At 41.9% G+C, this 98965-nt stretch carries 85 protein-coding genes, 1 tRNA gene and 1 pseudogene; 46 read left to right on the top strand and 41 right to left on the bottom strand.

Features of this window, described 5'->3' with window-relative positions:
• Positions 1–281 precede the first annotated feature (281 nt).
• Entirely contained in the window at positions 282–1298 is a 1017-nt protein-coding gene (locus V7L01_RS18560; RefSeq protein WP_335037152.1) for a tRNA-dihydrouridine synthase family protein, read from the bottom strand.
• A gap of 323 nt (positions 1299–1621) precedes the next feature.
• On the bottom strand, positions 1622–2809 hold the full coding sequence (locus V7L01_RS18555; RefSeq protein ID WP_335037164.1) for a glycosyltransferase: 1188 nt from the start codon (positions 2807–2809) through the stop codon (positions 1622–1624).
• Positions 2810–3456: 647 nt separating this feature from the next.
• Here V7L01_RS18555 and V7L01_RS18550 point away from each other — a divergent pair.
• The 9 genes from V7L01_RS18550 (at position 3457) to V7L01_RS18510 (ending at position 13236) form a co-directional block, all read left to right on the top strand.
• Positions 3457–4737, top strand: a complete 1281-nt coding sequence (locus V7L01_RS18550) for a proton extrusion protein PcxA (protein WP_335037150.1) — start codon at positions 3457–3459, stop codon at positions 4735–4737.
• Between the two features lie 137 nt (positions 4738–4874).
• A complete protein-coding gene (locus V7L01_RS18545) occupies positions 4875–5351 on the top strand; it encodes a hypothetical protein (RefSeq protein WP_335037149.1) in 477 nt (158 codons plus the stop codon).
• A gap of 417 nt (positions 5352–5768) precedes the next feature.
• Positions 5769–6638 (top strand): polyphosphate kinase 2 family protein, encoded by an 870-nt coding sequence (locus tag V7L01_RS18540; protein ID WP_335037147.1) that lies wholly within the window; start codon positions 5769–5771, stop codon positions 6636–6638.
• A gap of 145 nt (positions 6639–6783) precedes the next feature.
• Positions 6784–7401, top strand: a complete 618-nt coding sequence (locus tag V7L01_RS18535) for a chemotaxis protein CheB (protein ID WP_442936993.1) — start codon at positions 6784–6786, stop codon at positions 7399–7401.
• Between the two features lie 154 nt (positions 7402–7555).
• Entirely contained in the window at positions 7556–7912 is a 357-nt protein-coding gene (locus tag V7L01_RS18530) for a hypothetical protein (protein ID WP_335037145.1), read from the top strand.
• Positions 7887–9782, top strand: coding sequence for a CheR family methyltransferase (locus V7L01_RS18525; protein WP_335037143.1), 1896 nt, complete (start codon positions 7887–7889; stop codon positions 9780–9782). Before V7L01_RS18530 ends, V7L01_RS18525 begins: the two co-directional genes overlap by 26 nt.
• A 301-nt stretch (positions 9783–10083) precedes the next feature.
• Positions 10084–12162: a PAS domain-containing hybrid sensor histidine kinase/response regulator gene (locus tag V7L01_RS18520; RefSeq protein WP_335037141.1), complete on the top strand. Its 2079-nt coding sequence runs from the start codon at positions 10084–10086 to the stop codon at positions 12160–12162.
• Between the two features lie 54 nt (positions 12163–12216).
• The gene (locus V7L01_RS18515; protein ID WP_335037139.1) at positions 12217–12813 is read left to right on the top strand and encodes a tRNA-(ms[2]io[6]A)-hydroxylase; all 597 of its coding nucleotides are present in this window, start codon (positions 12217–12219) and stop codon (positions 12811–12813) included.
• 18 nt (positions 12814–12831) lie between these two features.
• Positions 12832–13236 (top strand): VOC family protein, encoded by a 405-nt coding sequence (locus V7L01_RS18510; protein ID WP_335037138.1) that lies wholly within the window; start codon positions 12832–12834, stop codon positions 13234–13236.
• Between the two features lie 208 nt (positions 13237–13444).
• Here V7L01_RS18510 and V7L01_RS18505 read toward each other — a convergent pair whose 3' ends face one another.
• Positions 13445–13621, bottom strand: coding sequence for a hypothetical protein (locus V7L01_RS18505; protein WP_335037136.1), 177 nt, complete (start codon positions 13619–13621; stop codon positions 13445–13447).
• A 290-nt stretch (positions 13622–13911) separates the two neighbouring features.
• Between V7L01_RS18505 and V7L01_RS18500 the strand changes: the two genes are divergently transcribed.
• The 4 genes from V7L01_RS18500 (at position 13912) to V7L01_RS18485 (ending at position 17305) form a co-directional block, all read left to right on the top strand.
• Entirely contained in the window at positions 13912–15213 is a 1302-nt protein-coding gene (locus tag V7L01_RS18500) for an alkaline phosphatase PhoX (RefSeq protein ID WP_335037134.1), read from the top strand.
• 247 nt (positions 15214–15460) lie between these two features.
• Positions 15461–15952 carry a GNAT family N-acetyltransferase gene (locus V7L01_RS18495; RefSeq protein ID WP_335037133.1) on the top strand — a complete coding sequence of 164 codons (492 nt, stop codon included), beginning with the start codon at positions 15461–15463 and terminating at the stop codon, positions 15950–15952.
• A gap of 132 nt (positions 15953–16084) precedes the next feature.
• Positions 16085–16762, top strand: coding sequence for a ComF family protein (locus tag V7L01_RS18490; RefSeq protein WP_335037131.1), 678 nt, complete (start codon positions 16085–16087; stop codon positions 16760–16762).
• An 87-nt stretch (positions 16763–16849) separates the two neighbouring features.
• Positions 16850–17305, top strand: a complete 456-nt coding sequence (locus V7L01_RS18485) for a PPC domain-containing protein (RefSeq protein ID WP_335037129.1) — start codon at positions 16850–16852, stop codon at positions 17303–17305.
• A 210-nt stretch (positions 17306–17515) separates the two neighbouring features.
• On the opposite strand, the gene cobS is transcribed toward V7L01_RS18485, so the two are convergent.
• Positions 17516–18289: an adenosylcobinamide-GDP ribazoletransferase gene (cobS, locus tag V7L01_RS18480; RefSeq protein ID WP_335037128.1), complete on the bottom strand. Its 774-nt coding sequence runs from the start codon at positions 18287–18289 to the stop codon at positions 17516–17518.
• A 379-nt stretch (positions 18290–18668) separates the two neighbouring features.
• On the opposite strand from cobS, the gene V7L01_RS18475 reads away from it, so the two are divergent.
• The 5 genes from V7L01_RS18475 to psbM all read left to right on the top strand — a co-directional run bounded on the left by V7L01_RS18475 (position 18669) and on the right by psbM (position 21372).
• Complete coding sequence (locus V7L01_RS18475; RefSeq protein WP_251958203.1) at positions 18669–19121, top strand: hypothetical protein; 453 nt, start codon at positions 18669–18671, stop codon at positions 19119–19121.
• A 127-nt stretch (positions 19122–19248) separates the two neighbouring features.
• Complete coding sequence (gene tgt / locus V7L01_RS18470) at positions 19249–20397, top strand: tRNA guanosine(34) transglycosylase Tgt (RefSeq protein ID WP_335037126.1); 1149 nt, start codon at positions 19249–19251, stop codon at positions 20395–20397.
• Between the two features lie 78 nt (positions 20398–20475).
• Positions 20476–20613 (top strand): photosystem II reaction center protein K, encoded by a 138-nt coding sequence (locus tag V7L01_RS18465; protein WP_006195022.1) that lies wholly within the window; start codon positions 20476–20478, stop codon positions 20611–20613.
• A 185-nt stretch (positions 20614–20798) separates the two neighbouring features.
• Positions 20799–21095, top strand: coding sequence for a 2Fe-2S iron-sulfur cluster-binding protein (locus V7L01_RS18460; protein WP_335037124.1), 297 nt, complete (start codon positions 20799–20801; stop codon positions 21093–21095).
• Between the two features lie 160 nt (positions 21096–21255).
• The gene (psbM, locus tag V7L01_RS18455) at positions 21256–21372 is read left to right on the top strand and encodes a photosystem II reaction center protein PsbM (protein ID WP_084227279.1); all 117 of its coding nucleotides are present in this window, start codon (positions 21256–21258) and stop codon (positions 21370–21372) included.
• An 81-nt stretch (positions 21373–21453) separates the two neighbouring features.
• Here psbM and V7L01_RS18450 read toward each other — a convergent pair whose 3' ends face one another.
• Positions 21454–22305 (bottom strand): universal stress protein, encoded by an 852-nt coding sequence (locus V7L01_RS18450; RefSeq protein ID WP_335037122.1) that lies wholly within the window; start codon positions 22303–22305, stop codon positions 21454–21456.
• Between the two features lie 445 nt (positions 22306–22750).
• Positions 22751–22930: pseudogene (locus V7L01_RS18445) on the bottom strand (alkaline phosphatase); the annotation flags it as partial.
• Between the two features lie 245 nt (positions 22931–23175).
• Between V7L01_RS18445 and V7L01_RS18440 the strand changes: the two are divergent.
• The gene (locus tag V7L01_RS18440) at positions 23176–24192 is read left to right on the top strand and encodes a WD40 repeat domain-containing protein (protein WP_335037120.1); all 1017 of its coding nucleotides are present in this window, start codon (positions 23176–23178) and stop codon (positions 24190–24192) included.
• Between the two features lie 61 nt (positions 24193–24253).
• Here V7L01_RS18440 and V7L01_RS18435 read toward each other — a convergent pair whose 3' ends face one another.
• The 5 genes from V7L01_RS18435 to psbZ form a co-directional block, all read right to left on the bottom strand.
• Positions 24254–25519: a glutamate-5-semialdehyde dehydrogenase gene (locus V7L01_RS18435; protein ID WP_335037118.1), complete on the bottom strand. Its 1266-nt coding sequence runs from the start codon at positions 25517–25519 to the stop codon at positions 24254–24256.
• Positions 25520–25523: 4 nt separating this feature from the next.
• Complete coding sequence (locus V7L01_RS18430) at positions 25524–25931, bottom strand: hypothetical protein (protein WP_335037117.1); 408 nt, start codon at positions 25929–25931, stop codon at positions 25524–25526.
• Positions 25932–26902: 971 nt separating this feature from the next.
• Positions 26903–26974: transfer RNA gene (locus tag V7L01_RS18425), tRNA-Gly, on the bottom strand.
• 129 nt (positions 26975–27103) lie between these two features.
• Complete coding sequence (gene ribH, locus V7L01_RS18420) at positions 27104–27682, bottom strand: 6,7-dimethyl-8-ribityllumazine synthase (protein WP_094346524.1); 579 nt, start codon at positions 27680–27682, stop codon at positions 27104–27106.
• A gap of 189 nt (positions 27683–27871) precedes the next feature.
• Positions 27872–28060, bottom strand: a complete 189-nt coding sequence (psbZ, locus tag V7L01_RS18415) for a photosystem II reaction center protein PsbZ (protein ID WP_229500909.1) — start codon at positions 28058–28060, stop codon at positions 27872–27874.
• 221 nt (positions 28061–28281) lie between these two features.
• Between psbZ and V7L01_RS18410 the strand changes: the two genes are divergently transcribed.
• Complete coding sequence (locus V7L01_RS18410; protein ID WP_335037115.1) at positions 28282–28506, top strand: hypothetical protein; 225 nt, start codon at positions 28282–28284, stop codon at positions 28504–28506.
• A 127-nt stretch (positions 28507–28633) separates the two neighbouring features.
• A complete protein-coding gene (locus tag V7L01_RS18405) occupies positions 28634–31342 on the top strand; it encodes a CBS domain-containing protein (protein WP_335037160.1) in 2709 nt (902 codons plus the stop codon).
• A 70-nt stretch (positions 31343–31412) separates the two neighbouring features.
• Here V7L01_RS18405 and V7L01_RS18400 read toward each other — a convergent pair whose 3' ends face one another.
• From V7L01_RS18400 to V7L01_RS18385, 4 genes are all read right to left on the bottom strand, one after another.
• A complete protein-coding gene (locus V7L01_RS18400) occupies positions 31413–32618 on the bottom strand; it encodes a glutathione S-transferase family protein (protein ID WP_335037114.1) in 1206 nt (401 codons plus the stop codon).
• 101 nt (positions 32619–32719) lie between these two features.
• A complete protein-coding gene (locus V7L01_RS18395) occupies positions 32720–32878 on the bottom strand; it encodes a hypothetical protein (RefSeq protein ID WP_335037112.1) in 159 nt (52 codons plus the stop codon).
• 378 nt (positions 32879–33256) lie between these two features.
• Positions 33257–34993 (bottom strand): ABC transporter ATP-binding protein, encoded by a 1737-nt coding sequence (locus V7L01_RS18390; RefSeq protein WP_335037111.1) that lies wholly within the window; start codon positions 34991–34993, stop codon positions 33257–33259.
• A gap of 337 nt (positions 34994–35330) precedes the next feature.
• A complete protein-coding gene (locus V7L01_RS18385; RefSeq protein WP_335037109.1) occupies positions 35331–36548 on the bottom strand; it encodes a lipid-A-disaccharide synthase-related protein in 1218 nt (405 codons plus the stop codon).
• A 215-nt stretch (positions 36549–36763) separates the two neighbouring features.
• On the opposite strand from V7L01_RS18385, the gene V7L01_RS18380 reads away from it, so the two are divergent.
• The 3 genes from V7L01_RS18380 (at position 36764) to V7L01_RS18370 (ending at position 40288) form a co-directional block, all read left to right on the top strand.
• Positions 36764–37054: a hypothetical protein gene (locus tag V7L01_RS18380; RefSeq protein WP_335037107.1), complete on the top strand. Its 291-nt coding sequence runs from the start codon at positions 36764–36766 to the stop codon at positions 37052–37054.
• A 106-nt stretch (positions 37055–37160) separates the two neighbouring features.
• Positions 37161–37733 (top strand): prolyl hydroxylase family protein, encoded by a 573-nt coding sequence (locus V7L01_RS18375; RefSeq protein ID WP_335037105.1) that lies wholly within the window; start codon positions 37161–37163, stop codon positions 37731–37733.
• An 848-nt stretch (positions 37734–38581) separates the two neighbouring features.
• Positions 38582–40288, top strand: a complete 1707-nt coding sequence (locus tag V7L01_RS18370; RefSeq protein WP_335037104.1) for a fasciclin domain-containing protein — start codon at positions 38582–38584, stop codon at positions 40286–40288.
• Positions 40289–40583: 295 nt separating this feature from the next.
• Here V7L01_RS18370 and V7L01_RS18365 read toward each other — a convergent pair whose 3' ends face one another.
• The 4 genes from V7L01_RS18365 to V7L01_RS18350 form a co-directional block, all read right to left on the bottom strand.
• Positions 40584–41249, bottom strand: coding sequence for a class I SAM-dependent methyltransferase (locus V7L01_RS18365; protein ID WP_335037102.1), 666 nt, complete (start codon positions 41247–41249; stop codon positions 40584–40586).
• Between the two features lie 1048 nt (positions 41250–42297).
• Positions 42298–43230: an alpha/beta fold hydrolase gene (locus tag V7L01_RS18360; RefSeq protein WP_335037100.1), complete on the bottom strand. Its 933-nt coding sequence runs from the start codon at positions 43228–43230 to the stop codon at positions 42298–42300.
• 19 nt (positions 43231–43249) lie between these two features.
• Positions 43250–43756, bottom strand: coding sequence for a DUF4112 domain-containing protein (locus V7L01_RS18355; RefSeq protein WP_335037098.1), 507 nt, complete (start codon positions 43754–43756; stop codon positions 43250–43252).
• A gap of 100 nt (positions 43757–43856) precedes the next feature.
• The gene (locus V7L01_RS18350; RefSeq protein ID WP_335037096.1) at positions 43857–44756 is read right to left on the bottom strand and encodes a YihY/virulence factor BrkB family protein; all 900 of its coding nucleotides are present in this window, start codon (positions 44754–44756) and stop codon (positions 43857–43859) included.
• 182 nt (positions 44757–44938) lie between these two features.
• On the opposite strand from V7L01_RS18350, the gene V7L01_RS18345 reads away from it, so the two are divergent.
• Complete coding sequence (locus tag V7L01_RS18345; protein ID WP_335037094.1) at positions 44939–45403, top strand: hypothetical protein; 465 nt, start codon at positions 44939–44941, stop codon at positions 45401–45403.
• A gap of 371 nt (positions 45404–45774) precedes the next feature.
• Positions 45775–48279 (top strand): GNAT family N-acetyltransferase, encoded by a 2505-nt coding sequence (locus tag V7L01_RS18340; RefSeq protein ID WP_335037093.1) that lies wholly within the window; start codon positions 45775–45777, stop codon positions 48277–48279.
• A gap of 162 nt (positions 48280–48441) precedes the next feature.
• Here V7L01_RS18340 and V7L01_RS18335 read toward each other — a convergent pair whose 3' ends face one another.
• Genes V7L01_RS18335 through V7L01_RS18320 form a run of 4 tightly spaced genes read right to left on the bottom strand, consistent with a single transcriptional unit; the run spans position 48442 to position 53931 of the window.
• The gene (locus V7L01_RS18335) at positions 48442–50916 is read right to left on the bottom strand and encodes an EAL domain-containing protein (RefSeq protein ID WP_335037091.1); all 2475 of its coding nucleotides are present in this window, start codon (positions 50914–50916) and stop codon (positions 48442–48444) included.
• Positions 50917–50937: 21 nt separating this feature from the next.
• Entirely contained in the window at positions 50938–51975 is a 1038-nt protein-coding gene (locus V7L01_RS18330; RefSeq protein ID WP_335037089.1) for a sensor histidine kinase, read from the bottom strand.
• Positions 51976–51986: 11 nt separating this feature from the next.
• A complete protein-coding gene (locus V7L01_RS18325; RefSeq protein WP_335037087.1) occupies positions 51987–52415 on the bottom strand; it encodes a response regulator in 429 nt (142 codons plus the stop codon).
• 22 nt (positions 52416–52437) lie between these two features.
• On the bottom strand, positions 52438–53931 hold the full coding sequence (locus V7L01_RS18320; RefSeq protein ID WP_335037085.1) for a sensor histidine kinase: 1494 nt from the start codon (positions 53929–53931) through the stop codon (positions 52438–52440).
• Positions 53932–54846: 915 nt separating this feature from the next.
• Between V7L01_RS18320 and V7L01_RS18315 the strand changes: the two genes are divergently transcribed.
• The gene (locus V7L01_RS18315; protein WP_335037083.1) at positions 54847–56076 is read left to right on the top strand and encodes a tetratricopeptide repeat protein; all 1230 of its coding nucleotides are present in this window, start codon (positions 54847–54849) and stop codon (positions 56074–56076) included.
• Between the two features lie 106 nt (positions 56077–56182).
• Here V7L01_RS18315 and V7L01_RS18310 read toward each other — a convergent pair whose 3' ends face one another.
• Positions 56183–57547: a sensor histidine kinase gene (locus V7L01_RS18310; protein WP_335037081.1), complete on the bottom strand. Its 1365-nt coding sequence runs from the start codon at positions 57545–57547 to the stop codon at positions 56183–56185.
• Between the two features lie 535 nt (positions 57548–58082).
• Here V7L01_RS18310 and V7L01_RS18305 point away from each other — a divergent pair.
• From V7L01_RS18305 to V7L01_RS18295, 3 genes are all read left to right on the top strand, one after another.
• Entirely contained in the window at positions 58083–58784 is a 702-nt protein-coding gene (locus V7L01_RS18305) for a response regulator transcription factor (protein WP_335037079.1), read from the top strand.
• Between the two features lie 209 nt (positions 58785–58993).
• Entirely contained in the window at positions 58994–59221 is a 228-nt protein-coding gene (locus tag V7L01_RS18300) for a hypothetical protein (RefSeq protein ID WP_335037077.1), read from the top strand.
• An 81-nt stretch (positions 59222–59302) separates the two neighbouring features.
• Positions 59303–61915 (top strand): chloride channel protein, encoded by a 2613-nt coding sequence (locus V7L01_RS18295; protein WP_335037158.1) that lies wholly within the window; start codon positions 59303–59305, stop codon positions 61913–61915.
• On the opposite strand, the gene V7L01_RS18290 is transcribed toward V7L01_RS18295, so the two are convergent.
• The 5 genes from V7L01_RS18290 to V7L01_RS18270 all read right to left on the bottom strand — a co-directional run bounded on the left by V7L01_RS18290 (position 61912) and on the right by V7L01_RS18270 (position 67833).
• Positions 61912–62481 carry a Uma2 family endonuclease gene (locus V7L01_RS18290; RefSeq protein WP_335037075.1) on the bottom strand — a complete coding sequence of 190 codons (570 nt, stop codon included), beginning with the start codon at positions 62479–62481 and terminating at the stop codon, positions 61912–61914. The two genes, V7L01_RS18295 and V7L01_RS18290, sit on opposite strands and share 4 nt — an antisense overlap.
• Before the next feature lie 47 nt (positions 62482–62528).
• Complete coding sequence (locus V7L01_RS18285; RefSeq protein WP_335037073.1) at positions 62529–64109, bottom strand: DHA2 family efflux MFS transporter permease subunit; 1581 nt, start codon at positions 64107–64109, stop codon at positions 62529–62531.
• Between the two features lie 74 nt (positions 64110–64183).
• The gene (locus V7L01_RS18280; protein ID WP_335037071.1) at positions 64184–65443 is read right to left on the bottom strand and encodes an MFS transporter; all 1260 of its coding nucleotides are present in this window, start codon (positions 65441–65443) and stop codon (positions 64184–64186) included.
• A gap of 287 nt (positions 65444–65730) precedes the next feature.
• Entirely contained in the window at positions 65731–67203 is a 1473-nt protein-coding gene (locus V7L01_RS18275; protein WP_335037069.1) for an HlyD family secretion protein, read from the bottom strand.
• Positions 67204–67365: 162 nt separating this feature from the next.
• A complete protein-coding gene (locus tag V7L01_RS18270) occupies positions 67366–67833 on the bottom strand; it encodes a MarR family winged helix-turn-helix transcriptional regulator (protein ID WP_335037068.1) in 468 nt (155 codons plus the stop codon).
• A gap of 765 nt (positions 67834–68598) precedes the next feature.
• On the opposite strand from V7L01_RS18270, the gene V7L01_RS18265 reads away from it, so the two are divergent.
• Positions 68599–70257: a hypothetical protein gene (locus tag V7L01_RS18265; protein ID WP_335037066.1), complete on the top strand. Its 1659-nt coding sequence runs from the start codon at positions 68599–68601 to the stop codon at positions 70255–70257.
• A gap of 10 nt (positions 70258–70267) precedes the next feature.
• Here V7L01_RS18265 and V7L01_RS18260 read toward each other — a convergent pair whose 3' ends face one another.
• Positions 70268–71926: an ArnT family glycosyltransferase gene (locus V7L01_RS18260; RefSeq protein ID WP_335037064.1), complete on the bottom strand. Its 1659-nt coding sequence runs from the start codon at positions 71924–71926 to the stop codon at positions 70268–70270.
• Positions 71927–72063: 137 nt separating this feature from the next.
• Here V7L01_RS18260 and V7L01_RS18255 point away from each other — a divergent pair, with 137 nt between their 5' ends.
• The 3 genes from V7L01_RS18255 (at position 72064) to V7L01_RS18245 (ending at position 74616) form a co-directional block, all read left to right on the top strand.
• Positions 72064–72708: a methyltransferase domain-containing protein gene (locus V7L01_RS18255; RefSeq protein ID WP_335037062.1), complete on the top strand. Its 645-nt coding sequence runs from the start codon at positions 72064–72066 to the stop codon at positions 72706–72708.
• Between the two features lie 312 nt (positions 72709–73020).
• Positions 73021–74010, top strand: a complete 990-nt coding sequence (locus V7L01_RS18250; protein WP_335037060.1) for an aldo/keto reductase — start codon at positions 73021–73023, stop codon at positions 74008–74010.
• A 12-nt stretch (positions 74011–74022) separates the two neighbouring features.
• Entirely contained in the window at positions 74023–74616 is a 594-nt protein-coding gene (locus V7L01_RS18245; protein ID WP_335037058.1) for a TetR family transcriptional regulator, read from the top strand.
• A 593-nt stretch (positions 74617–75209) separates the two neighbouring features.
• Here the strand turns inward: V7L01_RS18245 and V7L01_RS18240 are convergent.
• Positions 75210–76649 carry an MlaD family protein gene (locus V7L01_RS18240; protein WP_335037056.1) on the bottom strand — a complete coding sequence of 480 codons (1440 nt, stop codon included), beginning with the start codon at positions 76647–76649 and terminating at the stop codon, positions 75210–75212.
• Between the two features lie 133 nt (positions 76650–76782).
• On the bottom strand, positions 76783–77565 hold the full coding sequence (locus tag V7L01_RS18235; RefSeq protein ID WP_335037054.1) for an ABC transporter ATP-binding protein: 783 nt from the start codon (positions 77563–77565) through the stop codon (positions 76783–76785).
• Between the two features lie 657 nt (positions 77566–78222).
• Here V7L01_RS18235 and V7L01_RS18230 point away from each other — a divergent pair.
• Positions 78223–79269 (top strand): threonine aldolase family protein, encoded by a 1047-nt coding sequence (locus V7L01_RS18230; RefSeq protein ID WP_335037052.1) that lies wholly within the window; start codon positions 78223–78225, stop codon positions 79267–79269.
• An 83-nt stretch (positions 79270–79352) separates the two neighbouring features.
• Here the strand turns inward: V7L01_RS18230 and V7L01_RS18225 are convergent, their stop codons facing one another.
• A complete protein-coding gene (locus V7L01_RS18225; RefSeq protein ID WP_335037050.1) occupies positions 79353–79790 on the bottom strand; it encodes a thermonuclease family protein in 438 nt (145 codons plus the stop codon).
• A gap of 521 nt (positions 79791–80311) precedes the next feature.
• Here V7L01_RS18225 and V7L01_RS18220 point away from each other — a divergent pair.
• Positions 80312–80524 carry a ribbon-helix-helix protein, CopG family gene (locus V7L01_RS18220; RefSeq protein ID WP_335037048.1) on the top strand — a complete coding sequence of 71 codons (213 nt, stop codon included), beginning with the start codon at positions 80312–80314 and terminating at the stop codon, positions 80522–80524.
• A gap of 420 nt (positions 80525–80944) precedes the next feature.
• On the opposite strand, the gene V7L01_RS18215 is transcribed toward V7L01_RS18220, so the two are convergent.
• The 7 genes from V7L01_RS18215 to V7L01_RS18185 form a co-directional block, all read right to left on the bottom strand.
• Positions 80945–81649: an SAM-dependent methyltransferase gene (locus V7L01_RS18215; protein ID WP_335037047.1), complete on the bottom strand. Its 705-nt coding sequence runs from the start codon at positions 81647–81649 to the stop codon at positions 80945–80947.
• 45 nt (positions 81650–81694) lie between these two features.
• Positions 81695–82282: a protein-tyrosine phosphatase family protein gene (locus V7L01_RS18210; protein ID WP_335037156.1), complete on the bottom strand. Its 588-nt coding sequence runs from the start codon at positions 82280–82282 to the stop codon at positions 81695–81697.
• 4 nt (positions 82283–82286) lie between these two features.
• Complete coding sequence (locus V7L01_RS18205; protein ID WP_335037045.1) at positions 82287–82496, bottom strand: hypothetical protein; 210 nt, start codon at positions 82494–82496, stop codon at positions 82287–82289.
• A 55-nt stretch (positions 82497–82551) separates the two neighbouring features.
• Entirely contained in the window at positions 82552–84597 is a 2046-nt protein-coding gene (locus V7L01_RS18200; RefSeq protein WP_335037043.1) for a 5'-nucleotidase C-terminal domain-containing protein, read from the bottom strand.
• A 214-nt stretch (positions 84598–84811) separates the two neighbouring features.
• Complete coding sequence (locus tag V7L01_RS18195; protein WP_335037041.1) at positions 84812–85510, bottom strand: HAD family hydrolase; 699 nt, start codon at positions 85508–85510, stop codon at positions 84812–84814.
• A gap of 9 nt (positions 85511–85519) precedes the next feature.
• The gene (maiA, locus tag V7L01_RS18190) at positions 85520–86191 is read right to left on the bottom strand and encodes a maleylacetoacetate isomerase (protein WP_335037039.1); all 672 of its coding nucleotides are present in this window, start codon (positions 86189–86191) and stop codon (positions 85520–85522) included.
• Positions 86192–86475: 284 nt separating this feature from the next.
• On the bottom strand, positions 86476–87555 hold the full coding sequence (locus tag V7L01_RS18185; protein ID WP_335037154.1) for a sulfonate ABC transporter substrate-binding protein: 1080 nt from the start codon (positions 87553–87555) through the stop codon (positions 86476–86478).
• Between the two features lie 208 nt (positions 87556–87763).
• Here V7L01_RS18185 and V7L01_RS18180 point away from each other — a divergent pair, with 208 nt between their 5' ends.
• From V7L01_RS18180 to V7L01_RS18165, 4 genes are all read left to right on the top strand, one after another.
• The gene (locus tag V7L01_RS18180; protein ID WP_335037037.1) at positions 87764–88453 is read left to right on the top strand and encodes a class I SAM-dependent methyltransferase; all 690 of its coding nucleotides are present in this window, start codon (positions 87764–87766) and stop codon (positions 88451–88453) included.
• A gap of 639 nt (positions 88454–89092) precedes the next feature.
• The gene (locus V7L01_RS18175; protein ID WP_335037035.1) at positions 89093–89452 is read left to right on the top strand and encodes a VOC family protein; all 360 of its coding nucleotides are present in this window, start codon (positions 89093–89095) and stop codon (positions 89450–89452) included.
• A 28-nt stretch (positions 89453–89480) separates the two neighbouring features.
• Positions 89481–90080, top strand: a complete 600-nt coding sequence (locus V7L01_RS18170; RefSeq protein WP_335037033.1) for an arsinothricin resistance N-acetyltransferase ArsN1 family B — start codon at positions 89481–89483, stop codon at positions 90078–90080.
• 369 nt (positions 90081–90449) lie between these two features.
• Positions 90450–91499, top strand: a complete 1050-nt coding sequence (locus V7L01_RS18165; protein ID WP_335037031.1) for an aliphatic sulfonate ABC transporter substrate-binding protein — start codon at positions 90450–90452, stop codon at positions 91497–91499.
• Between the two features lie 182 nt (positions 91500–91681).
• On the opposite strand, the gene V7L01_RS18160 is transcribed toward V7L01_RS18165, so the two are convergent.
• A complete protein-coding gene (locus V7L01_RS18160; protein ID WP_335037029.1) occupies positions 91682–92635 on the bottom strand; it encodes an NAD-dependent epimerase/dehydratase family protein in 954 nt (317 codons plus the stop codon).
• 430 nt (positions 92636–93065) lie between these two features.
• On the opposite strand from V7L01_RS18160, the gene purD reads away from it, so the two are divergent.
• From purD to V7L01_RS18130, 6 genes are all read left to right on the top strand, one after another.
• Entirely contained in the window at positions 93066–94367 is a 1302-nt protein-coding gene (gene purD, locus V7L01_RS18155; protein WP_335037027.1) for a phosphoribosylamine--glycine ligase, read from the top strand.
• Between the two features lie 271 nt (positions 94368–94638).
• Positions 94639–94881 (top strand): hypothetical protein, encoded by a 243-nt coding sequence (locus V7L01_RS18150; protein ID WP_335037025.1) that lies wholly within the window; start codon positions 94639–94641, stop codon positions 94879–94881.
• 235 nt (positions 94882–95116) lie between these two features.
• Entirely contained in the window at positions 95117–95533 is a 417-nt protein-coding gene (locus V7L01_RS18145; RefSeq protein ID WP_335037023.1) for a XisH family protein, read from the top strand.
• Complete coding sequence (locus tag V7L01_RS18140; RefSeq protein WP_335037021.1) at positions 95521–95865, top strand: XisI protein; 345 nt, start codon at positions 95521–95523, stop codon at positions 95863–95865. Before V7L01_RS18145 ends, V7L01_RS18140 begins: the two co-directional genes overlap by 13 nt.
• Before the next feature lie 332 nt (positions 95866–96197).
• Positions 96198–98144 (top strand): two-component system sensor histidine kinase NblS, encoded by a 1947-nt coding sequence (gene nblS, locus V7L01_RS18135; protein WP_335037019.1) that lies wholly within the window; start codon positions 96198–96200, stop codon positions 98142–98144.
• Positions 98145–98626: 482 nt separating this feature from the next.
• Positions 98627–98965 (top strand): FG-GAP repeat domain-containing protein (locus V7L01_RS18130; protein WP_335037017.1); only part of this gene is annotated, 339 nt, incomplete at its 3' end.

Here is a 98965-nt window from a genome sequence, read left to right as displayed (position 1 = left end):
TTGTTCGACGAGATTCATACTTGTTAGTTATCCATTTTTCTTCACCCTCTACAAACCATTATTATTTTTCTCTCGTTGTATGAAACCACCCTGCCCTTTTTAAGGGGGGCTAGGGGGGATCAGTTAGTGCCTAAAATCACAGCCAACCACTTTTCAAACAACCTCTAATAAGTAATCAAGCGGACATGATATAACCACACGCGTCGCCAAGTCATTGCAACTATCGTCAATGAGCCAGACTACTCCAAAAAAGTGTTTGAAGGTATTCAGAGGCAAAAAAATCAAAATTGGGGTGAAAGGGCTAAAGTTTTTGTCAGATCGCCAAGGAGAACGCGATCGCACAGGGTAAAAAGTTCTACCTCCGTAGATGTTTGTCGCATCAGCCGTAGGAAATGACCTTCAGCGTCAACACTCAGCGCAATGTAGTTGAGGAACATTTTGAGGTAGCCTACGCGCGATCGCTCTGGCATAGTTGCTGCTGTAGGGGTTTGCCATAAACGATCGATATAGTTGCGTACCTCTACTAAAGGAACGGGCGTAATCGGTTCTCCTCGCAAAGCCTGCCGAATTTGATTAAAAAGCCAAGGATTCCCGATCGCCCAGCGTCCCACCATCACACCCGCCGCGCCCGTTTGAGAAAGCACTTGAATAGCAGTTGTTGCAGAATCGATATTGCCATTGGCAAGCACTGGACAATCAACCCGTCTGACCGCTTCAGCAATCAAATCATATTTTACTGCCCCGTGGTACATATCTTTCACCGTGCGACCATGCAAACTCAGCAAATCAACGCTGTGGCGAGCGATCGTATCTAGAATTTTGTAAAAGTTATCTGTATTCTCAAACCCTACGCGCATCTTGACGGTAAAAGGTCGATCGTTGACAGCCTGTCGCAGTTCTCCCAAAATCCGATCCACTTTTTCTGGTAAGAGCAGCAATCCACCCCCAACATTTTTGCGATAGATTCTAGGTGCTGGACAGCCCATGTTCAAGTCAACTCCAGCGATATTATACTTGCAGAGTTCCTTTGCTGTTCTTACTAAGTCTGGAATGCTTTCGCCAATCATTTGAGCAAAAACGGGGCGACCCGTGTCGTTTTCGGTGATTGCTGCCAGAATGCTACGATTGAGCCGTGAGGTATCATTCACGCGGAAATACTCGGTGAAGAAGTAGTCAGGGCTACCGTAATGGGCAATGACCTTCATAAACCAGAGGTTTGTCACATCCTGCATAGGCGCAAGAGCGGTGAGGGGTAAGTATGGATGGAGGGATTGGGGGAGCGATACCTGGGACGACATAGAGATGAAGAGCGTTCGACAAAGGATCAATCTATCAAATTTAGAAAAATACTGCGTTACATTCTGTAACCAATACGCTTGGGTTTAGGCTAAAACTTTTTGTCAAAGTTATTTTTTAACGTAGACGCATTAGCGAAGCGGTAGCGACGTTCGCGTAGCGTCTCGCAGAGAAGGAGCGTCAGCGGCTTGCCGCAGGCTACCGCGTACTCCTACGGAGAAGCAAGCTACGCAAAGCGTCTTGCAGAAAAAGACGCGTTCGCGTAGCGTCTCGTTCGCGCTAGCGTCTTTGAAGGAGAAGAGAAGGAATTGAGTGCCCCTGACATCTACATCAACTCCATCTCCCGCAAACCCTGGCGTAGTCTCTTGGCCTCTTCGGGATTATACCTTTCATGAAGGGCGATCGCTTTTCTAAAAGCTGTTAAACTATCTTGATGATTGCCAACTTTGAGCAACACTACCCCTAAATTTTGATACGCTTCGGCATAGTTGGGATTTAAGCTGATTGCATTTTGATAACATGCGATCGCATCTGTAAATAAACCCAAAGCCTTATATGTCATCGCCAAATTATAATGTCCAAAAACAAAAGTAGGGTCAATTTTCAAAGTTGTGGTATGAGCAGTTTTCGCACCGTTGAAATCTCCTGCTGCTTTGAGTAAGTTACCCAAGTTATTGTATGCTCCTAACTTGAGTATGGGGTAAATAGGTAATTTGATGGCAGTTTTATAGTGAGAAATAGCCTGTGGGGATTTTTGCAACCGACTGTAGGCAATGCCTAAATGATAGTGAAGTTCATATAAAATATCGTAATTTTCTTCAGCCGCAGCGATTCCTCGTCTCAGCAACTCCATACCTTGGGAAATTTTCCCAGTTTCCACATACAATGCCCCCAATTTACTGCAAACATAGGGGTCATCAGGATGAGTTGCAAGAAACCCTTCCATCGCCGTAGCTGCTTTGGCATGTTTGTTATTTTGAGCGATCGCGCTTTTTTGATATCCTGTGTGTAAAACTGCCACTCCTGGTAAATAACCCACTTGCCAATGGGGTTCTTTGGTTAAAATTGCTGACACACTATCATCGACTAAGGCATGGTAAGGACGGTCAAAACGAATATCTGGATGATTGCGGAACAGCCTGGAAACCAGAGAATAGGGAGATTGTTCTGCACCAACTTCATGGCGGACGAGGTTGATGAGTAGATATTCTTCTCTAGCGATCGCCTCTCGCAACTGCGGTACAATTGCTGGTGTCAGAGTTTCATCAGCATCTAATACCAGAATCCAATCACCAGTGACATATTTTAGAGCAGCATTACGGGCAGCACTAAAGTCATTACACCATTTAAAATGATGGACTTTTGCACCGAGTTGTTGGGCAATATTGGGAGTGCGATCGATTGAGCCTGTATCCAAGACTACTATTTCATCCACCACTTTTCTTACACTGTTCAGGCATTTAGGCAGTGTTGCTGCTTCGTTTTTCACAATCATGCACAGACTGAGTTTCATATTGCCAATAAATTCTGGGTTCAGATTTTTTGCTTGCTGTAGTGACCAACTTTTATTTTGTGCCGACATAGCATCAGCTCATCATATGGCGAGTTTTTCCCAAAGGACAGGGTGAGAAAGCTTCCGTTGTTAGAACTGGACTCGAAACCACGCCAGGTGCTTCAAGACAGTTGCTTCTTTGCAGGAGTAGAAGTCGGGAAACCCCCTGCACCTGTCTCCCCAACCGACTGGGACGCTGACTCTAAGAGGCTGCCCTATGCGCTAAAGCGCCTCACGCCCCTTACTAGAACCTTGCTGGCTCCCCAATGTACTGCCTCCCCTACATCAAGCTGTAAAGTGTAATCTCGATCTGTGTCACGCTATTGACACATAATTTACACACCTTATTCATGATATTGAAATAAATTAATTTCTCATAGTTAATTTTTTGTTACAAAAGCCAGAGCCACGATTTACTCTAATATTTTTTATCTTTACTCTTCATAGAAGTAATTTGGCATAATAAAACTAAACTATGTGAATAATTCACAACGATAGATTTATCTAATCAGCATTGGGTAATAGGTAATAATATTTTTAACTAATTGTTACCCATTTTTCCTGTTTATATAAATATAATATACATTGTATAAAACGTCATATAGGTAATGAAAAATTCGTTTGCAAAAACACCAGCATTACTTCGCCAAAGGTTAAAACAATACTTGCGATCGCTTAACCATTGGTTTTTCAATACACCTGAAAGGGCACTGTTAGAAGCTCAACAAGCAGCTCAAAGAATTAAAAATATTGAGATAGAACATTTTGACAACAAAAAAATCTCACCAGAGTCAGTAAATTATACTGAAACCGTGATGTCTTACTGGCAAGCTTACCTTGATAAAAATTTAACTATTATCAAGATTAGGCTTGCAGAGTTCAGGCTAAGTCGGGGAATTGTCAATATCTCTAATTCTGTTTTATTAGAAAAATTAAAGGTTATTGATGAAGTTGTAGAAAAATACGCTATCAAAGATGAAATAATTAGCAACAGCGCATTAGGAACAAATTATCAACCCCTAAAAATTAACCGCGACGAAATTAAAAATCACTCAGATTTATCTAATATTAATGATATAGCAACACCTTCATTTCAAAGTACTGGAGCTTCTCCAAGGTCTATAGGGAAAAGAGTTAATAGAATAAAAGCAAATTTAACCCCACAGACAGAAGAAGAATTTATGAGAAATTATCGAATTTCTCGAAACAGGACGAAAATTGGTCTGAGATTTCTAATAACTCTAATTATTGTACCTATTTTAACTTATAATCTATCTAAAATATTTTTAGTAACTCCCATATTAGAAAGAGTTAGAGGAGATAATAAAATTCAAGTTTTTATTAATTCTGATATGGAAAAAGAAGCTTTCCATGAATTAAATACTTTTGAGAAAGGATTGAGGTTTGAATATTTACTCAATCAAGCGCCCCCACTTTCTTCAGAGGTAATCCAAGAAAAAATTAAAGACAAAGCGATGGAAATGGCTGAAGAATTTTATCTTAAAAGTAATAGCGCGATTAGCAATATTTTTGCAGATATAATCACACTAATTTCTTTTAGTATAATCATTGTTATGAGCAAAAGAGAAATTCTGATTCTCAAGTCTTTTATGGATACCATTGTCTATGGTCTTAGCGATAGTGCTAAGGCTTTTTTAATTATTCTCTTTACAGATATATTTGTAGGATTTCACTCACCAGATGGGTGGGAGGTCATTCTTGAAGGATTCGCTGAACATTTAGGTTTGCCAGCCACTAGAAATGCAATCTTTTTATTTATTGCGACATTTCCTGTGATTTTAAACACTATCTTTAAATACTGGATATTCCGTTATCTAAGCCGCTTATCTCCGTCAGCATTAGCTACATTAAAAGAGATGGACGAGTAATTGATGGTTCATAATACCCTACGGGAAGCCTTTTTTGCGGAACGCTACGCGAACCCATAGGGTATTACGAATTATTTTCACGTATTTGTCTCTTGATTCGCTAATCTATGTATATCCTGGTTCTTCTGAGGCGTGCTATGGATTTTGAAAGCAAAGCCAGTGCCCCAACTGCTACAGACAATATAGAGTTTGCTCAACCAACTACTACCCGTAAGCCACTGGAATTATTGCGAGATACTGAGGCTTTGCTACGTCGCCCAACGGTAGCAACACTGTTGCCAATTTTGCCACCAAACCTGAGCAATAGATTCCAAGTAACCTCATCTCTAGCAGATGATTCCTTAAAGGAACTAGCAGAAATTGACCTAGACAGTATTAGTGATTTTGAACTGCGACCTGTACGAATTTGTGTTGGTTTCAGCTTTGTTGGTTTTGGGGCGCTGATGATATTAGTGCTGCTGCTGTACTTAAATACGTTGCATCCAGAACTCAATAGGGTTGAACAGATTCGGCAATACTGGTATCAATATGTTTGGTTTGTCAGTTTAGGGATCGCGGGGATGTTTATCTTGGGCCGTGAAGCGATGCGTCCTATGCCAAGGCGACGGAAATAATTTGTGCTAATGACGCACTTACGGACGCTTACATACTCCTACGGTGAAGCAGGCTACGCGCTGCGTCTCGTAGAGAAGACAGTAATTCGTAATTAAGTTTTATAACGGGGATTTAGAAAGAGTCACAAAACTTGCCGATGATTAAGAGGGGACTTAAACCGCCAGAATTGGTTAAAAGTTAGAAATTTTGAATCAAAATTCTGCTTCTACTGCTCCGTTTATGCTGTGGCATTAAAACTCAGGTTTTATAGGGAAGCTTCAAAACCTGAAACACAGCTTATAAAAACAATTTTATTTATTTGAGTCCATAATAAAAGGAGCGATAAAGCCAAAATTATTTAATTAATAAATGATAATTTTGAGTAATTAGCACTTCAAAATATGCTTCAGATAAGCAGTCATTAGGAAAATTTATATATGAATCACGATGCTTTCATTGTTCCACCAGGTTCAAAGATTTCTCTGAAAAAAAACTATGACCCAGCCTATAAAAGTGATTTCGATCAAAAAGCTGATGCTGCAACCAGGTTAAAGACAGATATTGAACGATTAGCAAATTACCAAAATATTCTCTACGCTCAAAACACTTATGCATTGCTGATTATTTTTCAGGCAATGGATGCTGCTGGCAAAGATAGCACAATTAAACACGTGACCTCTGGTGTCAATCCGCAAGGATTTCAGGTGTTTAGTTTCAAAAGTCCCAGTTCGGAAGAATTAGACCATGACTACCTGTGGCGGGCAACGAAGGCTTTGCCCGAACGAGGTCGAATTGGAATATTCAACCGTTCATACTATGAAGAAGTGTTAGTGGCTCGCGTCCATCCAGAAATACTTAAAAAACAACAACTTCCCCACATTCCTGAAGGAAATAAGATATGGAAGCAGCGCTTTGAAGAAATCAATAACTTTGAAAAATATTTGGTTGACAATGGTGTAATCATTCTGAAGTTTTTTTTGAATGTCTCTAAAACAGAGCAGAAAAAACGCTTTTTAGAACGGATTGAATATCCTGAAAAAAATTGGAAGTTTTCAGATAGCGATGTCCGGGAGCGAGCTTTTTGGGATGATTATATGAATGCTTATGAAGAAGTTTTTAACTATACCAGTACTAAATGGGCACCGTGGTATATTATTCCTGCCGATCGCAAATGGTTTACACGCCTGACTGTTGCCAACATCATCTGCACAAAATTACAAGAACTAAATCTGCAATATCCAACAGTTAGCGAGGAACATAAACAGCAACTTTTACAGGCGAAACGCATTCTAGAGCAGGAAGATTAGATATTAATTTAACAAAAAAAGAAATAAAAAATATGCTGAAGTACGTCAAATACACTCTATAATTTACTTAAACAAAGATTAAAAAGAGTGTTCTTTTTAACCTAAAAAGGTTAGCAAATAGTCATAGTGCAAAATTATAATTAAGATGGCAGAAAATGCCAGTAATTATCCATCTAATTTTAGTAATGCTGCCTTTGATATTGTGGCGATCGCAGCCTCAGCAGGCGGACTGACTGCCATAGTTAAAGTGCTATCGACTCTACCTGCCGAATTTCCAGCCGCGATCGCTATTGTGCAACACCTAGCTCCGGGACATCCGTCGTTCATGGCAGAAATTCTCAGTCGGCGCACAAATATTACTGTCAAACAGGCAGAGGAGGGAGATTCCCTGACTCCAGGGACGGCTTACGTTGCTCCACCCGATCGTCACTTATTGGTTAACGGTGACGGTACACTTTCCTTATCACAGTCAGAATTAGTACATTTTTTACGTCCTTCGGCTGACTTATTATTTGAATCGGTTGCAGCCACTTACAAAGACAGAGCGATCGCCCTTGTGTTAACTGGAACGGGTAGCGACGGCGCGATGGGAGTAGAAGCAATCAAAAAAATGGGCGGTACTGTGATTGTCCAAGACGTAAAAACCGCCGAATTTTCCGGGATGCCCTCCGCGGCAATTAACACTGGCAATGTAGATTTTATTCTCCCCCTTGATGAAATTTCCACCGCCCTAGTGACTTTGGTCATGGGAGAATCTAACTAGGCAGGAGGCAGGAGGCAGGAGGCAGGGGGCAGGAGGCAGGAGGCAGGAGGCAGGAGGCAGGGGGCAGGGGGCAGGAGGCAGGAGGCAGGGGGCAGGAGGCAGGGGGCAGGGGGAAAAGTTCCAAGCTACGTCTGCAAGTATCAAAGCCTCATTAATGAGTATCAAAGACTCATTAAAGGAGTTCAAAGCTTCATTAATGAGTATCAAAGACTCATTAAAGGAGTTCAAAGCCTCATTAATGAGTATCAAAGACTCATTAAAGGAGTTCAAAGACTCATTAATGAGTATCAAAGACTCATTAATGAGTATCAAAGACTCATTAAAGGAGTTCAAAGCCTCATTAATGAGTATCAAAGACTCATTAAAGTATAGTGACACTAACTTGCATTCTAAAACATATCTCCTCTGCTCCCCTGCCCCCTGCTCCCCTGCCCCCTGCCCCCTGCTCCCCTGCCCCCTGCCCCCTGCTCCCCTGCCCCTAACCTATGACTTCCGCAGAAAAAGATCCTAAATTTGAAAATCTACTGGTTTATCTCAGACAGAGCCGGGGATTTGATTTTACAGGCTATAAGCGCTCGACTTTGATACGTCGGGTACTCAAGCGGATGCAGTCATTAACCATAGAAAATTTTGAAGAATATCAAGACTATCTAGAAGTTTATCCAGAAGAATTCAATTATCTTTTCAACACTATCCTAATTAACGTCACCGCTTTTTTTCGAGATTCATCAGCTTGGGAATATATAGCAGAGCAAATATTGCCTAATCTGATTAAGAATAAAAAAACTTCCGATCCAATCCGCATCTGGAGCGCTGGCTGTGCTTCTGGGGAAGAAGCTTATACCTTGGCAATGTTGATGGCTCAAATATTGGGAGCAGAGGAATTTCGCCAACGAGTGAAAATCTACGCCACAGATGTAGATGAAGATGCTCTCAACCAGGCTAGGCAAGCTGTGTATTCAGCAAAAGATGTCCAAGCTGTGCCAGATGAACTACGGCAGAAATACTTTGAGATTATCGGAAACCGCTATGTCTTCCGTCAAGACTTGCGCCGCTCAGTGATTTTTGGTCGCCACGATTTGCTTCAGGATGCGCCCATTTCGCGCTTAGATTTATTAGTCAGCCGCAATACATTAATGTATTTCAATTCTGAAACTCAAGGGCGAATTCTGGCGCGGTTTCATTTTGCACTAAATGATCATGGCTATCTGTTTTTGGGAAAAGCAGAGATGCTATTGATGCATTCTAATCTGTTTACGCCATTGGACTTGAAAAACCGAATATTCACTAAAGTATCGACGGTGAATTTACGCGATCGCCTCCTAGTTATGGCAAATTTAGTAGATGATGAATCTAGCAGCCGTTTGGCTCGAAACCTCCGGCTGCGAGAGATGGGTTTTGACACAGCCCCAATCGCCCAAATAATCATTGATATCAATGGCACTCTGGTAATGGTGAACGAGCAGGCGCGGACTTTGTTCGCCCTTTCCCCCAAAGATTTAGCTCGTCCCTTCCAAGATCTAGAACTTTCCTATCGGCCAGTTGAATTGCGATCGCTAATTGAACGGGCTTATACTGAACGCCGTCCTGTAAGCCTAACCAATGTAGAGCGCTATTTATCTAACAGAGAAACCCAATATCTGGATGTGCAAATTACGCCTTTACAAGAAACAGACACCACCTTTTTAGGGGTCAGTATCTCCTTTCATAATGTCACCCGTTATATTAAACTCCAAGATGCCCTGCAACGATCGCAACAGGAATTAGAAACTACCAATGAAGAATTACAATCTACCAATGAAGAATTAGAAACTACTAATGAAGAACTACAATCTACCAATGAAGAATTAGAAACTACTAACGAAGAACTCCAATCTACTAATGAAGAATTGGAGACGATGAATGAAGAACTCCAATCTACTAATGAAGAATTACAGACAATTAATTACGAACTGAGCGATCGCACCACAGAACTGAATTGCACAAATATTTTCCTCGCCTCTATTCTCAAGAGTTTCCAAACAGGAATAGTGGTAATTGACAGTAGCTTTAATATCTCTATTTGGAATTATATGGTCGAAGATTTATGGGGCTTGCGGACTGATGAAGTTGTAGGAAAGTCTCTCTTTAGCCTAGATATTGGGCTACCTGTCGAGCAGTTGCGATCGCCTATCCGTGACTCTCTATCCGGGAAAAAACAGTTTCAAGAAATGATCCTTGATGCTACCAATCGTCGGGGTAGACAAATAAAATGTTACCTGGCAATTACTCCGTTGCTTGGCATTGAAATGCAAGGAGCAGTTTTGATGATGGTAGATATAGAGAGAGTCAATAGTATGATTTCTACTCAAGAAATGGAGGAACGGCAGCAGCAAGAATAACAATTAAAAATTAAAAATTAAAGACAGCGATTTAAACCAGACCGTAGCAAGATTCATCACCAGAGTAACTGTGGTATACGTAGATGTATAAGTCTTAGAGGAGGTTTGAAAAGTTCTTAGTGATGTATCAAATCCTTCAACTACTTTTCAAACATCCTTTTAAACCCTTTAATTTCCGATAAAAATGCTTAACTGAAGAGTATTGTATTAAATCCTTATTCTCTTTGGTCGCTTTACTGAAGCAGAGGTCAGTTTTCCTTCTGCATTTCTTGATCAAAGCAATCATAGGAAAAAACTACAAATGACTAAGGAAAATTTTCAACAAGCGATTGTCGAGGCGCATCAGCGATTGGAAAACCTTTCGCAGCTTGCAAGTCTCGCAGCAGAGAAATCTATAGGGCAGGATTCCCCTAGAGAACTTTTACAACAAGCAATGACCGAAATCTCTATTTCTCTGGAAGAGTTACAGCAACAAAATGAGGAATTGATCGCTACACGCCATTTGGTAGAAGAAGAACGCCAACGTTATTACGATTTATTTAACTTTGCCCCAGATGGTTACTTGCTTACAGATGCTACTGGAATTATTCAGGAAGCTAACTATGCTGCGGCTAAGTTATTGAATGTGCGTCAGTCTTACCTAATTGGTAAACCAATGGCTGTGTTTGTGCATCAGACAGAACGGCAGAAATTTCGTCAAATCATGCTGCAATTGCAACAGCAGGGGCAAATCAAAAGAGAAGAGTTACAGATTTTTCATGAAGAAGGAATTATAGACTTTCCGGCAGAAATAACTGCGATCGCTGTGGAAGATAGTCAGGGTAAAACCGAAAGCTTACGTTGGTTATTCAGAGACATTAGCGAACGCCACCAGCAAGAACAGAAAATTCGCGAACAAGCTGCCCTACTAGACATCACAACAGACGCAATTATCGTAGAGGATTTACACAACCAAATCTTATTCTGGAACCACGGTGCAGAGAAGATGTACGGCTGGCAAGTTCAAGAAGCTCAAGGAAAGAACATCTGTGAACTTTTATCTAAAAAAACCTCACCTCTACTATCAGCGGCTCAGAAAACTGTGATTGAGTATGGAACATGGCAGGGAGAGTTACATAAATTTACCAAAAATGGTAAAGAAATAATCATTGCTAGCCGCTGGACGTTGATGCTTGATGCCGTAGGCTTGCCGAAATCAATCCTGAGCGTTGACACCGATATCACCGAGAAAAAACAACTCGAAACTCACCTATTGCATAGTCAACGTTTAGAAAGCTTAGGCACTCTTGCCAGCGGTATTGCTCACGATCTCAACAATATTCTGACTCCAATCATGGGAATTGCTCATCTGCTGCCCCTAAAATATCCCCATCTTGATGACAGTTCGCTGCAAATGCTGAAGATACTAGAAAGCAATGCCAAACGGGGCGGTGATTTGGTGGGGCAAATTTTGTTATTTACTCGTGGTTCTGAAAAAAAATTCACAATCGTACTAGTATCGCAACTCCTTGAAGACATTAAACAGATAGTCCAACAGACATTCCCCAAATTCATCGACATCAACACAGACATAGCGCCAGAGATCGGGATGGTTTTCGGAGACAACACTGAACTGCATCAGGTGTTAATGAACCTAGTAGTCAATGCTCGTGATGCCATGCCCAATGGTGGTAAACTCTCTATTTCTGCCACCAAGCTATTCATCGATGAAAAGCATGCCAGGATGCACATAGGGGCAACAGTTAATTCCTACGTGAGGATTACGGTTGCTGATACTGGAGTTGGCATTCACTCAGAAATTATCGATCGGATTTTTGATCCCTTTTTCACCACCAAAGAAGTGGGTAAGGGTACGGGACTGGGTTTATCTATCTTGATGGGCATCATCAAAACCCACGACGGTTTTGTGGAAGTGGCCAGTCAGGTAGGAATTGGGACTAAATTCCAAGTATACCTGCCAAGCAAGGAGGGCAGTATTTCTCAAAAAATAGAGGAGATAGAACTGCCAAGAGGTCAGGGAGAATTGATTTTAGTTGTTGATGATGAAGTAGCCATAACTCAGATCGCCAAAACCACACTGGAAATCCATAACTACAAGGTATTGACTGCCCAAAATGGGATTGAGGCCATTGCCCTGTACACCGAGCATAAAGATGAAATTAGGCTAGTGCTGATAGATATAATGATGCCGTTAATGGGTGGAGAAACAGTCATCAGCACCTTGCAAACCATCAACCCACAAGTGCAAATTATTGCGATGAGTGGATTAGCTAGCTCTGAGGCATTAGTCCAAACTACGGGTGTTGAGATCCAAGGCTTTTTAGCGAAACCCTTCACCCCCAAACAATTATTGAACTTTGCCCAAAGAATATTCCGCTAAAATCAATTTGCTGGGCTACTCAGCTAAATTAAAATTCTGGAGTTTTGTGACTCTGTGCTTACTCAATTACCGACTATCAATGCCTTGAAACAACCCACTAGCTCTGCTTGGGTTGAACAAGCGATCGCTAATTTAGATATCATCTTACTCGACCACTCCCACTGCGAACGCAAAGCAGCAGGCGTAGCCTTGAACATGATGTTTCGCTACCCTTCCAATACTAAGATGGTACGGGAGTTAACTGCGATCGCCCGCGAAGAACTAGAACACTTTGAGCTAGTTAACCAATGGTTAGAACGGCGGAATATTCCCCTAGCTCCCTTACCACCGCCTCCCTACGGCGCGGGTTTAAAAGCTGTTGTACGTCCTAAAGAACCTGAGCGATTTCTAGATTCCTTACTAGTCACTGGTTTAATTGAAGCTCGCTCTCACGAACGCCTGGGGCTATTAGCTGCTCACTGCCCAGAGCCAGAGTTAGCAAAATTTTATCATGGGTTAATGGCATCCGAAGCGCGTCACTACGGTATATATTGGGTATTAGCTGCTACTTACTTCGACAGAGAAATAGTCATGCAAAGGCTTGATGAATTGGCAATTGTCGAAAGTGAGTTGCTAGCGACTTTGCATTCAGAACCTAGAATTCACAGTTAGTAGACTAACCCAATAGATATGAAGCTTCAGCTAACACACCTGAGACTGCTTGTCTCCAACTACAAAGATTCTTTTCTGTTCTACCGGGATCTGCTGAAATTTGATGTCGATTGGGGCGATGAAGATAGCGGATATGCTGAGTTTAATACCGGATATATCAAGCTCGGTTTGTTCAAAAAAGAATTAATGGCTGAAGTAGTTCCAAGAATCGAACAGCCTTCATATGTTGTCAATCGAGATAAAATTGTCTTGATTTTCGCAGTCGATAACGTGGATGAGGTCTATGAGCAAGTAAAAGATCGGAGTGCGATCGTTGTGACTCAACCACAAGATCGGCCAGACTGGGGAATTCGCACAGCTCATTTTCGCGATCCTGATGGCAATCTTATCGAAATATACAACAATCTAGGAATTGTTAGTTAACAGTTGCCGCCAACAACTATCCAATATCTGAATTACAAACTTGGCTTTAACACCAAGCGTATTTCACTAGAAATAAGGGAGATATTTGCAATCCGTCACTTACCAAATTTAGGCATTTCTAGCCTTCCAAATTTCTTGGTGATTAAAGCTAGAATAATGTTTAATTACAGTTCTAATCAGGCTAGCTTCGACTATTCAGGTTCACTGTCTATGTAGATGCTGGCTTTTTCTTCAGGACTTTATTTATAAAACCAACGACCAACAGACCGAAAACTGCGCCAGGTTTAAGAATAGCTACAGTAGCCTTGACTTGATTACAAATGCTTTTCATTTTCTCGATCGCAGCAATAGATTCTGATGTTGTATTCGTCTGCAAACTTCTCATCAGTATTGCAATTAATTCTTAAAAATATGAACTATATAAAGTGAATTCATCTACCTAAATAGTTAGATGAAAATTCATTGTTCTCTTTTGTTTGATTGTTTATATAGCCCCAGGCTTTAGACAGTGGGCTTAATTTAAACCACATAAGCATAAATTTTCCAAGACAAGGCAAATTTTATATAAATTTACCTTTTATTGACTCACCCTAAGTTAAATAAAACATTACCCAAAGTTAATCAAGATCAAATATTTTTTCTTTCAGCATTATCTTATGTAACCAAACCATCCTCATGACATTTTCAAGACGTAAATTCTTTGCAATAGCAGGTACAACTGCTGTCGGCACCTTGATGGTGTCTCCTATGGAAGGTCTTCTTGCTAGACAAACCTTTGGTTCAAGACTTGCTAGAGGATATGGGTCACTTGTAACAGATCCTAATGGCTTGTTAGATTTACCGCCTGGATTTCAGTATCAAGTTATATCTCGCACAGGCACTCTGATGAGCGATGGTACTCCAGAGCCTAGTAATCATGATGGTATGGCAGCCTTCCTCGGCACCAAAAACACAACAATTCTGGTTCGCAATCACGAACTGAGCATCGATTCTAGTACACGAGCACAAGTGCCAAATCCCTACGATCCCATTTGCAGAGGTGGCACTACGACGCTGGTTATTGGACGCGATCGCCAACTGATTAAACAGTTCGCTTCTCTGGGTGGAACCATTCGTAACTGCGCGGGTGGTCTAACTCCTTGGGGTTCATGGATTAGCTGTGAAGAAGATGTAACCATACCAACTGCAACTAATGGAGTCACTAAGCCACACGGTTATAACTTTGAGGTTCCAGCAAATGCCACATCTCCTGTTCAGCCAGTACCTCTAGTTGAAATGGGACGGTTTAATCATGAGGCTGTAGCTGTAGATCCCAAAACTGGGATTGTTTATCAGACTGAAGATAATGGCAGTAGCCTCTTCTATCGTTTTATCCCGAAACAGTACGGCAATTTAAAAGCAGGAGGCACTCTCCAAGCTTTGAGGATTAAAGATAGACCTGGGGTTGATACCACTATTGGTTTCGTAGTCGGGCAGAAATGGAATGTAGATTGGGTGACTATTCCTGAACCAAATCCGACGACTGTAGATAATGTCAGAGTGCAAGGTCTCAATTTAGGTGCAGCCCGATTTAAGCGTGGGGAAGGCATTTGGTACGATGACAAAAAGAGCAAAGGTGAATTTTACTTCACTGCTACAACTGGTGGCCCTGTAGCGGGTGGTCAAGTCTGGCGCTACATTCCGCGTGAAGAGACAATTGAATTGTTTGTTGAGTCTCAATCTAAAGATGAACTCGACATGCCTGATAATCTCGTGGTAGCACCTTTTGGCGATCTTATCCTCTGTGAAGACGGAGAAGGTGACAATTTCTTGATCGGTATTACTCCCAACGGTGAAATCTACAAATTTGCACGTAATGCCCTCCAAACCGGTGAGTTTGCTGGAGCCTGTTTCTCACCTGATGGTGATACTTTGTTCGTCAACATCCAAACTCCTGGTATTACTTTAGCTATTTGGGGCCCTTGGAAAAAGTCATAAAGACTGATATCAAGTCGTAAAATCAATGTCAGCGTAGGCGTAGCCCGCCGCAGGCATCGCTACTATATCGCTGAATTATCCTTGGTAAGGAGACTTGGGGAGGGGAAGATAATTTCCCTCCCCAAGTCTCTTGTTGACACCTTGAGAGTATTGCCTGAAACGGACTCTGCCATAAAAGCTATTTGCTGGGTAAATTGGGATATAGATGCGGAAAATTTTTCTGTGTAAACTTGACCAGCAAATGGTAATGAAAAACTATTATCAAGATTTTTTAATTCGTGATTGGGTGAAAAGCGATCGCACAAGAGCCGCCGAAGTCATCAGTTATGTATTATCAGAATACGGTCTGGGTTGGGAACCAAAGGGTGCTGACCGAGATGTGCTGCGAGTAGAGGAATGTTATTTAGCTACTGGGGGAGAGTTTTGGGTAATTGAACACCAAAGTCAGTTAGTAGGTACTGGGGCATACTACCCCATACACCGAGGCAAAAAAGCCGTAGAAATCCGCAAAATGTATCTTTTGCCCAGTATCAGGGGTTTAGGATTAGGGAAATATTTGTTACAACAGCTAGAAGCAGCGATCGCAGAGCGTGGTTTTGGGCAAATTTGGATTGAAACCGCCAGCGTTTTGGTGGAAGCAGTCAAGCTGTATGAAAGCAACGGCTACACTCCAGCAACCGGAGTAGAAACAACAAGATGCGATCGCGTGTATTTTAAATCACTGGTCAATGGTCATTAGTCATTAGTCAATGGTCATTATTCATTAGCTAAGAACAAATGACAAAAGACATAGATGCCCGGAGGGCGGCTTCCCGTTCGCGTAGCGTCTCCGAAGGAGAAGGGTAGGACAAATGACAAAGGACAATTCTAAATGCACACTTGGATTAAAAATCTCACAGGCTTACTCAATCTTTTTCTGCAATCCCATTGTCCCCTATGTCAACGCGCAACTTCCGAAGAATTCTGTCACAACTGCACTAGACAATTGCAAAAATGTCAACGTAAAGACCCTAGTTCTCTTTGGCAAGAACCAATACCAGTGTTTGGCTGGGGAGAGTATGGCGGCCCGGTAAAACGGGCGATCGCGGCGATGAAATACGAAAATCAACCCCAAATAGCTCGTCCTTTGGGTCAATGGTTAGGAGAAGCATGGTTGTTAAATTCGCCGAGGCGAGATAGCCAGCCTGTGGTAGTTCCCATCCCACTCCACGCTAGCAAGCAAAAGCAACGTAAATACAATCAAGCTGCACTAATAGCACAAAGCTTCTGCGAAATTACTGGATTAAAATTGAAATTAAACGGTTTAGCAAGAGTGCGAGAAACGGAAGCGCAATTTGGTTTATCGGCATCCAAACGAGAAAAGAACTTGGTTAAAGCTTTTGCTGTTGGCCAAGAATTTCGCCATCGTCCTCCAAATGTCCCAGTGCTGTTAGTGGACGACATTTATACTACTGGTGCTACTGCCAGGTCTGCTGTGCAAACACTTCGTCAGTATGGAATTGTGGTCTTAGGATTAGTAGCTGTAGCCACTGCCGTCAAAGATGGATAAATCCAGAATTAATCGCCAAGCTTTGGCTTAAAAGTGGATGAATTGACCAATTTACCCTATTTCTGTAGAAAAATTCCTAGAAGTGTTATGAATAAAGTTTTTGCGGCGGGTTTAAAACAGCTCATCATCATTCCTGCCACATTGCTGGCAATAGGCATAAGTACAAGTGCAGCTTTTGCTCAAAATAAATTGTATAGTCCAATTCCTTTATCTAACAGTACTGAAATTAACGATCGCCTTTCAGACAAAGACATTCCTACAGGTCAAGGTGGGTTTGCCCGTGATTACACAGTGAAGTTAGAAAAGGGCGATAATTTAGCTGTTGACCTCTCATCTGAAAACTTTGACAGCATCATCACCTTGCTATCACCTGATGGTTCGACTCTGGCAGAAAATGATGATGGCCCTGATGGTAGTAGCAATTCCCTACTATTTACTCGCATCGTAGAGACAGGGAGTTATGTGATTCGCGTCCGGTCTTTTGGCGAAACTGGGGTTGGGGCTTTTAAACTCAAGGTGACAAAGCTGCAACCGATTAAATGAATTGGTCATTGGTCATTGGTCATTAGTCATTGGTCATTGGTCATTAGTCATTGGTCATTAGTCATTAGTCATTGGTCATTAGTCATTAGTCATTAGTCATTTCTTCCCTGCTTCCCCTGCTTCCCCTGCTCCCCCTGCTCCCCCTGCTCCCTCTGCTCCCCCTGCTCCCTCTGCTCCCTCTGCTCCCCCTGCTCCCCCTGCCCCTATTTCTTAAAAAACGGTTAGCACACAGAGAAATAAGGCTTCAGTCCACTCAACGACTGCGCCGTAGGTATCTCCGGTGTGTCCGCCTAATTTGTGGTTGAACCACGCACCAGTTAAACTGGCGATCGCACTTCCAGCAATTATCATTGCCAGTGCGAGAAATAGCTGCTGTTTATCTATCCACCAAAGTAAACCACTTAAGCCAAACAACAATAACAGTCCCGGTAACAAATCTTTGTAAGAACGAATGGCTTGTTTGTGAAATGCACCTTTGCCAGTTGGTTTCAGATAAGGGTATCGCGCGATCGCTAGCTGTTGTCCCCAACGCCCCCAGCCACAAGCAGCCATCAGCAACAACCAACGATTTTCTGGCAGATCGCTCAAGGCGGTTATTTTCAGTATCACTAAGGCGATCGCGGCCATTGCCCCAAATGCACCTGTAGCACTATCTGTCATCACTTCCAGCCGCCGATCTGGGTCGCCCACTGCCAAACCATCGGCAGTATCCATTGCTCCATCTAAATGCAGTCCTCCAGTTATGGCAATCCAAACACTTACTACCAAAGCACTACGAGTTAGTACGGGCATACCAATATAATTCATCCCCGTATCCAGAAACCCTAAAATTGCCCCAATTATCAACCCTACAAGCGAAACGAGACGTGCCACTCCCCGAAAGTCCAATCCGTGCAAATACGGTAGTGGAATAATTGTGTAAAATATAATACTAGCTGCCAGCTTTAACAGCAGCTTTTTCCACCACTGTTGCTGTTTCGTCATCAGAATTACATTAATATTTGGTTAATTGCTGGATAATAGCCATAATTTCAGTAAAGTTGAACATTACGGAAATTTAAAGCTTTAGATAAGATTTACTTCCTATTAGAGATTCTCCCTAAAAATTTTGTTATGCTGGTCTAAGTAGTAAATAAATAATTTTGAGTGTTATTTTATACAAAAAACATCAAGATTCCGGAAATTAAAATTCCATCAGGGATCAAAATTTGTCTTTTGTATTCATTAACTGAAAACTTACTCCAAATTATTAGACGATTGCCCCACAAAATTGATATTTTTTTAAATGTAGGGAGTCAACAGCTATTCAATTATGACAGTTTAGCTATGTTGTCGCTCTCCTTAGCTCAATCGCTATTTTCCTATGAGTCACCATCTACCCGACACCAGGATACCAGCTCCGTGCATTATTAACACGGGCATCATCGTGAATAAGCTCGACATCCGGCGATTGCTGACAGATTTAGGTCGAGTCCACTACATCTACACCCAAGAAGATAAGGTACTGAGCGAGGGTGAAGGGGATGTGATGGAAGTTTTTGCCAATCCGCAAAGGTCTACCTTAGTGGCTAACCACGCGCTATATCTGAATGTTTGTAGTTTTGATTACTTGGAACTAAAACAGTCGTCGCAACAAGAAACCTACTTCGATTTGATGCAAGAAGGAGTGTGCCTGCGGTTGATTCCCCGTTCAACCCCCTTACAGGAGCGACGAGAGCGAAACTTCAATGTCAGCGCCATAGAAGCGATGATGGAGCAAGTACTCTCAGCCAGGTGGGATGCAGAAATCGACGATGACTGTTCTGATTCTTTCTAAAATAGCGACTATTATACCAAATTTATGTGAGGCTGCGCTTTATTGATGTATGGGAATTCTGAATTGCCCCTGCATCGTATAGTTTTGTGTAAGTCTGATAAGCGCATCTTCAACAATTCAAAATGGCATGAGTGCGAATTTTTCTTTTCAATGTCTTGCTTGCTGTAGCGAAACCAAAGCTAGAGCAGGAGTGTTTTTCACCCCTCACGGTCTTGTAGAAACCCCTCGATTTATGCCAGTGGGAACGCTGGCAAATGTCAAAACTATTACCCCATCTCAACTACGAGATACTGGGGCGCAAATGATCTTATCTAATACTTATCATCTTCACCTACAACCAGGAGAAGCGATCGTGGCTGGGGGTGGTGGGTTGCACAAGTTTATGGGGTGGAACGGGCCAATGCTCACAGATTCGGGTGGGTTTCAGGTGTTCAGCTTAAGCGAGATGCGAAAAATTACTGAAGAAGGCGTAACGTTTCGCTCGCCCCATGATGGACAAATTATTAAATTAACACCAGAACGCTCTATTGAGATTCAAAATACTTTGGGGGCTGATGTAATCATGGCCTTTGATGAGTGTCCGCCCTACCCAGCGACTCGTCAAGAGGTAGAAACTGCAACTGAGCGCACTTACCGCTGGCTAGAACGCTGTATAACAGCTCATCAACACAGCGAACAGGCTTTGTTTGGGATTGTGCAAGGGGGCGTGTATTTGGATTTGCGTTGCCGTGCGGCTGAAGCTTTGGCTAAGTTAGATTTACCCGGATATGCCATTGGTGGCGTGAGTGTGGGAGAACCACCAGAATTGATGGCTGAGATTGTCAAAGTCACAGCACCGCTTTTACCCCCCGAAAAGCCACGTTACTTAATGGGTGTGGGTACTTATCGGGAAATGGCGATCGCGATCGCATCTGGTGTCGATTTATTTGATTGCGTAATTCCCACTCGCTGGGCGAGACATGGAACAGCAATAGTCCAGGGCGGACGCTGGAATTTAAAAAATGCTAAGTTTCGTGAAGATTTTACGCCATTAGATGAAACTTGTCCCTGCTACAGTTGTCAAAATTTTAGCCGGGCTTACATATCTCATTTAGTGCGATCGCAGGAAATTTTAGCTTATACCTTGTTGAGCATTCACAACATTACCGAACTAATTCGGTTTACGCAAAAAATTAGAGAAGCAATATTGAGCGATCGCTTTGTTGCAGAATTTGGTCACTGGCTCAACTCATCTGAATCACCATCAGATGAGGGGGAAATTACAAATGACTATTGACCAATGATTGAGACTCAAATCATGTTAAGATATCTCTCAATTATGAAAGCTGTGTTGGATAGGTGGATTTAAACAAACATGGAAGCAGCACTTTTATTAGCAAAACTGCCAGAAGCTTACCAAATCTTCGATCCTTTGGTAGACGTTCTCCCAGTCATCCCCGTATTCTTCTTGTTGCTTGCTTTCGTTTGGCAAGCAGCTGTGGGATTTAGATAAGTTAATCTATTTTTCAATTTATAGGACAGGTATTTTACCTGTTCTATTTTTTTGCAGCCCCATGTTCTATAAAGTTAATATTTATTAATATTTTGTAATGAATTAATATAATAAATAAGATGTGAATCAAGCCATGTCAATATGAAGCCTTGAAAGCCAAACTTAGAGTCAAGGAGGAATTAGTTATGGGTAATATCAAATTCATTAAAGAAAATAAAGAAGTAGTTGCGGCCGATGGTGCAAATCTCCGGCTCAAGGCGATACAAAATGGCATTGATATATATACATTGATTGGCAAGATGACCAATTGCGGTGGCAATGGCCAGTGTGGTACTTGCGTTGTCCAGATAGTCGAAGGATTAGAAAATCTTTCCCCCCGCACAGACGTAGAAAACCGGAAATTCAAGAAAAAGCCGGAAAATTACCGCCTTGCCTGTCAAACTTTAGTGAATGGCTCAGTCAGTGTAGCCACCAAGCCTTAAGTTCTCAAATCTGCCATTGCTTCAATTTGCATCCAGTCAGTAGTCAAAATACTTACCCAAATTGAGTTACCTGATTTTGAATTTTGAATTGGTATAACTCTGTCATCAATGATGCTATCCTAATGTTGTTGACTGGAAATTTAAGAGAGGCTTTCTTGCCATGCAAGTTAATGACCTGGGGTTCATAGCGAGCATTTTGTTCGTACTCGTTCCCGCTGTGTTTTTACTAATTCTGTACATCCAAACTGCTAGCCGCGAAGGTGGAAAAGATAGTTAAGAGTTTTGTGTATAAAATAAATAACCCCTGCACCAATAGTGTAGGGGTTTTTATTTATCAACCGCTAACTCTACTTTGACTTTAAGCGATTGTCCGCGCCAACAATACTGGACAAGTGGCATTGACTCGAACATAGTCAGACAAGGAAGAGCCGATGAGTCGGTCTATATCAACAAAACTCTTAGCGATGGATGGACGACGATCTGGAGAACCGAGCAATAATAAGTCTACATTCAACTCCTCTGCCAACCGACAAATTTCTTCACCAGGTTTGCCACTGCTGATATAAGAACGAGATTGGATGCCTTGTTTTTCAGCTTCTGCAACTGCGGCTGCCAAAACTGGATTTTTGTTTGAACTAACTTCAGTTATTTCCGATTTTTTTCCGCCTAAATCTGTGGCAACATTTGCCAAAATTAACTCGCCGCCCTGAATATCTCGCAGTAAAAAAAGTGCCAACTTCAAGCAGTTTTTTGCTGAATCAGAGTTGTCTATTGCCACCATAACGCGCTTAATTTTTTTGACATAAATGTCATCTTTGACCAGCAACATGGGGCGAGAAGATAGTTGAAAAACATACTGACTGACTGAATTCGATAAAATCGATTGCAGCCGCTTCAGTCCGCGTGAACCCATAATAATCAAGTCAGCGTCAATTTCATCAGCTACTTGGCAAACTACATCTTTAGGGTCGCCTTCACGCAAAATTGAAGACACTTGGCTAGGATCTAAGTCCAATGTTTGAATGGCATTCGCCAGAATTTTACCGCCATTTTCCCATTTAGCTGTCATGGTAGCAGCAGTATTTTGTGCTTGAACAACATGCAAAATTGTCACTTTTGCAGATTGAATTGAAGGGATTTCTTTCAGGGTTTTGAGCATTTCTTCTGCGTGTCCCAATCCCGATACAGCTAGCAAAATTCTTCTTATCATCTTAGGTAATTTGTGTGAAGTTTACTTTTGTTTTCGCTGTTACACCTGGCTCAGGTCGGATTTTCACCGCCTTGCTCGACAACCTAGTTAGTAAGTTGGCACAAACAAATTTTATTTTTAGTATTTAACACTCAAACAAATGACAAACTACAAAAAAGTCAACAAATGTTTAAGTTTATTTGCACCTAGTTACTTAAATTCTCAACTAGACTTCAATTATTAAGCATACTCTCAACTTAGCTTGAGTAACTTAATAAATTATGATGTTAGTTATCATTTTTAATCTATGTTCACTTTTTTTAATTAGAACTTAGTTAAGTATTGCAAAGAAATGCCAAAATAACTCTTCAGGAAGATTGATTCAGTGTAGCTTTTAGCAGGCGATCGCTTCCGCCTTGAATAGTCTCCACTTCTCCTGAATTTTCCCTACACTCCGCTTTTTTTACGGCAAACGATCGCCAGAGGCAACACCAAGACTGAACGGATAGCCAGAAAACCTTGAGTTAGCCAATACCGGATGCCATTGGCTAGCGATTGTTAATCCTGTTAAGAATCCTGCACCCAACAAGAAATTCCGCCGTCTGCACCGATTTGCTAGCAGGCGCGTACCATCCATAAGTTCCATATTCAACCCTTCCCAGATGTAAATACAGTTGGCATTTAGGAAGCTCAGTTGTGAAAAGCACAAATAATGGCTTGATTTGACTTGTTTCCTAATTGCTGCTCAACCAAACACAAGGAACCTACCAAACCAGGATCGAGTAGAAATTAAGATTTTGTTAAGTTTAAATTTGAATTAGGGAATTGGGTATTGAAACTAGGAGAAATTTGTGGTGCATTTAGGCCCACCGCCAAAATAGTAAAGAATTTATGACAATTAACGATGCACTTTTGGGAGGGATTGAAAGAGTTAAGCAATTGCTGGCGTATGGAAGGGTTGAACAAAAAATTGATGCCCTTCTAGATGCTTTTGAGTATGGGGAAGCTGGCTTAGAATTGATTATTGAAGCTTTACAGAACTCAGAGGTTGATGTTCAAGAAGCAGCTTATTGGCTACTTCAGGAAAGTACAGAGCCAAGAGCTAAACTGGCATTACAAGAATATAACCCCTATTTATTTTTTGAGTATCTTTTTACTATTGAAAGGTATACAGATGAGGTTCGCAAAATACTTTGTGTAGATATTAGCCAAGAGAGGCAAACCTTAGTTACTTGTAATTATAACGACACAATTCAAGTGTGGAATATGCAAACACAACAAGTAATATGCACATTCCAGCCAGAAGCAACTAAGGAATTCGATCAAATCGCGATCGCACCCAACAATCGCGTTTTAGCACTTTGGAATTGTAATGATTATGCCGAACTGTGGGATGTAACAATAGGACAGAAAGTTTTCACTACAGGTCGCAGTTCTGAATGCTTTTGGTATGTTTGTTTTAGCTCAGATGGTCAAACAATTGTAAGCACTGGTGATGACTACATTTTAACATTCTGGGATGTTAATGAAGAAAAGTTCATACCTTCTATTCACATGGCTGAGAATATTCCTCGCCGTATTCCCATCTACTCAAATTCGCAAATCTTAGTGACTGAAGAATGGTATGACTACAACTATGAGATATGGGATTGGCAAACACAACAAGTAATTTGCACCTTAAGTCTTTCAGGGTATATGCCTGTAATTACTGTCAGTTGCGATCGACGCTTTTTACTTAGTGGTAGTCGAGAAAATGGAACCATTAAAGTGTGGAACATTCGGACAGGACATGAACTTTGTAGCCTCACAAGTCATTCATCGTCAATTACTCGTCTTGCAATTAACTCAGATGGACAGAGACTATTTATTTGGAGTGGAGACAGAACCGTTGAGGTGTGGGGAATTTAATTATTCACGGTGATTTGAGATAATTTAAGTTCACAATTCTATTGTATAAATTACAAATTATTTAAAACCTACCATTGCCCTGAACAATGTGCTTAACGGTGGTCAAAGTTTCCAGGCTGATAAATCCCCGGCGATGACCTTTTTGATTAGACATACCGAGAAATACTGAATCTCCCCGCGAGGGGTTGCGGGAAAAACGCGGGGAAGTGTTGATGTAGGTAGAGGCACTGTTAACTCCTAAAGCAAACTGCCGACTTTCTTGGTAAGATTCAGTCACGATGGAGTCGGCATGACCACTGCTGTGTTCATTAATCCAGGCGATCGCAGCTTCTAAGCTATCCACCAACTTAAAAGCTACTGTCCTAGTTAAATAAGGGTTTCCCCATTCGCCTTCCTTCACCAGCTGCAACTGAGGAAAGGCTTCTACTAGTTCTGCATCGCCTTTAATTTCAAAGCCTTTTTCTATCAAGCTATTCCATAGAACTGCTAAAGATGATGGCAAGGCTTGGCGATGAATGAGTACTTTTTCAATGGCGTTGACTTGATCGGGTTCGCTCTGATGGCTATTAAGAATCATCCAGCGCACCATTTCCAAGCTGCTATTGGGCGACCAGTAGAGGTAACAGTTACCCATCGCTGACTTTAATACTGGGCAAGTTGCCTGTCGTACTACTTGCTGTACCAAGCTAGAACGTCCGTAGGGAATCACTAGATTCACGTACTGGTCTTGGGTGACTAAATCCCGAATCGAAGCACCATGTTCTGCTGTTATCAGTTCTAGACAGCCTGGTGGTAGACCAACTTGGGCGATCGCACTTTGCAGGATCTCAGCGATGACCGCGTTGGAATGGCTAGCTTCAGTACTGCCTTTGAGAATTATACTATTGCCAGTTTTGATACAAAAACCCGCTGCGATCGCTCCTAAATCCGGGAACGCCTCATAAATAAATCCAATCACTCCCAAGGGCATTAACTGGGTGTAACTTTGGGAATCTTCCAGTTGATAATCAGCGGTTCTGACGCGCCGCAGCGGATCTGATAATTCCCCCAACCGTTGTAAAATGTCCACTGTCATCTCTAGCCTTGTGGGAGTCAGCTTCAGCCAGTCCAATATCAACTCTGGCACTGCCATTTCCCGACTGGCTTCTAAATCCAAGGTGTTGGCTTCTAGAATGTCGTCAAATGAGCGCTCAAGCGCCTGTGCCATCGCCAGTACTGCACGACTCCGGTCTGCTCCCTTTGTGATCCCCAACTTTAGGGAAGCGTGATAGGCTCGTTGGGCACTAGTAATCGGTTCGGGGCGATCGTCCAAAACTTCAACAGTCATTGAGTTAACGTCTGTAGGTAAGCCAGACCATTAGCGCTGGCAGAATAGCCAATAGCACCGCCACCATTGCCCAAGCAATAATGCTGGAACCATGTGCCAATCGCAGCGCTAATGGCAGCCATATAATCACTAGCACGAAAATAATGCCCAGCGCTATAGGCAGATAGCTTTCTCCCAAGCGAGGATGGACAACATGCCAACTATTTCCCATCCAACGCCAAGCCCGCTTGTAGGGATAGGTGGTAGAAAGCTGTTCTAGGACATGACCATTATCTTCTACTACAAAGATTTGCTGACAGCGATCGCAACCAAATGCATCTGTCAGCGTAATCGGAATTAACTGACCCCGGCGACGACAAGGACAGGGGTATTCGGTATTGAAGTCGATTTTTTCGGGTTTTTGAGATTGCACAAGCGTTCTAATAACTTGAGCGTGTTTTACACGAACTATGAGAATACGATCCCTTAATAAATGCCTTAGAGGCTTCTCCCTTTATCAAGATAAACAGGCGATGCAAACATCGCCATGATTGCAAACAGTAGATGGAGCCACCTTTAAGTATCGTAATTGCCATATTAGTATGGAGTTCTCTGTTTGTAGTCTTTCCCGGATCTGGCAATCTTATTTAAAAATTTCCTTCTCTTCATCTGTCGCTTTCAAGGTAATGTGGTTGCGTTTTTGGGAATTTATTATGCTGACACACCTGGTACAATTTTAAGCATACGTGGCAACCACTCCTAAAACAAATCGTTTGGGAAGGCTACGCTGATAAACAACAGACACAAATAAACCGTAGATTTTCCTTTGGTTTACTATATACTACTATCTACTTATCAAGGTGAGATCGGGATTACATCCTATCTTTATTCCTTGCAGTTCACAAGCGTTTCAAGAGCGGGAATTGCTAAAACATCCAGAGCGTGTGTGTGACTCTTTGCCCAAATAGAAGGATTGAACATTTTAGATTGTTCAACTGTGCAAAGGGGCATCTCGTGCAGTCTAAACAGAGCTTTTGTTAATGTCCGACGGGATACCGGGAGTCACGCTCGTTGCCTACACGCTCATTGCTTGCAATCAGTGTAGAAGTATGTCACTCCAGTGTAATACATCCTACATAAAACCAATTGATTACACCTGTAAAGATTGTAGCCAAGCTAATGTATATCTACACCAGTCTAAAGCTGGGTTTTATATTTCTTAGCAAGTGGGTAATGCAATTTGAGTGGGCGATATTCAAATTGAGATAGTAGACGATTGGTTTACTCAATCTGTCCTCATTGGGAGCGATTCACAAGAATGTAGTGCGAATCGCCGAAGACTTCAATGCACCCTAAAAACACTAAACCTCTTGGAGTTAAAAACTGCAAGAGGTTTTAGTTGGAAGCGGGTAACGCGATTCGAACGCGCGACATTCACCTTGGCAAGGTGACGCTCTACCACTGAGCTATACCCGCAATCGGTAACCATATATTAATATCTCAGATTTATTCTTAATTGTCAACCCCTTAATTTAGTTATTTGGTCATTGGTCATTAGTCATTTGTCATTAGTGAATAACAAAGGACAAATGACTAATGACTCATTTAGCCCAGTTCTTCTGACTCCGCAGTTAAATTGCCGATGCTGGCACTTTGAAAAGAGGCTGGTAAAGACTGGCTATTACGAGAATATGGCTCTGCCAGGTTAGAACGCAGTTGCCGCATCAGGCTTGCCATTTCTAGGGCATTCAGGGCATAATCCCAGCCATGATTACCTTTTATGCCTGCCCGTTCTAAGGCTTGCTGCATAGTGTCTACTGTTAAAATGCCAAAAATTACTGGCACTCCAGTTTGAAAGCTAGCGGCGGCAATGCCTTTAGAAACTTCGGCGGATACATAATCAAAATGGGGTGTTTGCCCTCTAATGACTGCACCTAAACAAATTACAGCATCATAACGATGGGAAAGTGCTAGTTGGCGAGCTACTAAAGGTACCTCAAAACTTCCCGGAACCCAAACATAGTCCACCTGATTACCTTGGGGGTTAGGATCTACACCGTGGCGTTTCAAGCAATCTTGACATCCCTCTAGCAGCTTTCCGGTAACTAGGTCATTGAATCGACCAATCACCACTGCAAACCGCAAAGGCTCCGTTTGGGTAAAAGTTCCCTCGAAAACTGCCATGACTGCCTCTTAATCAACTATAGTTCTGGCCAATATACATTTCTTATTTAAATGTAGAGGAGCAGGAAAGCACGGTCAGAAAAAAGAAAATCGGAAAAAATCTTTCCTTTTTTCCTTTGGTTTTTGACCTTGGCTTTTCTGCCCCTCTAGTTCTTATATTATGTGCCTGCGCCAGACCGAAGCCGTCGCCTACACGACAAAAAAGTTTAACAAACCAACTAAAAATACCAAACCAATCCAGACGGCGGAACCAACCCAGAGTAACCTTTTAGATTCAACCCAATTTTGGGGAGTGGCGTAAGCTACGGGGACGCCAACAACTAGGACAAAGGACAATAGAACTAGGCTTATCAAAGCGAATTGGAATATTATGGTCATTTTTGCTTCTCCCAATACAGCGAAATAGTGATATGTCTTACACTAACAGTAAGGTGTACAGTGTAGGCAACGAGCGTGACTCCAGCTATTGCATAGGACATTTCCAGGAGCTTCTGGCCAGAAGCTCTGATTTTATGTCCTCGCGATCCCCCACGGTCAACAATTTGATTTTTTCTTCCTTTCGTACCCCACAAATTTTACGACACAGTGATGAATTGCTTATGACTTTTGCACTGATGTGTCAACCAATGGTAAATTTGCATTCTTTGAAAGGATGCCTACTCGTTTCCCGTTGTCCAACGTTTCACGTAGGTTTCCCAGAGGGCAGTAAGCTAGGTGTATCAACGACCGTGGTGGCGAGTAACCACTTAAATCATACAACGCCGCGATCGCCTATTTCAGAATATTTGACAATTAGGGCGCTGACTCTGAGGGTTAAAGGGTGAGGCTTCTGCCCATTTTATCTCAAGGGCAACACTGACACTTTCTTCTTGTTTTTAAGTTACCAAAAATTGCAATATTTTAGTCGTTTGTCCTTTGTCTAAGCACCAATGACCAATGACTCTTAATACTATGGATTTAATTCTTTGCCACACAACAGCAGATTTTGACGCATTAGGAGCAGCAGTAGGGTTAACGCGCCTACTATCGGGAAGCAAGATTGTGCTCCCTGGCGGCTCTCATCCTACTGTACGGGATTTTTTAGCATTGCATCGGGATGAATATCCCTTGATTGAACGCCGTTCGGTGAATTCAGAAAAAATTCGTTCTCTGACTGTGGTGGATACGCAACACCGCGATCGCTTGGGTAAAGCTGCTGAGTGGTTAGATTTACCCCATATTAGAGAGATTATAATTTATGACCATCACTTAGGACAAGAATCAGATATTCCGGCTACGGAATCATATATTTCCTCAGTAGGAGCTACTACAACTTTAATCGTTGAGCAATTGCAACAACAGGAAATTTCCCTAACTCCTGCCGAAGCAACTGTGATGGCTTTGGGTATCCATGTTGACACTGGCTCATTGACTTATGACCAGTCCACACCACGGGATGCCCTAGCTTTGGCTTGGTTGATGGAACAAGGTGCTAGTTTATCAGTAATTTCCACTTACCGCGATCCTGGTTTGTCTGTGCAATTGCAGCAGTTATTAACTGAATCGCTGGAAAATTTAGAATATCTTTGTCTACATGGATATACGGTTGCTTGGGTAACTCTGAAAACAGATGGTTTTGTGCCGGGGTTATCGAGTTTGGCATCGGAACTCGTGGAATTAACCGAAATTGATGCCCTACTGTTGGCTAATGAATATGCTTTAGGTGAAGAGGATTCACGCTTAACTGTAATTGGGCGATCGCAAATTCCCAAAACGAATCTTAACCAATTATTCCAACTTCTAGGTGGCGGCGGCCATTCACAAGCCGCATCGCTAAACCTAAGGGGAGTTGATTCACAGGCAATATTAAAACAACTCCTTGATGGGGTAAAAGCGCAAATTCCCCATCCCCCCACGGCTAGGGACTTGATGTCATCTCCTGTTCGCACAATTCTGCCTGAAACCACAATTGCTGAAGCCCAGCGCATTTTGTTGCGCTATAGACACTCTGGTTTATCTGTAGTCGATGCCCAAGGGCAACTAGTAGGTATTATTTCGCGGCGAGATATTGATATCGCCTTGCACCACGGATTTAGTCATGCGCCAGTCAAAGGCTACATGACCACAAATCTTAAAACGATCGCACCAGATACGACACTGCCACAAATTGAAGCGCTGATGGTGACTTATGATATTGGACGCTTACCAGTATTGGAGAATGAGCAGTTAGTTGGTCTGGTCACTCGTACTGATGTGTTGCGGGAATTACATCAAGAAAGGGATGAAGACGAAGAGGGACAAAAATTCCAAATTCCAAATTCCAAATTCCAAATTCCTCTCAGCACTGAGTTGCAAAATCGCCTTGCTCCGCAACTGTGGCAATTACTCACCACAGCATCGCAAGAAGCAGAAAAACGGGGTTGGCATCTTTATCTTGTCGGGGGTGCGGTGCGGGATTTACTGTTAGCTGAAGCAGCATCAGGCACTTTGATGATTAAAGATATCGATCTTGTGGTTGATGGCTTTCACAAATCAGCAGATGTTGGTGCTGGTGTAGAACTAGCAAAGGCACTCCAACAACTTTATCCTGCGGCTCGTTTAGAAATCCACGGGGCTTTTCAAACTGCGGCTTTGCTGTGGCACAAAGACCCAGAATTAGATTCTTTATGGGTAGATATTGCCACCGCTAGAACCGAATTTTATCCTTATCCAGCAGCAAATCCAGAAGTTGAGGCGAGTTCAATTCGTCAAGACTTGTATCGTCGAGATTTTACCATTAATGCGATCGCCTTGCGACTCACTACTCCCCGTGCTGGTGAATTACTCGATTTCTTTGGCGGATTACTAGATTTACAAGCCAAGCAAATTCGGGTTTTACACCCCAACAGCTTTATCGAAGATCCCACCCGGATTTATCGCGGCGTGCGCTTTGCCGTGCGCTTCGGATTTCAAATTGAACCGCAAACTGAAGAGTTTATCCGCTATGCCATCAACAGTGGTGTTTACGATCGCACTGCTCAAGAGAATAGCAAAACTCCAGCCCTGCAAACTCGACTGAAAACAGAATTAAAACACATCCTAGAAGCCCCCTATTGGAAATCGGCTTTACAGTTACTCGATAACTTAGGAGCATTGCAATGTATCCATCCTACCCTGAAGCTAGACGCAGAACTGCTGCGACAATTACGTTTGCTAGAACGCTGCTTGCGGCGATTTGATGCCGAACAAACTCTCATCCATTGGGAAATGCGCTTAGAAACGTTAATCGCCCATCTAGCACCACAATATCGGGCAAAAGTAGCAAAAAATCTGCAATTGCAAGAGGATAGCATTGCTAGGCTGAAGAACTTAGCTCAAGTACAAACTGAGGTGATGAGATTATTATCCACTTTGCAACGCCCCAGTCAAGTTGTGCAGTTGCTGGGACACTATAATTTACCAATGCTGATTTTAATCGCCGTGCAAAGTCCGCGATCGCTTAGACATCAAATTTGGAAATATTTAACTGTTTGGGCTAATGTGCAGCCACTATTGAATGGCAATGATTTAAAGAAACTTGGTTACAAACCAGGGCCCCAATATCGACAAATATTAGATGATGTAGTTGCTGCTACCTTGGATGGAGTGATTAAAGATAAGACTGAAGCTGAGGAGTTTTTAGCACAACACTATCCTAAATGAATTAGTGAAGCGATCGCTCATATTTTGTACAACTTATTTTTACATGATGCCTTAGAGGAGCGCCTGAATCCTACTTGATGACAAAGTTAGACGGGTCTTGATCTCGTCGATGCTTAGTGGGAATGGGGGCTGGCTGCCCATCACCCGCAAGGGCTGCGGTTTTCTCCAGGGATTCTCTCAATCGCTTGGCTGCGTAGATGGACATGTCTCGCGGTACATTAATGCGATCGCGCAAATATCGGAGAGCGACATCAGATCCCGATGGAGGTACACAGTCTTCACCTGTCATCATGTGTGTTAAAGCACAACGTAACGCTCGATCGAACAATTCATCATCTAAGGGGTTGACTCGGATAATATTGCTGCGGTGTTTGATAGTTCGTTGAAGAGCTTCCATGCGGGAGTTTTCCGGTTCTGGATAAGCAACATCTGGTAGCCCAAACCAGGGACCGTTATCCACCCGCGCTTTATTCAGAAGCATCTGGGTTTCGCCGTTTTCCCAACAGCCCCCCATCTGCGGCGGCAAATCATGTGCGTGGGTGTGAAAGTCGCTCTGGGTACCGCAGTAGGTCGGTCGGCTTTCCATTGCTGTAAACCATGCGCTCAAGTGAGGGTTTTCCGAACGCAGGGAGTAGCCCTTGTAGTAGTAAAGGCTCGCATTCATCCGTTCGACATAGGGGGTAAAAATGACATCGACGATGCCGAAGTTATCTAGAAAGTAAGGGCTTGGGGTGCGACCCAGAGCCTCCTCGACCTTAGCCACCACTCCGATAAATTCTTCTCGGTTGCGTTGTTCTTGTTGAGAGGAACCGGCTCTAGAGCACAGCCAAGCGCACCAGGCTCTAAATAAAAGTCGTTCTAATTGACGTAGAGGAAGCACCGTGCGGTCTTCCATCCCTTGGCTCAATGAACCAAAAACCTTTTCTAAAGCGATCAAAATGTCATCGCTTTCCTTAATAATCCGTCCATCTAGCTCGATCGCGGGGAGCATTCCTGATGGTACCTTACGTTTGTACCAACTTTCTTTCTCCCCATAGCAGAACATTGTCACTTTTTCGATCCGATAGGGGATCTGTTTTTCCTCTAGCCATAACCAAACTTTTTGACAGTAAGGACACCAGGCGTGGTTATCGCGGTACAGCGTTACCCGCACATCAGATTCCGGCTGACCAAACAAGCGCAACCTGGCTCTAGCATTGGTGAGACCATTAACGGTATCTATTTGATAGTCCGTGAGGCTTTCTAGTTCTTGCCAGCTTAAGGGTGCGGTAGTCATAGGGGGAGTTGCGTAGGGCAATACTTAGGACAATTCTATACTTTACAATATTTTCAATTACACCAAGGCTTAATTTAACCAATAGGTTAAAAATATGCAGCCTAAATTTCAACTATAGAAGCGATGGCGAGTTTATCCAGTAGAGAAGCGATCGCTGTTCCGTATGAGCGATCGCTATAATTAATCCCTAACCACAGGGATTGATTATGACTATTATATTTGTCGCAATACTTTAACGATTGCAGTGTTAGCCCCCTCATTTCAACACTCTTAATACATAAAAAGTAGGTAATTACTCTACTTAGCCACAAGAGAACAATCGCCTCAGTAAATGAGTGTTTTTACGTTTTCACTCGTAAATGCAAACTACAACGAAGAAGTATTGTCGTTTGAATCCATATCGTGAGCTAAAAGTTTATTTTATGATTCAAATCACATTAAGCTTTTTAGCAATTTTTGCGTAAATCCTGATTTTATGAAATTCGAGTAGATGTCAAAAAATTAGCGAACGGACAGTAAGGGACTTCCAAAAAAAATATCCAATCGCTTTTAGGGCAGGGCGCAGGGGGCAAGGAAAGTCGTTTTGATTCCAAAAATTGGATAGTTTATTTTTTGGAGTTCCCTAACTTGACAATGCACTAACTATCTGCTGAGTATAATTGTTGGGCGTAAAAACGGGCATATCGTCCTTCCTTAGACAGTAGGGAGGTGTGGGTACCAGCTTCAACCACCTGTCCTTGTTCTACTACGAGAATGCAGTCAGCCCGACGAACGCTGCTCAAGCGATGGGCGATAATAAACACGGTACGGTTTTGCATGACTCGTTCGAGCGCTTCTTGTACTAGTGCTTCTGATTCCGAATCCAGAGCAGAGGTAGCCTCATCCAAGATGAGAATTCGAGGATCGTTGGCGACTGCTCTGGCGATCGCTAATCTTTGGCGTTGTCCTCCGGATAGGTTAACTCCACGTTCGCCTAGCCAAGTATGATAACCCTGAGAAAACTGGGTGATAAAGGAGTGAGCGTTGGCAATCTTTGCTGCTGACTGAATCGCTTCTAAATCTAATTTTTCCTGACCGTAACCGATATTTTCAGCGATCGTTCCCGAAAAAAGGGTAACATCTTGGGGAACAATCCCAATTTGACGGCGCAGGCTGGTGAGTGTAACGTCGCGGATATCAATATTATCAATCAGAATTTGACCCGCCTGAGGGTCATAAAAGCGAAGTAAAAGGCTAATTAACGTCGATTTGCCGGCTCCAGAAGAACCAACTAAAGCAATGACATCACCAGGAGAAGCGTGCAGGGAGAGATCCTTGAGGACTGGCTGGTCGGGATTGTAGGCGAAATCGACATGACGATACTCTACCTTGCCAATAACTCGTGGCATTTCCTTTGCATTCGATTTTTCGCTAAGGCTAGGCTGCTTCGCCATCAGTTCAAAGATGCGTTCGACGGAAGCTTCGGTCTGTTTGTACTCGTTGTAATTGCTAATCATCATGTCGATTGGCTGAATCAGTAAAGCCACAGCAGCTAAGAAACTGATAAACCCTTGAGATGTCAGCTGATTCTGAGAAATCTGCCATCCTCCCAATAAAAATAGCAGCATAATACTAACTGCTTCCAAAAAACCGACAACAGGAAACTGAATGGATTTGAGTTGTTGAGTGCGATACTGAGCCTGACGATTGCGTTCTGCTTCCTGATTGAATCGCTTCACTTCATACTCTTGTGCCGCAAAAGCCTGAACCACACGAATCCCGCCAAATACTTCAGTTAGCAGCGCTGACAAATTGGAAACCTGATTTTGACTCTGGCGAGATAGCACGAGTAATCGCTGACCAAATCCTCCGATCAACCAAGCCATCAAGGGAGCCAAAATCAAACCTGTAAGTGTCAGCGGCCAATTCAGGTAGAGCATGTAAAGCGGAATCACAATTAACTGCAACAGATTGGAAAGAAATTGATGGGATAACTTATCAACAATCTCGCCTACTCGGTCGATATCTTCAGTTAGGCGATAAGTCAGGTCTCCCGTCTGTGTGGTTTCAAAGTAATCCAATCCGAGTTTGTGCAGGTGAGCGTAAACTCGCTTACGCAAGTTTAAAACCATTTCCAGAGCAGCAGCTATCATAAAGACATTCTGCCCGTATTGACAAAACCCTCGAACCAAAAATACTAAAGTGGCTAGTCCGAGCCAGTAGGCAATCTGGTTAACATTTCCCTGACCAAGAAAAAAAGCGACCTTACCTGCTAAATAGGGTATTGCTAGGGTAAACAACACAAATCCTAAGATACAAGCAAATCCCCGAATTAACAGCGGCCATTGGGGCCAGAGATAAGGCAACAGTTGCCAGTAGCTAGAGCGGACTTTCATAGTTCAATTCTGTATGCTTATATTGTGCTAGCGCTGCAAAGTATCCCTTCCATGATTTATCCAACAATCTCAAAACTTGTTGTGCAACCTTGGTAGATAAACTTTTGTACTTTTGAATTGGCTGGATTAACTTGTCCATCTGATTGGAAGATGGCACACTATGACCATAGATAAATGATTGTCGAATGCAATAATTAGCAGCTTTGCACAAGTTTTAGCAGCATAAGACATAATAGCTTTTTGCTCCCATACCAGATGGTTTTTTTATAACTCGCTGTAATAACTGCATGTCTTTATCCTTACCTTCATTATTGAAATTTGGCAGTAGCAGTAATTTCTACCCAGTTTCTCCTAGAGAAGTTAGCAGAAGGCGGGCAATTCTCTCAGATGCACCAGGCGGGCCAAACCGCTCAGTACCATTTTTTTTGCACTTAGCGAGGTAGTCTGAATCTTCTAAAGTCTCGACTACTCGTCGAGCTGCTTGCTTGAGAATCTCAGGGGTTGCTGGCTTGGTGCCGATGGTTTGGGCATTTGCGCCCAACAGCCGTGTTTGCGCCTCTGCAAATTGATAGGTAAATTGAGGGCCCTCTCCGGGAATCTGAACGATCGGTTTGCCGATCGCTACGGCTTGCTCGACTGCCAACCCTGCCATCCCAATAACGAGAGTAGAGTAACATAGGATGTCGCTGAAGGCATCTGAATAACATCTCACTTCCACAATCGGTGATTCGTCAGGAGAATTTTCTGGAGGAGAATAAGTGAGTATACCTTGATTCATCTGCCAACCTTGACTTTTGGCAATGTCGTCTAGTTGCTCCATCAAACTTGGTATCAAGGCTGCACGAAACTGTAATCCTGACTCAGGCATCACCTTGGCGATTTCTACCACTAGTTGCAACTGCAAACAAAAATTTCGCGCGGCTTCAGGCATCCGCGATCCTGGTAGGAGGGCGATCGCTCTTTCGTCCGGTTTCAGGTGCAAGTCTTTGCCAGTAGGGACGAGCCTATCTAAAGCCGGAATGCCAGCAACCTGAGCTTTAGTTAAACCTTGCCGTTGGAGGTCATAAGCCGTATAGGAATCTTTGGTGAAAACTGCCAGACATCTGGAAGAATTAAGCTCGTGCCACAGAATCGGATTGAGTCGTAACCGCCCTTCGTAGAGGGCTGAAAGACAAGAGATAAAGGAGACGAAGGGGCGCTTTGTTAAGTAAGCAAATGTCTGAGAGACAAAATCCCCAGTAGCCATAATCAAATCGCAATTGGGAGCATACTGCAACACCGCTTGTAATTGTCCCCACGTTAACCCAATCAATCCCGATTGAAAATCTTTGAGCAAATAGAGGCGCTTCATGTAAAAGAATCCCCCAGAGGGCATCTTTTGCGTCGGGCCAATAATGGGAATGTTCAAGTTGCGGTAAGCTTTCCCTTCCCCCACAATCGGCATTGCTGCCATGTCAAGAGAAGGACACAATTGGCGCAGGGTTTGAATAACATGAGAAGTGTGGTTGTCCTCTCCGTGACCGTTACTGATAAATAAGATTCGCTTAGAAGGCATCTTGGTATTTGGGTAGCAAAAGGAAAAAAACAGCGAATTTTATCTTATTTTATGGCTCCCGTAGCATTATTGATTGGCGTACCTTGGGCTGATTGTTAGCAAGTTGCTAATTATTAGCGATTGCTCCCATCGTTTGGCATGGCTGCTGCAACACCCCATCCCACCGGGTCTAGTAGTTCGCTTTCCCCAAAATTGCTGGGTGGAGGTCGGCGCTTGTGCAAGGGAGCAGGGGAGCAGAGGAGAGATTTGTACAAGTTCTTTCCCCCTTGCCCCTCCGCACCTCTGCCCAAGAGCTTGCCACCACGCAAAGTTACCTTGGCAGACTACTAGCCAGTCTGCGTCTCACAGGCGATCGCACTCGTGGCTTTGGGGGACTGCAAAAAATAAATTATCCAATTTTGGAATCAAAACGACTTTTCCTCTCCCAGCTAAGTGCAAGAACTGCCTTATCCCAAGATAATTATTTACACCGACCTACTTACCTTTATGATTTGCATGACCGCTAGGCATAGCTATTTTCTGCACAGTAGAAAGGTGAATCTCCTTTCAGCCTAAACTTGTTGGTTATCAGGAATACACTATCAAAAGGCTTCAATCTCAATCGGCTTAACCATGACTAAGAAAGATTTGCTTCGCAACCAAATTTTCACGTTGGAAAATATTCTTTCGCCAGCAGAATGTGCTGAGTATATTACTTTAACAGAAAATATTGGCTATGCGGATGCTCCTATTAGTACCATCCGAGGTTTTAAAATGCGTCCTGATATCCGGAATAATCAGCGCGTTATTCTGGATGACCCGGAGCGTGCTTTTGATTTATGGCAGCGTGTGTCAAATTATATTCCTAGCACCATTGGTAGATGGCGTGCGGTTGGGCTGAATGAGCGTTTTCGTTTCTATCGCTACGATCCAGGTCAGCGGTTTGCACCTCACCATGATGGTGCTTATCGGCGACCTAATGGTGAGGAAAGTCTATTGACTTTTATGATTTATCTGAATGAAGGCTTTGAAGGTGGTGAAACCCGCTTTTTTCTTCCCGAATACTACGAAGATTTATCTAATCTAGCTGTGCTTCCAGTAACAGGTATGGCTTTGTGTTTTGTCCACGAACTAGTACATGAAGGCGCTTTTCTTATCCAGGGACGAAAGTACGTCTTGCGATCGGATGTCATGTACAGTCAATAGTCTAGAAAGTCATTAACCAGCAAAATAAACTATACCCTTGCTAATTTTGTTCTGCGAGGGGATTTTATTGGTTAAGTGACCATCTAGGTTAGTCGAGCTTATTGTGGGTATTGCGTGCAAGAGTAACTAGTAACCCAGTTGCTAGTTTATCTGTGGGTTCATTTTTATAAAACAGTCTTTTGCAAAAAAATAATTCCTAGACAAAAATATTGGCGCAATCATGCCCGAAAATTTCGATTGCGATCGCTAATTTCCAGTTTATATTTGAGAATTTACCATCACAGACAACTATCTAAAGAGTGAAAGTTTTTTTCTGAAACCCCAGCCATTAGTTAGTTGTAGAATTTCGATTAAAGATTAATAATACAGCATACCACCAAGAGACATTTTATTTCTTAAATCTTGCTAAAGATCGTGATACATTGAGCTTGACGGCACTAACCCTCCTCTGCAATTATAAAGAGACGGCTATTAAAAGCCAATTAACCTACTGGTTGACTACGATTTTAGAAGTCATAAAATCGCTTAAATGCAATAATTATCTTTATTGTTGCAACATACCATATTACCACAGTATCGCTGCTTATCCTTATTAGTGTTATCTGCGGTTCTCTAAAAATCAAATAGGAATCCTCTACTATGTGTGGTGCACATTTTGATAAATGTTATGAGATGTCAGAGCAACTACTCATAATGTCCAACATTTTAATTTTCCAGAGTTAACGGGTTGTATTTGTGGTTTCCAGATCGAGGCAAACCAAACAATCATCTGGATATTTGTATTTACTTAACCTTGCATCCAGTATTTTTCAATAGTCAATCCAAGAATTTGAAAAGAGGATATTTCCATGTCTAGCTTGTTTCGTTGGTCATCAGCAAGGATTGCTTTACTAGTTCTGGGAATGACCGCTGCTACAATAACTCCCATCGTAATTTCTGCCCCAGCTTCATCTCAAAATACTGTTCCATCTGCGACACCATCGCCTGGAACAGAATCGCCTGCAACACAATCGCCTACTTCAACAGTTAACTTGTCTGATGTTTCTTCAGATTATTGGGCGCGTCCCTTCATTCAAGCCCTAGCTGAAAGTAACGTGATTGCTGGCTTTCCTGATGGCAGCTTTAGACCGAATCAAGCAGTGACTCGTGCTGAATTTGCCGCCCTAATTCAAAAAGCTTTCGGTAACCAAAACCGAGTTCGGCAATTAAGCGCAGGTGGATTTAGTGATGTTCCTGCTAATTACTGGGCGGCTGCTGCAATTCAGCAAGCCTATGAAACTGGATTTCTGGCAGGCTATCCTGGGAACGTGTTTAGACCAAATCAACAAATACCCAGAGTACAGGCGCTCGTTGCTTTAACAAGTGGTTTGGGTTTGACTGCTAGTACTACTGGAGCAAGTACTGACCTTAGCACCTACTACAATGACGCCTCAAGTATCCCGGACTATGCTATTGCAGGTGTGACAACAGCAACACAATCTAATATTGTTGTTAATTATCCAGATGTAAAACAACTCAATCCGCAACAGCCCCTGACTCGTGCAGAAGCTGCGGCATTCTTATATCAAGCTTTGGCTAAACAGGGAAGGGCACAACCCATTGCTAGCAATCTTCCAGCTAGTCAGTATATTGTCGGTGGAACTCAAACTGGTACCGATATTGTTTCTCTTGCTGCATCCAGTAATTCTTTTACAACTCTGACTTCTTTATTAAAGACAGCCGGTCTAACAGATATTCTTCAACAGCCTGGGCCTTATACAGTATTTGCTCCCACCAATGAAGCATTTGCTGCTTTGCCTGCTTCTACCCTACAGCAGTTACAGCAACCAGAGAACAGAGAAGCATTGATTAAGATTTTGAGATATCATGTGGTTCCTGGTGCACTAACTGCTAGTCAACTCTCGGCTGGGGAACTGAGAACCTATGAAGAAAGACCTGTAAATATTAAAATCGATTCCGCTAACAATCAAGTCGAGGTGAATAATGCCAGAGTTATCCAGGCGGATGTAAAAGCTAGCAATGGTGTTATCCATGCAATTAACCAAGTCCTTGTCCCGCCTGATATTAACATCAGTCAGTTAAATCAGCCACCAACAGGAACCACAAATGGTGGAACGCCTGATGTGACGCCAGGTAGAACTACTCTTGGTGGCCCTAGCTATATCGGTGTTGCTGGTAACATTGGTTTGAGCGGCGACGATACAGCTCTGGGTGATAGTAACTTTGCAGCAATCAGCAAAATTGGTCTGACACGCAATATATCAGTGCGACCAGCGGTAATCTTTGGGGATGATACACTGTTTCTGGTTCCCTTAACTTTGGATTTTTCTCCTCGTAGAGCAGGTTCGGTGGGCGCAAGAACCTTCGCGATATCTCCTTATATAGGTGCTGGTGTCGCTATTGAAGCTAATCTCGATACTGATTTTGGATTACTGCTAACTGGTGGTGTAGACCTTCCTGTTGGTTCTCGCTTTACGGTGACAGGTGCTGTAAATGCTGCTTTTATGGATGAAACTGATGTAGGGCTACTATTTGGACTTGGCTACAACTTCTAAGTAAATAGAAGTAGAACACGCGGTAGGGGCGCACATTTATTTGTGCGCCCCTATTATATTTCCCCAAATTGAAAACAGCTATAACGGTAAGTTGGCATCAAACTGGATTAGTGGTCTGTCAGGCGAAGTTTGAAGGATAAAGGAACGAACCGCAAAGGACGCAAAGGACGCAAAGAGGAGGACACTCCTGTGGGCGGGTTTCCCGACTTGAGGAAAGTGTCCGTCGCAAAGGAAGAAGGAAAAAAGAGAAATAAAAGTTGGTTCACCAAGCAAAGTTGGCTTGACAGACTATTAATTAAGGTTGCTTGATGGCTAAAGTAAGCCCATCGGCGATGGGGACAAGGGAGAGGGTAACCCGTTCGTCATGATGTAACTTCTCGTTGAGCGCCCGGATAGCTTGGGTGCTTTCATCTTGACTTTGCGGGTCAGCAACTTGTCCAGACCATAAAACATTATCAATAGCAATCAATCCACCTGGACGGACTAATTGTAGCGATCGCTCATAATATCCGTCATAATTTTCTTTATCAGCATCAATAAAGGCAAAATCAAATGTCTCGGCTTGGCCAGTTGCCAACAGCGCATCTAAAGTTTCCAAAGCTGGTGCCAATCGCAGATCGATTTTATCAGCAACTCCGGCTTCTTGCCAATATCGCCGAGCGATCGCAGTAAATTCTTCACTCACATCAGCAGCGATAATCTTCCCATCAGCCGGTAGTGCCAAAGCTACAGAAAGTGAACTATAACCTGTAAATACTCCAACTTCCAGGGTTTTCTTGGCCCCAATCAGCTGCACCAAAAGTCTCATAAACTGCCCTTGTTCTGGTGAAATCTGCATTCCACTTCGGGGATGGCTGGCCGTTTCTTGGCGCAACTTCAAAAGAATCTCCGGTTCTCGCAGCGAAACGGATAAAAGGTAATTATAGAGTTGGTTATCAAGACCTATAGACTGTTTTGGCATGGTAGATTAGAGAATTGAAAGAATCTACAGTTATACTATCGCCTAAGAGTGGTTTCTCAGTAATCCCCAGCGAGCAAACGATTTACTGCTATTTAGGGACTTCCAGTTAAAAAAATATCCCGTCATAGGGGCGCAAGTCCTTGCGCCCCTACAAATCTATAAATAATTTTGGATAATTTATTTTTTGCAAGCTGTTGCTCCTACTCATGCCCGCAAGTAGGGGTTTATACAATTAGCCGTAGAATTAATTGCACTATATCGATGGATAAATTTAGATACACCAATTCTTTATGGAGCGGTAACTACTGGTGAAGATTGGCAATTTGCTACTTATAAACGTCAAGAAAAACAGATAACTGAAGACTTCAAATTATATCGAGTCCCAGAAGAATTAACTGAATTAATTAATATTTTGGTTGGCATACGAAGCAATTAAAGCTGGGTATAAAAATGCCAAAGCTACTAAATTTTATAAAACCCAGATTGGATAGTGCGGTTCTGTTCCATAATTTGAGTGCGAATGCGGTAAACCTCATATCGTAAATTTTTACTGAAAAATGCAAGTGATATTAAATACAGTATGATGCTGCAACAGGCGAGAATTCGGAAATTTAAAAACCTGCCAAAATGGCAACCAGATTCTGATTAACCAAGTTAAATTGTACAAAGATAAACGACTTCAAGGGTTTTGTTATCAGGGACTACCACATAAGCAAATTCCTTTTGTAAAACACTATTTACTAAGTGATTTATAAGAAAAAACTATCTCTACCAATTATTTCCAGAGAATTTTCTGGGCAGATAAATATCAATAATCAGGTTTGGCATTTGCTGCAACAGGAATATTAAATGCGTATGGGCGTTGTTGTTGAAGTACGCATTAGCCCCCAAATAACGGGCAACGTCTGTATACATTCCTGTTCGCTTCAGCGGCAAATGGCAGAGTGGGAGTTTGAAAGCTGACTGATATGCTTCCTCCCACTCTCTTTTTATTTAGGCTAGGCGTAGCCGGTCGTAGGCATCAACTCAATTAGAATATAAATTCTTTTTAGAAGTCAGTATCCTGTAAAAACTCAAGAATCGCTGCATTCAACACTTCAGAAGCACCAGTTGAGGCATCATGGTAACAGTTAGACAAAATCTGTAATTTAGAATTGGGGATATGCTGATGCAATTTTTCACCATGACTAGCAGGAAACCAACTATCTTGCTCACCCCACAAAACTAATGTAGGACACTTAATCGCACTCAGCTTATTTTGAATCTTGGTGAGCATATTAGGCTTATTTTCTTGCCAATTCTCAATTTCTCGCGCTGCTATTTGTAACTCTTCGGCAACTTTTGCAACCGTACCAGGTAGCTCAATAAATGGGTAAGTTATCCAATAGACATCTTCCTGTGTCAAAATTGATGGATCGAATAATACTCTACGTCTTTCTATGGCCATGATTTCTCTAAATAGAGGTGCAAACAAATATGCCAGACGTAAGGAGTCAATTGATTGCATTATTTCCAGAGGCGTTTGGGCAAGTAACCACATAGCCCAATGGGGTAGACTTTCAGCAAAAACAGGTACGTTTACGACTACAAGCCGCCCGACTAACTGCGGATTTTCTTGAGCAAGGGCAAGGGCAACCAATGCCCCCAGAGATTCTGCCACAATTACTGCGGGTTCATCACATAATGCCTGAATAATTCTTTGAAACTCAATAACTTGATGACCGTTGTCTTCTCTACGAGACAATGGTTTTTCGGAAAAACCAAAACCTTTGGCATCAAAACAAATTACCCGAAAATATTTAGATAATGGTGCTATACTGTGACGCCAATTATAGCTCCAACTACCCATGCCATGTAATAAAATTAACGGTTTTCCTTTACCTTTTTCGCCATAAGCAATTTGTACAGGATACCCTTTAGCATCAGTAATAACTAGACTTTGCCGCCCTTTAGGAAAAGTAGCTTCCCACCAATCTTTCATTCCATTATTAATAAATAGTTTAACCGCCAGTGAAGGCGTTCCACAGCATTCTAACTAGTATTACTGGTAATGCTACTAAAACAATGGAGATCAGCAACAATCCAACCAAAACGGCTAAGATAAACCACCGATCTGCACTCTTTTGCTCGCTGGGAAACTTTAAGTAATCTTCCAATAGCTTGATATTATTAGTGTTAGCTCTCCAGGCAAAATCAAAAAAGTCTCCCAAAACTGGGACAGCGCCTACCAAGCCATCAATCACCACATTCAAAACCATTTTGCCTAAAGTGGCTCTAGATACACCCAGCCGCGCTGCTTCTAAGATGATGTAGCAAGAAAACATCACTCCCAAAAAATCGCCACCAATCGGTATGAGTCCTAAAATTGGATCTAGACCAAAACCAATCTGCGTACCAGGAATGGTAATAACATTATCCAGCAGCCTACTTAACTGACGCAGCCGCTTCAATGTGGGTGCTTTGGCATCAGGTTCAATCATCGGAAATCGAGGTGGAGAATCTGGCATGAAGGCGATCGCTAACTTTGTATTGAATCGTTAGATATTTTACTCCCCTACTGAACTTTTGCAATCATTATTCTCAGGGATTTCTAGCGATATTTACAAATTAATATTTTTCGAGAGATTTTGACTGTGCCTTTGAGCGCATATCTTCGCCGACAGTCACGTTCAACTGGTCACCAATTAACAGAACAGCAGCGCTCATCGATAGCCAGAGCATTAAAACTATCACAGCCCCTACAGCACCATAGACTTTATTATAATTGCCAAAATTCGCTACATAAAGCCGAAATAGGGCAGACAATATTGCCCAGAAAACAGCTGCTAAAATTGCTCCAGGCATCATTGGCGTGCCTGAGTTCCACTCGCTTGGGCCATAGCGATAGATAAAGCTAAAGGCGACAGCAACAATACTTAAAGCTAAAGGCCAGCGTAACAGTTGCCAAAGATGCAACAAGAAAATCAAAGAACCATTGCCGCTAACTACCATTCCCAGCAGTAAGTCGCTGGTAAACACTAAGAAAGAAGCCGACACTAAAAGCAACATAGTACCGACTGTTAATCCCAGAGAAATGAGTTTGGCTTTCCAAAAAGGGCGGATCTTTTCTGAAGGAATTTGATGGATTTGGTCGAAGGCGGTCATCGCGGTACTCACCGCTCCAGAAGCTGTCCAAATTGCTAATACAAAGCTTAGAGAAAACAAACCGGTATTTTTGGAGTTGGTAATTTCTGTGGTGGCAAAATTACGAATCAGATCGAGGGCTTCTTCAGGTAGAACTTGACTGAGTTGTGCCGCCAGTTGTCTAAAGGTGGCTTGCAAAGATTCTGCCAATAAACCAATAGCTGTGACGATCGCAAGAATTGCGGGAAACAGCGATAACATGGCGTTGAAGGCGATTTCTGAGGCGAGTCCCATCAGTCGCCTTTCGATTGTCCTGGCAAAAGTTTTTTTGAGCGTGTGCCAATTCAGGTGGCGAAAGAAGCGATAAAAACGAGGCTTTGGCATGATTTCGAGTTAAAACTGGTTGGCTTTATTAATTACTGTCCCAAATTTGGCGTAGCGATCGCATCTATCTTTTTACCGCAAGAATACCGAGTGGGGAGCAGGGGGAGAGTTCCTAACTAATGACTCTTGACTAATGACCATTGACTAATGACCATTGACTAGTGACTAATGACTATTAATTTATGAATCAAGATTTAACACAACAGTGGTTGACAGAAATTCAGGTGCTCAAAGAGCAGATGGCGGGACTTCAACACGATCGCGATACAGCTTGGGAAAGTGCCCAAAAATGGCGTCAGCTCTATAACACAGAAGCAGAACAACGCCGCACAGATGTCCAACTCTCCCAACAGGCGATCGCATCCCTCAAGGCAGACTTGCATAAACTCCAGGGTATTGAGGTGGAGACACTGGCTGCTGGAACACCAGTAACAGCGATCCAACAAGAAATAGAACAACTACAATCTGTGGAGGAATTGCAAGCTAAACTCATCGCCGTAATCAAAGAACGCGATCGCCTCATGCAAGCTTTGAAAACTGAGCAGGATAACCACGCCCAAACCCGCAATAGCCTGACTACTGCCTTGGGTGATGCTATTGATAGCTTGACACGGGAACGAGCCAAAGGAGAAAAAGAAAGTCAATGACCCACCTAAACCCCGATTTCTCACCACATCTCTCAAAACCTTGTGCAGGGGAGCAGGGGTGCAGGGGAGCAGGGGAGCAGGGGAGAGATTTGTACAAGTTCTTTCCCCTCTGCCCCTCTGCGCCTCTGCCCCTCTGCATTTCAAGCTTGTGAGAAATGCGGGCTAAACCCCGGTTTCTTTAAGGAACCAGGGTTCTTGTTATTCGCGAATGATTTAGGACTGCTATATAAGGTTGAGCTACTTATCGCCCAACGACTAAAGCTTTGTTTTCAGTGTAATTGCGGTTCTCGATAATTTAAGCAGCGTGAAAAGCTAGGAACATTAACAAAGTAGTGTTTATGCTTTCACTTTACTCAAAGCATCATTAATCAATGTCCTCATCTGGAGAACCACCTGTTGAATCCTACCATCCACCGTCGGGTTACTCGTTACGGCGTGGCACTTTACAAGATATCCAATCGTACAACTTCGATCCTTCATTTTGGATTGTTGCTATAGCTTTCTTGTGGCTAGTTATTAGTATCCGTTCACTTCTGGAAGCGTGGCTAAATAAATTATCTATCATTCATAAAGCCTATTTGGTTGAATATGGAAAATTACCAGAGAATATCTTTTTTCAAGATTTACAATATATTCTCCCATCATTAAACGAAGTTAATTGGTCGTTTATCTTGGTAATGGGATCTGGAATTATTACCGCATTTTTAATTTTAGTTACACTTAAGCATATAATCCCCAGGTTGTTAGCATCAGAATCTCCCAATCGCACCGTGTGGGTAGCTGAATATCAACAGCAAATTGTTGGATGGGCAATACTTTTACAACGCTCGAACTATACTATACTTTCTACACTTTATATTACTTCCCAACACCGATCGCGGGGCGTTGGTTCATATCTACTCTGGAATGGTTTAAAGAATATTGGGCAACCAGTCTATCTGATCTGTCTTCCTCAACTGCAATCTTTTTACGCTCGATTTGGCTTTGTTGCGCTTCTCAAAGAGCAATTGCCTAAAGAACTGCGGTTGTCTAAAATACCCTGTATGGGTTTATTGGGTAAACCAATACCTCTCACAAACCAGCCATCAACTAATGTATCTTTACCATCTGGGATTTTAATTCGCCCATTCCAAAACTTTGAAGAACAATTTCATTTTTACACAATTTTTTGGCACAGAAAGCAATTTAGAAACTCTCGGCTTTATGTTTTTAGCTTAATCGCCTTCGTATCAAGCAGTGCTTTCGTTTTAGTCAGCGTAATTTTTGGCAGTCTTAGAGCAATATTTGGCTTAACATGGTTAGCTAACTTTGATTTTTATTTTTTGGGGATTCAATTTTTAGGAATTACCATAGCTACCTGGTTGTATTTAGAACTGATGATTTTGATGTGGTTTTCTGTCAGATGGCAAGAATGGATTATTGAACGGGATGGGCGTGCGATCGGCTACATTCACTTTTCTCAACAAGCAGAGTGTTCCATACTATACAATTTGTATGTTGAACCACAGGATCAGCTAGACAATTTTAGTAAGTTGTTGTTAGCTCGTCTCAGTCGCCAAATAGCACTACCTTTATACTTCAATTGCCCACGGCAAAATAGGCAGTTTTATAGTGGATTGGGTTTTACACCAGTTAATCGCAATAGACTACCGTTTGAATTAAAAATTCTCCAACTGACTAATCAAATACCTCTTAAACTTACACAGCAGGCAGCTATAAACTTAATTACACAACTGCCTCAAATCATAGACTTAATTAATTCTAATTACAGGATTTCGTCAACTATTCATCAAAACATACAAGTTAAAACACTATATAATATCAAGAAAATTTTAATTCAAGTTGTAGCCGATCTACTTATAGCATTCATGATTGCGCCAGTCTTCCAACTACCTCAAATGTATGCTGAACTCAAGCAACAAACTCAAATAGAAAATCCTAGAAATAAACAGGTTGGGAAAATTTTAGTATGGCAAGAATATATACGAGTATTAGCGATCGCATACGATAATCAAACCATAATTAGTGGTAATGAAAACGAAACTATCACAATTTGGAATTTGAGCAATCAAAGCCTAGAAAAAACTATCACCCTGCCTTCTGGCTCTGGTAAAATTCAATCTTTGGCAGTGAGTCCAGACAAAGAAACTTTAGTTATTGGAACATCAAAAGGCATAATTCAAGTATGGAATTATAAAAATGGCACAATTAAAAAAATACTTTCTCCTGGTCACTTGGGAGATATCATAGCATTAAAAATTAGTTCTGATGGTCAAAAGTTAGTTAGTGGGAGTTGGAATGATGCAGTGGTAAAAGTTTGGGATTTACGCCTGGGTCAACTTCAACACACTCTTAATACTGGTGCTAATAGTGTTCTATCTTTAGAAATCAGTCAAGATAGTCAAACTATCTATATTGGCTTATTTGGCACACTCCAGATTTGGCATTTAGAGCGTCAATTGTTTGTAGAGAAATTAGCTGCTAATTCTGCTGAAATTGAGGCGATCGCTGTTAGTACAGATGGCAAATTATTAGTAACTGGTGGAACAGATCGCCTAATAAGTCGAGGTGGAATTCCGAGCAATATTTGGATGGTAAAAGTTTGGGATGCTCAGACATTAAAACTATTAAAAAAATTACAGGGAGGTTCTAGTTCAATCTACAAATTAATTCTCACCCCCGATGCTAAAACAATTATTTTTGATAGTTGTTGTGAAGCCCATTTTTGGGACTGGATAAATAATAAAGACATTACAGATATTCATGGATTAGTTCGTAATACTGTACTCAGCCCCAACAACAAAATTATTGTCAGTGTTGCGTCTGATGGCAAAACAATGACAATCACAGATTTAGAAACTTTGAGGATGTTGTGATAGTCGCGAGCATACTAAAAACCTCTCTCCTTTAACGCTACGGTGTAAACTCCAAAAAATAAATTATCCAATTTTTGGAATCAAAACGACTTTTCCTCCCCCAGCTAAGTGCCCCCTGCCCTAAAAGCGATGGGATATTTTTTTACTTGGAACTCCCTAACGCTATTCTTGTCTTGGCTGAATGCCAGATGCAATTAATGTCTCTACCGATTTGCTATCCAGAGCTTGGGAGAAAAAATATCCCTGTGCATATTTGCATTTCATAGTTCTAAGTTGTGCTAGTTGTTCTAACGTTTCTAGTCCCTCTGCTATTACATCTATATTTAGACTCTGGGCTAGGGTGACGATCGCCTGAACAATCTCCAAGTTTTCTCCATTAGCACCAATCTTAGCAATAAAGGAGCGATCGATCTTCAAGGCATTACTTGGAAAGCGGTGCAGGTAACTCAAGGATGAATAGCCTATGCCAAAATCATCTAAGTGTAATTGGATATTCATCTGTTGCAGTTGCAAGAGCATAAAAGCTGCTAATTGAATATTTTCCATAAGTACGCTTTCGGTAATCTCCAGCTTTAAACTGCCAGGTTCCAAACCAGTCTCTTGCATAATTTGGTTAATTTTGTCAATCAGTCCGGGTTGTGAAAACTGTTTAGTAGAAAGATTTACACTGATTGTCAAGGGTGGATCGGTAGGAAATTGTACTTGCCAAGCCCGCATCTGCCGACAAGCCTCACCTAGTACCCAATAACCAATAGGGATAATCAACCCAGTTTCTTCCGCCAGTGGAATAAAGCTGTCTGGAGGAATTAATCCGTGTTGCGGGTGCTGCCAGCGAACGAGAGCCTCGAAGCCAATAATTTTGTAAGTTTCTAACAAAACAATTGGCTGGTAGTAAACCTGAAACTCCTGGCGTTCAACTGCCCGTCGTAAATCCATCTCTAACTCTAATAGCTTTGTAACTTGGGTGTACATGGTTGAGTCAAATATCTCATGGCGTGCCTTACCCAATGCTTTAGCGCGATACATGGCAATGTCAGCATCGCGCAGGAGTTCTTCTGGTAGGTTGTAACTACCATTGCTCAGGGCGATGCCAATGCTGACGGTGGTAAATACCTCGTACCCGCTGAGTTGGAACGCAGATGTCAGAGCTTCTTGTATCCGCTCCACTACGCTTGTTACATCATTGATGTTGTTGAGATCGTCAAGCAAAATTGTAAACTCATCTCCCCCAAGACGGGCAACTGTGTCTCCAGAGCGCAGGCAATTTTCCAATCTGCGAGCAAGGGCAGTTAGTAATTGATCGCCAATCATGTGTCCGAGACTGTCGTTGACCACTTTGAAGCGATCTAAGTCTAGAAAGAGAACAGCGAATTTATAGTTCGCCCGTCGTTTTGCCTGCATGAGCGATCGCTCTAGCCGTTCCATAAATAAGGCGCGGTTTGGCAGACCGGTTAATATATCGTGAAAGGCATCATGAATTAATTGCGCCTCTGCAAGTTTTAGAGCAGTAATGTTGCGAGCGATACTTAAAACAAAAAATACTGAACCATCGCTAGCCAATTCAGGTACAAGACGGGTATGGTAATGTTTTATTTGGAAAGCGATCGCTAAACTGCATTCAAACTCTGTTTCTTGCTTAGTTTTAAAAACTTGCTGGAGCTTGCGATTGCATATCCGGCAAAATTCTTCTGGCAGATTTAACTCTGTGTTTGTTTTGCCGATAAATGTTTCGGGTGATATTCCTGTAATGTTTTCAATCGCTGGATTAACGTAAACGTAGCGCAATTGAGTGTTAAATCTGGAAATAATATCAGGTGCATTTTCAACTAGTGCTTTGAATTCTTGCTGGCGACGCGCTAGTGCCTCTAATATCTGCTTACGCTCGGTGATATCCTGAAAAACAAAAACTGCACCCGTGATGTTACCATTGTCATCTTTAATAGGTGCAACGCTATCATCAATTGGTATTTCTGCACCGTTTCTAGCAATTAGTATTGTCTGTTCTGGTAGATTGATAGCAACGCCAAAGTCAAGGACTTCTGCTACAGGACTTTCAATTATTGTACGAGTTTTTTCATGAGCAATATTGAATACTTCTGTTGTTTCTTTCCCATATGCATCTGAATATTTCCAACCCGTCAGTACCTCTGCAATAGGATTCATAAAAGTTACAGTTCCAGATGCATCGCTTGTAATTACAGCATCTCCAATACTTTTAAGTACAGTAGTCAGCCATTGTTCATTCTGTTTTAATTTTTTTTCCGTCCGATGTTTGGAAAGGGTAATTTCAATAGTGAACTTTAATTCCTTTTCTTTGAAAGGCTTGAGAATATAGCCAAACGGCTCTGTTCCCTTTGCTCGCTCCAATGTTGATTCATCTGCATTAGCAGTAAGATATATGACTGGAACATTAAAAATATTATGAATTATCTGAGCGGCTTCTATACCATCCATTTTTCCTTTGAGGTGAATATCCATTAAAACTAAATCTAGAGAATTATCTGCTGCTTTCTTAATTGCTTCTTCTCCAGAATCGGCAAGCCCCAGAACAGTGTATCCAAATTTCCTGAGGCGATTTTGTATATCCATTGCCACGATCATTTCATCTTCGACAACTAATATATTTACTGGTTTCATGATTTTGCTTAACTTATCAAGTTATAAAGCTTTCTCCGGGAATATAATTTTATACCCTACTCCATTATCGTTGATAAAATCGATATTGCCTTGTAGCTGATGTGTTAAACCTTTTACTAATCGCAAACCTAATGTTTCTGTAGTTTGAAAGTCGAAGTTTTGGTTAAAACCGACACCATTATCACTGATAGTAAGTGTAAATAAATTAGATTCTAGAGAGCAAAAGTCAATACAAATTTCTCCCGGTTCACTTTCAGGAAAGGCATATTTTAGGGAATTTGAAATAAGTTCATTGATAATCAAGCCGCAAGGAATAGCTGCATCAATGACTAGAAAAACCTCCTCAACGTTCATTTTCAAGGTAATAGCACTGGAATTGACGTTATATGAATAAAATAAATTAGTTACTAAATCTTGGATATAGTCAGCAAAATTAATCCTTGCCAAGTCTTGAGATTGATACAATTTCTCGTGGATCAGAGCCATTGAGTCAATCCGGTTCTGGCTATCTTTGAATATCTCAAGGGCTTGATTGTCCTTGAGATATTCTGCTTGCAGATTGAGCAGACTAGAAATAATCTGCAAATTATTTTTTACCCGGTGATGAATTTCTTTCAATAGCACCTCTTTTTCTTGAAGCGATGCTTTAATTTGCTCCTCTGCTTGTTTACGCTCCCGTCTTACTTGTGCTTCACGCAACTCCCGTGCAACAGCAGGGATAAGTCGCGCTAAATTGCCTTTGATGATGTAGTCATGGGCACCAGCTTTCATCGCGGCTACTGCGGTATCTTCACCAATAGTGCCTGAGACAATAATGAATGGCAAGTCAAGTCCACTTTCCTTGACCTGCTTTAATGCAGCAGGAGCGCTAAAGGTAGGCATGGAATAATCGCAGATGACAATATCCCATGTTTCCCCTGCGATCGCAGTTTTCATGGCTGTGGGTGTATCAATTCGTTCAAAAGTTACTTCGTAGCCACCACGTTGCAATTCACGCAGCACCAAGAAAGCGTCATCTTCTGAATCCTCAACAAGTAATACGCGCAGAGGTGTACCCATAACCATCTAAACTAGATTCTCGGCGGTGATTCGTTTAAGACAAACCAGTACAACCCTAGTTGTCGCACTGCTTCACTGAATTGGGAAAAGTCTACTGGTTTGCGAACATAGCTGTTGGCACCCAAGCTGTAACCATTGATTAAGTCTTGCTCCTCTTTGGAGGAGGTGAGAATGACGACGGGAAGGATTTTTGTCCTGTCGTCAGTCCGCAGGTGTCGTAAAACTTCCAAACCATCCATTTTAGGCAGCTTCAAATCTAGGAGGATGAGATTCGGCATAACGCTCATGTCGCGATCGGCGTACACGCCTTTACCAAAAAGATAATCTAGGGCTTCTGCCCCATCGCGTGCCACTACCACCTCGTTCAGAATATTGTTTTTCTTAAGTGCGCGTAAGGTCAGCGCTTCATCGTCAGGATTGTCTTCTACTAGTAGAATCATTTTGTTTTATATGTTTTTGTAATTAAAGGGTGAAGTAAAATGTTGCACCTTGCTCGACTGCGCTTTCAGCCCAGACACGGCCACCATGACGGTGAACAATCCGCTGCACAGTAGCTAGTCCGATGCCAGTACCTTCAAACTCAGTCATGGCGTGCAGGCGCTGAAAAGCACCGAAGAGTTTGTCAATATAGGCCATATCGAAGCCTGTGCCATCATCACGGACAAAATACACATGGGTGTCATCTTGCTGCAAAACCCCAAATTCTATCCTTGCTCTTTGATGTTTTCCTGTAAACTTCCAGGCATTACCCAGCAGGTTTTCTAGCACGATCCGTAACAAATGAGCATCACCATTAGTAACCAATCCCGGCGCGATCGCAAATTCTACTTGGCGTTCTGGTTCTGTTTTCTGCAACTCTGTGGCGATCGCCTCCGCTAGTGCGCTCAGATCGACCTCTTCCCAACGCATCTCACTGCGCGTCAGTCGTGACAGATTCAGTAAATCGTCGATCAGTTGTGCCATTCGCTGGGTAGCTGCACGCACTCGCTGGAGGTAGTTTTGACCTAGTACGTCTAGCTTGTCAGCATAATCTTCTAGTAGTGCTTGGCTAAAGCCGTCGATGCTCCGTAAGGGGGCCCGCAGATCGTGAGACACAGAATAACTAAATGCTTCCATCTCCTTGTTAGTCGCTTCAAGTTGTGCTGTGCGTTCTGCGACTCGCTGCTCAAGCTGGACGTTCAGGCGCAGAATTTCTGACTCCGCCTTTGTCCGCTCATTAATTTCAGTTTGCAATTCTTCGTTAGTGTTTCTAAGTTCGGCTGTCCGTCTGCTAACCTCTATTTCTAATTCATCGCGAGCCTTTTGCAGAGAATTCTCCATGCGCTTGCGTTTGACAAGTTCCTGATTGGTAATCGTCGCTGCTAAACCGACGGTCGCAGAAGCTATAATGCTGCCAAAAATAGTCAGCACAGTTGTTTGATGAGCGCTGGTGTTCGCCTCCATTGTCCGCTGTTTCAACAACTCATTCTCTTCCTTTTCCATAGCTGTAATGAGTATTCGGATGTCTTCCATCAACTGCTGACCCCGATCTGTCTGAACTATTTGCAGCGCGGACTCTAAATTTTTGCTCCTAGCGTTAATGGCCTGTTCGAGCAAAACTAGTTTTTTGGCAATCAGAGGTTCAAGGCGATCGAGCCGCTGCAATTGATTGGGGTTATCCGCAGTCAATTGGCGTAGAGCCTTAAGTTTCCGATCGATCTCGCGAGTCGTAGTGCGATACGGTTCCAGATACCGTTCTTTGCCCGTAAGAAGATAGCCCCGTTGCCCAGTCTCTGCATCTTTGATCTGTGACATTATTTCTTTAGTTTTTTCCAGCACCTCACGTGTATGTGTAACCCATTCAGCGTTTTCTTTATACTGAAGCAAACTAAGATACGAGACTACGCCAACACCAGCCATAATTGCCACTGCTATTACAAAACTGCCCGTATTCCTTTTGTAAATAGCCCATTCCATTTTTTACCTTCCTATTAAAAAAAGTAGCCGCTGACTAAAATGGTAAAAACGTTGATTCAGCGCGTTCTTAGGGGTTTCCCTCATGAGCGACTGACGCTTGCGTTCGCGCAGCGTCTCGTAGAGAGCGTCACCTCGAAGGGTGACTAGCAGCCCCCTGTCCAAGCGGCCATATCTTTGTTCTACCAACAGCACCCATGAAAAAATTGGCTTGCTAATTTAGAGTATGAAAACGATTTTGTTTGATATCAAAACCCATGTAGAGAGGCGATATATCGTGCCTCTACATCTGGATTCATACTTTAAATCAGCAATGCCAAAAGTTTTTCACGATACTACTCGTCATAGTCCTGGGAACTGATACCAAGTTTCTTAACTTCGAGAGCTAATTAGCTTTAATAAAGGATATCTATATTAATTACTTATTGGGAGCGTATATTTCCTGAGTCATGGGAAGGCAAATAATAAATTCTGTTAAAGTCTTCAGTATATTTCCGTAGTCGTCTTCAAGAGATTTGCGCTTGCATAAATTCTTTTAATATGCTATTAAGCTTCAGCAATTGCACTTAAAAGCCTCTGGTTGTATTAGCTTGATATTAAATTGACTTAGTAAGTACGTAGACTAAATAGAGACATAAAGCAATGTAGGGGAGTAGGGGGCAGGGGGCAGGGGGCAGGGGGCAGGGGGCAGGAGGCAGGGAGCAGGGGGCAGGGGGCAGGGAGCAGGGAGCGATGAGGGGGACAAAGGAGAATGACTAATGACTAATGACTAATGACGAATGACTAATGACTAATAACAAATGACTGTAACCCTTTGGAATTGCTGAAATAGGTAAATAATAGGGCATGGGGTTAATTACCAATTACCTCATTAACTAACTCAAGGCAAGGTATAACTCAAGGCAAGGTAAAGTACTCATGCTTAGGCGCTTAATTTTGATTGTTACTACCGCTATACTATTTAGCAGCTCTATGACGCTGGCAGAGACTAAAAAGCCCCAACCACCGGATAAATTTCCTCCTAGTCCCCTAGAAATTACCACACCCGATCCACTGTTACCGCGTTTGCCCAAGAATAAACAGCCGTTAACTCTCGAAGAACAGCAAAACTTAGAACCAGCGCTGGATGCCTTAAACCAAGAAGCAACGGCGAAACTGCAAGCAGGGGATCAAGTGGCGGCGTTTGAAATTTGGAACCGGGAACTTCGCTTGCGGCGCTTTTTAGGTTCATTAGCAGAGGTGCAAGCACTATCACGAGTTGGGGCGATCGCTTGGAAGCAAAACGATCCACAAGAAGTACAATATATTACGCAGCGATTGCAAGCAATTCAAAAGCAGGCACAATCTCAGAAAAAAACTGCCCAAACCGATCTAGAATTGTGGCGATCGCTAGCCCAAGCTTACCAAAATGTGCGATCGCTTAAACAAGCTGTGGAAGCTTATAACCAAGTTTTGCCAGTGGTGCGAGAGCAAAAAAATGCAACAGCATTAGTAGAAATGCTCAAGACAATTGGGGAACTACATTTGAGTTGGTTTGATTATCGCAAAGCTGCGCCAATCTACGAGGAATTGCTGAGTTTCGCGACTTCCCAAGGCGAACGTGTAAACGAGGTAACATATCTGCAACAGTTGGCTGAAATTTACGAGCAGACAAGCCAACCACAGCAGTCATTGAATGTACTTAATAAATTAGCAGGAATTTACGCCAATGAAAATAATCTTACTAAAATACCAGATTTAAAGCTAGCGATCGCTTCAAATTACGAATCTCTAGCAAAGAAAGATCCTAACTTACTGCTAGAAGCTTTTAAAAATTATCAAGAAGCTTATACAACTGCTTGGCAATTACGACAGTATGTTCGTGCTGGTGAAGCTTTGCAGAAGTTAATTGCGCTGTACCGTTCTCAAGGACAAACAGATGAGGCTTTACAGGCTAGCGAAATTCTTGTGCAGATACAGGCGCAATCCGTCAATTTTTACGGAATGATGCAAGCTTATGACCAAATTGGGCAATTGTATGTAGAACGCAAAGAGTTTCCTCAAGCACTAACAGCTTTTCAAAAAGGGTTAGAACTAGCGCAACAACTCAAACATCAGGAAGCATACTTTACTGGGCAAATTAAAAAAATCTCGAACGCAAATTTGTAACCAATATTAGGTAGTTGAAGGGAAATTGAAAAACTTGATGAGCTACAACTCTCAAATATGGACTTTTTCATCTATTTGAACCACAATCCCCTGTAGCTAGGCACAGCTAGCCCTGCGCCCGGACTTTAACGGTGAATTTTGTTCCCACTCCTACTTCACTTTCTACATCAATTTGTCCTTGATGTAAATCTAGACATTTTTTTACTACAGCCAACCCCAATCCAGTACCAACAATAGTGCCAACATTATCACCTCTGTGAAAAGGCTTATACAGATACTGCTGATATTGCAACGGAAGACCAATTCCTTCGTCTTCCACCTGGAAAATAACTACTTCTGATTCAGTACTTAAAGTCAACTTAATTATTCCACCTTGAGGCGAATATTTAATTGCGTTTGAGAGTAAGTTACTAAGTATTGAGTACAGCAATCTTTCATCTAATTTGGCGTGGGTGCATTTACCTTGACTGAAAAATTTAATCTGATGGTGTGGTTTACTACAAAACTTAATGTCTTCTATCAAATTAATACAAAATGCTTCCAAATCGACAATTTCTGGATTAAATTCCAGCTTACCAGCTTCAGCTCTACTTATAGTTAGAATATCTGTCAGCATTTGATTCATTGACCTAGCAGAAGATTGAATCCGATGCAAATTTTTTATTCTCTTTTCTTCCGTCCATTGTGGGTTACTTTCAGCTAGTAATTGAGCCGAGCCTAAAATAATACTTAGGGGTGTGCGAAATTCATGAGAAACCATTGAAAACAAGTCCAGCTTCAACTCACTTAATTCTTTTTCTTGAGCCAGAGCTAGCCTCATTACTTCAGCTTGTTGGCGCTTGACCATTTGCCGATATAGCAATGCGAAAACACTTAACAAAATCGCAAAACTCAGCAAAGTACTGCCAAATTCAATTAACATCCGATTGCGGATATTGTATTGAGACTTTCTTACCCATATCTGCAACAAATCTTGTTCTCTAGTTTCCATCAAAGTTAGCGATTGGCGGATTTCGCTACGACTTTGGTTGATTTGCTCGATTAATGAGCTTTGCACTGCAAAGGTTGATTTACCAGCTTGATATAATTTTATTGAAAGTTCTGACAGTCGTTCTCTTTCAGCTATCAAGGATTTTAGCTTTGTCAACTGTTGTTGTTGGCTAGAATCATCAGCAAGTTGCTGTTGTAGCGTTTCGACTTTAACATCTAAGGTTTTCATCGCCTGCTGGTAACGTTTGAGTTCAGGCTGATTTTTAAGCAGAATATAACCCCGTCTTCCGGCTTCAGCATCAGTCAATGTCGCAAAGACATCTATCAAGTCTTTTAGTGCCTCATGGGTACGCTTTACTTTATCGGCGCTTTGAATTAGCTGAGTAGCATTCTGGTAAGAAATTAAGCTAACAATACCCATCAGCAATAAAGATAAACCAAAGGCTCCAGCAATCCATTTCCTTTCTAGCGACCATTTCATAAACAATACTTAAGTAAGTCGGTGAGAATAAATCAAACTAGATTAAGTAATGTAAAAAATATTGAGATTAGTTCGTAGTGAGGACTTTAGTCCTCTTATGAGGGCTTCAGCCCTCTCTGCGAGACGCTTCTCTACGAGAGGCTCCGCCAACGCGAACACTACAAACCTTGAATTATTCACACCGCTCTACTTATATTAATGTATCGACATGCATCGACCGACAATGCAATTGTTTCGAGTCACAATGCAATTGTTTCGAGCCACAATGCAATTGTTTCGAGTCACAATGCAATTGTTTCGACCTGCAAAAATTAATCCACCATTTATTTACAACTATTTTCAGCCATTTTCAGTTAATTGAACCACAGATTTTCTTACAGAACATTGCCATACCCCCGCCCTGTGGTTTATTTACTTGAAAAAAGCTGTCAGTTATCTGGACATCATTACCTTCAGAAAATCACAGCTTCAAGTTACTATAATCCCAGATGCTTTTTGCTAGCTGCTGTTTGTCAAATAAAAGAATATCCTAACAATGCGTATCCTAGTGGTTGAAGATGATGTGCAACTAGCGGAAATGCTGACAGAAGCGCTTACAGAGCGTCATTATACAGTAGACGTTGCTCCAGACGGCGAAAAAGCTTGGGATTATATCAATCTATTGGAATATGACTTGGTGGTGCTAGATGTTACTTTACCCAAGTTAGATGGCGTGAGTTTATGTCAACGGTTGCGCGATGTCCGGCGACAAAACGATTCTAGCCTACGTAACTCTGCCCTACCCGTCCTGATGTTAACAGCTCGCGACACCCTCGCAGATAAAATTATTGGCTTGGATGCTGGAGCTGATGACTACATGACAAAACCTTTTGAAATGCCAGAACTAATGGCTCGGATTCGAGCAATGTTGCGGCGTAGCAGTGTTACAACTTCAGCTGACCTTTGTTGGGGAAGTCTGCGTTTAAATTCCAGCACCTATGAAGTTACATATACAGACGAACCTTTACATTTGACTCCAAAAGAATATGCCCTGTTGGAACTGCTGGTTTCTAGCGGTCGGCGGGTACTAAGTCGAGGTGGAATTATTGAGCGAATTTGGTCATTGGAAGACCCACCCAGCGAAGAAACTGTTAAATCTCATATCAAGAGTTTACGTCATAAACTCCGAGAAGTTGGCGCTCCTGATGATTTTATTGAGACAGTTCACGGACTAGGCTATCGTCTGAAGCAGCTTTAGTCTTGGGCTTGTGATTGTCTACCCGATTTTTACCCGATTTCTGCCTGATATTTCCACAACTATTTTTTAAACTGATATTTTGAATAACTTCTCGGAACACCACATAGCAAAATCTCCCGAACCAAATACATAATTCGGTTCGGGGGGTTTTGCTTTCAACTAATAAAAATCCTTTTTCATGTTGCTAACAATAAAGTTGGAGGTCTTTTATGAGACATCACACTATTGATGGAAAGTCAAATTTATCTCAATCCAGCTTGACTGAAAACTCAGCCGATAACGTTGGGCGAAAAGAATTGTATTTATTATTACTAATAGCTGCCGTCATGGGATTTTCTGTAGATTATTGGTTTAACCATCAGCAATTACCCAGACAATCCTCTGATACTCAAACTACGGTGTCAATACAAGCACCAGCAAAATCTTTCGCCCACTAGTAACTTATTCGTGTGATTATTTGATTATTAAAGTGATTGAATTAAATGGGTAGCCAATTGGTTGTCAAGTTTAGACTCAACATGGCACGCATGGGGCAGATTTTTTGGAAGCGCCTCTCCCATAGAGTTTTGCGCCCTAAACGTCTTGCAATGTTGCAAGCTTGTCTAATTGGTTTGGTCTCTGGATTGGCTGCTGTCTTGTTAGGGCAAGGCGTGGGATTGTTAGGTGGCTGGCGACTGCAAATATCTCATCAGTTTCCTGCTTTGTTGGCACTGCCAATAATTGGGTTAGTGGGTGGATTTCTTGCAGGCTGGTTGGTGGAGCGCATCGCCCCTGAAGCTGCTGGTAGCGGGATGTCGGAAGTAAAAGCAGTGCTGGCAAAGGTACCCTTGCCTCTGAACCTGCGAATTGCTTTGGTGAAATTGGTCGGTGCAACGCTGGTGCTAGCATCTGGGATGCCCTTGGGGCGGGAAGGCCCTACGGTACAAATTGGTGCAGCTTTAGCCAGTCAATTTAGTCGCTGGTTTCCTACCTCCCCCGAACACCGTCGCCAACTCATCGCAGCCGGAGCCGGCGCGGGATTGGCAGCTGCTTTTAATGCCCCGATTGCTGGGGTATTATTTGTTGTAGAAGAACTTTTGCAAGATGTCTCTGATATCACCTTGGGAACGGCAATCCTCGCTTCATTTATTGGTTCTGTTGTTGCCCGTGTTTGTGACAGCCATAGTTTAGATTTAAATTTGCATCTAGCGGCTGCCAACACCAGCTTTTATGTGTCGGAAATTCCCTTTTACCTGCTGTTAGGAATTTTGGCCGGAGTCGGCGGCGTGCTGTTCAATCGCGGAATTCTCGCCAGTTTGGGTTTAAGCCGTCGCTTTCTGAAAATCAGCTTACCTTGGCGGATGGGACTAGCTGGATTAGTAACGGGATTAGTATTTGCTAGCCTTCCCTCATTATTTCGAGACAACGCTGGATTACGAGAACTGTTGCTGACGGGTGAAGCAAACTGGCAATTAGTGGCGCTAGTTTTCTTTCTTCAGTTTCTACTTATCCTATTTACCTACGCTTCTGGTGCGCCTGCTGGATTGCTGGTTCCCACGCTAGGACTGGGAGCAGCTTTGGGTTATTTGGTAGGAACCTTAGAACACTACTTCCTCGGTTTGAGTTTGGCGACAACCTATGCACGAGTGGGGATGGGAGCATTTTTCTGTGGGGTGGCGCGAGTTCCAATTACGGCAGTCATCATCGTATTTGAGATGACAACCGACTTTAATTTAGTGTTACCGCTGATGATTGTTTCGGTAACTGCTTATTTGGTGGCGCAAGCCCTAGAAACTGGCTCATTATACGACCATCTGTTAGAGTTTAAGGGCATTCATTTGTCAAAAGAAGCCAATCCCCACGCACCTTGGACGCAACTAACCGCAGCCAATGTTATGCAACCATGTGTGGAAACTCTGGGGAGCCAGATGAGTTGGGATGAGGCATTGCAGGCATTTTCTCAATCCTCCCACCGCCACTTTCCAGTATTGGAAAACGGTAAATTGGTCGGAATCTTAACCCAACAAGATATTACAAATATCTCCCGAACAGGCTTAAGCGAGCATACCACTGTGGCGCAAGTGATGACTCCAGAACCAGTAACTACTTCTCCTGGTGATACCCTTGCCCATGTGCTGCACTTGCTCAATCGTTACAAGATTAACTGTTTACCAGTTGTGCAAGGAAACCGCTTGGTAGGCATCATTACCCGTAGTGATATTATTCGGGTAGAAGCTTCTTATTTCAATGGTTCCGAAGATTTCGTCGGTTCTAAACCCGAACCATCCCGCGTGATTTACCATAGCAGTGCCCCGGAAACTGGACAGGGAAGGTTATTGGTGCCATTAAGTAACCCGAAAACAGCAGGTATGCTCTTGGAGATGGCTATAGCAATTGCCCGCGATCGCCATTATGAAATAGAATGTCTGCATATTATTGTTGTCCCCCGCCACAAGATTCTTGCAGAAACCCAAGTAGATATTAAGGCAGCTATGGGCCCATTGGGGCAAGCAATGCAGTTAGGACAGACATGGCATATCCCAGTACATACCCAAATTCGAGTTGCTCACGACTTGTCAGAAGCAATTTTGCAAACTATCCAAGACCGTCATATTAATTTTATGCTGATGGGTTGGAAAGGCAGCACAGCCACACCGGGAAGGGTCTTCAGTCGGGTAGTAGATACGGTTATCCGGCAAGCAGCCTGTGATGTGGTATTAGTCAAACTCAATGAGCAAAGGCACTTGGAACGCTGGTTAGTGCCGATAGCAGGTGGCCCCAATGCCCAACAGGCAATTCAATTGCTCCCAGCACTGACTTCACTCAGTAAAACTCCAGTAGTCAACTTATGCCAAGTGTTTGAACCAAATAAAACGGAACCGGATACAACAACTCTCAAAAAAGCTGCTAATTTTCTCAAACAACGGCTCAACGGTTTAGTAACAATTGCTCCAGTCCATGCAAATTCTGTGTCAGAAGCCGTCTTAGATTGTGCTAGACGCAACCAGAGTGATGTGATTATTTTAGGGGCTTCTCGTGAGGGAATGTTGCAGCAAGTAGTGCATGGTAATATCCCAGCAACTATTTCCCGCAATAACAACCAAACTGTAATTTTGGTACGTGCAGCATCTGCTATTGGAGAAGTTAATTAATCTACTAATAATACATCTTCATATATAGTTGCAATCGCACACCGAAAATCAACGCTAGCTAAATACACTTCTTGTTCTTTTTCATAAGGGTAAAGTACCCAATATCCCTCCTCATTGCGGCGGAAGCATTCGACACTCATTCTGTCTGGTGAAATTAGCACATACTCTTGTAGTGATTCTAAGTGTCGATAACTAGCGAATTTCTTGCCTCTGTCATAGCCTTCTGTTGACTCAGAAAGCACTTCGATAATTAAGCAAGGATGGGACTTAAAATATTCAGACTCTCTATCCCTTGTATCGCAAGTGACCATTATATCGGGATAAAAATAGCGGTTTATGACATCAATTTGTGCTTTCATATCTAACATGTAGACACGGCAACCACTACCCCGGAGATGGTTTCGTAACAGCATAGATACATTCATGCTAACTGTGACATGAGCATCGCTTGCCCCTGCCATTGCGTAGACTTGCCCATCAATATACTCATGTTTGATTTCGCTTACTTTCTCACCTTCTAGATATTCTTCGGGGGAGATATAGTACTCACTTTGGCTAATGACCATTTTAGTACCTTAATGTTTTATCAAACATTTTAACCCATAGAACAAATTTAATGAGCGACAGCGCCACCAGTTGGCTTCACTTTTTTGAAGAATAAAACAGCAAGTCCACTGAGTAACAATGCAATGCCAATAAAGTAAAAACAATCATTAAAAGCCATTACAAATGCTTCCCGGCGAACTATATTAGATATAGATGCGATCGCTTGATTTTGTGCTACACTCAAATCTGCTCCCCGACTGACAAAATACTGTGTCATTTGGTCAATTCGCTGTTGAGTTTCTGGATTATATAAAGATACTGTATCACCTAATCTATTCGAGTGAAATTGCTCTCTATTTGCTAATAAAGTCGCCAAAGAAGCAATTCCGATAGAACCGCCCATATTCCGCATCATATTAAATAAACCACTTGCCGAACCTGCTTCTTTCGGACTTAATCCACCAGTGGCTATAGAACTAAGTGGCACCATAATTAGGGGTTGTCCCATTGCACGCACAAATTGCGACCACCGTAACTGATCTAATCCTGTTTCATTAGTCATTCCAGAGTTCATAAATGCACTAATGGAAAACAAAGTCACGCCAACAGCTACCATTAACCGCACATCAATGCGTTGCATCAATTTGGGAATGAGGGGAATAATAAAGAGTTGAGGAATACCAGCCCAAATTAATACTTCACCAATTTGCAGCGCATTGTATTTTTGAATTTGGGCAAGATACAACGGTAAAATATAAATTGAACCATATAATCCTACTCCCAGCGACACATTGACAATACTGGCTAAACCGAAGTTCCGTCTGGACAAAAGCCGTAAATTAATAAATGGTTGCTTTCGAGTTAATTCTATATAGAAAAATATCGCCAAAAATATTACCGCGATTACACTTAAGCGCACAATCAACGCTGAACCAAACCAATCTTTGCGGCTACCTTCTTCTAAAACAACTTGCAGAGAACCTAACCCAATTGCCATCGCAATAATTCCCCACCAGTCACCTTGTTTTAGTAAATTAATTTGGGGTTTTTCTTGCTTAATTCCATACCAAACACCAGCTAGCATTAATGCCCCTGGAATTACATTTATATAAAAGTTGTATTCCCAACCAAAGTTTTCGGTTAACCAACCTCCTAATGTTGGGCCAATTGAAGGTGCAAAAACTGCACTAAACCCAAATGCAGCCAATCCAACTGATTGCTTAGATTGGGGTAAAGTCGTTAATACAACTGTCATAGCAGTGGGAATTAATACTCCTCCGCTCAAACCTTGTAAGGCGCGAAAGAAAATCATGGAATTGAGATCCCACGACCAAGCACAGCATATAGAAAAGAAAATAAATAGTGCAGTATTTACTACCAAATAACGTCGCAGAGAAAACACCCGTGATAACCATCCTGTTAGAGGAATTACCACAATTTCTGCCACGAGATACGCCGTAGAAATCCAAGAACCTTCTTCTAGGGTTGCTCCTAAACTTGCTTGAATATCTTGCAGCGAAGCATTAGTTATTTGAATATCTAATACCGCCATAAATGCACCAAGCATACTGGCTAATACACCAATCCAGGTTTTTAGCGGTACACGCTCTGGTGGTGCTTGCTCACGAATTACACCTGCATTAGCCATTGTCTTTTTCCTGTTTCAAAGTTAAGTAGCAAAATTATTATTAAATCTTATACCATATCTTTGCGGTTTTTATCCTAAGCTCTCTTACTGATTACAATGCCCTTTTTCTCATAAATTGGAAGCATTATTTGCCTTAAAGCAGGCAACTGTCTACTAAAAACGAGCGAACCTAAAATACAAGCTATCCCATCTATAATCAAAGTATTAGGAGCACCAATATGGCTTGCTAAGAAACCTCCTAATAAATTACCCACGGGAATCATCCCTAAAAATGACATAGTGTATAAGCTCATCAATCGTCCACGTTTGTCATCCTCTACAATTGTTTGTAAAAATGTGTTGCTAGCAGCAATTTGGAGAATTGTTCCCAAGCCAACAAATAACATTGTAAATAAAGAAAATGGTAAAAATCGAGAATAAGAAAAGGCAATTAGACCAACTCCTAAAATTGCAGGAGCTAAGGCAATCAATTTCCCAATTCCTAAGATTGTTTGGCGCGTAGCTAGATAAATACCACCAGTTAAGGCTCCAACTCCAGAAGCCGCCATCAAAAAGCCCAAGCTTTCTGCACCACCTTTGAGAATTTGTTCGGCAATAACTGGTACAAGAATAGTATTTTGCAGCCCCATCAGGCTGACTAAAGCTGATAGCAATAGAATGGCTCTAATGGGTGGGAAAGTAAAGGCATATATAAATCCCTCTTTGACTTTTTGCAAGGGATTACCGTCAGTTACCACATATTTCCAAGGCTTAACTTTCATTGCCAATAAAGCGGCGATTACAGCAATGTAGCTCAAACCATCAAATAAAAAACAATAACCAGTTCCAACCCTGGCAATTAGTAAACCTCCGATCGCAGGGCCAATTAATCGCGCCCCGTTGATCGTCGTGGAGTTAATAGCGATCGCATTGGCTAAATCTTCTCTGCGTTCAACCAATTCTGGCACAAATGCTTGCCGGGCTGGCGCATCCAAGGCGTTAATAAATCCTTGAAACAAACTTAAGGCGATGATGTGCCATACCTGAATCGCACCAGTTAGCGCCAGCGCTGCTAATGTTAACGATTGAATCATCGCCAAGATTTGCGTAGCGATTAAGGTACGATACCGAGAAAAACGATCTACAAATACTCCGCCAAAGGGAGCTAAAAAAAAGCTAGGTATTTGACTCGAAAATCCCACAACTCCTAGCATTAATGGGGAGTTTGTCAAGTCATAAACCAGCCAAATTGTAGCAAGTTGCGTCATCCATGTCCCAATTAGCGAAATACCTTGTCCGGCAAAAAACAGCTGGTAGTTTCTTGACCTTAAAGCAGGTAGTAGCGGTTTTTTCATGTCAGGCTTGCTTTATACCAATCTGCTTTCATAAATATCATCTCACCTCATCTCTATACGCCTGTCTTTAGATGTAGTGTCACAGCCAGAAAGAGGTTTTTCATCTGTTTGCAGGCAATTTCGTATTAATTATGTGCGGGCAATTAACCACAATACCTGGAACCCCACCCCGCCAAAGCTACGCTTTGTCTCCCTGCCCCTAATCCCCAGAGGGGGCCCCGAGTTCCCCGCAGGCGGGGAGGGGTTGGGGGTGGGGTTTTTTTATGGGTAATTTGCTGGACATAATATTACTTAACTTCCACAGCAACTTCCGCAGACATCCCCGGAGTAATCCGCGATTCGTAACCTTGAATGCTCTTTTGGTCAAAAACTACTTTGACTGGAATGCGCTGCACAACTTTGGTAAAGTTACCTGTAGCGTTATCCGGTGGTAATAAGGCAAACTGAGCGCCGGAAGCTGGCGAAATACTGTCAACACGACCAACAAAGGTATGATGAGGGAAAGTATCCAGCTTGATTTCTACTGGTTCTCCTGGGCGCATCTTTTCTAATTGAGTTTCTTTGAAGTTCGCAATTACCCAATAGTTGTTATCCACGATCGCCATTAATGGTGTCCCCGATTGGACTCGGTTGCCAACTTCGACGTTCTTTCTACCAACTCGCCCGGCACTGGGGGCGGTAACGTTGGCGTAAGATAGTTGCAATTGTGCGTCTTTGAGCGATGCTTCCGACTGCGCGATCGCAGCTTTTGCCGCTTCGTATTGGCTACGTTTTACTGTTGTATCTTGTCCGCCTGCGGTAGCTTGTTGCAATCCTCCCTTAGATGCTGCCAATTTAGCTTGGGCGTTGGTGACATTTTCTTGCGCCTGCGCTAATTGAGACTGGGCTTTGGCAACACCAACTCTAGCAGAGGCTAACCTGGCTTGGGCTTGTTGTACTCCCTGAAGAGCAGCGTTTTTTTGTGCTGTAGCCACGTTATAAGCGGCCTTGGATGCGTCTAGCTGCTGGCGAGCGATCGCACCTGATTTATACAACTGATTGTAACGATCGTAATCTGCTTGGGCATTTTCCAAATTCGCGTTTGTTTGCGCTACCTGCGCTTGGGCGACGGGAATCCCTGCTTGGGCTTCTTGTACTGCTGCTTGCGCTGCTGGTATCCCAGCTTGAGCTTCTTGTACTGCTGCTTGGGCTGTGGAAATTGCTGCTACAGCACCACTGACATCTCCTTGCGCTTGAGTTGTCTTACCAGTGGTGGTTTGTGAACTTAAAGCAATATTCGCTTGGGCGGCTTGGGCCTGTCCACGAGCATTTTCTAGCGCTGCTGCTGCTTGTTGCACCTTACTTTCATAGTCCCGTGGATCTAGCTTCACTAATAATTGTCCTGGTTGCACCAGTTGGTTATCATTCACAAGCACCTCACTTACAGTTCCGGGAATCCGGCTACTAACTTGGTGAATGTTTCCGGCAACGGTGGCGTTGTCTGTTTCTTGGTGGGTGGAGGCGTATTGCCAGTAGTGGTAACCAAAAGCGCCTGCGGCGATCGCACCCACACCTAATCCTGCCAAAATCAAAGCAGTCGGTTTTTTGCGTTTTGCTGGAACTTCTTTTTCTTTCTCTATCTCAGGAGTTACAACAGGTGCTTCTGCTGTTGCCGATGTCTCTGCGGTAACAATTTCTAAAGTCTCTGAATCAGGAATCACTTGTTTTTCTAAAACTGGGGTTTTGTGTCCGTTGCGTCCGTTAAAATTATTAGCACCCATGATTGTTACCTCGTTTGCTCGTTCAATAAAATGATTGATAGTCTTTTATTTAGAATGCGTAATATTCCCTGAAAAAAAATCTCTTTCCTTAGTATGCGTAATATTATCTCAAAATAAATCTTTACGTCACTTCCCCCGGTCGGGTGATTATGGGATCATCTTTTAGGAGAGGTTAGCGATCGCTCGGTTTAAGATTTGGGAAAACACTTCCCGGTCAGCAAAAGAAATACCGTCCATCGCTTCATCACGCACGGCTGCGGCGATTGGCGGTAAAACAGCTTCTAGTTCCTTACCTGCATCCGTTAGCCAGATCCGCCAGATGCGGCGATCGTGGGGATCGCGTTCTCGACGCACCAAGCCGCGTTCTTCCATCCGATCTAGTACGCCTGTTAAAGTCCCTCCTACTTGTTTGAGTTTGTCCCCAATACTAGAAGTAGGTAAACCATCTTCTTGCCACAAACAACACAACACCAACCAGTGAAAAGGCGTAAGTCCGAAGGGTTCTAGCTTCTCAGTAAACTTGCGACTGAGGAGTTGCGAGACTAATTTGATTCTGTAACCCAAATTGTATGGTGCCAGATTTTGCTGCCACGAATCTAAAGCTGGGGAGTGATTAGATGTAGAAACCATTTAGCAAAATACTTAGTGTACGTACTATTATCATAACTATATCGATCTTTTTTAGCAATAGTTGCTTTTTACCAGTCTTAGGGAAGAACTTGAATCAACTGCTACTCTTTTACTGTACCAACAATGCGGTAAGACCGAGGTAATTTAGGGGACTGGTCAAGCCTATATCCAAGCATAGCTCAAAGCTGGTATTTGCGAAATAGAGGCTAGTTGTTGGGGAGCATCGCAAATGTGCAAGTTATATGAAAGCCAGGTTGTAAATTGCGATCGCAACGTAGTGGAGTGTTCGCGTTCAGCGAAGCTATGCCGAAGGCGTTGCCTCTCGTAGAGAAGGCTTTACGGTTCATTCGCAATGACCACTCATTATCTTAGTAGATTTGTTTGCATTGGGATGCTCCTGGGTAAAAAACAGAGCGTTGCTAGAATTATTGACTCTATAAAGAACCGTTCATGACTTGAAGATTGTACAATTCAATACGCTTGGGTTAAGGCTAAAACTTTTTGTCAAAGTTATTTTTTAACGAACCACGTTCGCGTAGCGTCTCGCAGAGAAGGACGCAAAGGACGCAAAGGAAGAGAAAAAAGAGAAGGAAGAAATGTTTAAATTAAGTGTATTGTTGTACAATCATAAAAATTGAAAAAAGCTTTTGATTTTCTTAAATTACATAATTTATTTAGACATAGACACGCACAATGATAATTTCCCAATTACAAAAAGTTTTAACAGCACCTATTACTCAAAAAAGCAGACAAAATAAATCTAGATTGACTGTTATCTTTTGGTACAGTCTCAGCCTAACTTTTGCTGTTGGTTATATTCTTATGGGGCTGCGACAAGCTTTTGCTAGTAAATATATAGTAAGCGATGATGCACGGGAATATATTTCTTGGATATATCGTTATTTTAACCCAGATTTATTTCCTGGGGATTTAATCGCTGATTATTTTCAGTCGGTGACACCAATTGGATATGGTATTCTTTATAAAATAATTGCAGCTTTAAATATAGATCCAATTTTATTTAGTAAAATTTTTCCAATAGTACTGGGGCTAATTACAACTAGCTATTGCTTTGTAGTCTGTATGCAGATATTACCAGTACCAATGGTGGGGTTTATCGCATCTTTACTTTTAAATCAAAGTCTTTGTATTCAAGATGACCTATTTTCTGGTACTCCTAGAGATTTTATTTATCCCCTATTTTTAGCTTTTCTATATTATTCAATCCGGTCTTCGGCGTTTGGTATATTAATTACATTTGCGCTCCAATGTTTAATGTACCCTATCATCGCTTTTGTCGATTTATTAATTTTAATTTTGAGATTATTTCGCTGGCAGAATGGGCAGATAACTATTTCTCAAAACCGAAAAGATTTTATTTTATTTGTAGCAGCCATTATGACTGCTGGTATTCTAATTTTACCTTATGCTATTCAATCATCACAATTTGGCCCGACAATTACCGCTGCTGTTGCGAGAACTATGCCAGAGTACTGGCATGGAGGAAGAGTCAGCTATTTTAGTCATAATATTATTAGTTATTGGTTTGATGGTAGAGATAGCGGTTTTTTTGCTTTAATTTCACCTCCTCAACTATTATTTGGTTTATTATTACCAATTATCCTAAAATTTAAGTCTCACTTTCTCCTAAGCAAACAAGTAAAGGATGAAGTCAAACTATTACTACAGGTAGTAATAGCTAGTTTAATTATGTTTTTTACTGCCCATGCCTTAGCTTTTAAACTGCACTGGCCTAGCCGCTATACCCATCATACTTTTAAGATGGTACTTGCTCTTGCAGCAGCAATCTCTATTACCTTAATTTTAGATGCTACATTTCAATGGTCGAGACAAAATGGCAGACAAATTTTAATCTTAGGGACTATTACCATCCTTGGTGCAGGACTCGTTTTGTACCCTAGCAGCTTAAAAGTTTTTCCCAAAACCCCTTATGTAGAGGGTCAAGCCCCAACATTATATAATTTTTTGCAAAAGCAACCGCAAAATATTGTCATAGCCTCTACTTCCGAAGAAGCTGATAACATACCTATCTTTGCTCAAAGAACAATTTTGGTGGGTAAAGAATATGCATTACCCATCCATACAAAATATTACGCTCAATTTCGCAAGCGGATGATTGACCTTATTAATGCCCAATATACTGAAGATATTAATCAGATTAAAGACTTTGTTCAAAAATACCACATAACTTTTTGGTTATTAGAACGTTCTGCATTCCTTCCAGAATATATAACTAAAAAAACTTGGCTACAACAATATCAGCCGGCGGCACAACAAGCGAACGCAAAGTTACAGAATGGTCTACCTATTTTAGCAACATTAATTAACTCTTGTGCAGTTTTGGAGACTGATAATTTAGTCCTTGTGAAAACAGAATGTATCAAAGCAGCAACGAAGACTTGAACACAATGTCTTAGGGAAGAACTTGAATTAACTGGTACTCATTGACTGTACCGATAATGCGGTGAGGTCTAGATAGTTTAGAGGACTGGTTAGCATAGATCCAAGCATAGCTCAAAGCTGGTACTTGGGAAATAGAGGCTACTTGTTGGGGACGAGTAGAAAGATAGAAATTAAATAGTACTTTGGTTTTAGCGTCTAACTGCACATAGTAGGTAGGATGAGATTGGACAATTGAAGCGATCGCACTTTGTTGTAAAAAAGTTATTAAAACCGGGTTATAGTCACTTAACAGTCCTGTGCTACCTATCGCCGCCAAAGCTAGCCAACAGGGAATTAACCAACCTGCAATCCAGTAACGCGCTGTAAGAAACTTTTTGCCAAAGTGGTAACGGCTAATCCACACCACAGGTAAAATTAACCAACCCAAGCCCATAGCCAAGCCAATAGTTGCATATTTGCGAATATCAGAACTACCCCAACTAAGAACTCCAATACTGGCTATTACCAATAAAACACCTAACCCACCAAAGCCATAACTGAGATTTCGAGGAAGATTCTTCTTTGCAAAAAGGTTTAATATATTTTTTTTACCTTTTTCAACAGGGAGTTGTGGGGTAATTCCTGTCTGGTAAATATTGCCTAACCAGTTTATACCCACAGATGCAAACAAAGCTATAAACGGAAAAATACAAAGAATATAGTGAGGTAAACGAGTGGTAAAAAGACTAAGTTCTACAAATAGGACAAGGGGAAAGCCAACTAATATCAAATTGTAACGAGGAATAGGATGACGGAGAGTTAAAAATAAACCTAAAAGTCCGAAAAATGCCCAAGGAAATGCTTTTATAGGAATATTCCATATATAGAACAACGGCCCATTCTTATCCTGAGACTCAGAACCTAGCTGCACAACAAACTTGAACAACTGCTCAAAACTCTGATTTCCGTAGTGCAGCCAGCTTAACCACAGCCAAATACAGGTAGGTATTAAACTGACAAAAAAGCCTAAATATAAAATTGGGTTAGTAAGATGACGATGACGGCGATGTTCCCAAATTAAATAAGGCAATAAAGCTATGATTGGCAAAAAAATCATAAAGCTTCTGACTAAGAAGCCTAAACCTAAACTTAAACCAGCTAGAAAACTCCAAAAATATTGATACTTAGGATTTAATTCCGTTTTCATTAAAGACCAAATAGCTAAAAGTACCAATAAAATCATCGGTACATCAGGTGTACTTAAGCGGCAATATTGCAGCCAGAGAAATTCCACACTTAAAATTGCAGCAGCAAGCCAAGCTAATTTTTTGCCTAGCATAATTTTGCCGATTTCATACACCAGCCATAGGCTAAAAATGCCAGCAATCATACTGGGAAGACGCGCACTAGTATCACTGATACCAAAGAGCTTGTAGAAACTCGCAATTATCCAATAAGGGCCAGGGGTTTTATGATGCGCTGTTTCCCAAGGAGCTATCCAATTACCAGAATCAAACATCAGACGTGCACGCGATGCGTAAAGCCCTTCATCATGTGCTATCAGACTATTGTGCCCAGAATTAAATAATAATAAGGGCAGCATCCAAACTAACAAAGTAAAATAGGGCGACGATCCGACTAGGCGGATTTGTCGCCAAATATACTGCAAAAAGTGTAATTTATATAACATTGAATTGATACAATTGAATGCTGCTATTTAGACTCGTTTATCTATCCTGCTGTTATTAAAATATGTTACATAGTGATTGTTGAAAAATTTCTAAACTTATCGCAATTTTCGGAAAAAGTTCTCCAAAACAGAGATTTATGCAGTTAAGACCGAATCAACGCCTGAAATTAGACGACACAGACGATAAGCTGTTCTACGCCTATCCCCGCTTTGTCACCCATGTTGATGAAGGATTTATTCAACAGCTAACGGATTTATATCGCGATCGCCTGAAACCCAACACCCGCATTTTTGATATGATGAGCAGTTGGGTGTCTCATCTGCCAGAAGAGATGCAGTTTTCTCATGTGGAAGGACACGGACTCAATGGTGAGGAATTAGCACGTAATGCCCGCTTAAATCATTACTTTGTGCAAAATCTTAACGAAAATCCGCAGCTACCTTTACCAGATGAAGATTTTGATGCTGTTCTCAATTGCGTATCTGTGCAGTATGTGCAATATCCAGAAGCAGTATTTTCCGAAATTTATCGCATCCTGAAACCTGGTGGTGTTGCAATTATCAGCTTTTCTAACCGGATGTTTTTTGAAAAGGCAATTCAAGCTTGGCGAGAAGCTTCAGAAGCACAGCGAGTGGAATTAGTTAAAGCTTACTTCGCCTCAGTTCCAGGATTTACAACCGCAGAAGTTATAGTTCATAAATCAACATTACCGAATTTATTACAGTGGTTGGGTGCAGCTGGAGGAGATCCATTTTATGCTGTCGTAGCTTACCGCAGTTAAGCCAAATAGTCACTAGTTCTAAGCTAGTGGCTAAATCTTTATCTCATCTGGTGAGTTTTAAGTAGAAATGGGACAGGGACTAAAGAGGAAAAAGCTGTAACAGCAATAGTTTATAGTTTGAAATTAGTTATTAGTTAATTGGGAAAAAGGAGATGTTGCATTTTCACAAAAGTAAGATGCAAGTCAAATTGCAGACTTGCTTCAACAGATGCTTGCCGTGTTGGGCGCTTTTAACAATTATTGAATGACAGATATTGATTTTTGTCATTCACCCGACTATCATAGTTTTATCACCACAGGGGAGAAATTGCTATGTTGTCGCGTCAACTGGGAAAAAACGGTTCAACAATATCAGCGCTTGGGCTTGGCTGTATGGGCATGTCTGATGTCTATGGCCCAGCCGATCGCGAGGAAAGTATTGCAACGATTCATGCAGCACTTGATGCAGGCGTTAACTTACTGGATACAGGCGACTTTTACGGCATGGGGCATAATGAATTGCTGCTACACGAAGCCCTAGCAGGACGGCGGCGGGAAGATGTCTTCATTGCCGTCAAATTCGGGGCGTTGCGATCGCCTGACGGCAACTTTATTGGCTTCGATGGTCGTCCTGAAGCCGTAAAGACTTCACTTGCCTATACATTGAAACGGCTGGGAACCGATTACATTGACCTTTACCAGCCAGCCCGGCTCGATCCGACCGTGCCCATTGAAGACACCGTTGGGGCGATTAGCGAAATGGTGAAAGCTGGATATATTCGCCAGATTGGTTTATCTGAAGTGGGTGCAGATACAATTCGGCGTGCTCATGCGATTCATCCCATCACCTGTCTTCAGATCGAATATTCGCTGCTGAGTCGTGGCATTGAGGATAACATTCTCCCAACTGTGCGGGAATTGGGCATTGCTGTTACCGCTTATGGAGTTCTATCGCAGGGGTTATTGAGCGGTCAATGGTCGAAAGAACGCTCCGATCGCTTTCGAGGACATCTGCCACGCTTCTCTGGAGAGAATCTGGATCGCAATTTGTTGCTGGTCGAAGCCCTTCGTCCTATTGCCCAAGAACAGAGTGCAACAGTTGCTCAAGTGGCAATTGCTTGGGTGCTGTCGCGGGGGAACGACATTGTGCCGTTGATTGGAGCGCGGCGTCGCGATCGCTTGAATGAAGCGCTGGGTGCGTTGGATCTACACTTAAGCCAGGACGATCTCGCCCGGATTGAGGCAGCAGTGCCACTGAATGCCGTGGCTGGCGATCGCTACGCTCCAAGTCAAATGGCGATGTTGGATAGTGAAAAGAGGTAAAAAACCTGTAGGATGAATGATTCAGCTTTGACACCGGAGCGGATTCTCGACGCGGCGGAAGAGGTTTTGCGGCGTTACGGTCTGGCAAAGGCAACAGTTGTCGATGTGGCTCGCTTTTTAGAGGTGAGCCACGGCACAATTTATCGGCATTTTCCCAGCAAGGCTGCCTTGCGCGATGCGGTAGCAGAACGGTGGCTGCATCGGGTTTCCACACCACTAGCCGCGATCGCTCAAGAACAGGGTTCTGCCGTTGAACGGTTGCACCGATGGTTTGAGCAACTCATGACTCTGAAACGTCAAAAAGTCCTGGACGATCCAGAGTTGTTTGCAACCTATTCTGCGATCGCTCAAGAGGCGCGAGGGGTGGTTCAAGCTCATATTGATGAACTGATAAAGCAAGTCGCTGCGATCGTTGAGAGCGGTATTTCCAGTAACGAGTTTAAGGTCACCGATCCGCAGGTAGCGGCGAAGGCAGTCTTTCAAGCGACGGTTCGGTTTCACCATCCAGCTCATGCATCCGAATGGAGCGATCCAGACATCGACACGGACTTTGCCGAAGTATGGCGCTTGGTACTTGCTGGTCTTGTAGCAATACACTTGGGTTAGTATATCTTGCCCCAGAAGATCCCTCCAACCCACGTCAGTCCCTCCTACGTGGAAACCAAAAATACCGCAGTGGCTCCCCTTAAAGAGGCTTGCTCTAATTCCCTCCTTATTTAAGGGGGAGGAACGAGAATAGGACTCAATACTTTTCGGTTAAGCATTTTTAACTTCGGAATCGGGTTTGGGGTAAAGGGTAAAGGGTAAGGGTTAAAGGTTTTTTCTTTCCCTTTCCCCTTTTCCCTTTTCCCCAAAACCCGAGAAGTATTGGAATAGGACTTACGCAAGAACTCTCTGAAACTCTTATTTCTCCGTGCCCTCTGCGTCCTCTGCGGTTCGATTTTCCGTTACCTGTGCGTAAGTTGTGGAGAAAAAGTTAGATTATCGTGAAATGAGCATGGGGAGAAAAGAGAAAATCATAGTACTTTTTACTACCGAACTAGTTCCAAATACACTTATTTGTTTCTCTTCCCCTGCCTCCCCTGCTCCCCTAGCGTTCGCGTAGCGTCCCGCAGGAATGGGATATTTTTTAGTTGGAAGTCCCTTATGGTGGCTGAGTTAATGGTTGAGTCTTACTTAAAATTATCAAGCTATATTGCCTATTTTTCTGTCTCCAGTTGCTCCCGTTGCTTACCATACTCCCGCAGCTGCTTCAACAGGTTTTCTTGAGATGAGTTAGGGATAGATGGAGTGGGGGTTGGTTCAGGGTTGATGTCGGTACTTTCAAAATTAGCAGGTGAGGGATTAATTACGTAGACGGGTAGGGACTTGTCATTAAACATCGCCTCTTGGGTTGGTGCTGGGGTAGGAACTAGATTCTTTGGTTTGCTCACAGCAGCTTTTACAGAATCTAGACTAGTAGCAACTTGCACTTGTTGTTGCATCTGTTGTGTAGAAGATACTAAACCACTTAGACCATTCACCAATTGCCGCAAATTTTGGCGGAAAGTAGGATCGCCTGTCAATTCATCCAAATCAGATGTAATTTTTTGGCTATTTTCAAACGTTACTCGTGCTGAATCTAAAGTTTGTTGCAGTAGCACCACATTCTTTGGATCGTTTAAGGTTTTAGAAGCATCGCGTAAATTAGCTGAGGCTTGCGCTGCATTTGCTGAAAGAGTTTCTAAATTGTTGAGTAATTGCCCTTGAGTCAATCGATTCACAGATGGTGATAAGCTAGTGACTGTAACGCGCAGTTGGTTGCTGGTTTCGGTGATGTTGTTCAAAGCACCAACCAGCGCCGAACGATTTGTTGTCAACAGATTATCCAAGTTGTTCAGCAAACGATTTGCTTGAGTTGCAGTTGCACCGAATTTATTTGCTGTTTGAGTCGAGGATGTACTAAGTTGGTTTGTCGCTCGTTGCACTGAATTAGCAGTGGCTGAAAAGGTATCAAGCTGTTGTCGTAAGCTTTTGGTCAAACCTCGTAAATCTTGATTTAGCTCAGTAAAACTGGTTGCTGCGCCTGTGGTAGTTTCTAGAACCCTATTGACATTTCTATAAAACTTTGGGTCATTGTATACAGCGGCTAGCTCACTTGAACTGCGAATTAGTTCATCAACACTGATGCCAACCTGACCTTTTAATCGAGAGCCATTACAGACTATGAGACTGCGATCGCAATTTTTATCTAGAGGTTTAGCAATCACAACCCCAGCAGGTAAGGTTGCTTTTGGTGTGATTTCGATAATACTTTCGCTAATTAATCCGGTTTGATTAGCTTCCACCACTACATTCCGGGGGATAATTAGGTCAGGTTGGGCAATTTCAATCTCTACATCAATGGCATTTGGCCCTGGTCGAACCTGGGAAATAGTTCCTATTTTAAAGCCACGATAGCGAACTTGCGATCCCTTTTGCATTCCGCCAGCGTTAACAAATTCCACAATAGCTTTGTATGAGCGGCCACTAGCAGTGAATCTATTTAACCACAAAAAGAATAATCCAAATACCCCTAATCCTACCAGGAGTAACAACCCCACAGAGCCTTCTCTAAATGTTCGCCCAGACGCGAAGCGGCTTGTCATAAGACCTCGCATTTTTTTGCCTCCACCAAGAACCAATTAGGAGTTAGAAGTTCGGAGTGAGGAGTTATGAGTTGAATTTAACTCATAACTCCTGTACAGACGCGATTAATCGCGTCTCTACTCCTAACTCTTCACTTTTAAGTTTCTAGCCAACGACTTGAATCGGCCCTTGCACACTTCCAGTGATAAATTGTTTGATCAACGGATTTTCTGTGTTGTATATCTCACTAACTGTACCCTGCCACTGCACTCTACCTTCATAGAGAAATATAAGTCTATCAGCTGTACGGCGGATAGTGCTGTCTTGGTGGGTAACAACGGCATAGGTACTACAAACTCCATGTAAACATTGCAAATACCGGATTAAATCTTCAATTACTGTTGAGGCAATGGGATCGAGTCCGGCTGTCGGTTCGTCGTATAGTAGAACTTCTGGCCCTTCTGAGGGATTATCGGGGTTAGACATAATCGCACGGGCAAAACTTACCCGTTTTCGCATTCCCCCAGAAAGTTCGGCTGGGTAGAGATTGCTTATTTCTGGCAAACCTACCATCTCCAATTTTTCTTTTACCAAATCTCGGATGCGCGATCGCGGCAGCCTGGAATTTTGATAAAGTAAAAATCCCACATTCTCCTCCACCGTCAGCGAATCAAATAGCGCCGCCTGCTGAAACACCATGCCAATGCCAACCTGCTGGCCACCATCTTCAATCAAACCGTCTCGCCGCACTCCTTGCACATAAATTTCTCCTTCATCGGGACTCAGTAACCCCGCCATTACCCGTAAAATTGTTGATTTACCAGTCCCTGATGGGCCAATAATCCCCAGTGCTTCTCCTCGGTAAATGGTCAAGTCTACATTATCTAGAACTTTATGGCTACCAAAGGACTTAGAAACACCTTTCAGTTCAATCAATGGTTCAGTCATTAGTTATTAGTCATTGGTCACTGGTCATTGGTCATTTGTCATTTGTCATTTGTCATTGGTCATTAGCAAAGGACAAAAGACAAATAGCCCAATAGTGATGTCATAGTTATTGGTAGAGTATTGTATGGTACATTATAAGTATATGATTAGCATTCTGATTAGCAAACTTTATTTTTTTAGCACAATATTTAGTTATTTGCGATGTCTCGCGTCCCTAAATCCCTTCAAAACAAAACTGACGAAGACACCGTAGTATTGTAACGTCTCAGTAAAGGGAAACTAAGACTCCAGTTTTTCGTAGATATTAGCAAAGTCATAAAATAGTATAAATATACTAAGCGATGCTATATCAAAGAAAAGCTACGACAACAAAAACTAATTAACAGGTTACAGCCAGATATAGCAATTTTATTTAATTTGTGAAAGTCCAAATCTTTAGATTAGCTAGTTTTTAGATAAGTCGGAAATGTTGTTCATGAATAATTGAGTAGGGATATATAAATATTTATTTTGCTACCATCCCAAGTGATTGGAATTAGCAGAGTTATTAGATAATTTGATAGATTAATAATATCACCTGTTAACCTGATAGTTGGCAAGTGCCAAAATTATTCACTAATATTATAGTAATTACTGATAAAAATCAAAGTAGAGATTATGAGTAACAATTTAGAGCAGTTTGCAAGTGATAATTCCTCTGGTATTTGTCCAGAAGCACTGGAATATATGATTAGGGCAAATCAAGGTAGTGTTCCAGCCTATGGAAATGACGAATGGACTCAAAAAGCCACAGATTATTTTCGGGAACTCTTTGAAATTGATTGTGAAGTATTTTTTACCTTTAACGGTACAGCCGCAAATTCTTTATCTTTAGCTGCACTTTGTCAGTCATATCACAGCGTCATTTGTCATGAAACATCTCACATAGAAACAGATGAATGTGGCGCACCTGAATTTGCATCTAATGGCTCTAAACTATTACTAGCTCAAGGTAAAAATGGCAAGTTAACACCAGAATCTATAGAGGCAATTGTCACTAAACGTACTGACATTCATTATCCCAAACCTAAAGTTATTAGCATCACACAATCAACTGAATTAGGCACTTTATATTCTATTGAAGAACTTCTGAAAATTAAAGAAGTTGCGAAAAAGTATAACTTAAAAATTCACATGGATGGCGCTCGTTTTGCAAATGCAGTTGCCGCTATGAATAAAAGCCCTGCTGAAATTACTTGGAAAACTGGAGTAGATGTGTTGTGCTTTTGTGGTACAAAGAATGGAATGGCATTAGGTGAAGCTATCCTTTTCTTCAACAAAGAGCTAGCAGAGGATTTTGATTATCGATGCAAGCAAGCAGGTCAGCTAGCCTCAAAAATGCGCTTTATCTCTGCTCCCTGGTTGGGTTTATTGGAGACTGGTGCTTGGCTCAAAAATGCCAGACATGCCAATCAATGTGCTGATTACTTAGAAAATCAGCTATTAAACATAGAAGGTGTTGACTTGATGTTTCCTAGAGAAGCCAATGCTGTGTTTGTTAAACTACCGGAACAAGTCGTTCGCGCCTTAAAAGCAAAGAATTGGCAGTTTTATACATTTATTGGTGTGGGAGGAGTACGTTTTATGTGTTCTTGGAATACGACTAAATCAAGGATTGATGAATTGATAGATGATATTAAGAACGCAACTATTTCCAAAAAGTAAATATGAAAAATCTAAATTAATGGAATAAGTAAATCAGTCCTAAAACTGTTCAAATTTGGAGTCATAACTGAGAATACAAATGTTTACTTAGCATGAGAATTAAACTTGACTTTTGTTTGCTGCCACAATCCCAATCGCTTATTTTTAGCATTAGCTTCTGCAATTAAAAATTGGGTGCGGCTTTCGTAGCAATTTTGCAAAGTTTCTCGGTCAACGACCGCATTACCAGACTCTACCAAAAGGAGATTTACTGACCGATTATCCACAAACACTTCACCAACTGTGCGACTACTTTTGAGTTGTTCTGTGTTTCTAATCACCACAGGAGTTTGAGGTGGTAGTAGCTGTTTTAACTTTTGTGTTGCTGTTAAACCATAGGGCTGAACAGTCGCCTTTGGTGCATTAATACACGCTAGTCTGATTGTAATTGTTTGTCCTGCATTGTCTTTAACCAAAATAGTGTTCCCGTCTGTAACGCCAACTACTGTAGCTAGTACCAAAATTAGTTCAAATAGCTCCATTGTTTTGTATGTACAACTTTAGGTATAAAATAACTTTATTCTAGTGCTTAGATGACTAGTGTGATTTAACTCACAAGTTGTAAATAAAAGTAAAAGTTTCAGAGAAGCGATCGCTAACTAAACGAATCAACAAAATTAAATGAATTCGTAAGAAAAAATCTGACTAGACCCTAAAAAACTCAACAAAATAAAAAATTATTTAATTGTGTGTACCTAAATACTATAAAATTAACATTTTGATTGGATAGTTTCGAGGTGAAAACAATTAAATGCTCTAGCTGCTTCAGGAATTAGCTCAATGTACCAGTACCCATTTATTTCATCAGCGTGTCACGCCATTTCACCTCAGTGAAGAGATACGAAATGTATAGCGACAAGCATTTGCTGGAATGCTGTGGAGTAAACAACATTATAGAGGATTGGCTGAAGGGCGATCGCAATAATATGCATTGTGAGAGCAATCATAATGACTTAATGATTTAGAATTTAGATAAAAAGCAACATATTGACAAAGGAGGATCATGAATAAAAAATGGGCTGTTAAACGACTGACAGTAAATCTCACAACAGAGGAAATGAAGAAACTTGAACGCTACTGTGCTTCAACAGGAAGGCCAGCAACAGATGTAATTCGAGAATTGCTCCGAACTCTTGAGGTTGAAAATGCTGAAAACTCGGAGATAGGAGCAGCAGATTCAACAACAACAGTTGGCAGTCGGTCAAAATCGCAGTAACTATCCACTCGGATATCCCGCCAAATCTCAGAAATCTGCTACCATAATTTCCTGACAGATAGGGCAAAAGGATGATTAGGCACCCCTGACAATCTTATTGTTGGTTTTGAGCAGTTCTTGAACAGGTGTAGCAGGGGGAGTAAAGAGAAAGAGTTATTCTCCGATAATTCTTATTCTCCCCCTACGGCCTTGGCATTACCGTAGGATACGAAGCGACAGCGTAGTGTTCGCGTAGCCTCTGGTAGAGTTGCAATCCCATATCTTGCGATCGCTTTACTCCGCTACGTTGCGATCGCAATCACAATTTATAACCTGGGTTTGATATAACTTGCACATTTGGGATGCTCCCTGTCTTAACGAGGCGATCGCCCCAGACTAATCTTAATAGAATCGGCAATCAAAGCATTTAAAATTTACAAATTAGGAATTACCAATTAGATTAACATCTCTTGTTATCTTCAACATTTTATTTCCACCAGGCTGTAGTTCATATTCAACCTTTTCGATATCTATCTTGTAACCCTTTGAACTGTAATATTTTACTACTTCATCTAAATGTTGTGAATGTTTCCACATTAATGTTATGAGGGGAAAAATTCGGATTTCTTTAGCAATCCGTAGCATTTCACCTATTGAATTTAGGTGAAAGTTGTAATCGAGATGGTCGGAATATAAAAACAATAAATGCGAGCAAAGGGCTATGTCAAACTCTTGATTTTTAAATGCCAATTTTGGCAATTCACCAACTGTATATCTGTTGCTTTTTTTGCCAGTTTCGTAATCAGAGATAAATTTCTCAATAACCTTTACTCGATTGTGTCGCAAATCATCTGGAGATTTATGATAGCTCCATACCCAATCATTTGGTGTAGCTTTGACTTGGTTAATTATGTTATCTACCACTTCATTAAATCTTTGCAATATTTCATCGCCGGAAAATTGGTATAGTGGATCGACAGAAACGACACTTTTACCCTGATGTGCCATTTCTGCATTAAAGCTTGCCGGCCCATCCCCAATCCCAATAATTCTTTTATTTAAATCTGCGTTTGTTAAATTAAATATTTTTATATATTCATCCATCGATCTCCCAAAAGGAACTACTTTATCTAAAACCATTGCCATAGAATTTACCTCGTCAATAGACTGATTACACAGAATAATACCAACTCAAAATGCTTTATGCGCTGCTAAACGACAATTATTCAGAAGTTCGTCAAGTTCTTTTACAACTTTCAAGGGATTTCTGCCTCTAAACACAGCAGCGATACCTTCGGTAACCTTCGCTAACGCAGCTTCATAAGGATTTCTACCTGTTCTTCTGACAGCAGCGATACCTTCGGTAAGCTTCGCTAACGCAAGTTTATTTGATAATCCTCGGGCACTAACTAGCCATGCCGCTAACACATGTCCAGTACGTCCAATTCCACCAGAGCAGTGTACAACGACTTTCTCATTTTGTTTATCTGCTTCTATTAAGAAAGGAAGTATTTTCTGTGTGAAAATTGCTAAATCACATAAATGGAAATCTGCAATTGGTGCAGGGCAAACTAGTTGATTACCAAATTCCTGTTTGTATGTGCCTAGAAGATCGGAGTAAGAAGCTAGCTGTTGCTCAGGAAGAAGGCAGCAAACTCGCTTAATATCTTGGCACTTCATGAATTTTATCCAATCCTGAACCTTATTGTTAGTGTATCCAGGCCGTGCAGCACCAAAGACTATTTGCTCGTTCTCCCAAGCCGGGGCAAACTTATACATCTTTTTATCGAAATATCCATAATCTGTAACCATAACGCTCCCAATGGTTGAGATTTTCTTTTAAAATTTTCTGTGTTTGTTCGTCGGAACGAACGCCAGCCAAAGTCGCCATAATCGTGGAATCTTGATGCATAATGCAAAGTAGATCGAGATGTTCGGATCGTAAGCGATCGCTAATAAGTTTAGACGGAAAAAATGTTTCTATTGATAACATAAAAACATTAGCAAAGTTTAGTCAATAGTTAAAGTTTATTCTTTAATCCAATACCCTACTTACTTAACACCATATCTTGACGCAATTTAAGATTTTGAATGCGAGTATCTTTGGCGGGTGGCACATCCCCTTGAGCAAAAGGAATCTGCTTAAAGTTAGCAGCCAGATATTCTGCTAATGCATCTTGCTCGGAACCATCAGCAGCAAAGGTGGCTAAACCTGTGCGTTTGCTCTTATCAGCATCTTTGGATGTCAAATCAACCCGTTCTCTTTTGGGAAAAGGATAGCCATCACCACCAGTTGCAAGGAAGTTGAGGGTAACAACGCGGAAGATCCGATTAGGTTCACCCACTAACTCTGCATTTTTAACCACTACATCAATAATTTTGCCTTTTCCATCTTTGATAGCAAGGGATTTGACACGCTTACCTGCTGGCAAATCTGGGTCAAAGCTAAAGGCTAATCCCGCTACTTGGGGAAAACTGCCAGGGGTAGCACCGGGCGCGATCGCTGCTACACTGTGTTCAATCACTGCCAGTAGTTCTGTTGCACTCAGGGTAACTAAAGTCAAGCCATTGTTGAACCGTAAAGCATTGGTGATATCAAGTTGGGAAATTTCTTTTTCTTTCTTACCTGCCACAGGATTTGCTTGAGGTGGCAGTTTAATAACATTCTGTAAGCGAGTCGAACCTGCGGGAAAGGTATATATACCGATATTGTCACGGATACCACCGCCATTTTTGATGGAAATGACAGTTTTAGGATCGTATCGCTTGGCGATCGCTAAATTAGCTTCGGCTGTCAAATTCCCTAAATTGGTTTCTTGTCTGCGGACATCACCCCGCCAGCCGTTGAGAAAGACGTTGGTTTTCCCGAAAATCTGACCATCTTGGGTAATAATCACTTTTTTGAGTGCTTCTGTAATCGCAACAATTTTGGGGTCGGGTTTCCCACCTACAGTTGCTACTCCTTGGGAATCGGTGGCATAAGCACCGCTGATTTTGGAGTCAATACTTTTAGGAATAATCACTCCATTGGCATCAAAGTTAACTACTAGGCGACCAACATAGCGATAGTTTCCATCGGTATTAACTATGGCTATCGGATTACCGTCTGCTGCTTTTTTGAGGATTGGATAAGTTCCAGCAGATTTATCACCCACTCGGAGACGGTCTGTTTTGTCGGCTAATAAGGTATTGGAACCACCAGCAACAATAATATCTACTCCTTTAAGTAATTCTGCTAGCTTTTTCTCAATAGTAATTTGCTGCATATGCGCCAACAGAATGACTTTATTAATCTCTGGGTTTTTTGCCAGCAGTGTATCAACAGAAGTTTGAATTTCAGCAGCTAAAGCGGCGATGTCTGCGGCATCACGGTCATTAAATTCTTTAGGCAAAACAGTCACACCACCGGGAGAAGAAATAGTCCGCAGTGTGGGAGTTGTCGCCCCAATTACACCAATTTTTTCACCATTAAGGGTAATGATGGTGCTACGAGCAATCTTATTAGGAATTTTACTTGCCTCTTGTCCATCAGCAGTAACTAAGTTTGCCAGGTCTTTATCAGTGCTGAAGTCTAGATTTGTGCTGAGATAGGGAAATTTTGTGCCTGGGTAATTTTCTTTAGGTCGGATTAAGTCAGCAATAACACCAGTACCTAAGTCAAATTCGTGATTGCCAAATGCGATCGCACCAAATCCAAGAGCATTTAAAATTAGAATATCTCCTCGTCCCTGTCCACCAAAAGCTGTGTCACTGGCAAATAAAAACGGACTGGGAATATAGGCATCTCCAGATGAAAGAATTAAGGTATTAGGATAATCAAGTTTGCCGTCACGATTAGCATCCTGATTTTTGAGTGCATTCAACACCGCAGAAAAGTTTGGTGCATCCTTCAGCGCCGGAACACCTGCTTCTTGGTCAGAAGTATGTAAAAGTTGCAGTGTAAATTCAGGCTTGGGTGCTGTTCTGACTTGCGCTACACCAATACTAGTTTCTACAAAAAACAAGAAACCAAATATAGCTAGTAAACTTAATTGGCTAGCACTTAAATCTAGGCTATTAAGCTTACTGAAAAATCGATTTTTGGAATTGAACATTTTTTGCTAATCCCTTAGAGGATGTTTGAAAAGTTTTCGGCGAATATAATTCGCTACTACACAGGCTAAGTCCACCTCCGTGGACTAATACAAAATTAAGGTTTTCAAACCCACGCAGGTGGGTTTCGTCTGTGTAGCCGCGACTTCCAGTCGCCAGGGCTGTAATAAATTAGACTTTTCAAACAACCTCTTAAGCCATCTGGTACGATTATGTTTAGATTTGCATGTTTTTTACTAATTCTATGATTCCTTGTACATCTTTACAATAAAAACTATAATTTTTTGCGTTTGGTTTTCTTACTAGGATTGCTTTGATTCCTGCGCGTAAAGCTCCCGCAATATCAGCATCATAACTATCGCCAATCATGATACATTCTTTTTTTTCAATATTTAAATCATTTATAACGTAATCATAAAATCTGATATTTGGTTTTTCATAACCAATTTTTCCAGAGCTATATATTCCACTAAAGTAATCTGTAATTCCTAAATTTTCTATAACTTCGTTAATTTCGGGTATATGGTTTGATAAAATTAAATTTTTATAATCGTTATTCAAAGTATATGATAATGTATCTATTACATCATTATATATATGCCATTTACTGATATTTTTGTATTCATTTTGTACTTGTAACGCAAACCTTGTAGCATCGTTTTTACCTATTCCTACTTTCTCATAAACTTCTGCAAAATATTCATTCATATACTCCCACCATGTTTTACCATTCAAAAATATACTATGGGAAGTATCAGGAGAGTGCCAAGTAAAGCCAATCTTCAGAAATGGCTGAATATCCTCTATTTTTATATTTTGGATTCCATGATTTTCTAATATTGAATGTAAAGTTCCGCTCCACATACCCTCACAATAACCTAGTGTATTTTCAAAATCCCATAATAAATATTTCATAAGTTTACTTTAATATTCATCTTCAGGGCTGTATTCAGAAGCATCTGGTTGCAAATGTGGTTGTGCAGCAATAAAGGCTGGATGACATATACATGATTTGTGGATTTTACGAATAGTTGGATATGGGTCTAAAGAGTATTTAAATCGCTCGGCATTATAAACTTGAGGTACGAGGAATACATCTGCGATCGTTGGTTTATCACCATAACAAAAACTGCCGCAAAATCCACTGTTAATCAGAATATCTTCGAGTGCGTTTAAGCCTTCCCCTAGCCAGTGGTGATACCAATTCATTTTCTCTGTATGATTTAAACCTATTGCTGAAGTAAGATACTTACGAACTCTCATAATGCTTAAAGGATGAATATCACAGCCGATTAAAAGTGCAATTTGTCGTGTATAAGCTCGTGCCAAAGTATCTAGTGGTAAAAGTGTCGGTTGGGGATAACGTTCTTCAAGATACTCAACAATAGCTAATGATTGGGTGATAGCAGCTTTACCGTCAATGAGAGTCGGAACTAATTTTTGAGGGTTTATTTTGCGGTACTCTGCTGTAAATTCAGGCTCGCCTTTCCGTAGTTTTGAGACACTTCTATAGAGATAAGGAATTTTTTTAATTTCTAGTGCAATCCTGACTCTGTATGAAGCTGTTGAACGATAATAGCTGTAAAGTTCTAACATGTAGAAACCTTTATCCTATAAACAAATTATTAATGTTTTTGACATTCTTGGCTGTCCATCTGTGAGCCAATGAACGATATTAGCGATGATTACTCAAAGACAATGTTTGTAAAGTATCAGATTGCATTAATCTTGCCCCTAACCCAAGCCGCTTGCTCCACTTGGAGAGAAGTGAGAGCGGCGGCTTCCGAAATCATAAGTTAGGCGATCTATTCTAGTTGGAGGAGACTTTAAGACCTGAGTGTAAAGCCAGTGCTGTTTCATCCAAATTCGTAGTTTTTGAATTACGAATTATTCGCTTTGCCTTGCCAAACAATTTCCTTAACTTTGATTTCTTTCGGGATCAATTTAATTTTGTAGAAGGTATCTGCAACCTCTTGTTGTTTAGCGATCGCTTCATCTGTGAGCGGAAGTACATCATACTCACGCCGCTTTTCTGCTATTTCCAACACAGGAGCATCTATACCCAAAGCAGGGGAAAGAAATTTAGCAACTTCACTAGGATTATTCTTTGCCCAATCACTAACTTTCTTCACTTGTTCGAGAACTATTTTCAAGGCATCTGGCTTGGCATCAACAAAAGATTTGGCAGCCAGATAATAACCACGATTAGAAGCTAAACCCGTCGCGTCAGCTAAAGTGCGTGCGCCTGTTGCTGCTTCTGCTGCGGCTAAGTAAGGGTCCCAAATTGCCCAAGCATCAACGTTTTTTCTCTCAAATACAGCACGAGCATCGGCAGGTGTGAGAGTTACTCGTTGGATGTCACTGTACTGTACCCCTGCCTTTTCCAGCGCTTTCACCAATAGGTAGTTAGCATTAGAACCTTTGGCAAAAGCAATTTTTTTGCCCTTGAGTTCAGCCACACTTTTAATAGGTGAATCCTTTGGCACTAGAATGGCTTCAGCTTTGGGACTCCAGGGATCGTAGGCAACATAAACCAAAGGAACACCAGACGCTTGAGCAAATATAGGTGGTGATTCTCCGGTATAGCCAAAATCAATGCTGCCTGCATTCAATGCTTCTAGGAGTGGAGGCCCTGCCGGAAATTCTGCCCAAGTTACGGAAGATCCTGAAGCTGCAAAGGCTTTCTCTAATTCCCCTCTCGCCTTCAGCGCATAGAGAACAGTTGACGCTTTCTGGTAGCCTATGCGAACTGTGGTACCGCTAGCTGCTGGACTGGGGGCTTGGGTTGCCTGCGGTGTGCCATTGTCGCTTGCGCTTGGAGAACAAGCAGAAACAGCCAAAGTTAAACTAAGTCCCACTGCAAATAGTAGGGAAAAGGTACGGATTCTTTGTTGTTGGAACCTTTGCAAGAAGGCAAAAGCCATAACCAAGAGTCGGGTTGGAAAGAACTTAGTCAACATCATCACTCTGCTTTCAGGGGTAAATTAATATCAAACCTCAGCAAACCTCCGGTACAACTCCGGCAAGTTTATTGATTTACCGTATTATGGAATGATAAAAATATCACATAATTAAAGGTGAAATGCAAGTTTATTCGCTGAATAAAAAATTTTCCCTAAAAGTCATAGCAACGTCAAATCCAAACTCAATGGGATCGGAAAGCACGCGATGACAGATAATATTCTTGAACAACAGATTGAGTACTATCGCGCTAGAGCCAACGAATATGATGAGTGGTTCTATAGGAAAGGACGCTACGATCGCGGTACCCAAAACAACCAACACTGGTTTAATGAAGTAGCTGTTATCAAAAATACATTACACCAAATTGGCGTAGTAGATGATATTTTAGAGTTAGCATGTGGAACCGGTATCTGGACGCAGGAGCTTTTAAATATCGGGAAAAAAATTACTGCGATCGATGCCTCTGAAGAAGTGATTAAAATTAATCGCTCGAAGTTAAATTCACCGAGTGTTGAATATCACCTCACAAATTTATTTACATGGGAACCTGACACTGAATATAATTTAGTTTTCTTTGCCTTTTGGCTCTCTCATGTGCCGCCGAAATTACTCAATTTATTCTTGACAAAAGTCTATCAATCTGTTCGCCTTGGTGGACAAGTATTTATAATTGACTCTCGCTTTGAACCGACATCAACGGCTAAAAATCATATTCTTAAAGACGACGGAAACATATATAAAAGCCGAAAGTTAAATGATGGTCAAGAATTTCAGATTGTCAAAATTTTTTATCAGCCTGATGAACTTCAAGATAAGCTAAAGCAAGTAGGTTTTCATGCTGAGGTGAACGTGACAGATAACTATTTTATCTATGCACATGGAGCGAAGGTTTAAATAATTGGTAATTTCTAATGGGCTACGCCACGCTACGTTTGTGATGCGTCTCGTAGAGAAGACAGTAATTCGTATTGATTTTAAATACATATTATACGCTACTGGTTAAGTATCATCCCGACTTTACGATCGAGACTCTGCGTTCTTACTGTTTCCGTAGTGGCAACCACAGGAGAAGTTCATATCTTAATACGCTTGGCTTAAAGTTCGATCCTCCTAACCGCAGAGGAAACATACCTTTATTTGGAAGTCCCTAATCAAGCCTCTCTTGAAAAACCCAGATTGGCGGAAACCTCCGCTCCAGTTTTTTGCTTAACTCCGACTTCTCTGTGTGCCAACCTTTGCGTTTCAGTTTTAATGCTCAATTCGCCACGGTTTTACGCAAAGTTGTATTAAGTACTGATGCTGCATCATGTATATATATTAGTGATAGCGATACAGATGACTTATGTGGGGCTAAAGGAGTAGAAATGAAATGTATTTTCATTGATAGCGAACAACGTTATCTAGAGCTAAGTGAACAGAGAGTTGAAGACCTTTTTTAAATTGAAGATAGACTATTTTTTGAGCAATCTTAGTTAACTAAGATTGCCGAGTAAGCAGAATAAAATACACTAGCTGCCTAATAGACAGTTTGCAATGCAAATTATTAAAGTACTAACCAGAGTTTATCTGAATCCGGTAGACTTGGATGAAGCGATCGCTTTCTATGAAAATCTCTTTACAGAAAAATGTTGGTTGTGGTTTCAATATTCCGAGGCTGAGTTGGAACTCGCAGGTGTGGGTTCTATTCTTTTAATTGCTGGTTCGGCTGAAGCCCTTTCTCCATTCAAAACTACACACGCAACATTCCTCGTTGACTCACTCAATGATTTTAAAGAAGCACTTATTCAGCAGGGTGCAGTGATTCTGGCAGAACCTAACAAAGTTCCCACTGGAGCTAATATGCGAGCGATGCATCCTGATGGAACAATTATTGAGTATGTTGAGTTTGCATAATTAATTTTTAGCCCAAAAAGGATCTGCTGTGAAGGCTGCAATCAGACTAGCTAATAAAAGTGATGCCTTAAAAATGCTGGCAATTTATGCGCCAATTGTCAGGGAAACTTCAATTTCTTTTGAGATAGAGCCTCCCAGCAAAACGGAATTTCAGCAGCGCATCCAGAATTATCAGCAGCAGATGCCTTGGCTAGTGTGTGAAATTAACGGTGAGCTTCTAGGCTATGCCTATGCTACTCCCTACCGGACTCGTGCCGCTTACCAATGGTCTGTGGAATCATCTGTGTACGTCAATGTTGAGTATCACAGAAAAGGAGTAGCTAAAGCTTTGTACACTTCCCTTTTTGGGTTGCTGCAACTCCAAGGATATTACAACGTTTTTGCTGCGATCGCTTTACCTAATCCAGCAAGTGTCGCTGTGCATGAGGCTGTCGGTTTTTCGCCTGTAGGTGTATTTCGCAGAGTTGGGTATAAATTTAGCCAGTGGCATGATGTCGGTTGGTGGCAACTATCTCTGCAACAAGAGCTACCCCTACCTGTAAATTCACCTCTTTCTTTACTAGAAGCTCAAAAATCGGCTCTGTGGAATCAAGCTTTAGAAAGTGGACTCTTGCTACTTCGCCTTTAACTTTGGTGCTGCCATTAACTACTTAACATTTGTATATAATTTTCCATACATTTATCTGCAATAGGACATTCTGATAGTTCAGTTCTGTATACCAGCCATAGACAGAAAATTTGTCTTAGAAACGTGGCTGTATTTGCTGCTTGATTCTTACAGAAGTCTATGATACTATCCGTGCAACTACTAAATACGGTAAATTGGTCGAATTACAGTAGATTAAAATTGGTTCGGGATTATGCGCTATTTGCAAGGCTCCTTAATTAAATTTCTCAGCGACAACTTTTATTCCACTTTCCAGCTAACTGCAAGTAGTACAAAGGGCATACATTCAGTATTAAATAAACGAAAACATTAAATAATTACTATTGCATTATGGTAGAAATATCGAGCAAATCTCGCTTCAAGCTATTCAATTACTTTCTACTATTCTTAGTAGGTGGAGTGTTCGCCTTATCTACGACTTTAGTCAGTTGTAAAGCACCAAGTACACCAGAGCAAGCCGCTAACGCCTCTAATAGCACTAAGACAAAGGTCTTACACATGGGCTATATGACAGCTGGAGACTTACTCAAGATTAAAGGACTGTTAGAAAAACGTTTAACTCCACTGGGTATTTCTGTAGAGTGGTCAAAATTTGCAGCTGGGCCGCAACTTCTAGAAGCGATGAATGTGGGAAGTGTAGATTTTGGCTTCGTCGGTGAAACTCCACCCATCTTTGCTCAAGCGTCTGGTGTTCCTTTCGTTTATATTGCTAGCAGCAAACCTGGGACTGGTGAAGAAACTGCTGTTGTAGTCGATAAAGACTCTCCAATCAAGACAATAGCTGACCTCAAAGGCAAAGGACTCGCCTTTCAAAGAGCTACTGCACAGCAGTATTTCGTTCTGAAGGTTTTGGAAGAAGCAGGACTGAAACTTAGCGATATTAAACACATTAACCTGACGCCATTAGAAACTCGTGCCGCATTTGAACGTAAGAGTGTTGATGCAGCTGTAATTGGCGATCCCCATCTTGCCCTATTTCAGAAAACTGGCAGGGTTCGTATTATCCGCAATGGTAAGGGAATTACGACCCAAGGAGGCTACTGGTTAGGCTCGCGCAATTTCGTCAAAGATAATCCTGATGTAGTAAAAATCATTTTGGAAGAAGTCAACAACATCGGCAAATGGGCTGAAGCTAACCCCCATCAAGTAGCTGAACTGATTTCGCCTGAAGCAAAAATTGATGTTCCAACACTAGAAATAGTATCAAAGCGCAGGCGTTACACATTAAGACCTCTTAGCGAAAAAGTTTTGTCAGGACAGCAGAAGATTGCTGATTTGTTCTATCAGCAAAAATTCATCACTAAGAAAATTAATGTTAAGGAAGCGGCACTTTCCTCTGAACAATATACTGCCTTGACCCCACCAGAAATCAAGCCTTAACTTTGGAGTGATGTTATTAACCCTTCATACATCATACAAATGAAGGGTTTTGAAACCTAAACTTTCAGTTAGGGAACTCCAAAAAATAAATTATCCAATTTTTGGAATCAAAACGACTTTTCCTCCCCCAGCTAAGTGCCCTCTGCCCTAAAAGCGATGGGATATTTTTTTTTGGAAGTCCCTTACCCTGAATACAAAGACTGAATCCACTGCCATTCCTGTGTCAAACCCTCTATCAGGGAGACTTGTGGCTGATATCCGAGAATTCTTTGCGCTTTAGATACATCAGCAGCGGTGTGACGGGCGTCTCCCATCGCTTTTTCTATGTGGTTTCTTTTGATTGATTTCCCAACGATTTCTTCAATCCTATCCAAGACTTCTGCTAAAACTACCCTGCTACCACCACCGATATTAAAGATTTCTCCCACTGCTTGGGGTGAGGTGGCGGCGGCTAAATTGGCGGCGATGATATCACTAACAAACGTAAACTCCCGCGTTTGCTGCCCATCGCCGTAAATAGGAATTGCTTCATCCTGCAAAATCGATTTAAAGAACTTATGAAATGCCATATCTGGGCGCTGTTTGGGGCCATAAACGCTGAAATAGCGCAATGAAACATATGGCACGCCAAAGTTTTTGTGATACAGTTCACACAAAAACTCCGCTGCTAGCTTCGTAATGCCGTAAGGAGAAACCGGTTGAGGACAAATTCCCTCGTGAGTAGGTAATGTTTCGGCATCACCATATACACTCGATGAAGAGGCAAACACTAGCCTTTTCAGGTGTTTAGCATCTTTGGCTGCTTCTAGCAAAACTTGTGTAGCATTAACATTTCGTTCTGTGTAACCTCGAAAAGCTTTACCCCAACTTGCTCTTACACCTGCTTGTGCCGCTTGATGGTAAACTACATCAACATCTTTTAGGAGTTTCTGCCAATCTAAAAACTGGATATCTCCTTCAATTAGTGTAAAGCTAGGTGACCGATGTAAGTGTACAACATTTTTACGCTTTAACTCAGGATCGTAGTAATCATTGAATTCATCAATCCCGATCACTTCTTCTCCTTGTTGCAGCAATGTTTCTGCAAGATGTGAACCAATAAAGCCGGCGGCTCCAGTAACGATAGTTTTAGCCATGTTGCCTATTTTTTGATATCCTTATTAATCTCTATATTCACAGGTTAAGACTGGTCTTGGCTGAGATTCCCAACTTCTTAGATAAGTTGCCAATCTTGTTTTTTACGAGTATTTTAGGCTTAATATATTCAAAACACTTTAGTATATTTATTTGCTAATTGCTAATAATAACATTGTTAAATGTACATAATTTGCAAAATTGAAGTTTAAGAATAAATACAGTTTTAATTCAATAGCTAAAGAAGACGAGCAGATCGGAGAAATTAAAGTTAGACATAGGTAAGAGAGTAACTTTCTTACCTATGTATATTGATTTATGACTATATACTTAATCATAAGGTTCTTGCATAAGTGTGAGAATTGATGAAAAAATTGATCCGCGAGAGATGCGAAGGCATTCTCGTTTCGCAAGAAACGCACGAGGAAATCTGTGAAAGTTTTAGTTGTAGGTAATGGAGGGCGCGAACACGCTCTGGCATGGAAACTGTTGCAATCTAAGCAAATTGAGCAAGTTATCTGTGTACCAGGGAATGGGGGCACAGCAAGTATGGAACGTTGCCAGAACTTGCCTTTGGCTGTAGATGATTTTGAGGGCATGAGCCGATATGCTCTCTTAAATGGCATAACTCTGGTAATAGTTGGGCCAGAAGTCCCCTTGGCGAAGGGAATTACAGATTACCTCCAAGACAAAGGATTAATGGTATTTGGCCCAGTCAGAGCTGGAGCGCAAATTGAAGCGAGTAAAGCTTGGGCAAAAGCCCTGATGCAAGAAGCAGGGATTCCGACGGCACGGGCTGCGGTATTTACGGAGGCAGCAGCAGCAAAATCCTATGTGAGAGCTACGGGAGCGCCAATTGTCGTCAAAGCTGATGGCTTGGCGGCTGGTAAGGGTGTAATAGTGGCTGAAACAGTTGCACAGGCAGAAAGTGCCGTTGATGCGATTTTTCAGGGACAATTTGGCAGTGCTGGTGAATTTGTCGTCATTGAAGAATGTTTAATTGGGCAAGAGGTGTCAGTTTTAGCGTTAACGGATGGGTTAACAATTAGACCCTTGCTGCCTGCTCAAGACCATAAGCGGATTGGTGACGGCGATACGGGAGAAAATACTGGTGGGATGGGAGCCTATGCCCCAGCACCGATTGCTACACCAGAGTTGATGGCACGCATCCAAACAGAAGTCTTAGAAAGAGCGATCGCAACCTTACGAGCTAAAGGCATTGATTACCGAGGCGTGCTGTATGCTGGATTAATGATTGCACCCGATGGTGACTTGAAGGTTTTGGAATTTAACTGTCGCTTTGGCGATCCAGAAACCCAGGTGGTTTTGCCACTGTTAGAAACACCCCTAGAAAATTTGATTCTAGCCTGTGTCCAGCAGCGATTAAGTGAATTGCCGCCCATTGCTTGGAAAGGGGGAGCATCTGCCACTGTCGTTGCAGCTTCAGGTGGTTATCCAGGAGAATATCAGAAAGGCCAGGTCATTACTGGCATTGATGAGGCAGAGGCAACGGGAGCAACTGTATTTCATGCAGGTACAAAGTTGAATCAGCAACAAGAAGTAGTGACAGATGGAGGTCGAGTATTAAATGTGACTGGAATCGGAGAAAATTTTGAGCAAGCGATCGCCCAAGCCTACGCAGGTATCAAATATATTCAGTTTGAGGGCATATATTACCGTAGAGATATCGGTCATAGAGTAGCGAGTGCGAAGCAAGAGGGGAAAACCCCATAAGCGATCACCTGATGTTTGTAGTTGATCTGCGGGTGATTCTTGCGTTATGAAACTCTGTTGTCTGCCAATACGTTAACAATAGGGTACACCGCATGGAGAATTCCGCACATTTAACAGGTATAGGGTAGCTAACGATGCCTAGATTGAACTATGTTTAGGCATCGTAGACATAAATGATAATGCTTATACGACAAGCTACTCGACAAATATTATACTAAGATGATAAAGCGTTAGGTCAAATCTTCTAAAGTAATACTGTTAAAGGCAAGATATGCCAGGAAAAGAAATCCCTGATAGTGCTATTGAGTTGGTTGCTAAACATATCAACACAAGAAGCAACAAAAGTTATGGTATTCCTGTGATTGGGCATGAGGAGAATATAGAAACTCCTCAAATATTTGAAATCATTCCGTTTGATCAAGAGGATATTATCGTTGCACCCTGGCTGAGAATTGGCAGGAGTATCTGCTGGGAGATACAAGTCAGGTGGTATGGAAAGATTTTACTGAAATAGATTTAGTAAGCTACTGGCATGAAAAATGGGTCACTCCTAGACTGGATACTTTGCAAACTAATTTGGAGTTAGATCTTGATTTGTAAATTTTTCTAAAGCTTGTGCGTTAAGATACCTGCAATCTCTTTAAAAGTCAATTTAATGTTTAAGACATCCAATGCAAATGCAGTCTGATGCTGATTTAAAGGCTGGCACTCATTTCCATTAGCCAACGAGGCTGACCTATACTTAAGCTATGCCCAAGTTAGACATTATCCATAACGCGGTAAAAAACGCACTGATGAAGGACGGCTGGGCGATTACAGACGATCCCTACGTAATTCAGTATCGAAGAACAACCTTATACGCTGATCTCGGTGCTGAACGCCCCATTGCGGCTGAACGAGATGGGCAAAAACTTGTTGTTGAAGTCAAAAGCTTTATTGGTGCATCGAAGATACAAGATTTGAAAGAAGCTCTCGGTCAGTATGATATCTACCGTTATCTTTTAGAGGAAACAGCACCAGACCGTAAACTTTACCTTGCTGTTGGTGCGATCGCTTATAAAAGCTTTTTCAACCAAGATGTGATTCAACTCATCCTCCACAAACATCAACTTCCGCTGATTGTCGTCGATACAGAGACAGAGGAGATCGCACAATGGATAAATTAACTGAGTACCCTAAAATAATCAAGCTTATTCTGACAGAGTATGTAGAACTATGTAACCGTCGTCCTCATCGAGACATCGAAACATTCTTAATTATGGATGAGCCAAAAGGTCACTATATTTGGATGAACCTTGGTTGGCAAAATGGCGAACGCATTACTGGTATAACCGTCTACGTTCGGATTCGAGATGGCAAATTCTGGATCGAGGAAGATTGGACTGAAAATGGGATTGCAACCGATCTAGTTAGTGCAGGTGTTCCCAAGGAAGATATAATTTTGGCATTTCATGAGCCGAAGATGCGGCAGTACACAGATTTTGCAGTAGCATTGTAGCCGTGGCACGGCGGTTTGAATCTCTTAGTGCTGAGTTAAAGTTTACTCACTGCTAACCTGAGCCGGATAACTAGCTCAAAATCACCCCAAGTTAGATTTTTGTTAGACTGCTCATCTGTGCGTAACCAATACAAAAATGGGGTTTAACGCCTTAATCCTTAACTGGATATCTACTGTTATGGCTGAAATGAGGTAAATTCGTTAAGACCACCTTAATAAAGATGCCTTCTACACTGCCTCATTCCCCATGCTCCTAACATGTTTGTCAAATTAACTGTTAATTTTTTAGTTGTTGGGCTTTATAACAAAGACTACTAACAACTTTATTTAAGATGCTAAGTCTGTTAAAAACAATTCGACATGCGATCGCTAGTTGGTGGTCGGAGTTCACACTCCAGACTAAACTGCTGGCTGTGGCCACAATGGTAGTTTCATTGGTGATGAGTGGTCTGACCTTCTGGGCTGTAAATACAATTCAGCAAGATGCGCGGATGAATGACACCCGCTTCGGCCGTGACTTGGGGCTGCTACTTGCTGCCAACGTTGCCCCCTTAGTCGCTGACAATAATCTGACTGAGGTTGCTCAATTTTCTCAACGCTTCTACAGCAGCACCTCTAGTGTGCGTTATATGCTTTACGCTGACGAAAACGGGGAAATCTTTTTTGGCATTCCTTTTTGGGAAGCGGAGGTAGAAAACTCCCTCACCATTAAACGGCGGATACAACTGCCAGAAGATTACCCTGGTGATGGGGAAAAGCCGATGGTGCGGCAACACATGACCCCAGATGGAACAGTCACCGATGTATTTATTCCCTTGATCGTCAATAAAAAATACTTAGGTGTATTAGCGATCGGTATCAACCCCAATCAGACCGCTGTCATTTCCACCAATTTTACCCGTGATGTCACCATCGCCGTTTTTATCACAATTTGGGTAATGGTGATTTTGGCAGGAGTAATTAACGCCTTGACCATCACTAAGCCGATTAAAGAACTCCTGGTGGGGGTAAAGCAAATTGCTACCGGAAATTTCAAGCAGCGCATTAATTTACCTTTAGGGGGCGAACTGGGGGAGTTAATTTTAAGCTTTAATGAAATGGCAGAGCGATTAGAGCGCTATGAAGAACAGAATATTGAGGAACTGACCGCAGAAAAAGCCAAGCTAGAAACCCTAGTTTCGACGATCGCAGATGGTGCAGTGTTGATTGATAACAACATGCAGGTAATTTTAGTCAACCCCACAGCAGAGCGAATTTTTGGCTGGGAAGCAGCTGATGTGGTAGGGTGCAATGTGTTACATCACTTGCCCTCAGCCGTACAAATGGAAATCACCCGTCCCTTGTACGAAATGGCAGCAGGCGAGTGCGAAAGCGCCGAATTCCGGATTTTTATTAACCAACCCACCCCGCGGACGATTCGCATTCTTTTGACAACAGTACTCAACTCGCAAAGAGAAAGCATCAAAGGTATTGCGATTACTGTCCAAGATATTACCCGCGAGGTCGAGTTAAACGAGGCAAAAAGTCAATTTATCAGCAACGTTTCTCACGAACTGCGAACGCCTCTATTCAATATCAAAACCTATATTGAAACTCTGCACGACTACGGCGAAGACTTAGCTTTACAAGAACGGCAAGAGTTTCTGCAAACAGTCAACCATGAAACCGATCGCTTAACCCGCCTAGTTAACGATGTTTTGGATTTGTCAAAACTCGAATCTGGTCGCAACTACAGCTTCGATGGCGTAGATTTAGCCCAAGCGATCGAGCAAACACTGCGTACTTACCAACTCAATGCCAAAGATAAAGCTGTTGAACTTGTTCAAGAAGTTGCTCCTAATTTGCCTCTGGTAATGGGTAATTACGATCTGTTAGTACAAGTGTTTGGCAACCTGATTGGTAATGCCCTCAAATTCACCAAAGCCGGTGGTAAAGTGGCAATCCGCGCCTACCAACTAGATTTCAAACCCAGTCACACCCTATCTCCTCCAGTGCGGATTGAAATTTCCGATACTGGAATTGGCATTGCCACAGAAGATCAACACTCAATTTTTGAACGCTTCTTCCGCGTAGAAAATCGAGTTCACACCCTAGAAGGCACGGGTTTAGGTTTATCGATTGTCAGAAATATCATCGACAGACATCGTAGTAAAGTCCATCTAGTGAGTGAAGTCGGGATTGGCACGACTTTTTGGTTCGACTTAGCCGCCTTTGAGGAAAAAGCGTTACCAATACAAGTTGAACCGATTGCGGAAGCATCCAAAATCACCAAAGTTTGAAGTCTATCCATTACCCACATCTTTCCTTACAATCTTATAACCCTTATTTTGTAAGCAGCTTGGACACTGAGGTGTCAGGCATATTTGACAAATTGGCTCTTAATCGCCTCGGTAAAATTAGGTTTTTATTGAGTATTAAGGACGAGCGAATAAGGGTTATAAAAAACCTGAGTGAATACTCTCTCTCGCAAATGTTGAGAAAGATCCGGGTGATGGATCGGTGCAAACGCATCTTATTTCCTAATAAAAACTAATAAGTATCTATCTCCAATTAAGAATTATTAAAAACTCTAAGAAACATCAACTAACCATGTATTATAAAGTTGCTAATTGAAAATGAGTAAGTCTACAAAGACAAACACAATAAAAATAAAGGTTAAAGCAGGGAATTTGATACTAAGGGTATAGATATAGATTCGGGTGTACCCAGGTAATTCCAGCCTCAAACAAGATATTTAAACAGTACACAGGGGAATACTTCCATGAAAGTTGGTTATAGATTATTAATGATGGCTTTAACTGTCCCGTTCTTAATTGGGATATCAAATTTTAAAACAAAAGCTCAAACTACTACTCAACAATGGGGGACAGCTGGTGATATTCCAGCCCCTGGCGATTATGATGCTGATGGGAGAAATGATTTTGCTGTCTGGCGACCCAATAATGGTACTTGGTATGTAATTCAAAGCTCTACAGGTCAAATTACTACTCAACAATGGGGGACATCTGGTGATATTCCAGCCCCTGGCGATTATGATGCTGATGGGAGAAATGATTTTGCTGTCTGGCGACCCAATAATGGTACTTGGTATGTAATTCAA

The organism is Nostoc sp. (genome assembly GCF_036917095.1).
Classification (GTDB): Bacteria; Cyanobacteriota; Cyanobacteriia; order Cyanobacteriales; family Nostocaceae; genus Nostoc.
This window is presented reverse-complemented; position numbering and strand designations above follow the sequence as displayed.

Excerpts from the sequence above, each read along its gene's own strand:
- V7L01_RS18460 (WP_335037124.1), top strand. The coding sequence starts at position 20,799 with ATGGGTAATATCAAATTCATTAAAGAAAATAAAGAAGTAGTTGCGGCC.
- V7L01_RS18295 (WP_335037158.1), top strand. The coding sequence starts at position 59,303 with ATGGCACGCATGGGGCAGATTTTTTGGAAGCGCCTCTCCCATAGAGTT.
- V7L01_RS18140 (WP_335037021.1), top strand. The coding sequence starts at position 95,521 with ATGGATAAATTAACTGAGTACCCTAAAATAATCAAGCTTATTCTGACA.
- V7L01_RS18535 (WP_442936993.1), top strand. The coding sequence starts at position 6,784 with ATGGCAGAAAATGCCAGTAATTATCCATCTAATTTTAGTAATGCTGCC.
- V7L01_RS18355 (WP_335037098.1), bottom strand. The coding sequence starts at position 43,756 with ATGCCAGATTCTCCACCTCGATTTCCGATGATTGAACCTGATGCCAAA.
- V7L01_RS18160 (WP_335037029.1), bottom strand. The coding sequence starts at position 92,635 with ATGGCTAAAACTATCGTTACTGGAGCCGCCGGCTTTATTGGTTCACAT.
- psbZ (WP_229500909.1), bottom strand. The coding sequence starts at position 28,060 with ATGACCATAATATTCCAATTCGCTTTGATAAGCCTAGTTCTATTGTCC.
- V7L01_RS18465 (WP_006195022.1), top strand. The coding sequence starts at position 20,476 with ATGGAAGCAGCACTTTTATTAGCAAAACTGCCAGAAGCTTACCAAATC.
- V7L01_RS18325 (WP_335037087.1), bottom strand. The coding sequence starts at position 52,415 with ATGATTCTACTAGTAGAAGACAATCCTGACGATGAAGCGCTGACCTTA.
- V7L01_RS18390 (WP_335037111.1), bottom strand. The coding sequence starts at position 34,993 with ATGAAAGTCCGCTCTAGCTACTGGCAACTGTTGCCTTATCTCTGGCCC.
- V7L01_RS18440 (WP_335037120.1), top strand. The coding sequence starts at position 23,176 with ATGACAATTAACGATGCACTTTTGGGAGGGATTGAAAGAGTTAAGCAA.
- V7L01_RS18180 (WP_335037037.1), top strand. The coding sequence starts at position 87,764 with ATGACAGATAATATTCTTGAACAACAGATTGAGTACTATCGCGCTAGA.
- V7L01_RS18365 (WP_335037102.1), bottom strand. The coding sequence starts at position 41,249 with ATGCCAAAACAGTCTATAGGTCTTGATAACCAACTCTATAATTACCTT.
- V7L01_RS18490 (WP_335037131.1), top strand. The coding sequence starts at position 16,085 with ATGCACACTTGGATTAAAAATCTCACAGGCTTACTCAATCTTTTTCTG.
- V7L01_RS18235 (WP_335037054.1), bottom strand. The coding sequence starts at position 77,565 with ATGACTGAACCATTGATTGAACTGAAAGGTGTTTCTAAGTCCTTTGGT.
- nblS (WP_335037019.1), top strand. The coding sequence starts at position 96,198 with ATGCTAAGTCTGTTAAAAACAATTCGACATGCGATCGCTAGTTGGTGG.
- V7L01_RS18370 (WP_335037104.1), top strand. The coding sequence starts at position 38,582 with ATGTCTAGCTTGTTTCGTTGGTCATCAGCAAGGATTGCTTTACTAGTT.
- V7L01_RS18220 (WP_335037048.1), top strand. The coding sequence starts at position 80,312 with ATGAATAAAAAATGGGCTGTTAAACGACTGACAGTAAATCTCACAACA.
- V7L01_RS18215 (WP_335037047.1), bottom strand. The coding sequence starts at position 81,649 with ATGGCAATGGTTTTAGATAAAGTAGTTCCTTTTGGGAGATCGATGGAT.
- V7L01_RS18560 (WP_335037152.1), bottom strand. The coding sequence starts at position 1,298 with ATGTCGTCCCAGGTATCGCTCCCCCAATCCCTCCATCCATACTTACCC.
- V7L01_RS18210 (WP_335037156.1), bottom strand. The coding sequence starts at position 82,282 with ATGTATAAGTTTGCCCCGGCTTGGGAGAACGAGCAAATAGTCTTTGGT.
- V7L01_RS18175 (WP_335037035.1), top strand. The coding sequence starts at position 89,093 with ATGCAAATTATTAAAGTACTAACCAGAGTTTATCTGAATCCGGTAGAC.
- V7L01_RS18320 (WP_335037085.1), bottom strand. The coding sequence starts at position 53,931 with ATGGAATGGGCTATTTACAAAAGGAATACGGGCAGTTTTGTAATAGCA.
- V7L01_RS18225 (WP_335037050.1), bottom strand. The coding sequence starts at position 79,790 with ATGGAGCTATTTGAACTAATTTTGGTACTAGCTACAGTAGTTGGCGTT.
- V7L01_RS18475 (WP_251958203.1), top strand. The coding sequence starts at position 18,669 with ATGAGTCACCATCTACCCGACACCAGGATACCAGCTCCGTGCATTATT.
- V7L01_RS18165 (WP_335037031.1), top strand. The coding sequence starts at position 90,450 with ATGGTAGAAATATCGAGCAAATCTCGCTTCAAGCTATTCAATTACTTT.
- V7L01_RS18510 (WP_335037138.1), top strand. The coding sequence starts at position 12,832 with ATGAAGCTTCAGCTAACACACCTGAGACTGCTTGTCTCCAACTACAAA.
- V7L01_RS18550 (WP_335037150.1), top strand. The coding sequence starts at position 3,457 with ATGAAAAATTCGTTTGCAAAAACACCAGCATTACTTCGCCAAAGGTTA.
- V7L01_RS18255 (WP_335037062.1), top strand. The coding sequence starts at position 72,064 with ATGCAGTTAAGACCGAATCAACGCCTGAAATTAGACGACACAGACGAT.
- V7L01_RS18195 (WP_335037041.1), bottom strand. The coding sequence starts at position 85,510 with ATGAAATATTTATTATGGGATTTTGAAAATACACTAGGTTATTGTGAG.
- V7L01_RS18485 (WP_335037129.1), top strand. The coding sequence starts at position 16,850 with ATGAATAAAGTTTTTGCGGCGGGTTTAAAACAGCTCATCATCATTCCT.
- V7L01_RS18400 (WP_335037114.1), bottom strand. The coding sequence starts at position 32,618 with ATGACTACCGCACCCTTAAGCTGGCAAGAACTAGAAAGCCTCACGGAC.
- V7L01_RS18150 (WP_335037025.1), top strand. The coding sequence starts at position 94,639 with ATGCCAGGAAAAGAAATCCCTGATAGTGCTATTGAGTTGGTTGCTAAA.
- V7L01_RS18545 (WP_335037149.1), top strand. The coding sequence starts at position 4,875 with ATGGATTTTGAAAGCAAAGCCAGTGCCCCAACTGCTACAGACAATATA.
- V7L01_RS18555 (WP_335037164.1), bottom strand. The coding sequence starts at position 2,809 with ATGAAACTCAGTCTGTGCATGATTGTGAAAAACGAAGCAGCAACACTG.
- V7L01_RS18240 (WP_335037056.1), bottom strand. The coding sequence starts at position 76,649 with ATGCGAGGTCTTATGACAAGCCGCTTCGCGTCTGGGCGAACATTTAGA.
- V7L01_RS18290 (WP_335037075.1), bottom strand. The coding sequence starts at position 62,481 with ATGGTCATTAGCCAAAGTGAGTACTATATCTCCCCCGAAGAATATCTA.
- V7L01_RS18260 (WP_335037064.1), bottom strand. The coding sequence starts at position 71,926 with ATGTTATATAAATTACACTTTTTGCAGTATATTTGGCGACAAATCCGC.
- V7L01_RS18520 (WP_335037141.1), top strand. The coding sequence starts at position 10,084 with ATGACTAAGGAAAATTTTCAACAAGCGATTGTCGAGGCGCATCAGCGA.
- V7L01_RS18305 (WP_335037079.1), top strand. The coding sequence starts at position 58,083 with ATGCGTATCCTAGTGGTTGAAGATGATGTGCAACTAGCGGAAATGCTG.
- V7L01_RS18270 (WP_335037068.1), bottom strand. The coding sequence starts at position 67,833 with ATGGTTTCTACATCTAATCACTCCCCAGCTTTAGATTCGTGGCAGCAA.
- V7L01_RS18285 (WP_335037073.1), bottom strand. The coding sequence starts at position 64,109 with ATGGCTAATGCAGGTGTAATTCGTGAGCAAGCACCACCAGAGCGTGTA.
- V7L01_RS18350 (WP_335037096.1), bottom strand. The coding sequence starts at position 44,756 with ATGCCAAAGCCTCGTTTTTATCGCTTCTTTCGCCACCTGAATTGGCAC.
- V7L01_RS18405 (WP_335037160.1), top strand. The coding sequence starts at position 28,634 with ATGGATTTAATTCTTTGCCACACAACAGCAGATTTTGACGCATTAGGA.
- V7L01_RS18450 (WP_335037122.1), bottom strand. The coding sequence starts at position 22,305 with ATGATAAGAAGAATTTTGCTAGCTGTATCGGGATTGGGACACGCAGAA.
- V7L01_RS18360 (WP_335037100.1), bottom strand. The coding sequence starts at position 43,230 with ATGAAAGATTGGTGGGAAGCTACTTTTCCTAAAGGGCGGCAAAGTCTA.
- V7L01_RS18410 (WP_335037115.1), top strand. The coding sequence starts at position 28,282 with ATGACTTTTGCACTGATGTGTCAACCAATGGTAAATTTGCATTCTTTG.
- V7L01_RS18495 (WP_335037133.1), top strand. The coding sequence starts at position 15,461 with ATGAAAAACTATTATCAAGATTTTTTAATTCGTGATTGGGTGAAAAGC.
- V7L01_RS18375 (WP_335037105.1), top strand. The coding sequence starts at position 37,161 with ATGACTAAGAAAGATTTGCTTCGCAACCAAATTTTCACGTTGGAAAAT.
- V7L01_RS18200 (WP_335037043.1), bottom strand. The coding sequence starts at position 84,597 with ATGTTCAATTCCAAAAATCGATTTTTCAGTAAGCTTAATAGCCTAGAT.
- V7L01_RS18185 (WP_335037154.1), bottom strand. The coding sequence starts at position 87,555 with ATGTTGACTAAGTTCTTTCCAACCCGACTCTTGGTTATGGCTTTTGCC.
- V7L01_RS18300 (WP_335037077.1), top strand. The coding sequence starts at position 58,994 with ATGAGACATCACACTATTGATGGAAAGTCAAATTTATCTCAATCCAGC.
- V7L01_RS18340 (WP_335037093.1), top strand. The coding sequence starts at position 45,775 with ATGTCCTCATCTGGAGAACCACCTGTTGAATCCTACCATCCACCGTCG.
- psbM (WP_084227279.1), top strand. The coding sequence starts at position 21,256 with ATGCAAGTTAATGACCTGGGGTTCATAGCGAGCATTTTGTTCGTACTC.
- cobS (WP_335037128.1), bottom strand. The coding sequence starts at position 18,289 with ATGACGAAACAGCAACAGTGGTGGAAAAAGCTGCTGTTAAAGCTGGCA.
- V7L01_RS18435 (WP_335037118.1), bottom strand. The coding sequence starts at position 25,519 with ATGACTGTTGAAGTTTTGGACGATCGCCCCGAACCGATTACTAGTGCC.
- V7L01_RS18310 (WP_335037081.1), bottom strand. The coding sequence starts at position 57,547 with ATGAAATGGTCGCTAGAAAGGAAATGGATTGCTGGAGCCTTTGGTTTA.
- maiA (WP_335037039.1), bottom strand. The coding sequence starts at position 86,191 with ATGTTAGAACTTTACAGCTATTATCGTTCAACAGCTTCATACAGAGTC.
- V7L01_RS18205 (WP_335037045.1), bottom strand. The coding sequence starts at position 82,496 with ATGTTATCAATAGAAACATTTTTTCCGTCTAAACTTATTAGCGATCGC.
- V7L01_RS18275 (WP_335037069.1), bottom strand. The coding sequence starts at position 67,203 with ATGGGTGCTAATAATTTTAACGGACGCAACGGACACAAAACCCCAGTT.
- V7L01_RS18250 (WP_335037060.1), top strand. The coding sequence starts at position 73,021 with ATGTTGTCGCGTCAACTGGGAAAAAACGGTTCAACAATATCAGCGCTT.
- V7L01_RS18500 (WP_335037134.1), top strand. The coding sequence starts at position 13,912 with ATGACATTTTCAAGACGTAAATTCTTTGCAATAGCAGGTACAACTGCT.
- tgt (WP_335037126.1), top strand. The coding sequence starts at position 19,249 with ATGAGTGCGAATTTTTCTTTTCAATGTCTTGCTTGCTGTAGCGAAACC.
- V7L01_RS18530 (WP_335037145.1), top strand. The coding sequence starts at position 7,556 with ATGAGTATCAAAGACTCATTAAAGGAGTTCAAAGCTTCATTAATGAGT.
- V7L01_RS18505 (WP_335037136.1), bottom strand. The coding sequence starts at position 13,621 with ATGAGAAGTTTGCAGACGAATACAACATCAGAATCTATTGCTGCGATC.
- V7L01_RS18385 (WP_335037109.1), bottom strand. The coding sequence starts at position 36,548 with ATGCCTTCTAAGCGAATCTTATTTATCAGTAACGGTCACGGAGAGGAC.
- V7L01_RS18345 (WP_335037094.1), top strand. The coding sequence starts at position 44,939 with ATGAATCAAGATTTAACACAACAGTGGTTGACAGAAATTCAGGTGCTC.
- V7L01_RS18230 (WP_335037052.1), top strand. The coding sequence starts at position 78,223 with ATGAGTAACAATTTAGAGCAGTTTGCAAGTGATAATTCCTCTGGTATT.
- V7L01_RS18335 (WP_335037091.1), bottom strand. The coding sequence starts at position 50,916 with ATGAAACCAGTAAATATATTAGTTGTCGAAGATGAAATGATCGTGGCA.
- V7L01_RS18330 (WP_335037089.1), bottom strand. The coding sequence starts at position 51,975 with ATGGGTACACCTCTGCGCGTATTACTTGTTGAGGATTCAGAAGATGAC.
- V7L01_RS18540 (WP_335037147.1), top strand. The coding sequence starts at position 5,769 with ATGAATCACGATGCTTTCATTGTTCCACCAGGTTCAAAGATTTCTCTG.
- V7L01_RS18395 (WP_335037112.1), bottom strand. The coding sequence starts at position 32,878 with ATGAGGGGGCTAACACTGCAATCGTTAAAGTATTGCGACAAATATAAT.
- V7L01_RS18145 (WP_335037023.1), top strand. The coding sequence starts at position 95,117 with ATGCCCAAGTTAGACATTATCCATAACGCGGTAAAAAACGCACTGATG.
- V7L01_RS18525 (WP_335037143.1), top strand. The coding sequence starts at position 7,887 with ATGACTTCCGCAGAAAAAGATCCTAAATTTGAAAATCTACTGGTTTAT.
- ribH (WP_094346524.1), bottom strand. The coding sequence starts at position 27,682 with ATGGCAGTTTTCGAGGGAACTTTTACCCAAACGGAGCCTTTGCGGTTT.
- V7L01_RS18315 (WP_335037083.1), top strand. The coding sequence starts at position 54,847 with ATGCTTAGGCGCTTAATTTTGATTGTTACTACCGCTATACTATTTAGC.
- V7L01_RS18280 (WP_335037071.1), bottom strand. The coding sequence starts at position 65,443 with ATGAAAAAACCGCTACTACCTGCTTTAAGGTCAAGAAACTACCAGCTG.
- V7L01_RS18245 (WP_335037058.1), top strand. The coding sequence starts at position 74,023 with ATGAATGATTCAGCTTTGACACCGGAGCGGATTCTCGACGCGGCGGAA.